Below are 93,410 nucleotides of genomic sequence, written 5' to 3'. Positions count from 1 at the left end.
AGTCACCGCCACGGAAGACGCGCGCCTGCAAGCGGGTCGCGACATCAACCTGGCGACACTGCAGGAAAGCCACGGTGAATCGCTGGTCCGAAACAAGAAGAACCGTCACGATCTGAGCACGAGCTCGGAAGTGGGTTCGTCCATCGCGGCGGATGGCAACCTCACGCTGATTGCCGGGCAGGACGTCAATGCGCGTGCAGCGGACGTGACGGCGGGCGAACAGCTGGCCGTGGGGGCGGGCCGCGACATCAACCTGATGGCTGGCGTGCAGACCGGCTCGGCGTACGACGAGACCCACTACAAGACCAAAGGGTTCATGTCGTCGAAGACGACGCACACCAAGACGGCCAGTGAATTTGAGCTCGCTCAGGGCTCTAACTTCATGGGTGACACCGTTGCGTTGATGGCCGGTCGGGACCTGAGCGTCCAAGGCTCCAACGTCGTCGGAGATAACGACGTGTTGCTCGCGGCAAATCGGGACATCACGATCGCCGCGGCCACGGAGTCTTACAAGGACTATCAATACGAAAAGGTCACGAAATCGGGCCTTGGCGGTGGCGGTGGCTTCAATATCGGCTACAGCAAGCAAGCCAGGACCGATTGGATGAAGGGAGAAAGCGGCGGTTTCTCCGCGAGTACGGTAGGAAGCGTCGGCGGCAACGTGACTATCGATGCGGGACGCGACGTCGGTGTGTTCGCCAGCAATGTGTTGGCGCAGGATGGCGATATCTCAATCGCCGGCCGGAACGTGGCCATCGTCGCAGGCGTAGGCGAAGCTCGCCAACACGAATATCACGAGTTCAAGCAATCGGGAATCACCATCGGCGTGGCGGGCGGCATGCTGGGTGCAGCCCAACAGATCCATGGCACGCTCCAACAGGCTGGAGAAGCCAAGAGCGGACGTCTTGCAGCGGTCAAGGTTGGGCAGGCAGCGTACCAGGCTGTGCAAGCCGACAGGATGATGGACGCGGCCGATGCACCCAACGCCAAAGCAGCGCAGAAGGAAGCCGCAAGCGCCCAGATCCAAATCAGCGTGGGCTCCAGCAAATCGGTCAGCGAGACAAAACGCAGCCAGGAAACCGCATTTGGGTCGTCCATCATGGCCGGAGGCAATGTCTCTATCGTCGCGTTGGGAGAGAAGGGTGTCGCCGGTTCCGGCAATCTGTCGATCATAGGAAGCGATGTCACCGGCAAGAACGTTCTGCTGGCGGCGACTAACGACCTGCACCTTCTTAGCCAAGCGCAAACTTCGACAGAAACCTCAACCAACAAGAATAGCGGCTGGAAGGTCGGCATTGGTATCGGCGTGTCGGACAGCGGAAGCGGCGGGGGTATCAACATCTTCGCCAGCGGCTACGCCGGAAAGGGTAACGCCAACGGAAACGGCACGACGTACCAAGAGTCGCAGATCAGCGCTCGCGACAATTTGACCCTGATCTCAGGTCGGGACACCGTCCTGATGGGCGCCCAAGCTCGCGCAGACAGCATCCGCGCGGACATCGGCCGCAACCTGACGATAGCAAGCCAGCAGGACACGGACCGCTACAACGCCAAGCAAAGCCAGGTCAATGCAGGGGGCAGCTTCAGCTTCGGCTCCATGACGGGTAGCGCATACATTGGCGCCAGTATCGGCAAGACCAAGTCCAACTACGACAGCGTTATCGAGCAGTCAGGCCTGTACGCGGGCAGCGGCGGCTTTGATATCTACGTCGGCAAGCACACGCAACTGGACGGGGCCGTAATCGCCAGCGATGCGGAAGCAGCCAAGAACAAGCTGTCCACCGAGACGTTCGGCTTTACCAATCTTGAGAACAAGGCGACATACAAGTCCACGACGGCTGGCGTGAACCTCGGCATGTCCGGCGCGTTCGATATCGCCAAAATGGGCGGTGCCAATGGCATTGGTCCGTCGGGATTGAGCTTTGGTCAAACGAGCGGCAGCGACTCGGGCACCACCTACGCAGCCGTCGCACCCGGCTCGATTGAGGTGCGTTCTGATAAGGAGACGGGTCGCAACAGTACGGCAGGGCTGAGCCGAGATACGGCCGGGGCTAACGGCAGCATCGGGCAGATCTTCGACAAGGACAAGGTCCGCGAGCAACTGGAGTTCCAGCAGGCGTTTGGTCAGTTGGGGATGCAGATTGCAGGGGATGTGCTGAAGGACTTGAGGGGCAAGGATGAGGAACTCTGGGGCGAAGGCAAGCCCGGTGCCATAGCGCTGCACGCGGCCATTGTGGGTATTGGAGCAGCGTTAGGCGGAGGAAACGTCGCTGGTGCGATTGCGGGGACTGTTGCGGGGGATTTGGCCACGAACTTGGTGCGTGAACAAGTCGAACTCGCTGTCGCCGGCTTGTCCGGCGAGGCGCGCGATCAAGTCACCAAAGTGGTCTTGAATGTCATTGCAAGTGCTGCCGGCGGAGCAGTAGGTGGACTTAGCGGCGCGGGCGGGGCTGCTGTTGCGGATATGTATAACCGTCAGCTGCATCCGGATGAGGGACATTGGATCAAGAACAACGCCCAGCGTTACGCCGATCAGAAAGGGATCTCAATTCAACAGGCACAAGCCGAACTCACTGCCCAAGCACAGCGGCAGGCCGATTCTGAGGGCGCGGCGCGGTATACGGAAAACTCGGATGCCCGCACATTTCTATCAGAGATGACGGGCACTCAGGGTGCCGGGTTTGTCTATTTTGACGGTGGTGCAGACAAATCATATTTTGACCAAATCTTGTTCGCCGGAGGAATCAAAGAGGACGCCGGACTAACGGAACTGTATGACTTGGCTTGGAAAAAAGTCCAAGAATCGATTCAGCTCACCTCGAAGTTGAGTGGTTCTAATCTTGCCCTTGCTGATGCAAGTAGAGACATTGCGAGCTATGTCCATCACCCCGAAGAGATAGTGAAGGTTGCGCAAGCGTTGCGGGATGAAAAGGCAAAAGCTGAAGCTGCCCATGATTACATTCTTGCCAACGTCATTAACGACAAGCTGACAAACATCACCCTTATGCAGAACGGTGGCATGTTTGATTTGCAGGACTTAACGTGGGAACAGCGAGAGGCCCTAGGAACTGCCCTGCAATTGGGACTTGAAGGAGGCAAGCTATCAATCGCTAAGGTCCGTGCGATGATCGCCAAGGTCCGGGTCGAGAACGCGGTCGGCGGAGTACCTCATTTCGATAGAAATGCTGCGGTGCTCGCAGCTGACGGGAGTGAAATATTAAGAATGGACCCCGCGACGGGTCAATATATTTATGTCGATCGGAACTCTGCAGTGGATGGAGCCGGCGGGGCGAAGAGCCCACCATCGGTCATTCCATACGAACCAACAGGTTCTGTCGTTATGCAAGGAAAACAGACCCAACGTGCGGCCCTGCTTGCGCAGCGATGATCATCACTGATAAAACGGGAAAGTCCATTAGCCTATTGGATGCGATCGATAACTTTGTCGACGGCGTTAGGCCATCTGGCGTCAATGCAATCGAGCTTTCAAAAGTCATATCTGACGCTGGTATTTCCAACTCGGTAAATTTGTCTTTGTTTCCTCAACAATTAAGTCTCGCCATTCAGCGAGGGGATAGCGTTATCGTGAATCTGCGTCTGCCAGCGGGAGGGCATTTCGTTATCGTTGACGATTTGCAGACTATTGACGGGGTGGAATACTACATGACGCGGGACCCATACACAGGCCCTCGCGGTGTGCTCAAAAGTAGTTTGGATCGAGCTGTTTCTGCGGGTGTAAATGCCATTGTGATAGGAAAGTGATTATGGATGTCAATGAGTTGTTTGATGTTGCATTGTTTCATCAAGGTGAGCGTTTGCGGAATGCAACGCTTGAAGGTTGGTTGGTAATCATTAACGAAGGGCTATATGTTTTGGAGAATGAATGCAAAGATCCATATTGGGACAGCAAAAAAATAAAAATTCGTAACTCTGAAATCATCTATCCGGTGCGGGACAAAATTCTGCCTCTTGGTGGGGGTAATAGTTTCGTTTTTCATAAATGCAGGATACAGGGGGGATTGGTTTGGGATGCAGCTCCGATGGTTGAGGTTGAGAGTATTCTTGTGTATGAGAAGCCTGCTGGGTTCATTGCGATTGATATCTCTCAAGCCGAAATCGCCCGATGCAAGAAAAAATATGGTGAACAATTTTTCTCCAACTCAACTAGCAGCTCTCGTGATTGGCTTGATCATATTTAGCTGAAGCTAGCATCTTGCAAGCCATTTTATGAATGAGAAACCCCGGTAAAAATTCATGGCCGACCCGGTTGAGTCGATGCATGCCAGTGCCTGACCGTCCAAGGTCGGCATGTTCGGTGCGAGAACAGCCCATCCTGCTGCTTATGCAGGCGAGGCAGTATGCACAGCGTTGAACAACGAGCTTCCAAGCGCAGTGGATGCCCCGGGACCAACGTTATTTGCAACCTTGGTTCTGTTTTTTTGGTTGATGTATATGCACCCGGAATTGGGTGTTGGGTATTGGGCGCTGCTTTCATTTTGTCGTAGAGCCTTCTTGAATCTATTTAAATCGTATGCGGGGTTAATGATGCCCTAGTGAGTAAATAAAATTCAGGTTCGAGTAGCAATTGCAAAGTTCGAGGGTGGGTAACTCCTGCGCCGATCAATGCGCTCTCAAATGCTCTGACAAAAATGGTGTTTCTAATTTTTCCAGAGGCTTATTCCGGAGAAAACCAAAAATAGTTGGATCCCCAATGCTCGTTCTGTCGTAGTGCTTGCCGGACATCCGAGTCGACTTCGGCCGCCCGTGACCTTAGCAAGCCAGCAAAACACGGGGCGCTACAGCGCCAAGCGAAGTCAGGCCAGTGCGGACGCAGCTTTAGCTTCGGCTCCATGACTGAATTATGAATTATTATGAAATTTCGTCGCTCTCCCATATTTATCTTGAAGATAGCTACGTGTTGGCTATTAATGAGGGGGTAAATTCACTCGTCATCGAGTTGGAGGCTGTTCTTACTGAAAAGCACTCGAAGTATGAGAAGCCCCGCGCTGGAGAGTATTATTGCTATCGAAGGGCTTCATTACGATTTTCAAACTTTGAATCTCTTGAGTGGGTTGAGAGGCGCTTTTTTGGTTTCTCAGACGCATCTGGTGAGGTTGATTATGGGAATATAGACAGCTTTAATTATGAGAATAGCTGGTTCTTACTATCAGGAGATTGGGGCAAGGTGAAAATAAAAGGAGGGGTAGAATTTATTTTCGCTGATTAGTTTGTCCAGATGATGCAAAGGAAGGTCGGTTTGGCATAAAGTGGGGTCATGAGAATTCTAAGAATGCAGATATGGATTGGCGTACGATTTATCAGTCCTGTTTATTTTCCCACCAAATGAATGGCAGCCTTGAGAACGTTCCGTGGCTAGTGTCTAACCCCAAAATCATGTTGTCGAGAAGGCAGGCTTTCGTATCTCGGGCTGATCAACACAGTCGCTGGCGATAGAGTGCATCGCACTGGATACGCTACCTTAATGATGTTAATTGCTGAAATATGAAAAATCACTCGTCCGAAACATGGCCCGAAACGTTGAAGTCTGTATTGATCAGAGACGGCAATTTCAAGCCTTTTTTTCGATTCTTCTTTGTGATTGTCGGTGTCGCTGTCATTTTTCTGGATTTGAATGTTTGGCGCACAGGCTGGTTGAACATCCTCGGGTTTGTGATGGGAGGGATAGGGGGGTATTCCGCGAGGGCGCATTCGCTGGGTATTAAGCCGTTCGAGCCGTCTCCCTATCCAGACGGATGGTTAAAGAAACGTAGGGCAGCTAAAGACGTAGGTGAGAGTGATCCCGAAAGGCCAGATCTGTAGTCGAACGTACTGTGGAGGATGTTCCACAGGTAAACCCGTTCCATGCGCTTTCGTCGTTTGAGCAATTCTTTTCGTACCTCTCGCGGAGTGTGAACCTTTCCAACTCTAATTGGGGGGGGCGTTCTCAGGACGGCAGGCGTGAAAGGTTTGTGCAACTTCCCCACAGTCATATCTGCGCCGACGGTGCTAATTGATCCCTCATCGGCCGACCCTTCATACCGTAGTCAGCAGCCAGCCTCGAACTCCCCAAACCATTTCATGCGTAGGCGCAATCCCCTCCAAAAACGCCTCATCATGCGACACCACTACCATCGCACCGGGATACCCTCGCAGCGCCTTCTCCATCGCCTCCGCCGACTCAATATCCACATGATTCGTCGGCTCATCCAGCAGTAGCAACTGCGCAGGCGCTTTCCGCCACAACGCACATGCCAGGGCAGCCTTGAGGCGTTCCCCGCCGCTCAAGGTCCCGGCGGGCGTATTGACCTGCTCAGATCCCAGGCCCAGCAACGCCAACCGACTGCGAAGTTCACCTTCCGATAACGTGGCGCCCAGCGCATGAAGCGTCTTCAGCAGGGACTTATCTTCCGGAATGACGGACGCCCGCTGGTCCAGCATGGCGGTCGGCACGCGTACGTCGCAGAGGCCTTCGTGCGGAATCAGCTCCCCCGCCAACATCGATAGCAACGCGCTTTTGCCGCAGCCATTCGGCCCGCGAATTGCCAACCGGAAAGAGCCTGTCAGGGTCATCGTCAGCGTGCAAGCGTCCGCTGGATAGGGTGGTCTCGCATGCTCCAGATGCAGTACGCGGCGGCCCGACGGCACCGCTGTTTCGGGCAAAGCCAGTGCGACGTTGGCCGATTGATCAATCTGTGCGGCTGCCTGCCTTACCGCGTCATCCAGCGCCGCAACCGCATCCTGCCGCCGCACGTTCTCTCTGCCCGCATGAGCTTGGGCATTCGCCTTCTTCATCCCCAGCAGGATCGGCGCCTGGTTCGCATCCCGGGCCTTGCGGGCGTCGCGGGCGGTGCGTTGTTGTTGGGCGTCGTGTTGCTGGCGTAGCGCGCGCAGGGTGGCGGCCCGTTCGTTGCGGGCGTGTGCTAGGGACGCTTCGTTCGCGGCGGTCAAGCGGTCGCGGTGGTCGCGATAGGCGGAATAGTTGCCGGAATGGGCGTTCAGGTGGCCGCGATCCAATTCGACGATGCAGGACATGGCATCGAGCAGCGTCCTGTCATGGCTGACGACAATCAAGCCGCCGCGCCAGGTGGTGATCTGATCCATGAGCCAGCGGCGGGCGCCTGCGTCCAGGTGGTTGCTGGGTTCGTCCAGCAGCAAGGCGTCCGGGGTTTGCATCAGGGCGCCTGCGAGCGCGACGCGGGTCAGTTCGCCTCCACTGGCGGCCGATGCGGGATGTTCGGGCTGCCACGCAGGCAAGCCCGCGTCGACAAGCATGCGGGTCCATTCATCTCGAATGCGCCAATGGCCCTCGGCGAGGTCGTAATCCGCTTGGCGGGTGCTGCCGGATTCGATGCTGGACAACGCGTCAAGAATCGGCGCGATGCCGGCGACCTGGGCCAAGGTGGTGCGGGCGGATCGTGGTTGTTCCTGCGGGACGTAGGCGATGCGGCCGTGACGCACGATGCGGCCGCTTTGTGTGCCGATGACGCCGTGCGCCAATTGCAGCAGTACGGACTTGCCCGCGCCGTTGCGGCCGATCAGGCCGTGGCGGATGGGGGCGAAGTCGTGGCTGACGTCACGGAGCAGGACGCGGCCGTCTGGCAGCGCATGGCTGATGTGACGCAGGCTGAGGAAAGGCGCCGACGCGGGCGGCTGAGGATGCGCCGCTGCGGGCGCGTGGGAAGACTGGGCCATGAAAAGCTCTCCGGAATCGACAAGGCGCGTTGCGCGTAGCGCAAGCGGTGATCTGGGGGAGGGCTTAGAGGGTCATGGCCGGACGAGTCTCCGCGATGAGGGAATAAGTGAGATTCGAGCAGGGTGCCGCGGGAAAGTTCCGGGCTGCACGCTGCGAAGCATTTTAACGGGCGGGCGGCACCGTAGGCGCATTGCCGTTTCTACACCGGCAGCTGGCAAGCGAAGCGCTGGGCCGTTTTGAAAGGGCGGCTGGCATTCAAACCTGTGCACGGTTGAGCATATGCAGCCGGTATTGAAACACATGACCGTTAAGGCTCAGGCAGCCTGTAAAAGAACCATGCGGTCATCAGCCACGCCGCCCGATCCTCCTCAATCCTCCAGCAGCCGCAAATCCGGCGGCCGGTTTTCGATAATGGCTTCCATGCTGAAGAACCCTGTCACGGTGGACAGCTCAAAATCCGTGATCAGCTTTTGGTAGAACCGGTCGTATCCTGCCATGCCTCGGCAGACGACTTTGATCAGGTAGTCCCAATCGCCGCCGATGCGATAGAACTCAGTGACTTCGGGTAGTCGTTCGACGTGCTGGCGGAATCCGTCGGCCCAGGCCTTGGCATGGTGGCTGGTGCGGATCATGACGAAGACGGTCAGATCCAGGCCCAGGGCGACCAGGCTGACCTCTGCGCGCGTGCCGCGGATGATGCCGCATGCGTTCAAGCGTTGAAGCCTGCGCCAGCACGCGTTCTGGGAGAGGCCGACCCGGTCGGCGAGCTCGCGCTGGGACAAGGAACCGTCTTTTTGCAGGCAGTTGATGATGCTTAGATCAAGCTTGTCTATTTTTTCCATGAATTCGATCATATGACCCGTTTATGCGATAAGTCAGCAAAAAAACGGTGATGTTTCATCTGGGCATCCATCGTATGATATTTCCGAACTTTTCGGATCTATCGCCTCATGAACACGACCCTCGCCGGTGCGCCCGCAGGCGCCCCGGCTTTGCCATTGCAGCAGTTCCAAGACAGCTTGAAGACTTCCGATATTGCGGCCGCGCTTGCCGACGGGCTTATCGGAAAGGACGCCAGCATTGATGGACCTTTTGGCTCCAAGCCGCTTGTCTACGCCGATTACGTGGCGTCAGGCCGTGCGCTGATGCAGGTCGAGCGCTTTGTGCTGGAACAGGTGCTTCCGTATTACGCCAATTCGCACACCGAAGCCTCGTTCTGCGGCGGCTTCATTACGCGTCTGCGGCGCGAGGCGCGTGCCGCGATTGGCCGAGGCTGCGGGGCGGGCGATGAACACGCGGTGATTTTCTCGGGCTCGGGCGCTACGGCGGGCATCAACCGGTTGGTGAATCTGTTTGGTGTGAAGGCGGCGGTGGCGGCTGGCCGGAAGGTCCGGGTCATTATCGGACCCTACGAGCATCATTCAAACATCCTGCCGTGGCGCGAATGCGGCGCTGATATCGTCGAACTGGAAGAAAGCGCCGAAGGCGGGCCGGATCTGGCGCAACTGGCGCAAGCGCTGGACGCACCGGCGGGCGCGCTGGTCGTGTGCGCGCTGTCGGCGGCGTCGAATGTGACGGGCATCGTGGCGGAGGTCGAAGGCATCACGCGGCGGGTGAAGGCAGCCGGCGCGAAGATGCTGTGGGACTATGCAGGCGGCGCGCCGTACCTGCCGATTCGGATGTCGCCGGCGCCTGATGCGCAGATCGACGCCATCGTGTTTTCGCCGCACAAGTTCATTGGTGGTCCGGGTGCCTCGGGCGTCCTGATCGTGCGCCGTGATGCGGTGCTGGATACGACGCCGACGTGGCCGGGTGGCGGCACGGTGAAGTTCGTGTCGCCCGTGGGCCATGACTACAGCGGCAGCCTGGAGTCGCGTGAGGAAGCAGGTACGCCGAACGTGGTGGGGGACATCCGCGCCGCGTTGGTGGTGCTGGTCAAGGAAGCATTGGGCGCGGATTTCATGCAGCGGCGCCACGCGCATTTCGTGCAGCGGGCACTGGCGGCGTGGAAGGGCGCCGAGCGCCTGGAACTGTTGGGGTCGCTGACGGCGCATCGCCTGCCGATCTTTTCTTTCCGGGTGCGCGACGGCAAGGGCGGGTTCGTGCATCAGCAGTTGGTGACGCGGATGCTGAGCGACCGTTTTGGCATTCAGGCTCGTGGCGGATGTGCATGCGCGGGTCCGTACGTGCATCGTCTGCTGGAAATCGATGACGCGCAGTCTTTGCAGATGCGGCAGGCCATTCTGGATGGTCGAGAAATCGAAAAGCCCGGCTTTGTGCGCTTGAACTTCAGTGCGTTGCTGTCGGACGCGAAGGCGGATTTCATTCTGGAATCGGTGTTGGCGCTGGCGGCCGACGCCACGGAATATGCGCACCTTTATGGCTTTGATCCCAGCCGCGCCATTTTCTTTCCGCATGACGCCCAAAAGAAGGCGGCTTGACGTGCGCTAGCGGATGACTGCGGTTGCGGCGCTTGAACGGCCGCAATCGCAGGCCCGCGTTCAATTCTTCATGTGCAGGCCGCAGGTCCGGATCCACGACGCCTTCATGTCCGTGAGATCGTCGGACGCGCCCGTCAGCGTGCGCGTGACCTGATCCGAAAACTGCACGCCGTCGCGGCGGCATGCTTCAAAGTCGTCGCTGAGCGCAAAGCGCGCGTCCAGTAGGTCCAGCCGGCCCTGGCAAAGCTCCCGATTCAATTCCAGATTATTGGCGGCCTCGCGCGTGCGTTGGACGTCTTGCGCCTGTTTGATGCGGGCCAGCTCCGCATCGACGCGCGCGATGCAGCCGTCGTCGGCAAAGGCGGGCGCGCTGGCGCACGCGGTGATGAGTAGAACGGTGGCGAGGAACGGGCGAGGCGGTACGGCCATGCTGGAAAACCTTGATGTAGCGCGATGATTGGCTTGCATCATAACTGCTGCCCGCAGCCCGGGGACGCTTAAGTTCCAGGCCCATCAACCGTTAAGGTCGATACAGCGCCCACCGGCCGTCAGGAAATCTTCTCCATGTTCAATATCATTTCGCTCGTCGTCACCATCATCGCGCTGATCGCCTGGGCCGTGCATCGCCAGCAGAATCGGCACAAGGCGTTGTTGGCGAAATTTCGCGAACACAATCAACGGCTGGGCACGGCATTTCCGGAAGACAGTGTCGACAGCGAGTTGATTCTGGGCGACAAGGGCAAGAAGGTCGTTATCGCATTCGACCCGCAAAGCCAGAAACTGTGCATGGTCGACGGCGCAAAGGATCCGGGCGAAGTCCTGGACTTTTCTTATATCCGGAAGTGGCAGCTCAAATGGACCGAGCAGTCCGGCAACGGAAATCTGTCGTTCCTGAACGTTCACTTCGACTTTTCCACCAACGATCTGAAACGGCCATTGATCCGTATCCCGGTCGCTGGCAAGGGCTATGGCGACATGTGGAATAGCCGGTTGGGAATTCTTCTGCAGGGCTGAAACGCCATTGCGTTAAAGCGGCAATGCCGGGGGCCGAAAATTGTCGGCCCGCTGCGCGGCATGTGCCGGTCAGCAGGCGCCGTCTTCGGTGCATCTTCGTCCAGACGTCCCCAGCAGGGGACCCAGCCTGGGGGCGAGGGCGACCCGATCAGTGCGAATGACGCATGACGCGTATTGCGGCAGCCCGTTCAGCCTTCGCCCGATAGTTGTCAGTCTCGGCTTGCCAGCCCAGTTCCCAGGCGTCGACTTTTTGTTTCCATGTTGAGATGGATTCGCCTGTGTAGTTAGGCAACGCTCTGTCGCGAAAGTATGGGCAGTCGAACAAGCTCAAACCATCCCGCGCCGCCTGTGCCCCAAGCTCTTGGATATCGTTGCGCCGCATTGGCTGTCCTTCGAAAGTACATACTGGTGGGTCATTCTTACGCGGCGTGCAACGGGTTGGGACAGCGTTGCCGCACTAGCGCTATTTAGAGATGCCATCGCTTTTCAGGGGAGCTGATTCAGCCTTTGAGCAGTGTTAGAAAGGCGACATCGTACTTTTGATTGAGCGCTGTCCCTCCACCTGGCGGAGAGCCGACAAGATCTCGTTTTTGCTCCCTAGGCGTTGTTGGTTCCCACGCTCAGGAGCTTTGCATAACGAGGTCTGTCGAAGAAGGTCCTGGCCTCTACTCGCGGCGCCCTAGCATTACGCCGAGGATGAGGCCTGTCACTGCAGATAATCCAGCTGCTACCCAGGGGCTCTCGGCCCCTAACCAACTCGTTGTCTGCGGGAAGTTTTTTTGCGGACTTTTAGCCGCGTGCATGTTATCCGCGCTTTGGCTTCCAACCAGGCTAGAGTGGCTAGCTCGTGTCTCTCCACTAGCTGGTCTGCCGTTTTGAGGCTGAGTATTTGACGGCATTGGCTGCCCATCAATGTCGAAGTCTGAACTACTTAGGTTCTTCATGGTGAGCTCCGGTAGTATTAGGCACTCCTCCAATGGATGGTGTCTTTGATTGCACTGCCCTATAGGAGCCGAGGGATTCTCCGAAGAACAAGTCTACGGTCGATCACGACTTCCGGGGGCCAGTATGCCCGCCGACCTCGGGTGCCTTTTTTTCGATCCGCTCTATCGGATCGGTCTTGTGCGCGGAGTCTTCCTTTTGTCGTTCCGCTTGCTTTTCTGGCTGATTGCCCGGCAAGTCTTTCTCGTTCAGGGTGCCTGATTGGTTAGGAGGGGAATTCATGCGTATGGTCGTAGACATGTGGATACCTTTTAGGTTGTTGTGGCTGTATGCCACAAGCCCACGGTACGCCTAATGATTGAACGGACCTACGACTATATTGAAACAAGCGTAAGGTCTGAGGCCGCGATCTCCATACGCTGACTTCACGCAACCGCCTATGCGCCTCGCTGCTTGATGTGGTGGACGCAGATGCACTCGGCGAAGGCGACAGAAGGGTAATTGCTCGCTTGAGGCGGCAACCTAGCGTTGTGACGGCGCCAGGCGTTGCGCAAGGTGAAGGCATGGGCGACGCGGTCGTCGCGAGCGTTGAAGGTGGATAGCTTCTGTGCGCCAGGCAGGGCGTCCGGTCGGGTGCCGGCGTCATGCTCTGGCGGCCAGCGAACAAAGAGGCCTTGATACCGCGGCCACATGTCGTACTTGCCGAGCATGCCCGGTCTGGTCACGCCGAACTTCTGGAGAAGCAGCTCAGCCTCTTTCATGTTTTGGTAATGACCGCACATCAGATAACAATCCTCTGATGCCAACGCCCATGATGAGTGGCCCTATCGCTACACACAGAACTTCATCCTCATATTTGTGAGAGTAAAGCTCCGTCACGCCTTGGCTCGCCAATCGAGCTTCTAAGGCCTTACCGAACTGTTCTCCTTCGCTCCCAAGACGTAATGCCATTTCGACGATGGAGGCGTTGTACTTGGCCATCAATCCGAATAGGCCACTGAAGATGGAGAACGGCGAGCCCATATTTCATCGCTGCCGACGACACTAATCCAAGCAGCACATTGGCCTGGGAGATAAGCAGGGCGACGGCTGCACCCGTCAACGTCAAAATACCATTCAAGAAGGACAAGGATGCCGGCGCCATGTGTCTAGCTGTCTGCGTCAACGTTGCGGCGGCTGCATACTGCTCGGGAGATGGCGGCGGGGACGTTGTTCAGTACATGAGTAGCCAGCGGAAAGAAATTCTTATCTAGGGCGCGCCCTCATTTTCTGCTTGCTGCAGCATGTGCCCGGCAGCCTGCCGGACTCTCGGATGGTGGGATGAAGAAGGATATGACGCACTGTGCAAAAAGCCAGTTTACCGCTCTCGTAATCTGTCCTACCGTCCTTAACAGATCAATGGCTTGCGAAGCCTGAGTTGCTGCTTCTTTTTAGACAGCCAGCGGTCGACCTTTCTGTTTTATCAACGCTTTACGACGGAGATGAAAGAGGATGACCAACACGCTTATCAGTGTCGATCTGGAACAATCCCCCTACGACAACAAGCAGATCCATAACCGCTGGCATCCGGATATTCCGATGGCGGTGTGGGTCAAGCCCGGGGACGATTTCGTTCTGGAAACCTACGACTGGACGGGCGGCGCGATCAAGAACGATGACAGCGCCGACGATGTGCGGGATGTGGATTTGTCCACCGTGCACTTTCTGTCCGGGCCCGTGGGCGTGGAGGGCGCGGAGCCGGGGGACCTGCTGGTGGTCGACCTGTTGGATATCGGCGCCAAGCCCGACAGCCTGTGGGGGTTCAATGGATTTTTCAGCCGCAACAATGGCGGCGGGTTTCTGACGGATCATTTTCCGCATGCGCAGAAATCCATTTGGGATTTTCACGGCATGTTCACGTCGTCGCGGCATATTCCGGGCGTGAGCTTCGCTGGCCTGATTCATCCGGGACTGATCGGGTGCCTGCCGGACCGCAAGCTGCTGGACGAATGGAACCGGCGTGAGCAGGCGCTGATCGATACCAATCCGAATCGCGTGCCGCCGCTGGCCAATCCGCCCGCGCCCAAGACTGCGCACATGGGCGCGTTGCAGGGCGCGGACCGCGATCGGGCGGCGGGCGAGGGGGCGCGCACGGTTCCACCGCGCGAGCATGGCGGCAATTGCGACATCAAGGACCTGTCGCGCGGGGCGCGGGTGTTTTTTCCGGTGTATGTGAAGGGCGGCGGGTTGTCAGTGGGCGATCTGCATTTTTCGCAGGGCGACGGCGAGATCACGTTCTGCGGCGCGATCGAAATGGCCGGCTGGGTGCACATGCGCGTGTCGCTGATCAAGGGCGGCATGGACAAGTATGCGATTCGCAATCCGATCTTCAAGCCCAGTCCGATCACGCCGGCCTACAAGGACTTCCTGATTTTTGAAGGCATTTCGGTCGATGAGGCCGGCAAGCAGCATTACCTGGACGTGAACGTGGCCTACCGGCAGGCGTGCCTGAACGCCATCGAATACCTGAAGAAGTTCGGCTATTCGGGGGCGCAGGCCTATTCGCTGCTGGGTTGCGCGCCGGTGCAGGGGCATATCAGCGGCGTGGTCGACATTCCCAATTCGTGCGCGACGCTCTGGTTGCCGACGGAGATTTTTGATTTCGACATTCAGCCGTCGGCCAGCGGGCCGGTCAAGCACATCAAGGGCGACGTCGACATGCCGCTGTCGCGCGATCTGTAGGAGAAGACCATGCCGATGTATGACTACGCTTGCGGGGATTGCGGCGAATTTGCCGTGTTGCGGCCTTTGGCGCAGTGGCGGGATCCGGCCTCATGCCCGCAGTGCGGGGCGCTGTCGGGCCGCATCGTGGCGGGGGCGCCGGCGGTGTCGGCGCTGTCCTCGGCGATAAACCGGGCGCACGCGGCCAATGAACGCAGCGCCAACGAGCCGCGCAGCACGCGGGCGGGGCACGGCATGAACTGCGGGTGCTGCGGCGGCGGGCGTTCGCGGGGCCGGACGCGCACGTCGGGCGATGGCGCAAAATCATTCGCGGGCGCAAGGCCCTGGATGATCAGTCATTAGCCCGATCGCTGCCGGCCGGGCCGCTGTTCGAAGACGCCCGGCCGTGCGGCGTTCCCGCGCCTAAGACTACGTCTACGACTGCGCGGCCGGTTCCAGCGGCGCCACGGCGGCGCCCTGGATCTTGTGGCGCGCCAGCGCCTCGGCGACGAAGCCGGATTTCTTCATGGCTTCGACGAAGGCCGAGAGGTAGGCGCTGGCCTTGTCGCCGCGCCGCTTGGGCACGCCCATGGCCTGACGGATCAGCATGAAATGGCCGTCCAGAAGGCGCAAGCCGCCCAGGCGTTGCGCGTCGGCTTCGAGCTGCTGCTTCACGCCCGCGGCAACTTCCATGTTTTCCTTCAAGAAGGTGTCGACGACGGCGGGCGAGGTGGGGGCGCGAAAGATCTCGGCCTGCTTCAGTTCACGCGTCAGGTACAGGTCATAGGCGCTGCCCTTGCCGACGACGACGCGCTGGCCCGGGCAGTCGACTTCGTCCATGGCGGCAATCGGCGATTCCTGGCGGACGAGGTACGCGCCTTCTATGACGACATACGGCGCCGTGAAGGCGATCTGCTCGCCGCGCAGCGGGTCGATCGCGAAAAAGCCGACGTCGGCCTGTTCGGCGGCCACCGCACTGACGGATTCGCCCGCCGATTTGAAGACGACGAGTTCCAGTGTCATACCCAGCCGGCGCGCCAGTTCGGTCGCCAGGTCCACCGATACGCCGCCGGGTTGGCCAGTGGCGGGGTCGGCATTGGCGAGGATGGGATTGCCCAGGTTGATGGACGCGCGCAGCACGCCCGTGGGGGCGAAGGCAGACAGCAGTTCGTGATCGGTCTTCATGGCTTCCTTGCGGGAGGGGACGCGCCGCCGGGCGCGATCAATGCCAGAGGATAGCCCCAAAGCCCGCAGCGGCGCGATGCCTTATTGCGCGCGGCGCAGCACGTAATGACCCGCGAGCGGGCCGGTGGGACGCGTGCCGTCGCGGTACAGCATCGTTACCTGGTTCTCGCCGACGAAGTAACGCTGGCTGTCGCCCGCGGCATCCAGACGGATCGTGCTGCCGTCGGACTCCCAGCTGAAGGTGCCCGACACGACTTCGGGCTGGGGCTGGCGGTCCAGATACTGCGTCAGCTTCTCGTAGCGGCCGTCCTTCATCAGCGTCAGGCGCGTGCGGATGCCGGGGCAATCGGCGCAGGGCAGCACGCCTTCATAGCTGCCAGCCCAATCCAGGGAATCGCGGGCGGTGTGGTTGTCCACCGGCACGGAGCGGGCGGTGATCGGCTTGGACGGGGCGCAGCCCGCAAGCAGCGCAAGACTCAGGGTGCAGGTCAGGGTGGTTTTCATCATGGCGAGCTCCTGTGTGACGGCCTGACTGAGGGCCAGACGCGTTTTCACGATACGGACAGTAACTGTCCGATGCTGAAACGGGATGTAAGACCGCAACGGCGCCAATTTGGCCAACCGGGAGAAGCAGGCGTGCGCTAAGCTCGGCGTTCCTTGCGCGGGAGGCGGCATCGGGCTGCCGGCGCGGCGATAGGGCGAGAGGCATGAAAGACGAACACCATTACAAAGTTTGCGTCGAATGGATCGGCAACACGGGCGCCGGCACGGCCGGCTACGCGGCCTATTCGCGTAACCATCAGATCCAGGCCGAGGGCAAGCCCGACGTGCCGGGATCATCGGACCCGGCCTTTCGCGGCGACCCCGCGCGCTGGAATCCCGAGGACATGCTGGTGGCCTCGCTTTCGGCCTGCCACAAACTCTGGTATCTGCACTTGTGCGCGGTCGAAGGCGTGACGGTGCAGGCCTATCGGGACGAGGCCGAAGGCGTCATGGTGGAAGACCCCGAGCGCGGCGGCGCGTTTGCCTCGGTCACGCTCAAACCTCAGGTCACGATCGCGGCGGGCGGCGACGCCGCGTTGGCGCAAACGCTGCACGAGCGCGCGCACCATTTCTGCTTCATTGCCAATTCCGTGAATTTTCCGGTACGGTGCGAGCCACGCATCGTGATCCAGTCTGCCTCCTGACGACATTCCATGAATACCGCTCTTATCGTGATCGACGTGCAGCGCGCGTTGTTCGAAACCTCGCCGCCGCCCTTCGAGGCCGCGCAGGTGCTGTCTCGCGTCAACGCGCTGGCCGAACGCGCCCGCGCGGCGGGCGTGCCGGTCATCTATGTTCAGCATGAAAGCCCCGGCTCGGACCTTGCGCATGGTGCGCCGGGATGGGATCTGGACACGCGCCTGGCGACTTCCGCGCAAGACATCCGCATCCGCAAGACGACGCCGGATTCGTTTCTGCGCACGGATCTGGCGCAGGTGCTGGCGGACCGGGGCGTGACGCAACTGGTCGTGTGCGGCTACGCCACGGAGTTCTGCGTGGACACCACCGTGCGGCGCGCGGCGGGGCTAGGATTGCCCGTGACGCTGGCGGCCGATGCGCACACCACGCACGACAAGCCGCACGCGGATGGCGCGCAGATCCGGGCGCACCACAACGCGACGCTGCCGGACATTTCGAGCTTTGGCGTGAAGATCGCCGCGGTGCCGTCCGCCGAGCTCTTTGCCGGCGGCGGGCCGCGATGAACGTGATGGACCCGGCACTGCTTTCGCTGCTGGTCACGCGCGACATGCCCTTCGGCAAGTACAAGGGGCGGTTGATTGCCGATCTGCCGGGGCCTTATCTGGCGTGGTTCGCGCGCAAGGGCTTTCCGCCTGGAGAGCTGGGGCGCCTGTTGGCGCTGATGCACGAACTGGACCATAACGGGCTGTCGTCGCTGCTGGACCCGTTGCGCCAATCGCGGCGCCCATCTTGAGGGCAATCCGGCAAGCGGGGCTGACCGGAAATGCGAGGAAACAACTGGCGGCTTCTGTGTAGCGTCTTGGCACGACGCGGGCGCCACGCCGCGTAATACGATAGGGTCGCAGCCGGCCATCGGACCGGGCGCTGACTTATCGAAGAGGTTTCCATGAACAAACACCACGTCTCTGCCTTCCTGCTTGCTGCCCTGTGCGCGGCGGGCGCCGCCCAAGCCCAGAACGCCGTGCCCGGCACGGCGCAGGAAATGCAGTTTCCGTCCAGCCCGGGCAGCCTGTCGCCGCCGTCGACTCTGCGCATGACGGTCACGCCCGAGACGCCGCCGGTGGTGATCCGCGATACGCCGCAAAGCCAGGCCGAATTCCAGCGCTGCCGCACGGTGTCTGACCGTGCCGCCACGTCGCGCACGCAGATGCAGGCCGGCCTGGAGCAGTGCCTGCGCGAACTGGAGCAGCGCCGCCAGCAGCAATAGAAGCGGGTGGGAATCCAGGGCCGGAGCCAGAGCGGGTACACTTGTGCGCCGTTTTGCTCTAAGCGCCTGAATTCCCATGATTTCCACCGCCTGCGGCGTCGACTTCGGCACCTCCAATTCCACCGTCGGCTGGAGCCGTCCCGACCAACATGCGCTCCTGACGCTGGAAGACGGCAAGACCACCTTGCCGTCGGCCATCTTCTTTCATGACGAGGACGCCGAGGTCAGCTATGGCCGGGCGGCCATCTCCGACTACCTGGCCGGCTATGACGGGCGCCTGATGCGCTCGATGAAGAGCCTGCTGGGCAGCTCGCTCATCGACGGCTCGACCGAAGTGCAGGGCCGCTCCATCCCGTTCCGCGTGCTGTTGACGCGCTTTATCGCCGAATTGAAGGCGCGCGCCGAGGCGGCCGCCGGGCGCGGCTTTACCCGCGCCGTGCTGGGCCGTCCCGTGTTCTTCGTGGATGACCATCCCGCCGCCGACCAGACGGCGCAGGACACGCTGGAAGAGATCGCGCGCAGCGTGGGCTTTACCGACATCGAGTTTCAGTTCGAGCCGCTGGCGGCCGCGTTCGACTACGAGTCGCAGATCAGCCGTGAAGAGCTGGTGCTGGTGATCGACATTGGCGGCGGTACGTCGGACTTTTCGCTGATCCGGCTGGGACCGGACCGCGCAGCCAAGCCCGACCGCCGCGACGATATCCTGGCCTATGGCGGTGTGCATATCGGCGGGGTCGATTTCGACAAGCAATTGAGCCTGGCGCATGTGATGCCGCTGCTGGGCCTGGGCAGCCAGCTGCGCAGCGGCAAGGACGTGCCGTCGACGCAGTACGGCAATCTGGCCTGCTGGCACACCATCAACCAGGCCTACACGCGCAAGGCGGCCGAGCACTTTGCCTACATCCGAGCCGAGGCCGGCGACCGCCAGAAGATCGACCTGCTGCTGAACCTGGTCAAGGAGCGTGCGGGCCACTGGGTGGCGGTGCAGGTCGAGGAAGCCAAGATCGCGCTGTCGGATGCGCCTGCCGCGCGCATTGACCTGTCGCGCGTCGCGCCGGACCTGGGCGTCGAGGTGACTCGCCCGTCGTTCGACGCGTGCGTGGGGCGATTGATCGACAAGGTCGAGACCACCGTGGGCCAGCTGCTGCGCGATGCGGGCGTGTCCACGGCGGACGTGGACACCGTGTTCTTCACGGGGGGCTCCAGCCGCGTGCCGCGACTGCGCGAAAGCGTGTCCCGGCTGGTGCCCGAGGCGCGCAGCGTGGAAGGCGATTTGTTTGGCAGCATCGGGGCGGGCCTCGCGCTGGATGCGGCGCGCAAGTTCGGCTGACCGGCTGCCGGCGGGGCGATGGTAAGCTGCCAGGCGTGCCTCGCACGGCCATCCGCCCTTTCCTGTCCATGATCCAGACGTTCTCATGACCCGACCCGCCGATACCCATCTCGTCGAAACGCTGCTCGCGAGCGAGGCGCCGTACGACGGCAGCTTCCTGAAGATCCGCCGCGACACCGTCAGCCTGCCCAACGGCCACACCGGCATCCGCGAATACGTGGTGCACCCGGGCGCGGTGGTGGTGATTCCGCTGCTGGACGACGGCCGGGTGCTGCTGGAGCGCCAGTTCCGATATCCCATCGGGCGCGTGATGACGGAGTTTCCGGCGGGCAAGCTGGATCCGGGCGAGGATCCGCTGGTGTGCGCCAAGCGCGAACTGCTCGAGGAAACCGGTTATACGGCCGCCCAATGGGCCCACGCGGGCGCCTTGCATCTGGCGATCGCCTATTCCACCGAGATCATTCACATCTTCTTTGCGCGCGGCCTGCAGGCGGGGGAACGCCAGCTTGACCAGGATGAATTCCTGGACGTGATCAGCACGCGTCCCGAAGACCTGATCGCGGCCTGCAGCCAGGGCGAGGTCACGGACGCCAAGACCCTGACCTGCGTGCTGTGGATGCAGAATGTGCTGTCCGGCGCCTGGAAGCTGGACTGGCAGGACAACGCCGCCTGAACCGCGGCTGCCGTCCCACCGCCCATGTCCTCGTACCCCGTTCTTGTCCAGCCGGCAGGCCTGCGCTTTGAGGCGCGCGCCGGCACGTCCGTGCTGCTGGCCGCGCAGGCGGCGGGCATCAAGCTGCCCAGTTCGTGCCGCAATGGCACGTGCCGTGCCTGCATGTGCCTGCTGGTCGAGGGATCCGTCGTGTATGGCGTTGAATGGCCTGGCCTGTCGCGGGACGAAAAGGAAGAGGGCTGGATCCTGCCGTGCGTGGCGCAGGCGACGTCCGCGCTGGAGATCCAGGCGCCGGGCGCGGCGCCAATCGAGGCGCGGCCGCCCGCCGTCCGCCCGCTTACCGGCGCCAGACGCTGAGCGCGGCCACCGGCAGCAGGGCGGCGGCCATGCCGGCGGTCATGCCCAACACCATTCCCCAAAAAGGTGCGGTTTCCAGCGCCTGGGCCGTTTGAACGCCCAGGCGCGCGCCCAGCACCATTCCGATCGCCATCAGGATCAGGCAGAGTACGCGGCTTGCCAGCGGCGTTTTTGCCCCCGGACGCCGGGACCAGGGAAGCCGGGACCAAGGCAGCAGCGCTGCCAGCGCCATCGCGGCGGAACTGGCGGGCATCAGCGCCGCGTGCCGCCAGGCCAGTTGCACCAGGGTGCCCGGCGCACCGCATTCGCTGGCCAGCAGCGCGGCGGGCGTGCGCCATGTGTCCACGACCAGTCCGGCGCCCATGGCCGCCAGGCAGGCCAGCCAGAGGCCCGCCATGCCGGCCGTGGTCGGCGGCTTAGCGCTGGCCGTGGCAGGCTGGGCGGGGGGCGTCGCCATATTGGTCATGGTGGCGCACCCAGTCGCGTACGTCGAAATACGGGCCGTTTTCATTGCGGCCCAGCGGCGCGATGTCCAGGTAGTTATACGCGCCCGCCAGCCGCTCCACGCCGCGTTCGAAGGCCGAGTAGGTGTGGAAGATCTCGCCGTCGGGATCACGGAAGAAGGCGCTGGCTCCAGGACGTTCCTCGACCGCGCCATCCGCCTGCGGCACGGACGCACCGAAATCGAAGTTGAAGTCGCTTTCCGCCGAGGAATACCAGTCAAACGCCCAGCCCATGCGGGCCTTGAACGCGGCCAGCCGGGCATACGGCGCGCGCGAGACGGCCACCACCGATACGTCGTGGTGCGGCAGATGCATGAGCGCGCTGTCCAGGTGGTCGGCCAGCAGTGAGCAACCCACGCAGCCTTCCTCCCAGTCCGGACCAAACATGAAGTGATAGACGATCAGCTGGCGCTTGCCGTGAAAGAGGTCCTGCAGGCGCTGCGGCCCGTGCGCGCCTTCGAACAGGTAGGGCTTGTCCACCTGCACCCACGGCAAGGCCATGCGGTCGCGCGTCAGGGCGTCGGTGGCGCGGGTCAGTTCCTTTTCGCGCCGCAGCAGCGCCTCGCGTGCAATGTGCCATTCGTTGCGGGATACGACGGGATGATCGGTTTGCATCGTACGTCTCCTGTGTATGCCGGGCGCGTCGGCCCGGGCTCGGGTTCAGCGTCAGGCCGCGCCGGCCAGGTGATTGGCCAGCCGGTCCAGGGCGCCCGACCAGCCGTCTTCGTGGCCGTCGCGCGTGGCTTCGTCGACGAAGGGCGTCTGCAGGAAGGCAAGGTCGGTGCCGGCGCCCGCCGCTGTGAAGTCCAGGGTGATCAACGAAACTTCCTGCGGCGTGTCGCGCCACGCCCAGGTGAACACCAGGCGGCGATGCGGCGCGACTTCCTGATAGCGGCCACTGGCGTAGTGCGCCGCGCCGTCGGCGGTGACGAAGCCCACTTGATAGGCGCCGCCCGCCCGCACGTCGGTCTCGGCCAGCAGCACACGCTGCGTGCCTGCCGGGCCGAACCAGCGCATCAGCGCTTGCGGGTCCGTCCAGGCTCGCCAGACGCGTTCGACGGGGGCGTCGAAGCGTCGCTGGAGCCGCAACTCGATGGGGGAGAGTCGGTTTTCCATGGATGGATTTCCTCTTCGTGATACAGGTATCGCGCCAGCGAATCCAGTTGGCCCGTCCAGAACTTCTCGTAGCGCGCCAGCCAGCTGGCGGCGGCGCCCAGGGGCTTGGCCGACAGCGTGCAGCTCACGACCCGGCCGTCCTTGGCACGCGCGATGAGCCCGGCGTCTTCCAGCACCCGCAGGTGTTTCATGAAAGCGGGCAGGGACATGGCATGCGGCTGGGCCAGCGTGCTGACCGAGGCCGTGCCGTTTTCCAGGTCGGCCAGCACCCGGCGCCGCGTGCCATCGGCCAGCGCGGAGAAGATGGCATCGAGCGCGTCATCATTTAACTTAACCATAAGGTTAAGTTTTAGGCCTGCCACGAATCCCTGTCAAGCCGGGAGGCTGCGGAATTTCCCTAGGGGGAGCGCTTATTTGGCGCGAGGCTTGATGATGTCGCAGGCCGCGGCGGTGCGGCTGGCCTGGGCGTCGCTGCCCAGCAGCGCCCGAACGCCACAGATCGACCCGAACATGCGCTTGCCGTCGTGGCCGACGCCGCCAACTTCAAAGGCGGTGTGGCGCAGGTTGACGGGCTTGCCGCCACGCGCGGCCAGCACGTGTTCGTACTGGACGTAGCCCGTGCCGCGCGCCAGCCGGGTGGCGCCCTGTGCTTCGGCGCCGCAGGCCTTGTCCAGCAGACGGTGTTCGGGGTTGTTGTCGGCGCCGCCCAGCAGGTAGACCACATCGCGCGCGGCGTAGCGCACAAAGAGCGTGGCGTCGTCGGTTTCGCGGGCGTAGGCGGGCAGCTTGTCGGTGCCGTACTTGTACTGGTTGTAGGTCGGGCAGATGCCGCGCTCGTACGGCGCATAGCCCTTGCCGTCGGCGCGGGGCCGCTCGTTGGTCAGGTACAGGTAGGACGACGGATTGGCAATAACGTAGCGCAGCGTGAGGCCGTCGCGGCGCAGTGCGCCATCCAGATTGTTCAGCACCGCGTACCGGTGCACCAGTTGCGCGCCGGCTGAATGGCCGGCCAGCACCAGCCCGGTCAGCGACGGCAGCCGTTTGCGGTCGTTCAGGCTGCGCAGCAAATCATCCAGGACCTGGAACGAGGCGACGGGGGCGGGGCGGCCTGCGGCCTGGACGCTTTCCTGGCCGTCTTCCCAGCTGGCCTTGCGCCAGGCGGCCATGCCGGCAAACCCGGAGTCGATGGAGCCGGAAAACCGGGGGGCGAGCACCAGCGTGTCGCCAGCGCGCGCCGGGTCGTCGGCGACCAGCGCCGCGGCAGTTTCGAAGTATTGATCGGCGTCGCGCTTGACGCCGTGGATGACGATGAGCACCTGCTTGATGCCGCGCAGGTCGTCCTTGGTCAGGTCGCGGTTTGCGTAGACCGGCATCTTGTACCGGTGGCCGGGCCGGCCCAGTTCAACGGTCTGCCAGCGCAGCGGCGCCGCGCGCTTGGGCGCGGGCGTGGCTTCGTCGTAGTCGTAAGGGTCCGGCAGCGGCGTCTGGGCGTGCGCGCTGGCAAATGCCAGCACGGCGGCCACCGCCAGTGCGGCAGGCAAGAGGGCAGGCAAGAGGGCAGGCGCGCGGCGCATGGCGCAGCGACTGCTCAGCAGCTCTCGTGTCCCAGCAGTTGCTTGAGCGCCGGCAGGTCCAGGATGCGGACTTCGCGCTGGTTGATCTTGATGAGACCGTCGCGCGCAAAACGCGAGAACAGCCGGCTCACCGTTTCCAACGTCAGGCCCAGGTAATTGCCGATTTCTTCGCGGCTCATGCGCAGCACGAACTCGGTCGAGGAATAGCCCAGCGAGGCATAACGCTGCGACAGGTTCAGGAGGAAAGCGGCCAGGCGCTGTTCCGAACGCATGGAGCCCAGCGACGCGAGCATCTGGTGCGAACGCGTGATTTCGCGGCTCATGAGGCGGCGGAATTGCTGCTGCAGCGAGGGCAGGTGCGAGGCCACGCGATCGACTTCATTCAGGCGGATGACGCAGACCTCGGAGTCTTCGAGCGCCACGGCGGCCGACACGTGCTTGCCGTCCAGCATGCCGTCCATGCCGACGATCTCGCCGGGCAGGTGAAAGCCCGTGATCTGGATCTGGCCGGTGGCGTCTTCAAGTTGCGTCTTGAGGCTGCCGAAGCGCACGCCGTACACGGCGTCCAGCGGATGATCCAGCGAGTAGAGCGTCTTGCCTTTTTCGACGCGGACGCGCTCTTTCACCAGCTCGTCCAGCTTTTCGACTTCAGCGGCTGCCATGCCCACGGGGACGCAGACATGGCCCAGCATGCACGTGGAACAGTGGGCGGCATCAGGGGCAATGGGGACCCGTTTTTGCATACGATGACCTTTAGAGTGCCCATTGCGCGGCGGGCGCCGGAACGGGTGTGGAGCACGAGACAGGCGTCTATTGTAGTCCGTTGTTACTACGGCCGTCTTACGAGGGGGCCTTCCGGTCGTCCGGCGTTGTCCGGGAAACACGGTGGACGATCCAGTCGTCCCCGGCGATATCGACCGCCGCGGCCCGCCACGCGGGGTCGATCGGGTAGTACTCGCAGTGCAGCAAAAGGGGGTCGCCGGAGCCTTCCAGGCGTGCGCAGACCGTCCTGCGCACGAAGCAGCATGGCTTGCCGGGCTCGTATTCCTCGATCTCGTCCATCAGGGCGAGCAGCGCCGGGCCCACCCGGAAGACGTCGCCGCGGACCCGCCGGCCGTCGTCCACGGGGATGAGTCCGGGCCAGTCGCCAAAATCGACCAGCATGCCGGGCACGCTGGCGGCGCCGACATGGCTGGCCGGGGGCAGGCCGCGCCGTGCAGCGGCCCGGGCGAGGTCGTTGATTTCGCCTGCCCGTAGGGTTCCGTACACAAAAACGTATATGCTCATCGCTAAGTTTGCTGCTGCACGTCGAAAAAGACCATGAGGGGCGCCGGGTGTTGAAATTGTCTCATCCGGCCACATATTCAGGTTATCGAGCCAGCCGGCACGTATCGGTCAGGCTCCCCACAAGCCAATAGACCATTATGCGATTCGACAAACTTACGACCAAGTTCCAACAAGCGCTGGCCGACGCGCAAAGTCTGGCCGCCCGCAACGATCATCCCTACATCGAACCCGTCCACGTGCTGTCCGCCCTGTTGTCGGATCCCGACAGCGGCGCGGGCAGCCTGCTGGCGCGGGCGGGCGTTGCGGTAAATCGCCTGGGTCCCGCCCTGGAGACGGCGCTCAAGTCCCTGCCGCAAGTGCAGGGCGATGACAACGTTCAGGTGGGCCGCGACCTGCAAGGCGTGCTGACGCGCACCGACAAGGAAGCCGCCCGCCGCGGCGACACCTACATCGCCAGCGAACTGTTCCTGCTTGCGCTGGCCGACGACAAGGGTGAGGCCGGCCGCATCCTGCGCGAAGCGGGCCTGCAGAAAAAGGCCCTGGAAGCCGCGATCGACGCCGTGCGCGGCGGCGAGAACGTCTCCGGCGCGGAAGGCGAGGCCAACCGCGAGGCCCTGTCCAAGTACACGCTTGATCTGACCGAGCGCGCCCGCCAGGGCAAGCTCGACCCGGTCATCGGCCGCGACGACGAAATCCGCCGCACCATCCAGATCCTGCAGCGCCGCACCAAGAACAATCCCGTGCTGATCGGCGAACCCGGCGTCGGCAAGACCGCCATCGTCGAAGGCCTGGCGCAGCGCATCGTCAACGACGAGGTGCCCGAGACCCTGCGCGGCAAGCGCGTGCTGTCGCTGGACCTGGCTGCGCTGCTGGCGGGCGCCAAGTTCCGCGGCGAGTTCGAAGAACGCCTGAAGGCCGTGCTGAAAGAGCTGGGCCAGGACGACGGCCGCAACATCGTCTTCATCGACGAACTGCACACCATGGTGGGCGCGGGCAAGGCCGAAGGCGCGATGGACGCGGGCAACATGCTCAAGCCGGCGCTGGCGCGCGGCGAGCTGCACTGCATTGGTGCGACCACGCTCGACGAATACCGCAAGTACATCGAAAAGGATGCGGCGCTGGAGCGGCGCTTCCAGAAGGTGCTGGTCGACGAGCCCGACGTGGAGTCCACCATCGCGATCCTGCGCGGTCTGCAGGAACGCTATGAAATCCACCACGGCGTCGAGATCACCGACCCCGCTATCGTGGCGGCCGCCGAGCTGTCGCATCGCTATATCACCGACCGCTTCCTGCCCGACAAGGCCATCGACCTCATCGACGAGGCCGGCGCGCGCATCCGCATGGAGATCGACTCCAAGCCGGAAGTGATGGACAAGCTGGACCGCCGCATCATCCAGCTCAAGATCGAGCGCGAGGCCGTCAAGAAGGAAACGGACGACGCGTCCAAGCGCCGCCTGGGCGTCATCGAGGACGAGCTGCAAAAGCTGCAGCGCGAATACAACGACTTCGAGGAAATCTGGAAGGCCGAGAAGGCCGCCGTGCAAGGCACGCAGGCCATCAAGGAAGAGATCGACAACGTCCGCGCCGAGATGGCGGAATTGCAGCGCAAGGGCCAGTTCGACAAGCTGGCTGAGCTGCAGTATGGCAAGTTGCCGGACCTTGAGGCGCGCCTGAAGGCCGCCGAGGTGGGCGCCGCCGAGGCCGCTGAAAACGCGGAAGGCGACGAAACCCGTCCGCGCCTCTTGCGCACCCGCGTCGGCGCCGAGGAAATCGCCGAAGTCGTCTCGCGCGCCACCGGCATTCCAGTGTCCAAGATGATGCAGGGCGAACGCGAAAAGCTGCTGCACATGGAAGAGTTCCTGCACAAGCGCGTGGTGGGCCAGGACGAGGCCGTGCGCCTGGTGTCCGATGCCATCCGCCGCTCCCGTGCCGGGCTGGCCGATCCGGCGCGTCCGTATGGGTCGTTCCTTTTCCTGGGGCCGACCGGCGTCGGCAAGACCGAACTGACACGTGCGCTGGCCGAGTTCCTGTTCGACTCCGAAGAGCACATGATCCGCATCGACATGAGCGAGTTCATGGAGAAGCATTCGGTGGCGCGGCTGATCGGCGCGCCGCCGGGATACGTGGGTTACGAAGAGGGCGGCTACCTGACCGAGGCCGTGCGGCGCAAGCCCTACAGCGTGGTGCTGCTGGACGAAGTCGAGAAGGCGCATCCGGATGTGTTCAACGTGTTGCTGCAAGTGCTGGACGACGGCCGCCTGACCGATGGCCAGGGGCGCACCGTGGACTTCCGCAACACGGTCATCGTGATGACGTCCAACCTGGGTTCGCAGCATATCCAGACGCTGGCCGGCCAACCGTATGACGTGGTCAAGGAAGTGGTGTGGGACGAGCTGAAGCAGACGCTGCGGCCGGAATTCCTGAACCGCATCGACGAAGTGGTGGTGTTCCATGGCCTGGAAGCGCAGCACATCGAGTCCATCGCCCGCATCCAGCTTCGCCGCCTGGGCGAACGCCTGGAAAAGCAGGAGATGCGGCTGGAAGTGACCGAACCGGCGCTGGCGGAACTGGCCCGCTCCGGCTTCGATCCGGTGTTTGGCGCGCGCCCCTTGAAGCGCGCGATCCAGCAGCAGATCGAGAACCCGGTGGCACGCCTGATCCTGGAAGGCAGGTTCGGCCCGCGCGACGTGGTGCCGGTCGACTGGCAGGACGGCAAGTTCGTCTTCACCCGCACCTTGCAGTAAGCCTGCTGCACCAAGAAAAATGCCCGGCGCGATGAGCCGGGCATTTTTTTGCCTGCGCCGCGCCGCCGGAAATGGCGGCGCAGGCGGGTCGATCAGATCAGTTTTCGACGGTTACGAACACCGGGTTTGAATAGAACCACAGGTCGTTGTAGTTGCGCGCGTTGATCGCGTTAAAGCGCGCCGCGTTGTCGGCCAGGTCGATCTTGGCGTCCGGCAGCGGTTCGCCCGCTGCGGTTTCGCCGGCCACGTCCACGCCAAGATTGGTGCCGCGCAGGCGCAGGTACTGGCTCTTGTCGGCGGTGATCGTGGTGGTGATGACGTTGTAGCCTTCGTCGTCCACCTTCCAGTCCGCCTTGGTGAAGCGGGCCAGCACGCGCGTCGTGGGATTGGTGTCGGCATCGTATTCCGGCGTGCCTGCCTGGGCGCGTTCGGTCACGTCCCCAACGATGAGGTCCACGTGATGCACGGTGGGCTTCACGTAGGTCGGATTGCCGCTTTCGATCGGGTACTCGTAGTTGTTGCTGTCGGGGCTGCGAAAGCGGATGGTGACTTCCACTTTTTCGCCCTTGGCCGCCTTCAGCTCGCCACCCATGTGCGCGGCGCCGGCCAAGCCCTTGGCCTGGAAGTCCAGCGCGTCGATCAGGTCGCCGAAGACGCCGAACATGCGGCCGCTCTTCAGGCCGGCCACCACCGCCGCCATGTCGTCACCGTCTTTCCAGACGTGCGTCTTGCTGTATTCGCCGGGCGCGTAGCCGCTGCTGTACAGGCCCGAGGCCGTGCGGAAGTGATAGTCCGAATCCGCCACGTTCCAGATGCGCCGGCCTTCGCCCAGCAGCGCGTCCCACGTGCCGCCAAGGTGCGCGACCAGGTAGTCTGTGCCGCCATAGGTGCGGTTGGGCAGGAAGGGCGTGGTGTACGCCGTGGCGTAACCGCCGCGGTCCGGTTCCATCTGGTTGCCGACCATGCCTTCGATGGCGAAGAAGACGGTGGGCGCCAGGTCGTTCATCTCGCGCAGTTGGGCGATGGTGTACTTGCCCGCGTAACGCGAGGGGTGGTTCAGCAGCATGTAGCTGTCGGGGTGCTTGTCGCGCAACCACTTCAGCGCGGCCAGCGCGTCGGCGTGCGTGGTGTAGGCGCGCGTCTGGCCGGACAGGCGCGAGACCAGCAGCGGGTCGAACTTGTTCGGATCGCGGTTGGTGAACAGGTATTCGAACTCGGCAACCGCCTCCAGCGACTTGGCGGACTGCGGATCGTTGTAGCCGATGCCGATGTTGACGTGGTCGTGCGTGGGCATGTCCCATTCGAACGACGAAAAGATGATCTTGCCGGCGTAGCGGCCCGCGGCCTGCGCCTGCTTGATGAAGGGCGCCTCGTACTGCGCCATGCCTTGCGAGAACGGGATCGAGCCGCCCGGCAGGTTCACGCCCGTATGGTCGCGCGCGGACAGGCGCAGGTGATTCGAGATCGCGGCCCAATCCAGCTTGTAGCGGTCGAACGCCTGGTCCAGCGCGCTTTCCAGGCTGACCTGGGCGTCGTCCGACTGGAACGTATGCACGTGCAGGTCGCCCGTGGACCACGCGCCCGTCTCGACCGGCTTGGGCTGCTCGGCGGGCGGCGTGGGATCGGTCACGACGGGGGGCGCCGGTTCGGGGGTGACTTCGTCATCGTCATCGCTGCCGCCGCAAGCGCTCAACAGGGTCACGCAAGCCAGCGACAAAGGCATGAGGGCTCGCCGCAGGCGGGATACTTCGAACTGCATCTACAACACTCCAACGTCAGGCGGCGTGCAACACGCACTGCCGCGAAGCGCGCCACTATGCGGGCGGGGAATGACGTGGGAATGACAGCGGCGGGCGCGGACGCGGATCTGGTGCGCTGTCCGGGCCGGCCTATTTCTTGCCGGCTTTGGCTTCGGCCAAGGCCTGGGTGATGATGGCGTTGGCGGTCCAGCGCACGACGTCGGTGACGCCGGGCAGGTCCAGTTTCCAGATGTCCTTGAGCACCAGGAACACCTCGGTGCCGTACACCAGCGACAGCGCCTGCGCGACGCGCTCCTGTTGTGCCGGCGTCAGGTCGGCGGCAAGCGGGGCGATGGCGCGTTTCAGGATGTCGACCCGGTGGCCGCGCACCAGCCGCGGCTCGGCGTCGGCCTTGCCGGCGCTGGCTTGCGCGTGCTGTTGCAGCGACACCAGGATGGCGGCGCGCAAGGGCGCTTCGTGGGCCTCCAGCCGCGGATAGGCGAAACGCAGCAGTTCGTCGACACGGGCCGCGGCGTCGGGCGCGTCGGAATTCCAGGCGAGGATGGGACCCAGGCTTTCGTCCACCACGGCCGCGATCAGCGCGCTCTGGCTGGGGAAATAGCGGTAGGCGGTGGCGCGCGATACGCGGGCGTGCTCGGCCAGTTCGGCGACGGACGGCGTGACGCCTTGCGCCATCAGCTGCTGGGCGGCCTCAAGCAGCGTCTTGCGCATCCGGGCGCGCGGCCCGTGGGGCGGTTCGCCGCTGGCCGCCGCCTGCGGGCTGGCGGGAGCGATCAGCTTGGCGCCGCCTGCGGACGCTTGCCCCTTGCGGGCAGGGGAGTCGGATTGACGTGAGACAGGTGTCTCAGTATGATTCTTTCGTCTCATTTCTGGATTCTACAGGCCTTTGGCCTCACATATCGAGGCGCGCACGGAGTGTAGCCGCCCGCGGAGGAGTCATGACGCATACCAAGCAGCGGGTGTTTGTGGCCGCGACCTACGACACCAAGGGCCACGAGGCCGAATACGTGGTGGATCTGCTCCGGCGCGAAGGCCTGGACGTGGTGTCGGTGGACGTTTCGACCTCGGGCGCGCCCAGCGCCGCCGAGGTCTCGGCGCAGGAGGTTGCGCGCAGCCATCCGGAGGGCGCCGGCGCGGTCTTCACCGGCGACCGGGGTTCGGCCATCGCGGCGATGGCGCTGGCGTTCGAGCGTTATGCCGCTGGCAATGCCGAGATCGGCGCGCTGCTGGGCCTGGGCGGATCCGGCGGCACCGCGCTCATCACGCCCGCGATGCGCGCGCTGCCCATTGGCACGCCCAAGGTGATGGTGTCCACGATGGCCTCCGGCAATGTCGCGCCCTATGTGGGACCGTCCGACATCGCGATGATGTATTCCGTGACCGACGTGGCGGGCCTGAACCGCATCTCGCGCCGCGTGCTGGCCAATGCGGCCGGGGCGATTGGCGGCGCGTTCCGCCAGGCGGTGAATGCGGCCGCCGACGACGGCCGGCCGGCCGTGGGCATCACCATGTTCGGCGTCACCACCGCCTGCGTGCAACAGGTCACGCCGCTGCTGGAATCGCAGTTCGACTGCCTGGTGTTTCATGCCACGGGCACGGGCGGCCAATCCATGGAAAAGCTGCTGGACAGCCGCCTGCTGGCGGGCGTGCTGGACCTGACCACCACCGAAGTCTGCGACCTGCTGTTCGGCGGCGTGCTGGCGTGCACGCAAGACCGCTTCGGCGCGGTGGCGCGCACGGGCGCGCCGTATGTCGGCTCTTGCGGCGCGCTGGACATGGTCAACTTTGGCGCGATGGACACCGTGCCCGAGCGCTACCGCGGCCGGCTGTTCTACCCGCATAACCCGCAGGTCACGCTGATGCGCACGACCGCCGAGGAAAACATCCGGCAGGGCGAATGGATTGCCGACCGGCTGAACCGCTGCGATGGGCCGGTGCGTTTCCTGATCCCCGAGGGCGGCGTGTCCGCGCTGGACGCGCCGGGCCAGGCGTTCTGGGACCCCGAGGCCGATGCCGCGCTGTTTGCCGCGCTCGAAGCCAACCTGCGGCAGACGGCGGACCGCCGGCTGATCCGCGTGCCTTGCCACATCAACGATCCGCTGTTCGCGAAAACGGCGGTCGACCATTTTCTTGAAATTGCCGCACATTGAGGATTGCCGCCATGCCGCGTTTTGACCGTCACGAACTGCTGGACAAGTTCCGCGCCATGGTGCGCGCCCGCACGCCCATTGTGGGCGGGGGCGCGGGCACCGGGCTGTCGGCCAAGTGCGAGGAAGCGGGCGGCATCGACCTTATCGTGATCTACAACTCGGGCCGCTACCGCATGGCAGGCCGCGGCTCGCTCGCGGGCTTGTTGGCCTACGGCAACGCCAACGAGATCGTCGTGGACATGGGCCGCGAAGTGCTACCGGTGGTCAAGAACACGCCGGTGCTGGCCGGCGTGAACGGCACCGACCCCTTCTGCGATTTCGATGTGTTTCTGGACGACCTGAAGCGCCAAGGCTTTGCCGGCGTGCAGAACTTTCCCACCGTCGGCCTCATCGACGGCAACTTCCGCGCCAATCTTGAAGAGACGGGCATGGGGTACGCGCTGGAGGTGGACATGATCCGCCTGGCGCACCAGAAGGGAATGCTGACAACGCCGTATGTCTTTAACGAGGACGACGCCGTGGCCATGGCCCGCGCGGGCGCGGATATCATCGTGGCGCACATGGGCCTGACCACCGGCGGGTCCATCGGCGCCGAAACTGCCCTGACCCTGGACGATTGCGTGGGCGCCATCGACCGTATCGCCGAGGCCGCGCTGGCCGTGCGCCCGGATATCATCGTGCTTTGCCATGGCGGTCCGATTGCAATGCCCGAGGATGCGGCGTACGTGCTGCGCGCCTGCAAGCATTGCCACGGCTTCTACGGCGCCAGCTCGATGGAGCGCCTGCCGACCGAACAGGCCCTGACGGCCGCCACGCGTGAATTTAAGAACCTGACCTTCTGATCCGCATTGCCGCAGTTTCCCCCTGATTCGACGCGCATCGCGTCCGCCGGAGCCCGTATGCCGCACACCGTACACATCACCGCCATCGTCAACGCGCCGCTGGACAAGGTCTGGCCGTTGTTCCGCGACTTCAATGGTCTTGGGGGCTGGCATCCCGGCGTGGCGCAAAGCCGCCTGGAAGAGGGCGGCCGCCACGACGCCGTGGGCTCGGTGCGGCACCTGACGCTCAAGCCGTCCGGCTTCGTGCGCGAACAGCTTCTGATGCTGGACGATCCCAACACCGCGCTGCGTTACGCCATCATCGAAACCGACCTGCCCATGCGCGACTACGTCGCGGGCGTATCGCTGCATCCCGTCACCGAGGGGGGCGGCACGCTGGTGCAGTGGTGGGCCGACTTCCGCGTGGAAGGCGCGCGGCTCAGCGATGTGGCCGAGGCCGTGGGACAGAACGTGTTCGCGGCGGGATTGGCTGCGCTGGATGAGAAGTTGCGTGGGGGGTAGGGAACCCGATTAGTGCTTCTGGCGCGCTGCAGATAGTCGGCGGCAGCCCGGGGGTAGCTGGGCCGTTCGCAGGTAGTCGTGGATGGCCGAAATCAATGCCTGTGCAGCGGGGCTCAACGGATATTCCTTGTTGCGGATGATGCACAGCGTGCGCACCACGGTCGGCCGCGCCAGCAGTGCGTAGGCCAGGCCCGGTTCCATGACGCGTTGCGCAGCCAATGCCGGCAGCAGCGCCACCCCCATTCCCGCCTTGACCAGCGCCGCCTGCGACGTCGTGCTGGACGCTTCATAGAACGGCGCCGCGGCCTCGATCGGCAGGTCCGCGCGGGCGCGCAGCAGCGCCATGATGCCTGTTTCATCCACCACGCCCACCAGCTTGCGGCCGGCCAGATCGGACCAGCGCATCGCGCCGTCGCGGCCCGGGCGCAGACTGGCGTCGTCCTGCCGGTAGAGCACGCCAAAGCGGTCCTCCAGCAAGGCGTCGAACTGCAGTCCGGGCGCGTCGGCCCAGCGGCTGGTCAGGCCAAAATCGACCTCGCGCGCGGCCACCTTGCGCTGGATGCGGCCGGAGTTGTCGTCGCTGAGATACACGCGCACCGCCGGATACTGCGCGGCGAACACGGCGGCCGCCGGCGCGATGAGCTGCGTGATGGCGGACGGCGCCGCCGCCACCCCCACCCGCCCGCGCTCCAGCGCGCCAAAACGCACCACGTCCTCGATCACGCCATCAAAATCGGCCAGAAGCCGCATGACGCGCGGCAGGAATTCCTCGCCGGCCGGGGTCAGCAGCACGCGCCGGCTGGTGCGCGCGAACAGCTGCGTGCCGAGCGCGTCCTCAAGCTGGCGCACCAGGCTGGTGACGGACGATTGCGTCTGGAACAGGCGCTTGGCGGCGTGCGTGAAACTGGATTCCTGCGCCACCGCGACGAACGCGGTCAGGTGCTTCAACGTGACGTGCTTGGGCAGACGATGCATTTCAAAACGCGATAGATGGATTAATAAAAACAATTTTTCCAGATTGATCGCGCCGACGATACTAGGGCCTTCATCAAGGCAGGAACACCATGCAGGGCACTCTGGATCTGATCATCGAAGGCGGCTGGCTCATCGACGGGCTGGGCGGTCCGCGCCAGCGCGCCGACGTGGGCGTGGCGGGTGAACGCATCGCGGCCATCGGCGACCTGTCGGCAGTAAAGGCCGCCCGGCGCGTGGACGCCACCGGCAAGATCGTGGCGCCCGGCTTCATCGACGTGCATGGTCATGACGATCTGATGTTCGTGGAAAAGCCGGACCTTGCCTGGAAAACCAGCCAGGGCGTCACGTCGGTGGTGGTGGGCAACTGCGGCGTAAGTGGCGCGCCTGCGCCGCTGCCCGGCAATACCGCGGCCGCGCTGGCGCTGCTGGGCGAGACGCCGCTGTTCGCCAGCATGCAGGCCTACTTCGATGAATTGCGCGAGCGCCAGCCGGTGATCAATGTGGCTGCGCTGGTGGGGCACGCGAATCTGCGCCTTGCCGCGATGCGCGACCCGGCGGCGCAGCCGACCGCCGCCGAACAGGAATCCATGCAGCGCATGCTGGCCGACGCGCTGGACGCCGGCGCGGTGGGCTTCAGCACCGGCCTGGCCTATCAGCCAGGGGGCGCGGCGCAACCGCCCGAACTGGAAGGTCTGGCCAGCGTGGCGGCGGCGCGGGGCGCGATGCATACCAGCCATATCCGCAACGAAGGCGATGCGGTCGAGGCCGCCGTGGACGAGGTGCTGAGCATCGGCCGCAACACCGGCTGCGCCACCGTGCTGTCGCATCACAAGTGCATGATGCCGCGCAATTGGGGCAAAAGCGCCGCCACGCTATCCAACATCGACCGCGCCCGCGCCGAGGGCGTGGACGTGGCGCTGGACATCTACCCTTATCCCGGCAGCTCGACCATCCTGATCCCCGAGCGCGCCGACACCATCGACGACATTCGCATCACGTGGTCGACCCCGCATCCCGAGTGCAACGGCGAATACCTGAGCGATATCGCGGCGCGCTGGGGATGCGACAAGACCGTGGCGGCCGAGCGCTTGTGCCCGGCGGGCGCGATCTACTTCGCGATGGACGAGAACGAAGTGCGCCGCATCTTCCAGCACGAGTGCTGCATGGTGGGCTCCGATGGCCTGCCGAACGACGCGCATCCGCATCCCCGGCTATGGGGCAGCTTCACGCGCGTCCTGGGCAGGTATGTGCGCGAGGCCCGTCTGGTGACGCTGGAGGCGGCGGTGGCCAAGATGACCGCATTGCCCGCCCGCGTTTTCGGCCTGACGGACCGCGGCCGGATCGCCGTGGGCGCATGGGCCGACATCGTGGTGTTCGATGCCGAGACGGTGATCGACCGCGCCACGTGGGAAGCGCCCACGCTTGCGTCCGATGGCGTGGCGCATGTGCTGGTCAATGGCACACCTGTATATCCGGCCGAGGCGAACATGCCGCGGCCCGGCCGCATCCTTCGCCGCGATCCGGCCGCGGCGCAACCCCTTTCATAACAACAGCCGTTCCAGGAGATCCACCATCATGTTCCGCAAGACTTGCGCCGCCCTGGCGCTGGCCGCCGCGCTGCCGGCCGCCCACGCTGCCTTTCCTGACCGCCCGATCACACTGATCGTGCCGTTCCCGGCCGGCGGCCCCACGGATATCGTCGGCCGCGTGGCCGCCGCCAAGGCGGGCGAGATCCTGGGCCAGCAGATCGTGGTCGAAAACCGCACCGGCGCGTCCGGCACCATCGGCATGACCGCCACGGCGCGCGCCAAGCCGGACGGCTACACCGTGGGGCTGGCCACCGTCAGCACGCATGGCACGGCGCCGCACCTGTTTCCCAACCTGGCTTATGACCCGGTCAAGGACTTCACGCCCATCAGCAACCTGGTGACCAGCCCCAACATCCTCAGCGTGAATCCGAATTTTCCGGCCAAGACGCTGGCCGAATTCGTGACTCACGTGCGCGCCAATCCCGGCAAGGACGGCTACGCCAATGCGGGCGCGGGCGGCGTGAACGACCTGGGCATGATCTGGTTCCTGCAGATCATCGGCGGCAAGATGAACAGCATTTCGTACCGCGGTTCGGCGCCTGCGCTGACCGACACGGTGGGCGGCGTGGTGCCGGTGATCTTCGACAACTTTCCGTCGTCGCTGCCCTACGTCAAGAGCAATCACCTGAAGGCGCTGGCGATCACCGGCACGGCGCGCAACCCGCGCCTGCCGGACGTGCCGACCTTTGCCGAGCAAGGCTACAAGGATTACGACGTGACGGCGTGGTACGGCGTGGTGGGTCCGGCCAACATGCCGGCCGACGTGCGCGACAAGCTGGCCGACGCCTTTGCCCGCGCGGTACGTGATCCGGCGACCGCAGCGAAGATGGAAGAGACGGGCGCGTTTCCGCTGGGCAACACGCCGGCGCAGTTTGGCGAGCAGATCAGCACCGAACGCGATCGCTGGAAGACGGTGATCGACCGCGCGCAGATCAAGCTGCAGTAACCGGTCCGGGCAACCCGGCGCGCGTTCAGTACACGTCGCGCCGGTAGCCCCCGGCATGCTGCAGCGCCTGCAGGCGGTCCTCGCCCAGGATCTCGCGCAGCGCGGCATCCACGCCGCCCGCCATGCCTTGCAGGCTGCCGCAGACGTACACCGCGGCCCCTGCGTCCACCCAGTCGCGCAGGGCGCCGGCCTGTTCGCGCAGGCAATGCTGCACGTAGCGGCGTTCGGCCTGGTCGCGTGAGAACACCCAATCCACGCGCGCCAACGTGCCGTCTTGCCGCCACGCGTCGATTTCATCGCCGCAGAACCGGTCATGGGCGGCATTGCGCTCGCCAAAAACCAGCCAATTGCGAAGGTGCCCGGCCGCGCGGCGCGCCTTAATGAGCGCGCGCAGGCCGGCTAGACCCGTGCCATTGCCGATCAGGATCAGCGGACGGCCGTCCTCGGGCGGATGGAAATTGCGGTTGGCGCGCACGCGCAGCGCGATGTCGTCGCCGGGCTGCGCAATGTGCGTGAGCCATCCGCTGCCCAGCCCCAGCACGCCGTCCGAGCCGCGCATCTGGCGCACCAGCAGTTCGATGGCGCCGTCAGCGGGCAATGAAGCGATGGAGTATTCGCGATGCGCCTGCACGTCGCCGCCGCGTTCCCGCCGGGGGCCGATCTCGGCGATGTCGCCCGCCTGCCATGACGCGGGGCGGCCGGCAGGCGGCGTCAGCGTCAGCAGGTAGCAGGGCCCGCCCTGGCTATCGGGATTGAGCAACGTCCGGCCGGCGAGGCGCCAGGTGTCGTAGACCGGCGCTTCCCAGTCGGGCAGGTCGCTGCGGCCCGCCAGCAAGCCCAGGTGATGCTGCCAATGACGCAGCGCGGCGGCGTCGTCGTTGTCCACCTCGACCAGGTCGAAGAGCGGCGCCGCGCCGTGCGCGTGCAGCCAGTCGTCCAGCCGGTGGCCGAAGCCGCAGAAATGCGCGTATTCACTGTCGCCCAGCGCCAGCACGGCGTAGTGCGCGCTCGCCAGCGCGGCGCCTTGCGGGGTTGCTTGCATCATGCCGGCAAAGGCCGCCGCCGCGTCGGGCGGATCGCCTTCGCCGTAGGTGCTGACGACGAATAGCATGCGCCGGTACGCCGCCAGCCGTGCAATGTCCAATTGGTCCAGCGAGGCGACGCGCACGGTCAGGCCGCCGGCGCGCAGCGATTCCGCGGTCTGCGTGGCCAGGGACTCGGCATAGCCGGTCTGGCTGGCATAGGCGACCAGCACGGCGTCTTCGGGCGCGGGGGCGCCAAGGGCCTGCAGCGCAAGCGCATGTTGGGCGTCCTGGCGGCGGGCGCGCCGCCAGGCCCACAGGCACAGCAGCAGCCAGGCCAGCACCACGCACGCCGCTGCAATCAACCGGGTATAAAACATGAGCATTCAGGGCGCAAGGGCCAGAGCCTCGAACTGCGGCGTGGCCACGACGCGCCAGGCGTCTTCCCCGCGCAGAATGAAAAGCGCCGCGAGACCATGGCGGCGCGCGTAGGCCAGCCCGTCGGTGTCGCCCAGCACCGTCAGCACGGTGGCCAGCGCGTCGGCCTGCATGCAGACAGGATGCAGCACCGTCACGGACGCCACCGCATTGCGCACCGGCCGGCCGGTGCGCGGGTCGATGGTATGGGCGTAGCGCGCATCGCCGTCGCCCGCGTGGCGCCGGTAGTCGCCGGACGTGGCGATGCTGCAGTTCTCCAGCGGCAAGGCCAGTGCATGGTCGTCGCTGGCGTCGGGCACCTCGATGGCCACGCGCCAAGGCTGTTCATCGGGACGTTTGCCGCGCGCACGCAATTCGCCGCCGACTTCGACCAGGTAATCGGTGATGCCCAAGGCATCAAGCGCCAACGCGGCGCGGTCCACGCCGAACCCCTTGGCGATGGACGACAGGTCCAGATACACGCCGCCGGGCTGCCAAGCCGCGCGGCGGTCTTCGTCCAGCGGTACACGTTGCCAGCCGCACCGGTCGCGCGCGGCCTGGACGGCGGCGGGCGAGGGCGGTTCGAAGGCGCGCTGGTGCGGACCGAAGCCCCACGCATTCACCAGCGGTCCCACGGTGGGATCGTAGGCGCCGCCGCTGTCTTGGGCCAGCATCAGCGCATGCCGCAGCACATGGAAGAATTCGGCCGGCAGCGTCTGCCAGCCCGATGCGGCGCGGTTGTAGCGGCTGATGTCGGAGTCCGCCTCCCATGTGCTCATCTGCGCGACCACGTCATCCAGCGCGGCCTGGATGGCGCCCCGCGCTGCCGCGTCGGCCACGCCCGCGGGCAACGCCATGCGTGCGGACCATGTGGTGCCCATGGTGGCGCCGGCCAATGCGGCCGGGCGCGCGGGCATCGCGCCATAGGCGATGCGAACGGCGGGCGCCGCCGCGCAGCGCGGCGCATAGGAAGGGGCATTGGCCACGCGCGCCGCTGCCTTACGGTTGCAGCACTTCGACGGTGCCCGCGTACGACAGGCGGCGCTTCTTGGCCTGCGGCACGGTGACCTTGGCGTCTTCCATGCCGGCTTCGATCCAGTACAGGCCGGGCTGCGGCCACTTGATCGAGAATTTGCCGTCCTTGTCAGTCTTCACCGCGATCTCGCCGACCTTGTCGCGATAGCGGCTGCCGCCCGGCACGACGGTCACGTCCAGCTCCGCGGCGGGCTGGCCGTCCAGCAGCATCTGGAACGTGGCGGCTTCGTCCGTGAAAAGGTCGTTCGGGTGCGTCACGGGCGCCAGCTCCAGGCCGCGGCCCACGGGCTTGACTGCCGACGGCTTGCCCGCGGTCACGAAGGTTTCGACGCGGCCCAGGCTTTGCGACACTTCAAGCTCATCGGCCTTGGCCGGGACGGCCTGCGCCAGTCCGTCGGCCTTGCCGAAATAGCGCTTGTTCTTGCCGTCTTCCTTCCAGCGTGCGAACACGCCGTCGTTGACCACGGCCACGCGGTAGGTGCCGGCCTGCTTGAGCTGCAGATCGAAGGTGCTGCGCAGCTTGCCGCGGTTGATGTTCTCGGCTTCGGCTGCATTGCCGTCCGGCGCGGTCACGGTCAGGCCGTCCAGGCGCAGCGGGGCGTGATTGAAGTAGAACTTGTCGTTGCCGACCGCGGCGTCCACGGTGATCCAGCTATCGGTGCCCGACAGCACGGTGGAGGACGGCACGATCCAGACGTCATGCGCGTGGGCGGCAAAGGGCAGGCACAGCGCCAGCGCGGCGGCCAGTTTGGCGGCGGTTTTCATCGTTGCGTTCCTTTAGGGCGGGGTCAGGGTTTGAGGTCGAGCGCGATGGCGCCCAGTTCGTGTTCGCCGCGCGCGGCCAGTTGCTCGGCCTTTTGCGGCGGCCACTGGAAGGGGATGCGCACCAGTTCGCGGCCGCCCACTTCGCGCGCGGCTTCGACCACCACGGCGTACTGTCCCGGCTTGAGTTGCGACAGGGGCTTGCTGGCCGCGTCAAAGGACAGCGCGTGCTTGCCCGCGGGCTTGGTCGCGCCGCTGACGCCGTCCACCGGGAACTGCTGGTTGCGGCCGCTGCGGCGCCACCACTGGCGCATGTCCTTGAGCCATTCGGTGCCTTCGTTGTTTTTCTTGGCCACGTCGTACCAGACCGCCAGGTCGGCCGCCACGCTCTGGTCGGGGTTCTCGATCCAGATCGCCACGTACGGGCGGTGGTATTCGGCCACGTCCAGACGCGGCACCTCGATGGACAGGCCGATGTCTGCCGCGTGGGCCGTTCGGGCGATCAGGCCGGCGAGCAGCGCCGGCAACAGCAACTTGCGCATGGAAATCTCCAGGGCGTATCGATGGAATCAATGGATGAAAAGCAGCGCCAGCACCAGCGGAATCACGAGACCCAGGCCCACCATCGGCCAGGTCGCGCTGCGGTTGCCGGCGTGCATCTTGAGCAGCACCAGCCCGGTGAGTGAAAACACCAGACAGGCGACGGCAAAGATGTCCAGGAACCAGCTCCAGGCAAGGCCCGTGTTGCGGCCCTTGTGCAGGTCGTTCAGGTACGAGATCCAGCCGCGGTCGGTGCGCTCGTATTCCACGTCGCCGCTGGCGCGGTCGATGGACAGCCAGGCATCGCCGCCCGCGCGGGGCAGCGACAGATAGACCTCGCCGGCGGACCATTCGGCGGGCCTGCCGGCCGTCGAGGCGTCCAGCGCGTCGTCCAGCCAGGCGGCGACGGCGGCGGGCAGGGGCGCCTTTTTTTGCGTGGGCGTGGCGGCAAGCTGCTGGAGCTCGGCGTCGGGAAGGCGGACCTCGCGGCTGGTCACCACGGCCTTCGATTCGATGTGCGACGCGTTGTTCAGGGTCAGCCCCGTCACGGCGAACAGCAGCATCGCCACCATGCAGAGCGCAGCGCTGATCCAGTGCCACTGATGCAGGGTCTTGAGCCAGTAGGCGCGGCGTCGGGGAGCGGGTTGGGTGTCCATGGAATGTCAGGCGGGAAGCGGGCGGATTCTAGCATTTAATGAGAATTACTCTTAAAAAAGACCGGCTCCCGCGCACGCGAAAATTTCAATCGATTTCGGCCGGAGATGGCTGCCGCGCCGAGTCTGAACAAAAGCTGAACGCGGGTTGCCGGGTGCGCGCGCTGCCCGGCGGGGCTAAGATAGGCCACCCTTTGCAAACACCGGAGGTCGTCATGCTGCAACAGCAAGTCGTGGATCAAATCGGTCGTCATTGGGGGTGGGTGGCGCTTCGCGGCGTCGTCGCCATCCTGTTCGGGTTCATGGCCATGTTCATGCCGGCCATCACCTTGTCGGCGCTGGTGCTGGTGTGGGGCGCGTTTGCGCTGGTGGACGGCGTGCTGGCGCTGATCGCCGGCTTGCGCATCCGGGACAACGGCAAGCCGTTGTGGGCGCTGATCGTCGTGGGCCTGCTGGGCGTGGGCGCCGGCATCGTCACCTTCCTATGGCCGGGCCTTACCGCGCTGATCCTGCTCTACATCATCGCCATCTGGGCGATCGTGGCGGGCGTGTTCCAGATCATCGCCGCCGTGCGCTTTCGCAAGGCCATCCGCAACGAATGGCTGCTGGGCCTGGCCGGGCTGGTGTCGGTGGTCTTCGGCGCCATGCTGATCGTTCAGCCGGGCGCCGGCGCGCTGGCGCTGGTGTGGGTCATCGGCATCTACGCCGTGTTCTTCGGCATACTGCTGCTGGTCTTTTCCCTGCGTCTCAAACAACACGGCAACGCCTGAACTCCATGTCCGCTTATCAAACGCTGGTTCCCCTGAATTTCCTGGCCGTGGGCCTGGGCGCCATGTTGGGCGCCTGGGCCCGCTGGCTGATGGGCCTGTGGCTCAATGCCGGCTCCTGGCCGTGGGGCACGATGGCGGTGAATCTTGCGGGCGGTTACCTGGTGGGCGTGGCGCTGGCGCTGGTGGCCGGGCATCCGGAATGGCCGGCGTGGGTGCGGCTGGGGGCCATCACGGGTTTCATGGGCGGACTGACCACGTTCTCGACCTTTTCGGCGGAAACCGTGGCGATGCTGGAACGCGGGGCGTACGTCAGCGCGCTGAGCTACGCCGGATTCAGCCTGGCCGGGTCGCTGGCGCTGACGGCGGCGGGCCTGGCCACGGTCAGCCTGCTGCGTTAGCCGCCACCATTTGCGGTGGTCAGGCGCCGTCCGAGGGCGTGGCGACGGGCGCGGGCAGCCACGTGGGCTGGCCGGGCATGTCGTGCGCCTGCATGTCCATGCGGTATTCGTAGCGGTCCGGCCGATAACGGGCATGCAGCCATTCCACCGGTCGTCCGGACGCATCGCGCACCAAGCGATGCAGGCTGAGCAGGGCCGATCCCACCGGCACGTCCAGAAGCTCGGCGATGCCGGGCTCGGCCAGCACCGCCGAAATCGATTGCTCTGCCCGCGCCACGTGCACGCCCAGGTCGCGGAAGATCGCGAGCAGGGGTTTGGCGCCCAGGTCCTTGCGGCGGATGCGCCGGCCGATGTCGTCCGGCACGAACGTGGTCAGGTACGAGAACGGCTGTCCTTCGTGACTGCGCACGCGCACGGCGCGCTGCACAAGGGCGCCCGGCGGCAGTTCCAGGCGCGCGGCCACCAGCGGCGTGGCCGGCGCGGTGTCCAGTTCCAAAAGGCGCACCTGGGTGTGCATGCCCATGCGGGCCAGGTGCGCCATCAGCGCGTCAATGCCCGCGCCATGCTGCGGCGCCCCGAATGTGGCGGGCGCGACGGCAAAGGTGCCGCGCCCCTGGCGCCGCTCGATGAGGCCATCGGATGCCAGCGCATCGAGCGAGCGCCGGACCGTCAGGCGCGACACGCCGTATTCTGCGGCCAGCGCGTTTTCGCCCGGCATGGCGCTGTCCGTGGCGAATCCGCCCGCTTCCAGCCGTTGCTTCAGCAGCAGATAGACCTTGTGATAAAGCGGTAGCGGGCTGGCGGGCACGATGGGAACTCCTGGTTGGGTTCAGTCGACGGTCGCGCCGGTGAACTTGACGATCTCGGCGTAGCGCGCGATGTCCTGGCGCACGAACTCGTCCAGTTCCTGCGGACTGCTGCTCACGGCGGTGGCGGCCTCGCCCTCAAGCAGTTTGCGGAACGACGGCGTATCGACGGCCTTGCGCGCGGCCGCGTTCAGCGCCGCCAGCTTGTCGGCCGGGAGCTTCGCGGGACCGAAGAGCGCGAACCACGCGTTCGATTCGAAACCCGTGATGGTATCGCCGATGGGCGGCACGCCGGGAAACTGCGGCAGCGGCTTCGGGCTCGACACCCCCAGCGCGCGCAATGCGCCGCTCTTCATGTGCGGCAGCGCATTGAGCGAACTGGCGAACATCATGTCCACCTGACCGCCCAAGAGGTCGGTGATGGCGGGCGCCGTGCCCTTGTACGGCACGTTCAGGATGTCCAGGCCCGCCATCATCTTCATGCGCTCGCCGGCCATGTGCAGAGAGGATCCGATCGCGCCCAGCGCCATCGTGTACTTGCCGGGGCTGGCCTTTACCAGCGTGACGAACTCCGGCATGGTGCGCGCCGGGAAGTCCTTGCGCACGACCAGCACGCTGGGCACGTTGGCCAGCATGCTGATGGGCGTGAAATCGGCCACGGGGTCGAAGGGCAGGTTCCGATAGAGCGTCGCGTTGATGGAGAAGCTGGTGAACGTGACCAGCAAGGTGTTGCCGTCGGGATTGCTCTTGGCCACGTAGTCCGCGGCGATGTTGCCGCCCGCGCCCGGTTTGTTCTCGACCACCACGGGGCGTTTCAGGTCCAGCGCCATGTGCTGCGCAATGCTGCGCGCCACGGTGTCGGTGGTGCCCCCCGGCGGCGCGCCCACCACCAGCCTGATGGCGTCGTTCTGGGCAAGGGCGGGGGCCAGCGGCATGGCGCATGCGGCCAATAGCGCGCAGCCCGCGGCGATTCGATGCAGTCCCGGCATGAGTTGTCTCCTGATATGTTGTATTGAGGACAATACAAGTATAGGAAGACTGGCCTGGGCGCGCCAGCGCGTTTGCCCTACCTGCGGTCATTGCACGGGCGCGTTGCCCGTTCCTGGCGCCTTGGCGTATTCCATGATGGCAATGTCCCGGAAAGCCTGGATCAGCGCCAGGCGCGGCGACACGCGCGACCAGATCAGGCCAAAGCGGCGCGGCTCGCAGTGCTCGGGCAGTGGCAAAGCCAAGAGGCCCAGCCGTTCGATCGTGCCGTTGGTGGACCGGGGCAGGATCGCCACGCCAAGGTCCCGGCTCACCATGACCGCGATCGATTCGATCGCGTTCAGCTCGAACCGGTCGCGCGGCGTGATGCCGACCCGGCGCAGGTAGTCGTCGACATGGCGTCCGCTCCAGTCGCTGCGCTGGTAGCGGATGAACGGCTCCGCGGTCAGCAGGCTGTGCGGGTGCCGGCCCGCATGGCGCGGGGCGGCCGCCAGGACATAGGGTTCTTCGCGCAGCAACTGCCAGCCCAGGCTCTTGGACAGGGGGTAGGGCGCCTCCAGCGCGATGGCGGCGTCCAGCTCGCCGCTTTCGATGGCCGGATAGAAGCGGGCGGAATGCCCGGGCTGGATCTCCACGCTGATGAGCGGATGGCGTCCGACCAGGTGTTCCAGAATGGCCGGCACCATCGAGTTCAACGCCGTGTTGCCGGCGCCCAGCCGAAGCTCGCCCATCATCTCGCCGGACCGCGCCAGGTACCGGATCTTTTCGATGCGTTCCAGGACCTCGCGTATCGGTCCGATCAGCTCGATCGCCTTGGCTGTCAGGTGCACGGTGCGCCCGGCGCGGGCGACCAGCGGCACCCCCAGTTCCTGTTCCAGTTTGCGTACCTGTTGCGCCACGGCGCCGTGCGTCAAGCCAAGGCGGCGCGCGGCCTCGGCCATGGAGCCGTGCTGGGCGACGGCGGATAGCGTGTGCAAGAAGTCGGTATTCATGATGATAGGAATTCTATCTTTTTATCGTATGCCCGCTTTCCCCTGGCAAGCGCCTGCGCGATCACAATGCGGCCAGGAGACCACAATGAGAAGCAAGCTTTTTGTGCCGGCGTCGCGCCCGGAACTATTCGACAAAGCCCTGGCCAGCGAAGCAGATGCGCTGTCTTTCGATCTGGAAGACGCCGTCGCGCCCTCGCGCAAGCCGGCGGCGCGCCAAGCGCTGGCCGACTGGCTGGCCTCGCCCGCATTCCTTGCGGCGCAGTCGGAACATCCCAAGAAAATTATCGTCCGCGTCAATGCGGCGGACACGTCGTATTTCCCCGAAGACGTGGATGCACTGGGCGGCTTGCCGATCGACATGGTGAATCTGCCCAAGGTCGAGTCCGCCGATGCGCTTCGCGAGGCCGCTGCGCGCGCCGCGCAGGCCGGCTTCGAGGGCGAATTGCTGGTCACCGTGGAAACGCCGCAGGCGCTGGCCCGCGCGGCGGAGCTGGCAGCGGCGCATCCGCGCGTTGCCGGCCTGCAACTGGGGCTGGCCGACCTGTTCGAACCGCTGGGCATCGACCGCTACCAGCCCGAAACCCTGCGCGCGGTGATGCTGGCGTTGCGCCTTGGCGCCGGCTGCGCGGGCAAGTACGCCATGGACGCCGCCTACGCCCGGGTGCGCGATGGCGAGGGCTTTCGCGCCGAGGCGCAACTGGCGCGATCCCTTGGTTTTCTGGGCAAATCCTGCGTGCATCCCAGCCAGGTCGCCATCGCCAACGAGGTATTCGGGTTCAGCGCCGAAGAGATTGGTGCGGCCGAACGGATCGTCGCCGCGAGCGAGGCCCAGGCGGGCGTGGGCGCTTTTCTGCTGGACGGCAAGATGATCGACGCGCCTTTCGTGCGCCGCGCCCGCGACGTGTTGCTGGCGGCCGGGCGGGCCGCCTGAAGCGGTCTGCGCAACGCGCGGCCGAGCCATTTATCGGATGAATTGCATGATGGAATTTGAAACCCCGGGTCAACTGCCGCTCGCCGGCGTCAAGGTCCTGGATCTGAGCGCCTACATCGCGGGCCCCTACGGTTGCGCGCTGCTGGGCGACATGGGCGCGGACGTCATCAAGGTCGAGCCGCCCGAAGGCGACAACCTGCGCAAGTACCCGTCGACGCTGCCGGCCGAGAGCCGGGCGTTTTTGGGGATCAACCGCAACAAGCGTGGCCTGTGCCTGAACCTGAAGGACCCGGCGGGCTACGAGGTGCTGGTCCGGCTGGTGCGCGAGGCCGATGTGCTGGTCCACAACTTCCGGCCAGGCGTTCCCGAACGCCTGCGCATCGACTTCGCGACGCTGGCCGCCATCAACCCGCGCCTGATCTACTGCGCGATGACGGGCTACGGCGCGGCCGGTCCGATGGCGCGCCACGCCGGCTACGACCAGGTGCTGCAGTCCATGACTGGGATGTGCGCGGCGCAAGCCAAGCCCGACGGCCCGCCCGAAGTGCTGTACGGATCGGTGGTCGACTACTACGGCGCCGCGCTGATCTCCAACAGTGTGTCCGCCGCGCTCTATCAGCGCGAGAAAACCGGGCGGGGGCAGGCCATCGAAGTGTCGCTGCTGGGCAGCGCGCTGGCGATGCAATCGGCCCGTCTGGTGTGGGCCGAGGGCGAACCGCGCCGCATCGAACGCGACATGCGCTCGGGCGGGATCACGGGCATCCATCCCACGCGCGAAGGCCATCTCTACATCTCGGCCAATACGCCGCACTTCTGGCGCGCGCTGTGCGGCCATCTGGACCTGCCCGATCTGGCCGAGCATCCCGATTACGACACGGTGAAAAAGCGCGCCGCGCAGGCGGCGGTGCTGGTGCCGCTGGTGCGCCAGGCCTTGGCGCGGGCCTCGGCCCGCGAATGGGCCGAGCGCTTTGGCCAGAGCGTGCCGTGCGCGGAGGTCCGGCCCGTTGAAGACATGTTCGACCACCCGCAGGTGCAGGCGATGGGATTCATGCGCCCCTATCGCAGCGAGCAGGCGGGCAACTATCTCGGGCTGGCGCAATGGGCGCACTTCGGCGGAGCCGTGCAGGATGGCGCGCAAGTGGGCGCCCATGAGGCCGAACAAGACGCCGCCGGACGCGCCGCGCCGGCGTTGGGCGAGCACAGCCGCACAATTCTGTCCGCCCTGGGATACACAGCGGACGAAATCGACCACTTGCTGCACGCCTCCGTGGTGCAATAAGCCGTAACAAACAAGACAGGCATCGTCCGGGGAAAAGGGCGAGGAGACACAAATCATGAATGCAGCGCAACGGTATCTGCGCCGTCCGGATGGATCGAACTGGGGCGATTTTGGCAGCGAAGACCAGCTGGGAACGCTGAACCATCTGGACAGCCAGGCGCGCCTGGCCGCCGTCGCCGAGATCCGCACGGGCATGTCGTTCTCGCTGAGCCTGCCGCTGACCGTGCCGCGCGCGCCGGTGCTCAATCCGCGCCGCAAGGGGCCGGTGATCCAGCCGGCCGAGAAGAACGGCGTGCCGGTCTATCGCTATCCGCTGGACCGCGACGTGCCGGGCGCCACGGACGTCATCAGCGACGACCGCGTCACGCTGTCGCCGCAATATTCCACGCAATGGGACGCGCTGGGCCACGTGGGTTCCATGTACGACGCCCACGGCACGGGCCAGCCGCAGCCCACCGGCTACAACGGCTTCACGGTCAGCGAGCCCGCCGCCGAAGGCTTTACCGGCACGCGCGACCTGTCGATTGCGCCGATGGCGCGCCACGGTATCCAGGGGCGCGGCGTCATGGTGGACCTGCGCGCGCATTTTGGCGATGCGCAGCGCAAGGTATCCCACCGCGAACTGATGGACGTGATGCGCGCCGATGGCGTCGAGGTCCGGCCCGGCGATGTGCTGTGCCTGCATACCGGTCTGGCCGACCTGGCATTGACGCTGGGCGATGACGAGCAGGAGCGGCTGAAGACGAGCTGCTGCGTGCTGGACGGCGCCGATGCGGACCTGCTGGCGTGGATCAAGGACAGCCGCATCGCGGCCATCGCCGCCGACAACCACGCGGTCGAACTGCGCAACCATCACCTGGACGCTGGCAAGGGCGCGCTGCTGCCCCTGCACGAGCAATGTCTTTTCAAGCTGGGCCTGCCCTTGGGCGAGCTCTGGCACCTGACCCCGCTGGCGCAATGGTTGCGCCAGCACGGCCGGCATGCCTTTTTCCTGACCGCGGCGCCCATGTACGTGCCCGGTCTGGTAGGCGCGCCGGTCAATCCCATCGCGACCGTCTGACGACGGATCGCGCTACGACCCTTGAACGATTGAACATCCCCGCAGGGGAGACCCGAGGAGCACACATGAAGAAAACCCGTCGCACGGCCCTGGCCGCCATTCGCCCGCTGGCAGCCGCCATCGGCCTGGCCACTGCATTTGGCACCGCGAACGCCGCCGGTTATCCGGAGCAGCCCATCACCGTGGTGGTGCCGTATTCCGCCGGTGGCGGTGCGGACAACGCCGCGCGAATCATCGCGCAAGGCATGGGCGAGGTCGCCGGCCAGAGCGTGGTGATCGAGAACAAGGGCGGCGCCAGCGGCTCCATCGGCGCGGCGTTCGTGGCGCGGGCCAAACCGGACGGCTACACGGTGCTGTTCGACGCGTCGTCCTTCGCGATCAATCCGGTGCTGCGCAAGCTGCCCTACGACGCCAAGAAGGACTTCATTCCGGTTTCGCAGGCCATCAGCGTGCCCAACATCCTGGTGGCCGCGCCGGGTTCCAGCTTCAACAACCTGCAGGACTTCATTGATGCCGCGCGCGCCAAGCCCGGCCGTCTGACGTTTGCGTCCTATGGACCGGGCAGCCTTGCGCAGATGGCCGCCGAGCTGCTTAAGAAGGATGCGGGCCTGGATATGGTGCACGTGCCCTACAAGGGCGGCGCACCGGCCATCGTGGACGTCATGGGCGGTCAGGTCGACGTCTACTTCGCCAACGCCGCCTCCAGCCTGAACTACGTCAGCGGCGGCAAGTTGAAGGCGCTTGCGGTCTCGTCGGACAAGCGCATGCCCGAACTGCCCAATGTGGCAACGGTGGGCGAAGCCGGCATCAAGAACTTCAACGTGGTCGAGTGGAATGGCTTCTTCCTGCCGGCCGGCACCAGCCCGGAAGTGGTGGCCAAGCTGCAGGAACTCGTGCAAAAGGCGCTGACGCGTCCCGATACCCGCGAGAAGCTCGCCAAGCTGGGCCTGACGCCGGTCGGCAGCAGCGCCGCCGACTTCGCCAAGTTTGTCGACGCGGAACAGACGCGCTGGGCCGAGGTCGTGAAAACCAATAACATCCAGGTGAATTGATCCTCCGGGGGCGGGCGCGGCATCGTTTGCACGCGCCAGCCCCCCGATCCGAATGGAGATTGACCCGATGAGCCGGCAAGACGATTTCGAACGCGGCCTGGCGAACCGCCGCGCCGTGCTGGGCGATGCATGGGTGCAGCGATCGCTGGATCGCGCCACCACGTTCACCGCCGACTACCAGAACATGATCACGCGCTACGCCTGGCACGACATCTGGAGCCGCCCCGGCCTGCCGCACAAGGCGCGGCGCATGATGGTGCTGGCGGTGACGTTGTCGCTGGGCCGATGGGAAGAATTCGAGCTGCACGTGCGCGCCGCGCTGACGGCGCAGGATGCCTCGCGCCTGACGCCCGACGAGCTCAAGGAAGTGCTGCTGCAGAACGCCATCTATGCCGGCGTGCCGGCGGCCAATACCGCCTTCAATCTTGCGCAGAACATCCTGCGCGAGGTCGCCGAGCAGATCGGCTATGAGCTGGCCCCGGCGGACCCGCGCCAAGCCGATCTGTTCGACCAGCAGGCCGGCTGACCGGCCCTTTCAAGACAAGGGCGATGCGCGATTCGCCCGGTCTTTTCAGTCCGCGCGGGGGTTGAGCACGCGAGCGGCCTGCAAGCCGCTGCGCACGGCGCCTTCCAGCACCCCGGGGTAGCCCGTGTCGGTCCAGTCGCCGGCCAGCGCCAGCGTGGGCCACGGCGTGGAGTTCAGCGGGCGGATAAGTCCTGGCACCGCCGCGAACGTCGCGCGCTTTTCAATGAAGAGTTCGGCGGCCGACACGTCCGGCATCGGCTGCAGCCTGAGCGGATGCGCGGCGGCCTGTTCGGCCACCTGGTCGATCAGGGCTTCAATCACTTGCCGCCGGTTGCGTTCGCCCATGCCGACCGCGGCGCTGGCCACCAGCGCCAGTTCGCCGGCCTTGGTGTCGCCGGCAAGCTGGGCGCGGTCGAACACCCACTGGCCGGCATGACCGCGGGCCGCGTCCTCACGCAGCATCATCATCGGCTCGGGCAAGCGCCACGGGCTAGCCAGGCGGATGTTCAGCGTCGCGATGGGCAGGTAGTCGAAGGCCTTGAGCGCATCGAGCAGCCCGGTGGCGCCGGCCTTGCGCAGCGGGCCGTCCAGCAGCCGCGCGGCGTAGGTGGGCGGCACGGCCAGCACGGCGGCGTCAAAGCGCTCCTGGTTGATGTCGATGCCATCGGCTGACGGATGCAGCTGGCGCACCGTGCTGCCATACCGCATGGTGACCTGGCGGGCGGCGGCGTCCGGCCACAGCGCCGACAGGTCGGTGCAGGGCAAAAGCAGATCGCTGTCTTCGCGCGCGCCAGCAAGACTGTCGCGCAGCACCCGGGCGAACAGCACGGCGCTGGCCGTGGCGATCGGCGTGTTCAGCGCGGCCAGGCATAGCGGTTCCCATACCTGCCGGATCAGCACGTCGGACTGCGCGTGATAGTGCAAGAGATGCAGCACCGTCCAGTCGCGCGGCGGCGTCCAGGACATGGTCTTCAAGCCGCGCATCAGGCGCAGCATCGCAAACCGGTCGCCCCACGAAAGGCCGCGCGCACGCAGCACGGCCAGGGCCATGTTCAGCGGCGCCGGAATGCGAGGTGCGGACAGGTGAAAGCGCCCGTCCAGGCTGGCAAGCCGCAAGGGGCGCCGCATCAGCAGGGCGTCCGGGTTGCGGCCCACGCGGCGCATCAGCGCCAGCGTTTCCTTGTAGGCGCCGCACAAGAGGTGCTGGCCGTTGTCCAGCGGCGCTTCGAATTCGTCGTGAAAGACGCGCCGCGCGCGTCCGCCCGGGGTGTGCCCGGCCTCGAACACCGTGACTTTCGCGCCGGCTTCACGCAGGGCGACGCTGGCCGCCAGCCCGGCCCAGCCTGCGCCAATGACTGCCGCCTTCACCGCGCCAACCGGCGGACCAGGCCGCGTCCGCCGCCCACCCAGGTTTTCCAGGCAAGCCAGAGTTTGCGCAGGGGCGTGAGCGAAATGCGCTGGTGCAGCACCTGCCAGTTGTCGCGCTCGATCTCGTCGAGCAGCGCGTGGTAGATGGCGGCCATCATGAGTCCGGGCCGCTGCGCGCGGCGGTCCGCCTCGGGCAGGTTGCTCATCGCCTCGCGGTACAGCTCGCGGGCGCGGTCGGCCTGGAACTTCATCAGCGCGCTGAAGCGGTCGGAATACTCGCCATTCAGGATGTCCGAGGCCTTGACCTCGAACTGCTGCATGTCGTTGACCGGGATATAGATGCGGCCGCGGCGCGCGTCGTCGCCCACGTCGCGGATGATGTTGGTCATCTGGAACGCCAGGCCCAGTTTTTCGGCGTACACCAGCGTCTTGGGGTCGGAATAGCCGAACACGCCGGCGGACAGCTCACCCACCACGCCGGCGGCATGCCAGCAATACTTGCGCAGGCCGGGCCAGTCCAGGTAGCGGGTCTGGTCCAGGTCCATTTCCATGCCGTCGATCACGGCCAGCAGGCGGGCGCGGGTGATCGAACAGGTCTCCAGATGCGGCTGCAGCGCGCGCGTCACGGGGTGATCGGGCTTGCCGTCGAACATCTGGTCGACCTGCGTGCGCCACCACGCGAGCTTAATGCGCGCCAGCGACGGATCGGTGCATTCGTCGACCACGTCGTCCACTTCGCGGCAGTACGCGTACAGGGCCGTGATGGCGCGCCGGCGCTCGGGAGGCAGGAACAGGAAGGAATAGTAGAAGCTGGAACCGCTTTTGGCGGCTTTTTCCTGGCAATACTCGTCAGGGGTCATTAGGCACGGCCTGTTACTTGATGGAGCGCCACAACATGATGGCCCAGTCTTTGGCGCCCAATTCGGGGCGATTCATGAAAACATCGTAGCCGCTCGCCTCGATCCGCTCCAGGACGCGCAGCCCGCCTTGCACCACCAGGCGCAGCTCCAGACCGATGCGGCCGGGCAGGCGGCGCGCCAGCGGAGCGCCGAAGTGTAGCAGCGCCCGCGTGCGTTCGACCTGGAAGGCCATCAGCTCGCGCCAGGCGGGCGTAAGGCGGCAGGCGGCCAGGTCTTCGTCCGAGACGCCGTGGCGGCGCAGGTCTTCCTGTGGCAGATAGACGCGGTGCTTGTGCCAGTCCACCCGCACGTCCTGCCAGAAGTTCACCTGCTGCAGGCCCGTGCAGATGGCGTCGGACTCGGTGATGTTCTGTGGCGTGCTGGCCTGGAAAAGGTGCAGCATCAGGCGCCCGACCGGATTGGCCGAGCGACTGCAGTAGTCCATGAGGGCAGGGTAGTCGTCGTAGCGCTTGACGGTCAGGTCCTGCTCGAAGGCGGACAGCAGGTCGTAGAAGGGCGTGATCGGCAATTGGTGCCGGGCGATCGTCTGCGCCAGCGGCGCGAAGATGTCGGACAGGGGCGGCAAGCCGGGCGCCGGGGGCGTGCCGGGTTCGGCGCCGATGCGGTGCAACTCGGTGCGGAACGCGGCCAGTTGGGCCAGGCGCTCCTCGTCGGTCGCGCTGCCTTCGTCGGCAATGTCGTCCGCGGCGCGGGCGAACCGGTAGATATCGGTCACGGCGCCGCGAAGCCTGCGCGGCAGCAGCAGCGAGGCAACGGGAAAATTCTCGTAGTGATCGATGGACATGGAAAGTAGCCTGTGAACAGACCAGGTCTGCAAAGACGGCGCAAAGCGGAAAACGGTCTCATTTTAGAGTAGTCGCCCGCGCTTGATCTGACCGCCTGCCGTCCGAGGCGCCGGATCAGTTAGACTTGGACGCCACAGGATCTCACACCATGCCGCGCCCAATCTCCGCTACCGTTTCCGTTTCTGCCCTTGCGCACAACCTTGACGCCGTGCGCCGCCACCTGGACCAGACCGCCGCCGCTGCCGGCGGGGTGCCGCCATCGATCTGGGCCGTCATCAAGGCCAACGCCTACGGACACGGCATCGAACAGGCAGTGGCCGGCTTTTCCAAGGCGCAGGGCCTGGCCATGCTCGACCTCGAAGAGGCCGTGCGCTGCCGCGAGGCCGGCTGGGGCGGGCCGATCCTGCTGCTCGAAGGGTTCTTCAACCCATCCGACCTGGACATCGTCGACCGCTACCACCTCAGCACCACCGTCCATCAACGCGATCAGCTCGACATGCTGGCCCGCGCCCGCCTGTCGCGCCGCGTGGACATCATGGTCAAGCTCAACAGCGGCATGAATCGGCTCGGTTTCAGCCCGGCGGCCTTTCCCGCCGCCTTCGAGCGCGCCATGCTGCTTCAACAGCAGGGCACGCTGGGCTCGGTCGGCAAAATGACCCATTTCGCCTGCGCGGACGGTCCGCAGGGCGTGAACGAACAACTCAGCGTCTTCAATTCGGTGACACATAAGCTGCCGGGCGCGATCAGCGTGTGCAATTCGGCCGCCGCCTTGCGCTTTGCCGACATCGCCGTCGGCTCCGAGAGCCAGTCGCACTGGGTGCGCCCGGGCATCTGCCTCTACGGCGCGTCGCCCTTTGCGGACGCCGAAGCCGCGTCGTTCGGGCTCAAGCCCGCCATGTCGCTCAATTCGGAAATCATCGCCGTCCAGGAAATCAAGGCCGGAGACTCGGTGGGCTATGGCGCCTTGTTCCGCGCGGAACGCGCCATGCGCATCGGCATCGTGGCCTGCGGATACGCTGACGGCTACCCCCGCCACGCCTCCACCGGCACGCCGGTCGTGGTCGCCGGCATCCGCACCCAATTGCTGGGCCGGGTGTCGATGGACATGCTGGTCGTGGATCTGGGGCCCGTGCCGTCCGCAGGCGTGGGCTCGCCGGTTTCCCTATGGGGGGAAGACGGCCCCTCGGTGGATGAGGTCGCCAGCGCGGCCGGCACCATCGGCTACGAATTGCTCTGCGCTCTGGCCCCGCGGGTGCCGGTCACCCGGGATGCCTGACGCGTCCGGTGGGCAAGAATTGCTACGCAAATTACAAGACACACGACGCCGGATAGTGTCTACTTCGAAAACCGGGCGCTCAGGCGCCCGTTTTTGACCAAGAAAACAGACTGCGAGGTTTCATCCCATGAAGGACAAATGTGTGCTCATCACGGGCGCCACCAAAGGCATAGGCTGGGCGCTTACTCAGCGGTTGTCCGACATGGGCTGTCATGTGGTGGGCATCGCGCGCAACACGGCCGACGTCGATTTCCCGGGGTACCTGTACGCCTGTGATCTGGCCGACGCCGGCCGTACCGAAGAAGTCCTGCGCGAAATCCGCGAAAAATTCCCGGTGGACGCCGTCGTCAACAATGTGGGCATTGTGTCGCCACAGCCCCTGGGCGAAATCGACCTGGCCACGCTGTACAACGTGCTGGACTTGAACGTGCGCGTGGCGGTGCAGGTGACGCAGGCGTTCATCGAATCCATGAAGGCCCGCCGCGCCGGGCGCATCGTCAACGTGGTCAGCCGTTCCATCCACGGCGCACTGGACCGCACCGCCTATTCGGCCGCCAAGAGCGCGCTGGTGGGCTGCACGCGCACCTGGGCGCTGGAACTGGCCGAATACGGCATCACCGCCAATGCCGTTGCGCCGGGCCCCATCGAAACCGAAATGTTCCGCGCCACCCGGCCCGCCGGCAGCGACAACGAAAAGCGGGCGCTGGCATCGGTGCCCATGAAGCGGCTGGGCACACCGGCCGAAGTGGCGGCTGCCATTGCCTTCCTGCTGTCGGACGACGCCGGCTTCATTACCGGCCAGGTGCTGGGCGTGGACGGTGGCGGCAGCCTGGCCGGCCGTTCATGATTCCCGGCACTACCCGCATGAACCACGCACCTTCGGGTGCGTTTTTTTTGCCTGGCGCAGAAGGAGAACCTGGCCAACCTGCCCAGCCATTGTTTGTATAATAATAACTATCATTTCCATTTTGGATGCTCGCCGTGTCGGACCGAGAGCACGCAGTTGCCGCATCGCTTTCTGCCCTGTACACCGCGCATTGCGGCTGGTTGCAGAAATGGCTGAATCGCCGTCTTCAGGACAATCATCAGGCCGCCGACCTGACGCAAGACACCTTTGTGACCTTGCTGGTGCGACGCCATGCGCTGGCCGACGTGCGCGAACCGCGCGCATTCCTGACCACCATCGCGCGCGGCCTGCTGGTCGATTTTTGGCGCCGCCGCGACATCGAACACGCATGGGCCGAAACCCTGGCGGCGCGTCCTGAAGTCACCCACCCATCCCCCGAAGTGCAGGTCCAGGCGCTGCAGGCGCTGGTCGAGATCGATCGCAAGCTTCATCGCCTGGGCGTGCGCGCGCGCGCAGCCTTCCTGATGCATCGCATCCACGGCATGACGCACGAGGCGATCGCGGCGCAATTGCGTGTGTCTGAACGGACCGTCCGCAACGACATCGCACAGGCCATGCTGTGCTTTCTGCTCGACACCGACCTGGAGCCGGACGGCTTGTGCCGCGGCACGGCGAGTAGCCGATGAGTGCCGCCGCCGTCGACTCACGCATCCTGGAAGCGGCCGCGCATTGGTATGCGCTGCTCACCTCGGGCGCGGCCAGCGCAGAAGAACGCGAGCGCTGGCAGGCTTGGCTGGACGCCGATACGGCGCATCGCCGGGCTTGGCAGCGCGTCGAGGACGTTGGCGCGCACTTCGATGCGTTGATCGCGCAGCCGATGGGGCGGGAAGCCAGCGTGGCAAGCCTGAACGCCGCGGCGCAGGGCCGGCGTGAGCGCCGCAGGTTGTTGACGGTTGCGCTGATCGGGGGCGCGGCAGGATTGTTGGGACTGGGCGCCGCGCAGTCGCCAGTGGGACGCCGCACGTGGGCGGCCCGGCAGGCAGACCTGGTCACGCCGGTGGGCGGCGCGCACGAGGCCCAGCTTGCCGACGGCACCCGGATCCGGCTCAATACCGATACCGCCTTGAAGGTGGACTACACCCGCGACCAGCGCCGCCTGGTGCTGCTGCGCGGCGAGATCATGATCTCCACCGCGGCCGACCCCGGGCGCACCTTCGTGGTGGACACGCCCGAAGGCCGGATGCAGGCGCTGGGCACGCGGTTCAACGTGCGCAGTATTGATGGAGAAACCACGCTTGCGGTGCTGGAGGGCGCGGTGCAGGCGCATTTCACGGGCGCGCCGCCGGCGGGCTATCGGGTCGGCGCGGGCATGCGAATGCGTGGCGGCGCGCAAGGCATCGAGGCGCCCGCGGCGCTGCGAGCCGCCGACCACAACTGGACGCGCGGCATCGTGCAATTCGAGGAGACGCCGCTGGCGCAGGTCGTGGCGGAACTGGCGCGATACCGCCGCGGGCATCTGGGCTGCGCCGACGACGTGGCCGCGCTGCGCGTGACGGGCACGTTCCCTCTGCAGGACAGCGATCGCGCGCTGCGCCTGCTGAGCGAGGCCTTGCCGCTGCGGATCAGTCAGCCGATGCCGTGGTGGACGACCCTGCAGCCACGCTGAGACCCCGCCGTTACAAATTAGTTTGCCGCTTTTGCCGCGCTCATCCGGCCTATGGGCAGTTCAACACCCATATCGCGGATTCGTGGCATGACCAACCCCCTGATTGTTTTTCCCCTCCGTCCGATCCGCCGTGCGCGCATCCTTCCGCTGGCGCTGGCGATCGGCGTGGCGCTGGGCGGCGCGGCGCCCGTCAGTGCCGTCCACGCGCAGGCGGCCGAAACCCAGGTCCGCCATTTCGACATTCCGCCCGGCCCATTGAGCCAGGTGCTCAATCTGTACTCCGCCGAAGCCGGTTTGTTCGTCAGCGGCCACGGCGATCTGAGCGCCGGCCGCCATAGCCCCGGCCTGCGCGGCCGCTATTCGCCCGAAGCCGGCATGGCGGCGCTGCTGAGCGGCACGGGTCTCGTGGCCGAACGCCTGCCGGATGGCGGTTTCGTGTTGCGTCAGGGGCGCCAGGACGTGACCTTGCTGGAACCCATCGCGGTCACCGCCCAGATCGAACGCCCGGACGGCCCGGTGCTGGGCATCGCGGCCACGCGCAGCGCGACGGCCACCAAGACCGACACGCCGATCATCGAAACGCCGCAATCGATTTCCGTGGTGAGCGCGGCGCAGATCAGCGATCAGAAGGCGCAGAGCCTGCAAGAGGCGCTGAGCTACACCCCCGGCATCATGCCCGGCCTCGTCGCCAAGAGCTCGGTCTTCGAAGACACGATGTTCATCCGCGGCTTCGAGGCCAACCCGCAGACCGGCAGCTATTACCGCGACGGCATGCGATACATGATCAGTCAGTACAACGGCAAGCAGGAACCCTACGGCCTGGAACGCGTGGAGGTACTGCGGGGGCCGTCATCGGTGCTGTACGGCGCCGCGGCGCCGGGCGGCATCGTCAATACCGTGACCAAGCGCCCGCCCGGCGAATCGATGGGCGAAATCAATGTGGACGGCGGCAGTTTCGACCGCCGGCAGATTTCGGCGGACATCGGCGGCCCCATCGATGAGGCCGGCGTGTGGTCCTATCGTTTGACCGGCCTGTTCCGCGAAAGCAAGCAGTTCGTCGATTACGGCTCCGACGATCGCACCTACTTCGCGCCCGCCCTGACGTGGCGTCCGACGACGGCCACCTCGGTCACGCTGCTGGCCAACTATCAGCGCAGCAAGACGTTCAATCCGCCGGAAGTGCCGGTCACCGGCTCGCTCTGGACCAACCCGAACGGCCAGATCCCGCGGTCGCGCTTTCTGGGCGAGCCCAACCACAATCGCTTCGATATCGAATCGACCTCGCTGGCCGTGCTGATCGAGCACGCGTTCGACGACACGCTGAAGTTCCGCCAGTCGATGCGCTATTACGACGCGGACCTGAACATGCGCTATGTACTGTTGCAGGGCGACGTGGACGCGGCGACGCAGCGCCGGGTGTCCCGCTCCGCACGCGGCTTTAACGACCGCACCACGGTGCAGACGATCGACACCAACATCGAGAAGCGGTTCGAGACCGGCCCAGTCACGCAGACGTTTCTTGCGGGCTTCGACTACACGCGTTCGACCTATAACAGCGACCGCCTGCGCGGCAATCTGCCGCCCATCGATGTCTTCGATCCGGTGTACCTGCCCGGCGACGTCGTGGCCTTGCCTTGGCAGCAGCGCCGCAACACCGAGCATCGCCTTGGCATCTACCTGCAAGACCAGATCAAGCTAGCGGACAAGGTAGTGGTGCTGCTGGGCGGGCGGCATGACAACGTGCGCGCGGAGAATCGCGCCTTGCATGCGCCGTCCACCAATTCGAACGACAAGGACTCGGCCTTCACGGGCCGCGCGGGCGTCGTGTACCTGGCCGACAACGGCCTGGCGCCCTATGCCAGTTTCAGCCAATCGTTCGAACCCACCAGCGGCCGCGATCGCAACGACGGCAGCTTCGAGCCCAGCCGCGGGACGCAGTACGAAGTCGGCATCCGATACCAGCCCGCGGGCGAAGACGTGATGCTGAGCGCCGCGCTTTTCAACCTGGAGCGCAAGAACGTGCTCACGCCGGATCCGGTCGATCCGACCTTTCTGGTGCAGACCGGCAAGGTGCGCTCGCGCGGCCTGGAACTCGAGGCGCGTGCGCGCGTCACGCCGCAGGTCGACGTGATCGCCGCCTACACCTACACCGACGCCCGCGTGGTCCAGAGCAATCTGCCGGGCGAGGAGGGCGAGCGCTTCAACACGCCGTTGCATGCCGCGTCCATATGGACCGACGTGAACCTGTCGGATTGGGTGTTGATGGGCCTGAAGGCGGGCGCCGGCCTGCGCTACGTGTCGGCGCGTCCCGACCGGCCGTCCAGCGGTTCGCTGGGGGGCGCGGGCTACACCTTGATCGATGCGCGGGTCAGTTATGAAAGCGGCCCGTGGCTGTATGCGCTCAACGTCACCAACCTGACGGACAAGACCTACATCCCGTCCATTTGCTACAACGGCGCGTGCAACTACGGCGAGCCGCGCCGCATCATCGGCACGGTGAGCTACCGCTGGTGAACGTGCGCGCGGCGCTGCTAAGCCTGCATCGCTGGACCGGCCTGGTGCTGGCCGGCTTTCTCTGCCTGGTCGCGCTGACTGGCATTCCGCTTGCGTGGTATGACGCGCTGGACGCCGCGGCAGCTCCCGCGTTGCACCGCGTGCCGCCGCCATCGGACGGCGCCGCGCGGCTTGACGCCTTGGCGCTGCGCGAGCGCGTGGCCCGCTTTGTGCCGGCGGCAGTAATGCCTGCCACGCCGCTTGGCGGGCAGGCCGGACGCAGCGTGGCGTTTCCGGTGTGGCTGCATGAGGACGGCGCCGCAGGACCCGTGCTGCACGAGATATTTGTCGACCCGTACGATGGCGCCATTCTGGGCCAGCGCCGCTGGGGCGATCTGCGCGAAGGGCTGCGCAACCTGATGCCGTTTCTGCATCGCATCCACACGGCGCTGCTGTTCGAGGGCATCGGCGAACTGTTGCTCGGCATCGTCGCATTGGCCTGGACGCTCGATGGCTTTGTCGGCGCCTGGCTCACGCTGCCGCCGCGAAACCGCTCGCGCAGGCTGGCCCGGTCCTCATCCGTGTGGCAGCGCTGGGCGCCCGCCTGGCGCATCCGTTGGCAGGGCGGTCCCCACAAACGCAATTTCGATCTGCACCGCGCGGGTGGGCTGTGGCTGTGGGCGGCCTTGACGCTGATGGCATGGAGCAGCGTCGCGCTCAATCTGCCGGCGGTCTACGACCCGGTGATGCGCGCTGGCTTGAGTTATCAACCCGATCCCCGGCGCGGCGCACCCGCCACGGCCGGCGACCCGATGCCCCCCGAGCGGGCGCGCGACGCGGGCCGGCAACTGATGGCGCAGCTGGCCGCCCGCGAGGGGTTTGCGGTGCTGGGCGAACACTGGTTGGCGCTGGATACGCGCCGCAACCTGTACCGCTACAGTGTGCGCAGCAGCCGCGATCTGCGCACGCGAAGCGGCGCCACGTCGGTGGTGTTCGATGCCGTGAATGGACAACGGGTGGGCAGCCATCTGCCGACGGGCCGGGCGGCGGGCGACACGGTCAAGCATTGGCTGACCAGCCTGCACATGGCGGCGCTATGGGGCTGGCCCTTGCAGGTGGCGGTGGCGCTCGTCGGCGTCGTGACGCTGGTGCTGAGTCTGACCGGCGTCTGGTTGTGGTGGACGCGCCGCCGCGCCCGTCAGTACGGACCCTTGCCCGCAGCCACTGCCGCCACTTCCTTGAACTCGCCCGCCAGCGCTTCGGCCGCGCGTGCCAGCAGCACCGCGTCCACGCCTACCGCCACGAAGGTGGCGCCCAAGGACAGATAATGCTTGGCCTGCGCCACGCCGCTGTGCAGGATGCCCGCGGCCTTGCCGGAACGCACGATGCGCGCGATCGCGTCATCGATGGTCCTCTCGACTTCCGGATGCTCGGGCTGGCCCAGATATCCCATGCCGGCCGACAGATCGGCTGGTCCGATGAAGACGCCATCCACACCGTCCACGGCAAGGATGGCGTCCAGCGCCTCGATGCCGGCGGGCGTCTCGATCTGCACCAGCACGCACATTTCGTCGTTGGCGCGTTCAAGGTAGTTCGGGATGCGGTTCCAGCGCGACGCGCGCGCCAGCGCGCTGCCCACGCCGCGGATGCCTTGCGGCGGATAGCGCACGGCGGCCACCGCGCCGGCGGCTTCCTCGGCGGACTGGATCATGGGCACCAGCACCGTCTGCGCGCCAGTGTCAAGGATTTGCTTGATCTGGACCGGGTCGTTCCAGGCCGGGCGCACCACGGGCGCCACCGGGTAGGCCGCCACGGATTGCAGTTGGGCCAAGGTGGAGTCCAGCGTGTTGGGCGCGTGTTCGCCGTCGATCAGCAGCCAGTCGAAGCCGGCGCCCGCAAGAATTTCCGAGGTGTACGCGCTGGCCAGGCCGGCCCACAGGCCGATCTGAGGTTTGCGGTCGCGCAGGGCTTGCTTGAACGAATTCGTCAGGAGGTCCATGGACGTTGGATTGCCTAAGAGGGAAGGGGGAACGGCGTCAGGGCGTGCCGGCATCGCGCGTGGGGCCGTCGCGCTTGATGAGATCGACCATCGCGTCCACGTCGCGGTACAGGCGATCGAGCAATTCCTTGCCGATCCTTTCTTCGATTTCCTGGTACTTGGCGTCAACCATCGGACGCATGCGGTCGATGAGCTTGTTGCTTTTGACGGTCAGGGAGATTTCCTGACGGCGCTGGTCGGCGCTGGAGCGCGTGCGCTTGATGAGTCCTTGCTCTTCCATGCCGGCCAGCATGCGCGTCAGGCTGGGGCTCAGGATCTGACAGGCGCGGGCGATCTGGTTGGGTTCCAGCGAGCCCACCTCGCTCAGCGTGCGCAACACCCGCCATTGCTGTTCGGTGACGCCCGCCGCGTGCAGCACGGGACGGAAATGCGCCATCAGCGTTTCGCGCGCATAGAGCAGCAAATGGGGAAGATTGCGGTGGTGGAAGCTCGGACTCATGGCGGCTATGTTAGCAAGAAGCCGCCCAAAAATTGCTCAATTCTTCGGGCCTGGGTGCGGCCCGCGCCGGCGCGGGGCGGGCCGGCGCAGGGGCCGGCCCGGTGGGTCACGCCGGGTTCTGGCGGGACAGCTCCTGCAGGTCGTCCGGCAGCGCGAAATCCGGCGCGCCGCGTTGCAACTCGCGCAATGCGTGAACGGCGTCTTCTTCGCGGTCGTCCACGATCAGGCCCCGAATCTGGGCCACCCGGGTTTCGATGTCCTGCTCGGTGAAGGCGGCGACCTGTTGCGATTCCGCGGGGGCTTCCTGGGCAGCGGCCGGCGCCGCTTCCTGGGCCGCAGTCTCGGCAGCGGCCGTTTCAGCCGCTGCCGGGGCGGGCGCGGCGGGAACCGCAGCAGTCACGGCCACGGCGGGCTGCGCCGCGGCAGGTTGGGCGGGAACCGCCGGTTCCTGCTGCAAGGCGACGACGCGGCGCAGGGGTGGCGCATCGCTGGGCGGCGCGGCCGACGCCGAGGCGGCCTCTTGCGTTGCCTCGTTGGCCTGCACGGCGACCAGCTGCATCTGGGGTTCGGTGTCGTCGATGGCCTCGCGCATGTCGGTCCAGGCGAACAGGCCTGCCACCATCACGGCGCAAGCGGCTGCGCCCCAACCGGGGTGCCAGCTATGGCCAGGGTGCCATCTGCGTCGTACCGCCGCATCCAGTTCCGGATTGGCGCCGGGACCCGGCTTGCGGTACAGGGCGCGCAGATCCCGTTCATCGTCTTCGTCAAATGGGGGGCGATAGGTAATGCTCATGCGCGTACTCCTCGCATATACGCCGGGTGGCACGACGTATCCGCGTTTGACCTTTGCGTGCGCCGCGCCGGTGGTCCGGCGTCTAGTCGTGCTGGGGTCATGTTCCGGTTTGAGCGGCCTCTGGGGAGGCTGCGGGTGATTGCGCCGCGATTGGCCACGAAGTGCGTCCAGAGGACGTCCATCGTGCCGGGTGCCGTCCGGTCTGGACGGTTCGACAAGATGCGCTGCACTTGGCGATTATGCGCGATTTGAAACGGATCGGGCAGTAAATTTCTTGTGTTTGCATCATGTAACTGCTGTGCGTCCCTTTTTGTGAAAGCTGCCTGAAAGAAATGAGCTTCGCGCGACGTCTCGGCGCGTGATATTCCGGTCATTGTTCCCGCGCGGCGCGGGCATGTTGCCGGGTACACTTTCGCGCATGGCAAAAACCCGTACCGTCTATGTGTGCGCCGACTGTGGCGGCACCACCCCGAAGTGGCAGGGCAAATGCCCGCATTGCAACGCCTGGAACACGCTTGAAGAAACGGTGGAGTCGTCCGCGCCTGCGGCCGCCGCGCACCGCTATGCGCCGCTGGCCTCGTCCAGCCCGGTGCGCAGCCTGTCCGAAATCGAGGCCCGCGAAACGCCGCGCCAGCCCACCGGCCTGGACGAATTCGATCGCGTGCTCGGCGGCGGCCTGGTGGCCGGCGCCGTGGTGCTGATCGGTGGCGATCCCGGCATCGGCAAGTCGACGCTGCTCTTGCAGGCGCTGGCCTCGCTGTCCGAAACCACCAACGTGCTGTACGTGACGGGCGAAGAGTCCGCCGAACAGGTCGCGTTGCGCGCGCGCCGGCTGGGACTGCAAACCGGCAACGTCAACCTGCTGGCCGAAATCCGCCTCGAAGCCATCCAGGCCGCGGTGTCGGAACAAAAGCCCACCGTCGCCGTCATCGATTCCATCCAGACGCTCTACAGCGGCGAACTCACAGCGGCGCCGGGATCGGTGTCGCAGGTGCGCGAATGCGCGGCGCAGCTCACGCGGCTGGCCAAGCAGACGGGCATCGCCATCGTCATGATCGGCCACGTCACCAAGGACGGCGCGCTGGCCGGACCGCGCGTGCTCGAACACATCGTGGATACCGTGCTTTATTTCGAGGGCGACACGCATTCGTCGTTCCGCCTGGTGCGCGCATTCAAGAACCGCTTCGGCGCCGTCAACGAGCTTGGCGTGTTCGCCATGACCGACCGCGGCCTGCGCGGCGTGGCCAATCCTTCCGCACTGTTCCTGTCGCAGCACGAACAGCAGGTCGCCGGTTCGTGCGTCATGGCCACGCAGGAAGGCACGCGTCCGCTCCTCGTCGAGATCCAGGCGCTGGTCGACAGTTCCCACGCGCCCAATCCGCGCCGGCTGACGGTCGGCCTGGAAGGCAACCGTCTGGCCATGCTGCTTGCGGTGCTGCACCGGCACGCGGGCGTGTCGACCTTCGACCAGGACGTCTTCGTCAATGCGGTTGGCGGCGTGCGCATCACCGAACCCGCGGCCGACCTGCCGGTGCTGCTGGCCATCATGTCGTCGCTGCGCGATCGGCCGCTGCCGCGCGGGTTGATCGCCTTCGGCGAAGTGGGCCTGGCCGGCGAGATCCGGCCCGCCCCGCGCGGCCAGGAACGTCTGCGCGAAGCCGCCAAGCTGGGTTTCTCGGTGGCGCTCATCCCCAAGGCCAACGCGCCGCGTCAGCCCATCGAGGGCCTGGAGATCTGGGCGGTCGATCGCCTGGACGCGGCATTGGAAAAGCTGCGTTGATGCGTCGCGACGTCTGTTGGAGCAACAAGTGAGTCTGTTCGTCATCGCCGCCTGCCTGGCAGCCGGCGGCCTGATCGGTTTCATGGGCGGCGTGCTGGGCATCGGGGGCGGACTGATCGCCATTCCAGCCCTCGTCCTCCTGATGGGAATGTCGCAACAGCTTGCGCAGGGCACGGCGCTCATCATGGTGTTGCCGACCATCATGATGGCGGTGCGCAAGTACAACCAGCAGACCCGCATCGACAAGCGCGTCGCGCTGGCGGGCGCGGCGGGCGCCGTGGTGTTCACGTGGGTGGGCGCGCGGATGGCGCTGGGCATCGACTCGACCTTGCTGCGCCGGAGCTTCGCGGTGTTCCTGTTCTTCATCGCGCTGTTCTACGTCTGGCAGACCTGGCGCGCCTCGCGTCCGGCGGTGCGCCGCGCGCCACCGCCCAAGCGCGCCGCGCCGGTCTTCACGCCGCGCCGCGCAAGCGTCCTGGGCATCCTGTGCGGAACGCTGGGCGGATTCTTTGGCGTCGGCGGCGCGGTGCTGGCCGTGCCCATCATCACAACGGTCTTTCGCCTGCCGCAGACCACCGCGCAGGCGCTCGCGCTCAGCATGGTGATCCCCGGTTCCACCATCGCGCTCATCACCTATACGTGGGCGGGACAGGCGAACTGGATGGTCGGCGCGCCGCTAGCCATCGGCAGCCTGATCTTCGTGCCCATCGGCGTGCGGCTGGCCTACCGGCTTCCTGAACGCAAGCTGAGAGCATGCTTCGCACTGATGCTGTTCGCCACCGTGGGGTTGCTGGCGTTCGAGGGATAGCAACAATTCTTGAGTGACGGAAAAATTGTGGTTCGGAAGTGAACCTTCTGAAGGGGCGGGCTTCAAACCGCATACGGGACTTGCGGCATCGTGCCGCCCCCTAACGGCAAAAGGCCTCTGGCCTTCACCAACCAGGAGTACCACAAATGACGACTCACTCCCGCATTGCTGCGTTTCTTTCCACCTCGGCCCTGTGCCTGGGCCTCGCCGCCGCACCGTCGGCGTTTGCGGCCGGCGCCAGCAAGACCGGCGACACCAAGACCCAGGCGCATCACAAGCATCACAAGGCTGACAAGTCGTCCGCCAAGCATTCGGCAGGCGCAGCAAACACGCACAAGTCTGGCGCCACGACGCCGACGAAGTAACCGCGCCGGGCGGCAACGCCCACGTTCCTTTGCGCGACAAAGACTGACCGGACACGCGGGGGCCGGAAAGTCGAAAGCCTCTCGGTATGGGCGCCGAGAGGCTTTTTTGTGTCTGATGCCAGGCCGGGCGCCGCGCAGGCGCCCCGGGCGAACAAGGCCGGTTATTCCACCGGCGTGATCACGCGGCCGGTCTCAAAGAACGACTGCAGGTTCTCCAGCATCATGTTTTCCATGGCCAGGCGCGTTTCCTCGGTGGCGCTGCCGATGTGCGGCAGCAGCACGGCCTTGTCGCTCTTCATCAGCGCTTCGGGCACCTTGGGTTCGTGCTCGAAGACGTCCAGCGCCGCGCATCCGAGCTTGCCATCTTCCAGGGCCGCGACCAGCGCGGTTTCGTCGATGACCGGGCCGCGCGCGATGTTGACGATGATGCCCTTCGGGCCCAGGGCTTCCAGCACGTCGCGATTCACAAGGTGGCGCGTGCTGGGACCGCCCACGGTGGCCACGATCAGGAAATCGGCCCACTTGGCCAGGTCCGTCAGCGACGCTTCGTAGCCGTAGGCCACGTCGTCGCGCTTTCTGCGGTTGTGATACCGAACGTCCATGTCAAAGCCCGTGCCGCGCTTGGCGATCGCTTCGCCGATGCGGCCCAGCCCGACGATGCCCAGTTTTTTGCCGCTGACGCGCAGGCCCAGCGGGATGCTGCCATGCACCTGGCCCCATTGGCCGGCTCGCACGAAGCGTTCTCCCTGACCCATGCGACGCGCGCCAGCGATGAGCAGGCCCCAGGCCAGGTCCGCCACGCAATCGGTCAGAACGTCGGGCGTATTGCTGACCAGCACGCCACGCTTGCGCGCGGCCTCGACGTCGATCGTTTCGTAGCCCACGCCCCAGCTGCAGATGGCCTTCAGGTCCGGCAGCGCGTCGATGAGCTCGGCGTTGGCGCCGAAATTGGCGGACGTGACGACGGCGGTGACGCCCTTGCCGTGCTCGGCCAGCGCAGCCTTGCGGTCCGGGTACTTCCACAATTCGATGACGTCATAGCCATCGGCCAGGCGCTGGTTGGCGGAAGGGGAGCCGGCCAGCGAGCCGACCTGGATGATGCGTTGCTTGGTGGTCATGTTGTCGTACGGTTGGGTGGCGAAGGTTTCATGCTACTTGATTCAAGCGGGGACCTTGCGGGCCGGGTGCGCAGCCAAGGCGCGGCTGCGTACCCGCTGCGGGATGCCCGCATGCAGGCATCCCGCGAAGCGTTACTCCAGCTGGATGTTGGCCTTCTGGATCACGTCCTTCCAGCGCTTGACTTCAGCCTGCTGGAAATCGGCAAACTGCTGCGGCGTGTTGGCGACGACTTCGAAGCCCATGCCTTGCAGCGTTTTCTGGGTCTGGGGCTCGCGCAGCGCGGTGCGCAGCGCCTCGGCCAGCTTGTCGACGACGGGCTGCGGCGTGCCCTTGGGCACGGCAAAGCCCTGCCAGGAATACACCACCATGTCCTTGATGCCGGCCTCCGTCAGCGTCGGCACATCGGGCAGGTCCGGCGTGCGGGCGTCACCCGTGATGGCCAGCGCCTTGAGTTTGCCGGCCTTGATGTGGTTCTGCACCGCGCCCAGGTTCTGGAATGACACGTTGACCTGTCCGCCGATGAGGTCCGCGATGGCGGCGCCGCCGCCCTTGTAAGGCACGTCCACGCCGGTGCTTTGGGTGCGCTGGCGGAACAGCACGGCAGAAAGGTGATCCGACGAGCCCGTGCCCGACGAGGCGTACGACACGCGATTCGGATTCTTCTTCGCGTAGTCGACCAGCTCGGCGACCGTGCTGGCCGGGAACGAAGGCGCCGCGACCAGCACGTTGGGATTGCGCACTGCCTGCGTCAGGTAGGTGAAATCCTTGCTGGGGTTGTACGACAGGTTCTTGTACAGGGCTTCGTTGATGGCGAAGGTGCCGATGGAGCCGACCATCATGGTGTAGCCGTCCGGCGTGGAGCGGGCCAACGCCTGAGCGCCGATGGCGCTGTTCGCGCCGGGCTTGTTCTCGACGACGAAGGTCTGTCCCAGGGTCTTGGACAGCGCCGGCGTGACCGAACGCGCGGTAATGTCGGAGGACCCGCCTGGCACGAAGGGCACGATCATGGTGACGGGCTTTTCGGGGTAACCGGCGGCATGGGCCGCCGGCGCCCCAAGCACAACGGCGCCCGCCGCGAATACGGCGCTGATCAGTTTGTTCATGGTGTCTCCTGGTTCGCGTGATGATGAAGAGCCCGCCGCTCACGCGTTGCGGGCAGGCCCCGGATCGGTGCAGGGTCAGTCGACCTTGGCGCCGGATTTCTTCACAACGTCGGCCCACTTGACGGTTTCCTGGGCCATGAACTGCTTGAACTGGGCGGGCGTGTTGCCGGACGGCGTCGCGCCTTGCGCCTGAAGCTGCGCGCGCACGGGCTCCTGCTGCAAGGCAGCGGCCACGTCGCGCTGGACCTTTTCGACGATCTCGGGCGGTGTGCCGGCCGGCGCTAGCAGCCCGAACCAGCTCGATGCCTCGTACCCCTTCACGCCGGCTTCGGCCATCGTGGGCACGTCGGGCAGGGCAGGCGAGCGGTTGGCCGTCGTAACGGCCAGGGGGCGAAGCTTGCCGGCCTTCAGAAATCCCATGGACGAGGGCAGGTTGTCGAAGATCAGGTCCGCCGATCCGGCCATCACGTCCGTCAGCGCGGGGCTGCTGCCCTTGTAGGGCACGTGCGTCATGCGCGTGCCGGTCATGCTCTGGAAGAGTTCGCCTGACAGGTGCGTGGAGGTGCCGTTGCCCGTGGACGCCATGTTGACGCTGTCGGGATTGGCCTCCAGGTACTTGATCAGGTCGGCCACGGTACGGATGCCGTGCTTGTCGGCGAACTTGGGGTTGAGCTCTAGGATATTGGGCACCGGAATCACCAGCGTGACGGGCACGAAGTCCTTGACCGGGTCATACGGCAGCTTGGCGTACACGGACTGGTTGATGGCGTGCGTGCTGACGGTGCCCATCAAAAAGGTGTAGCCGTCGGGCGTGGCGCGCGCGGCTTCGGCCGAGCCGACGTTGCCGCCGGCGCCCGCCTTGTTGTCCACCACCACGGGCTTGTTCCAGCTTTTGCCCAACTCGGCCGCCACCACGCGCGCGGCGATGTCGGCGGTGCCGCCGGCGGGGAAGGGGACGATGATCTTGACTTCCCGCTCGGGGTAGTCGGCGAAGGCCGCCGAGGCCGGCAGGGCAAAGGCGGTGGCCGTCAGGAGGGCGGCGGCAAGAAGCCGGCCTCGCGCAGGGGCTGCATACATGGAATTCGTCTCCTCGGTGTGCGCGTGGCCGCGCATCGTTTGTGGGGGTATTCCGCTCCCGGCGAGCCGGGAACTCGAAGACGCATGCGGCCCGCGCCTCATGCGTCTTGCGTGCTGCCGTTCAACTTGTCAAACAAATATAGGTATTGAGCTATAGCTTGTCAACCAAGTATACTTTTTCGACCCTACTTCTCTGACAACCGCACCCGCCAGGAGCCCTTCCATGAAAACCACCCCGGTCACCGCCCAGGATCTGCAGCGCTCGGTCATCGCCGTGCCGCCGCTGGCCCGCAATGCCGACCTGTCGCTCAACGAATCGGCCAACAAGGCGTTGCTCGGCCACCTGGAAGCGGGCGGCGTGCGCAACGTCATGTATGGCGGCAACGCCAACTTCTACAACGTGGGTGTGAGCGAATATGCCCGCATCGTGGACATGCTGGCGAGCCTGGCGGGCCCTGACACCTGGATCCTGCCGTCGGTGGGCCCCGACTACGGCAAGATGATGGACCAGGCCGCCATCCTGCGTTCGCGCGCCTTCCCGACGGCGATGCTGCTGCCCATGTCCTTTCCGTACACCGACGCGGGGCTTGCCGACGGCGTGCGCCGTTTCACGGATGCGCTGGGCAAGCCGGCGGTGGTCTACATCAAGTCGGCGGACTACCTGGCGCCGGAAACCGCGGCGCGCCTGATCGAGGAAGGCCGCCTGGTCGCCTTCAAGTACGCCGTCGTGCGCGACGATCCGTCCGAAGACGCCTACCTGTCGGCGCTGCTGCAGGCCGTGGATTCGCGCTGGGTCGTCAGCGGCATCGGCGAGCGCCCGGCCATCGTCCACTACCGCGAATTCGGGCTCAAGAGCTTTACGTCCGGATCGGTCTGCGTGGCGCCGCGCGGGTCGATGCGCCTGCTGCATCTGCTGCAGGAAGGCCGCTACGACGAGGCCGAAGCCGTGCGCGAACAGTACCTCGGGCTGGAAGATTGCCGTGACAGCATCAGCCCCATCCGCGTGCTGCACGATGCCGTGACGCTGTCGGGCGTGGCGGACATGGGTCCCATGCTGCCGCTCTTGACCGGCATCTCCAGCGCCGAGCGCGAACGCGTGGCACCGGTGGCCCGCGCGCTGGCCGCCTGGGACCGCGAGACCGCCACGGCGTGACGGCCGCGGCGCGCCGGACCCGCATTGCGGGTACGATGAGCGCCGTCCGCGTGTCGCAGCAGTCTGTCAGGGCCTGTTCCCCGCGCGTGGACAGGCCCTACTACCAGGAGGTTACGTGGCTCGACCCAAAGCATCCCCCCAACCCGCGCCGACTGCGTCCGGCGAACCGGAGGCGTCCGCCGCGCCGGTGCTGGAACGCGGGCACCGGGTACGGCTGGCGGACCAGCTTTACGGCCAGATCTTCGAACAGATCGTCTCCGGCGGACTGAACGTCGGCGACAAGCTGCCCTCCGAAAACGAAATTTCCGAACGCTACGGCGTGTCGCGGCCGGTCGTGCGCGAAGCCTTGCTGCGGCTGCGCGCCGACGGCCTCATCACCGCCCACCAGGGTCTGGGCACCTTCGTGAGCCACCAGCCCGCGCCGCGCCTGAAGGCGTTCAACGACGTGCAGAATGTCGGCGCCTATCTGCGCGCGCAAGAGGTGCGCGTGGCGCTTGAAGGCGACGCCGCGCGCCTGGCGGCCTTGCGGCGCACCGACGAACAGCTGGGCAAGATCGCCGAGGCGCATGCCGCTTTCGCGGATACGCTTGCCAAGGGCCAGGTGTCGGCGGAAGCGGACCTGGCGTTTCATGCCAGCATCGCCGAGGCCAGCGGCAACGACTTCTATCTGGGCGTGCTGGAAAGCATCCATGAATCCATCAGCGGTTTCATGCGCCTGACGCTCAATCTGACGCGCACGGGTTCGCGCCAGCGCGCGCAGCGCGTCGTGGACGAGCACGCGACCATCCTGGATGCGATCCGCGAACAGGACGGGGAACGCGCGCGCGTCGCGATGCAGTTCCATCTGGGCCAGGCCCGTCACAGGTTGGTCGACCGGGACCGGGACTGACGCCCCCAACGCCGCCCGCCACACAACAAGACAACAGGAGACAGACAGTGTCAGGGAACGGAGCAAACGCCACGGCCGTGCCGGTGGAAGAGGTGCGTGAGCAGATCTTGCAGGTGCTGATGGCGTGGGGCATGGCCGAGGATCTGGCCCACACCACGGCGGGCTTGATGGCGCGCACGGACCTCTTCGGCATCGATTCGCACGGCATCTCCATGCTGCCCGCCTACGAGGAAAAATGGCGCGCCGGCACGCTGCGGCTGGACGCTCGCGCGCGCGTCGTGCGCGACAGCGGCGCCAGCGCGCTGATCGATGGCATGGGCGGGCTGGGCTATCCGGTGGCGGCGCAGGCCATGAACCTGGCCGTTGACAAGGCCCTGGAACATGGCGTGGGTGCCGTCTCGGTCTGCAACTCGCATCACTTCGGCGCGGCGGGCGTCTACGCGCGCATCGCGGTCGAACGCGGCGTGGTCGGGCTGGTCACCAGCAGCGTCAACGGCGTCATCATGGTCCCCACGCGCGGCGCGATGCCGATGCTGGGCACCAATCCCATCGCGTTCGGCGCGCCCGCGGCCTACAACGAGCCCTTCGTGCTCGACATGGCCACGACCACCGTGGCGGCCAACAAGGTCAAGGTCTACGACTTCCTGGACAAGCCCTTGCCGCCGGGCTGGGCGGTAGACGGGCAGGGCGCGCCGGTCACGGACGCGGACGCCGCGATGCAATTCATCTTCAAGCGCCCGGAAGGCGGCCTCACGCCGTTGGGTGGCACAACCGCCATGAGCAGCCACAAAGGCTATGGTCTGGCGATGATGGCGCAGATCCTGGGCGGCACGCTCAGCGGCAGCGCGTTCGCGGCCCGTCGCGCCGCCACGCGCCGTCCTGGTGAGCCCGACGACGTCGGGCACTTCTTTCTCGCGCTCAATCCTGACGCCTTCCGCGCGGCAGGGTCGTTCGAGTCGGACATGGACGACATGATCGACGCCATGCACGACACGCCGCCGGCCGATCCTTCAGAACCGGTGCTGGTGGCCGGCGAGCCCGAAGCGGCCGAGCGCGTGCGCCGGTTGCGCGAAGGCATTCCGATTCCCGCTGCACTGGCCGAACGCCTGCGCGGCATCTGCGAGCGCGCCGGCACGCCGTACCTGCTTGATCCCGCCTGAGTCCGTCTTGGCGGTCGCGCCCCGACGGGGCGTCTTATGGTATGAACACGCATTGACCCCGCCACAGAGCAGAGGAAGCGAGACATGAGCCATTCCAACAATCGCAAGAAACCCGAAGACCTGCGCAGCCACCGCTGGTACGGCGTGAAGGACCTGCGGTCCTTCGGCCACCGGTCGCGGACCGCGCAGATGGGCTATCACCGCTCCGATTACGCCGGCAAGCCGGTGATTGCCATCATCAACACCTGGAGCGACATCAACCCCTGTCACAGCCACTTCAAGCAGCGTGTCGAAGAGGTCAAGCGCGGCATCTGGCAGGCGGGCGGATTTCCGGTGGAGATGCCGGCGATGAGCCTGTCCGAGCCTTTCCAGAAGCCCACGACGATGCTCTACCGCAACCTGCTTGCGATGGAGACCGAGGAGCTGCTGCGCTCGTATCCCGCCGATGGCTGCGTGCTGATGGGCGGCTGCGACAAGACCACGCCGGCGCTCATCATGGGCGCGGTGTCGATGGACCTGCCCACCATCTTCGTGCCGGCCGGGCCGATGCTGCGCGGCAACTGGAATGGCAACACGCTGGGCTCGGGGTCCGACACCTGGAAGTATTGGGCGGAACTGCGCGCGGGCAACATCACCGAGGAAGACTGGCAGGGTGTGGAAGACGGCATCGCGCGCTCGCCCGGCCACTGCATGACGATGGGCACGGCGTCCACCATGACGGGCGCGGTCGAGGCCCTGGGCTTGTGCCTGTCGGGCGCATCGTCGATCCCCGCGCCGGATTCACGCCATGCGCAGATGGCCAGCCTGACGGGCAAGCGCATCGTCGAGATGGTCTGGGAAGACCTGAAGCCCTCGGACCTGCTGACCGCGGCCTCTTATGACAACGCCGTGCGCACCGTGCTGGCGTTGTCGGGCTCGACCAATGCCGTGGTGCACCTGATCGCCATGGCGCGCCGCAGCGGCTTCGGGCTGGACCTGGACCGCTTCGATCACCTGGCGCGCACCACGCCCGTCCTGGCCAATCTGCGGCCGGCGGGCAAGTACCTGATGGAAGACTTCTACTACGCCGGGGGCCTGCGCGCGATGCTGGTGCAGCTGGGCGACCTGCTGGACACCGCCCAGCGCACGGTGGATGGCCGCACGCTGGGCGAGAACATCGCGGGGGCGCGCATCTTCAACGAGGATGTGATCCGTCCGCGGGCGCAGGCGCTCATCGAACGCGATGGCCTGGCGGTGCTGCGCGGCAATCTTGCGCCCGATGGCGCGGTGATCAAGCCGCCCGCGATGGAGGCGCGCCTGCAGGTGCACACCGGCCGCGCCGTCGTCTTCAAGGATTACAACGACATGGCCGAGCGCATCGACGATCCGGATCTGGACGTGGACGCCGATAGCGTCATCGTGCTGCAGAACGCCGGACCGCAAGGCGCGCCGGGCATGCCGGAATGGGGGCAGCTTCCCATCCCGCAAAAGCTGCTCAAGCAAGGCGTGCGCGACATGGTGCGCATTTCCGATGCGCGCATGAGCGGCACCAGCTATGGCGCCTGTGTGTTGCACGTTGCTCCCGAATCGTATGTGGGCGGACCGCTGGCGCTGGTCAAGGACGGCGACCGCATCACGCTTGACGTGCCGAACCGCCGGCTGGACCTGCTGATTCCGGACGCGGAACTGGCCGAGCGGCGTGCGGCCTGGCAAGCGCCGCCGCCCCGCTTCGAGCGCGGCTACGGCGTGCTGTATCTCAAGCACATCGGCCAGGCCGACACCGGGTGCGACTTCGATTTTCTGCAGTCCGAGGAGCGCGCCGCGCCCGCGGGCGAACCCGAGATCCATTGATGCCGATCGTCCGGGAGACACGGCATTTTTTTCTGACATGAAGGCGGCAATGAACTCACCTCTTCCCAATCGTTTCCGGCAGCGCATCCTGGCCCGCGAACGGCTTATCGGATTCTGGATGTGCATGTCCAGCCACATTACCGCCGAGCTCGTCGGCCTGGCCGATTTCGACTGGCTGCTTCTGGATGGCGAGCATTCGCCCAACGAGGTGCCGATGTTCCTGCAGCAGTTGCAGGCCCTGCAGGGCAGCGCCAGCGCGGCCGTCGGCCGTCCGTCCTGGAACGATCCGGTCGAGATCAAGCGCCTGCTGGATATCGGCTTCTACAACCTGCTGATTCCCTTCATCGAATCCGAAGAGGACGCGCGCCGCGCGGTGGCCGCCACGCGTTATCCGCCGCAAGGCATGCGCGGCGTGGCGGGCGCGCAGCGCAGCAACCGTTACGGTACGGTGCCCAACTACCTGCACACGATCAACGACAACATCTGCGTGCTGTTGCAGATCGAAAGCCGTCCTGGCATCGAGGCCGTCGATGAGATCGCCGCCGTCGAGGGCGTGGACGGCGTGTTCATCGGCCCGTCGGATCTGGCGGCGGCGCTTGGCCATCTGGGCAATCCCGGCCACCCCGAGGTGCAGGAAGCGATCCGCCATCTGTACCAGCGGGTGACCGCGCAGGGCAAGGCCGTGGGCATTCTGGCGCCCGTGCATGCCGACGCGCGGCGCTACCTGGACATGGGCATGCACTTCGTGGCCGTGGGCACCGACCTGGGCGTGTTCAAGCAGGCAACCTTCGCGTTGCGCGAGGCGTTCCCCACCTGAAGCCCAGGTTCGCTCAAGCCTCCAGCGCCAGCAGCTCCGCGACGGTCTGGCGCCGGCGGATCAGGCGCGCCTCGCCCTTGTCCAGCAGGACTTCGGGCGCCAGCGGGCGGCTGTTGTAGTTCGAGGACATCGATGAGCCGTACGCGCCGGCGTTGTGAAAGACCATGAAGTCGCCGATGCGCGGACGCGGCAGCAACTGGTCGGACATGACGCCGCCTTCGTTCTGCGTGAACACGTCGCCCGATTCGCATAGCGGACCGGCCACCGCGATGCGCGTTTCAGGCGCGTCCTGCGGATGCGAGCCGTCCGGCGCATGCACGGAGATCCGGTGATAGCTGCCGTACATGGCCGGGCGCATCAGGTCATTGAAGCCCGCGTCGACCAGCGCGAAATCACGCTCGGGACGGCGGTTGATGGCATGCACCTCTGCGACCAGCACGCCGGATTCGGCGATCAGGAACCGCCCAGGTTCGATCTCCAGGCGGATCTCATGCCCCAGGTACGCTGCGATGCGCTGGCGCGCCGCATCCCATTGCGAGAAGTAGTGGTCGCAGTCGATGCGCGGCTCGCCATCGCGGTAGGGGATCGACAGCCCGCCGCCCGCCGAGATGGCCTCGATGTCGTGATCCAGCGACTTCACCACGTCCACCATGGCATCGCACACGCTGGACAGATGGCCGTAGTCGACGCCCGAGCCAATGTGCATGTGCACGCCCACCAGCTTCAAGCCGTGCCGGCGCACGATGGAAATAGCCTCGGCCACGTCGCCGATCCAGATGCCGTGCTTGCTTTGCGGGCCGCCGGTATTGGTCTTGTTGCTATGGCCGTGGCCAAAGCCGGGGTTGATGCGCAGCCAGACGCGATGGCCCGGTGATGCCTTGCCCACGCGGTCCAGCATGTCCAGCGACCCGGCGTTGACCGTGATGCCGTGCTTGAGCGCGGTGGCCAGCGTGGCGTGGTCGAGGAGGTCCGCCGTGAAGACGATGCCTTCGGGTTCGCTGCGCGGGTCAAAGCCGGCCGCCAGGCTGCGCTCGATTTCGCCAAGCGACACGGCGTCCACGACCACGCCTTGCTCGCGCATCAGGCGCAGGATGTGCAGGTTGGAGCACGCCTTCTGGGCGTAGCGGATCGTATCGAAGCGGCGCAATTGCGCAATGCGTTCGCGGATGACGGCGGCGTCGTACACCCAGAGCGGCGTGCCGTGTTCGGCGGCAAGTTGGGTGAGCTGGCGCGGATCGAAGGTCATGATGGAAGCGGAACCGTGAGGAAAGTGAATCGAAGGCGGCATGATGCCTGCCCTACGTCATCCAGTAAAATGCTTTGATTTTCGGGATCGATTCATTCCTGATATGGAGTTGGGATGCTGACGCATCGCCACATCGAAGTCTTTCGTGCCGTGATGATCGCCGGCAGCGTGACCCGCGCGGCGGAATTTCTGAACACGTCGCAGCCAACCGTCAGCCGCGAGCTGGCGCGGATGGAACAGACCATCGGCTTCGCGCTGTTTGAACGCGTCGCGGGGCGTCTGCGGGCTACCAGGCCCGCGCTGGCCCTCTTTGAAGAGGTGAGGCAGTCCTACGCCGGCCTGGAGCGCGTGGCGTCCGCCGCGGCGCGTCTGCGCGCGTTCCGCGAAGGGCAGCTCTCGGTGATCTCCCTGCCGGCGTTCTCGCATTCGATCCTGCCCGATGCGTTTCTGCGCTTTCACGGCCGCCACCCCGGGGTGAGCCTGTCGGTCGAAACGCAGGAGTCGCCGCTGCTGGAAGAATGGCTGACCGCGCAGCGCTACGATCTGGGCCTGACCGAGCAGGATTCGGCTCCCGCCGGCACGCGGCTGGAATTGCTGACTCAGGTTGATGAGGTCTGCGTGCTGCCTGACGGCCATCCGCTGCTGGCCCGCTCGGCCCTCGGCTTGGCCGATTTCGAAGGGCAGGCCTTCGTCAGCCTGTCCGCCAACGATCCCTACCGCGTCCAGATCGACGAAGCATTCGCCCAGGCGGGCGTGCTGCCCCGGTCCATCGTGGAAACGCCCACGGCGGTATCGGTTTGCACGTTCGTGCGTCAGGGGCTGGGCGTGGCCATCGTCAATCCGCTGACGGCGCTGGACTTCGTGGGGCGGGGGTTGCACATCCGGCCGCTGACGCGGTCGTTTCCGTTCCGCGTCAATGTGGTGTTTCCGGAACATCGACCCGGCAACCCGCTGGTCGAGGCCTTCATGGAGTCGCTGCGCGATGCTGCTGCCGACATCGAGGGCAAGCTGGCATCCGCGCAGGGCGCGTAGAGGGCAGTGGCTGCAGCCAACAAAAAAAAGGATGCCCGCGGGCATCCTTCTTCATTTGCCGTATTCGTGACGCCCCGAAAACCGGGGCGGCAGAATGGCTTAGGCCAGCGCCTTGATGGCGGCAGCCAGGCGGCTCTTGTGGCGAGCAGCCTTGTTCTTGTGGATGATGTTCTTGTCAGCCACGCGATCGATCACGCTGGTGGCCTTCTGGAACACTTCGCCAGCCGCAGCCTTGTCGCCAGCGGCGATGGATTGGCGAACGCGCTTGATGGCGGTGCGCAGCATCGAGCGCAGGCTGGAATTGTGCTTGTTGCGCTCAACGGATTGGCGAGCGCGCTTGCGGGCTTGGGCGGTATTGGCCATGTTGCTTTGTAAGTTGAATTCGGCAAAGTCGAACATTGTAGCAAGCCCCGTGGGGAATGCAAGCTTTTAATGTCGCTTCAACCGATGGAGCGCCCGTCAACCGGGCGGGAGGGCGCTGCTGGGAAGAATTCCCGGGTTGGAGAACCCTTGCGATTGATCCTCTTGAAAACGCGAGGAAAATTCGCGGCGCCTACTGGATAAAAACACGGTGCGTAGTATACAACGGAAAGCGCCGCGCCCGGCAGACCTTCGTGGCCGTCGTTGTCAGGCCGCGACGCTGATGGACACGAACCACGGCGTGAACCGGCGCACCTGGATCGGCATCAGATTCTGCAGGCTGTCCAGCGCGGCGTCGGTGTCGTCCAGCGGAAAATGCCCCGACACGGGCAGGCCGCCGGCGGCCATCGACACGCGCAGGGTGCCGCTGCGATAGGGGCGCAGCGCGGCGATGACTTCCGTCAGCGGGCGGCCGCGGGCCTCCACCCAACCAGACTCCCAGGCGGCTTCGGCCATCAGTTCAGCGCGGGGGGTGTCCATGCGGGCATTGTCGAAGCGGGCGCCGGTGCCGGCGCGGATGGTGCCGTGAGCGCCCGACATGGTCTCGACTTCGACTTCGTGCTCGTGCACGACCACGACCGTGCGCTGCGCCTGCTGGCGCACCATGTAGCGGGTGCCCAGTGCGCGGACCGTGCCCTGCGCCGTCTGGACCAGGAACGGACGGCGGGCGTCCGGCGCGACGGACACGGTGACCGCGCCATCGAGCAACCGGACCTGGCGGTACGCGGCTGTGAAATCCAGGTCGACGCGGCTGCGGGCGTCGAGCAGGAGCTGGCTGCCGTCGGACAGCAGGTAGCGGCGGCGTTCGCCCGTTGCCGTGGCTGCGTCAGCGGCGACGTTGTTCAGCGGGTAGAAGGCGTTGCCGACGTAAGCGGCGGCCGCGCCCGTACCGGCGAGCGCAAGCGCACCAGTCAGGAATCGGCGGCGGGGCGGCATGATGGCCGCGGGCGGGGGAGGGATCAGCGAGGGGGCCGCGCCCGAGGCGCCGCCGCTGCCGGTGGCGTAAACATCGCCAAGCCGGCCGAACGACGATCCCGCCAGGGTGCCCGTCAATTGCTGCCAGGCGTTCTCATGGACAGGGTCGGCCGCTCGCCACGCCAGGAAGTCGTTGTAGTCCTGGGCCGTTGCTTTGCCAGAGCGCAGCAATAGCAGCCAATTGATCACCTGGTCCGCCATGGGTTGTCCTTGGGCGTACTTCACTTCATATTCCCGCCAGCCGGGGCCAGCAGGGGGTCCTCTCAGTCGCAATTTTTAAATCATAAAGGTTTTTTACCAAAGATTACGGCCTGCTTGTCAATTCTTGACGAATTTAGTGCGAAAAGCCGGCGTTTGGCCGGCTTTTGGATGGCAATGTAGCCCAAAAAGGGGGAATTACGGCTTCGGGCGTCGTCCGAAGTCCCTGGGACGAAATCCAAACAGTAACAACATGCCGAAATACACCACGCCGCTGGCGGCCAGCACCCCGGCCAAAAGGAGCGCGCGCTGGCCGGCATGCGCCTGCAGGGCGATCCAATCGATGCGGGTGTCCGCATACCAGAGCAACGCGGCCAGTCCCGCCAGGGCGGGCACCAGGCGCAGGGCAAATGCCGTCCAGCCGGCGCCCGGCTGGTAGACGCCGCGGCGTCGAAGGCCGATCAACAGCGCCAGGGCATTCAGGCACGCGCCCAGGCCGATGGCCAGGGCAAGTCCGGCATGCGCCAGCGTGGGGACCAGCGCCACGTTCAGCAGCTGCGTCACCACCAGCACGGCGATGGCGATCTTCACGGGCGTGCGGATGTCCTGTTTGGCGTAAAACCCGGGGGCCAGGATCTTGACCGCAAGCAGGCCGATCAATCCCGCCGAGTAGGAGATCACCGCCAAGCGGGTCTGCAATACGTCCTGGGCGTCGAAGGCGCCGTAATGGAACAGCGTGGCGACCAGCCCATCGGACAGCAGCGCCATGCCGACGGCGGCGGGCAGGCCCAACAGCAGGACCAGGCGCAGTCCCCAGTCAAGCAGTGCGCTGTAGCCGCCGTGATCGTCGCGGGCGTGCGCGGCGGACAGGCTTGGCAGCAGGACGGTGCCCAACGCCACGCCCAGGAGGGCCGTGGGAAATTCCATCAGGCGGTCGGCGAACGACAGCCACGTCACGCTGCCAGGCGTCAGCCACGTGGCGATATTGGTGTTGATGAGCAGCGAGATCTGCGCGACGGATACGCCCAGCGTGGCGGGCGCCATCTGCTTGAGGATGCGCTGCACGGTGGGATCGGCCCAGGCCTGGCCAAAGCGCAGCGAAAAGCGCGGCGTGAGGCCCAGGCGCGCCAGCGCGACCCACTGAACGGCCAGTTGCGCCACGCCGCCGATCATGACGCCGACCGCCAGCGCATACACCGGCACGTCCATGCGCGGCGCAAGCCAGATGCAGGCGCCGATCATGGACAGATTCAGCAGCACGGGCGTGAAGGCCGGGACCGCGAAGCGGCGCCACGTGTTGAGCACGCCGGACGCGAAGGCGATCAGGGACATGCAGAGGATGTAGGGGAACATCATCCGCGTCATCCAGACCGCCGCGCCGAATTCGGTGTCGCGCGCCGCGCCGCGCAGGCCGCTGGCCATCGCCGACACCACCCAGGGCGCCGCGATGATGCCGATCAGCGTGACCAGCATCAATGCGGCGGTCAGCAGCAGGGCGACGCGGTCCAGCAGCGTGCGGACTTCGTCTTCGGAGCGGTTGTTGCGCGCGGCGCCCAGGATGGGCACGAAAGCCTGGGCGAAGGCGCCCTCGGCGAACAGGCGGCGCAGCAGGTTGGGAATGCGGAAGGCAACCCAGAACGCGTCGGTAATGGGGCCGGCGCCAAAGGCGCGGGCCACCAGGATGTCGCGGACCAGGCCGGAAATGCGGGACAGCAACGTGAAACTGCTGACCGTGGCGGCCGAACGGAACAGGCTCATGGATGACTACTGAAGAGAATGCGGGCCGGATCGCCGCGGAGGGTGGGGACGGAATGCCGGCCGCCAGCACGGCCGGCCCAGGCGGGCCGGCCATTGCGCTGGATTTACTTCGGCGGCATGCGGATGGCGCCGTCCAGACGGATCGTTTCGCCGTTGAGCATGTCGTTGGTGATGATGCTGTGGACCAGCTTGGCGTAGTCTTCCGGCCGGCCCAGGCGTGCGGGGAAGGGGATGCTGGCGGCCAGCGAATCCTGTACTTCCTGCGGCATGCCGAAGATCATCGGGGTGCCGAAAATGCCCGGGGCGATGGTCATGCAGCGGATGCCGGTCTTGGCCAGGTCGCGTGCAATGGGTAGCGTCATGCCGGCCACGCCCGCCTTGGAGGCGGCGTAGGCCGCCTGGCCGATCTGGCCGTCAAACGCGGCAACCGACGCCGTGTTGATCATCACGCCGCGCTCGCCGGTGGGCTCGGGCGTATTGGCGCTCATGGCTTCGGCGGCCAGGCGCATCATGTTGAAGCTGCCGATCAGGTTGATCGACACGACCTTCTGGAACAGGTCCAGCGGATGCGCGCCGTTCTTGCCGACGATCTTGGCGGCGGGGGCAACGCCCGCGCAGTTCACCAGACCAAACAGCGAGCCCAGTTCCAGCGCGGCGGCCACGACCTTCTTGCCGTCGGCTTCCTGCGTTACGTCGCAGTGCACGTAGCGCTGGCCGAGTTCCTTGGCGAGGGCTTCGCCGGGCTCGTCCTGCAGGTCGGCAATGACGACCTTCGCGCCGTTTTCAACCAGCATGCGGGCGGTGCCGGCGCCCAGGCCGGATGCGCCGCCGGTAACGATGAATACCTTGTTCGCGATTTCCATGTGTGTACCACCAGATCAGTTCAAGGGAAGGGAGGCGGCGCGCCGGGCGCCGGATGCGACAAGGCCTTCGGGCCAGGGCCGGAACGCGGTGCGTCCGGCCGGCGCCGAAGGCCTTTGGGCCGTCGAGGCGCCGATCAGCTTTGAACGGCTTCGAACAGGCGCGACTTGATTTCGTCGACCGCGCCCACGCCGGAGATCTTGCGGTACTTGGGGGCGGCGGCGGGATCCTGCTGCGCCCAGGCCGAGTAGTAGTCGACCAGGGGACGGGTCTGTTCGCGGTAAACCGACAGGCGGTGGCGCACGGTTTCCTCGCGGTCGTCGTCGCGCTGGACCAGGTCTTCACCGGTGACGTCGTCCTTGCCTTCGGTCTTGGGCGGGTTGAAGCGCACGTGGTAGCTGCGGCCGCTGGGCTGGTGCACGCGGCGGCCGCTCATGCGTTCGATGATGTCTTCTTCGGGAACGGCGATTTCCACGACGTAGTCCAGCTTGACGCCGGCGCTCTTGAGCGCGTCGGCCTGCGGGATCGTGCGGGGGAAACCGTCGAACAGGTAACCGTTGGCGCAGTCGGGCTGCGTCAGGCGGTCTTGCACCAGGCCGATGATGATCTCGTCGGAAACCAGGCCGCCGGCGTCCATGACCTTCTTGGCTTCAATACCCAGCGGGGTGCCCGCTTTCACGGCGGCGCGCAGCATGTCGCCGGTGGAGATTTGGGGAATGCCGAAGTGCTGCGTTAGAAACGCAGCCTGGGTGCCTTTGCCGGCGCCGGGGGGTCCGAGCAAGATAAGACGCATGAGTGCTCCTGAAGGGGTTTATTTTTTGTGATCCGGGGGATTATGCCGCAACGCAGCAGCCAATGCGGGGCTGCGCCATGCGAAATAACCCTTATATCGGTTTGCTGTAGATCAAGCGGACGCGCTCCAGGTCGGCCGGGGTATCTACCCCGCCTGCAGGAGGCGTCGACGCCCGATGGACGACGATCGTGTGGCCATGCTCCATGGCGCGCAGTTGCTCCAGCGATTCGAAGCGTTCCAGCGTGCCTTGCGGCAGCGTGGGGAACCGGCGCAGGAACGAGGCTCGGTAGGCGTACAGGCCGATGTGATGCCACGCGGGCAGGCCGTCGGCCAGCACGCGTGCGCCGCCCGCCAGCGCGTCGCGCGCCCACGGAATGGGGGCGCGCGAAAAGTACAGCGCGCGGTCGTCCGCGGCGCAGACGAGCTTGACGACGTTGGGATTGAACAGCGCCTCGGCGTCGGCCAGCGGGCACGCGCAGGTGGCGATGTCTGCCTGCGGATAGGCCTGCAGCTTGGCGGCGACTGCGTCGATGAGTTCGGGTTCGATGAGGGGCTCGTCGCCCTGCACGTTCACGACGATCGCGTCGTCGGGCAGGCCCAGTTGCTCGACCGCCTCGGCCAGTCGGTCCGTGCCGGTGGGGTGGTCGCCGCGGGTCATCAGGGCGCGCAGCCCGTGCGCCTGCACCGCCTGCTGCACGCGCAGGTCATCGGTCGCGATGAAGATCTGCGAGGCGCCCGACAGCGCGGCGCGATCCGCGGTGCGCACGACCATGGGTTTGCCGGCGATGTCGGCAAGCGGCTTGTCGGGCAGGCGGGTCGAGGCGGTGCGCGCCGGAATGATGGCGATGAAGCTCACGATGCGGCGGTCAGCGGGGGGCTGCGGCGTCGTCCAGCGCGCGCGCTTCGGACTCCAGCATGACCGGAATGCCGTCGCGTATCGGGAAGGCCAGGCGATCCGCGCGGCAGATCAGCTCGGCCTGCTGGCGGTCGTGTTCGAGGCGGCCCTTGCACAAGGGGCAAACGAGGATGTCGAGAAGGCGGGATTCCATGACCGGGATTCTAAAACAGTTTTGCCCCCGGACAGCGCGCGGCTCGTCGGGGTTGGGCCAAGCTGCCGGTTACGCTGTTGGGTTGTGGCCCTGATTTTTGGCGCTGCCGTTCTGGCCGCTGCCCGGGCGCGCTTTTCGGGCGCGCAACGCGTCGGCCAGCCAGTCAAAGAGCGCCGGGTCGGAGAACGCGGCTTGCACGGGCACTTCCCACAGCCGGGGATCGTTCAGGGCGCCGCATTTGATGGCGTCCTTGGCGGTCACCAGGATGACGTCGGCGTCCAGCGCCTGGAACGGCGACGTGGCGTAGTCGTGGTGGTCGGGCAGCGGGAGCGTCGCGGACAGCGTGATGCCGGCTGCCCGCAGCGTGGTGAAAAAGCGCTCCGGATTGCCGATGCCGGCCGCGGCCGCGATGCGCGGCTGCCCGGCAAAGGCGGACAGCGGCTGCGTGTCACGTCCCCCGATATGGCGCGCCAGACCGGGTTCGAGCCACATCTGGACCTGGCGCGGAGGGGGGCTTGCGGTGTCTGACACCCTGGGGAGACCGCCTTCATGCCGCGAGTGTGCCGCAAGGGTGTCAGACACCGTAAGGGACTGCTCCGGCGTGCCGATGTTGGTCACCACGGCGTCCACGTCGGCCAGCCGGCTGGCGGGTTCGCGCAAGGGGCCGGCAGGCAACAGGCGCCGGTTGCCCACGCCGCGTTGGTCCTGCACCACGATTTCGATATCCCGTGCAAGCGCCAGGTGTTGCAGGCCGTCGTCCGAGACGATGACGTCAACGCGCGGGTGCGCCCGCAGCAGCGCCTGGGCCGCAAGTGCGCGCCTGGGGTGGATGGACACCGGCGCACCCGTGGCGCGGGCGATCAACGCCGGTTCGTCGCCGAAACGGGCGGCTTCCAGGTCGCCCAGTCCCACGCGGGGGTGGGGGCCGACCTTGACCCCATAGCCCCGGCTGACCACGCCCGGCGTGTAGCCGCGCGCCCGCAGGTTCTCGACCGTGGCAATCACCATGGGCGTCTTGCCCGTGCCGCCCACGAAGATGTTGCCGATCACGACCACCGGCACGGGGGCGCGGTACGCCACCTTGGCGCCGCTGGTGTAGCGTTCGCGCTTGCGCGCCACCGCCCAGGCGGTCAGCGCGGACAGGGGGCGCAGGGCGGTGGACAGCCAGCCGCCGCGCTGCCATTGGCGGGCCAGCAGTGATGCGCGTCTGTTTTTCAACGGTTGGTCTGGGCAGCGAAATTGACGCGGCCGATGCCGGCGAGGCGGGCTGCTTCCATGATGTTGATCACGGACTGGTGGGTGGCCTGGGCGTCGGCGTTGATGATGATGAGCGGCTCGGTCTTGCCGGCCGCGGCCTGGCGCAGCGCCTCGGCGATTTCGGGTGGGGTCGAGACGTCGATCAGGGTGCCATTCAGGGCGTAGCGGCCATCCTGGCTGACCGCGACTTCCAGCGCGGGGGGCGTGTCCTGTTCGGAGGACGCCTGCGGCAGCGTTACCTTCAACTGCGTGAAGCGGGTGAACGAGGTGGTGGCCGCCAGGAATATCAGGATGACCAGCAGGACGTCGATCAGCGGGATCAAGTTGATGTCCAGCTCATCGCGTTCGCCCCGGGATCCGCGGAAATTCATGGACGGGCCTCGCGGGGGGCGCGCGCCGGCGCGAGGGCGCGGATCAGGCGCGAGGCGGCCTGTTCCATCGCATTGAGGTAGTTGTCGACGCGGCCGCGCAGGTAGCGGTGCGCGATCATGGCGGGAATGGCGATGAGAATGCCGAAACCGGTGTTGTACAGGGCGATCGAGATGCCGCGCGCCAATTGGGCCGGATCGCCGCCGCCGGGGGTGTAGGAGCCGAAGATTTCGATCATGCCGACGACGGTGCCGAACAGGCCCATCAGCGGCGCGACCACGGCGATGGTGCCGATGGCGGAAATGTAGCGGGAGAGATCATGCGCGACGGCGCGGCCCGTGTCTTCGACCACGTTGCGCAGCTCTTCACGGGGCAGGTGGCGGTGACGCATCACTTCGGCCAGCACGCGGCCCAGCGGCGAATTGCGTTCCAGCCGGTGGATCGATTCCGGTGTGTCCTGGTGATTGCGCAGCATATCGGCGACCTGATCGTTCAGGCCGCGCGGCATCACCAGGCTTCGGCGCAGGGACAGGAAGCGCTCGAAGATCAGCGCCAAGCCCAGCACGGATGTCGCCAGCAGGGGCCAGATGGGCCAGCCGGCCTCGCGCAGAATGGAAAGCAAAGCGTCAACTCCTGAGAAGCCGAAGGCGCCGGATGGGGCGCGTCGTGGCGTCTGAACAAGCCGAAACTGTAACGGCGCGGCGCGCATGTGGCAAGGCGGGGCGATCCCAAGCTATCCACAGAATCTGTGGATAATTCTGTGTAGAACTCAGCCAGAAGGCTTATGGGCACAGGGCTTGCGCTTGTTTGCTTCAATTGAGCGCAGCGCCTTATCGCATAAAAGAATATATAAATCATGTACTTATGTCGAATTTGCTGCGTTTCTGGGCCGTTGCTGCAAATTCCTGGGGACGCGGTATCATTGCGGCCCGCTCCGCCTGCCCTGTGGACAGGTTCGCATCGGAAAGCCCCATGACAATTGAACTCCCAGTCACAAACAACGCATTTGCGCGGGAAATCCTTACAGTTGCCCAGTTGAACCAAGCAGTGGGGCAGTTGTTGGAGCGCAGCATCCCGGCGCTGTGGGTGCGTGGAGAGATTTCCAACTTCACGCAGGCGGCATCCGGGCATTGGTACTTCACGCTCAAGGACAGCCGGGCCGCCGTGCGGGCCGTCATGTTCCGAAGCCGTGCCAGCGCCGTGGGTTTCGTGCCCCGGGCCGGCGATCAGGTCGAGATACGCGCCCGGGTTTCGCTGTACGAGCCGCGGGGCGACTATCAGCTACAGGCTGACGCCATGCGACGGGCAGGATTAGGCAATCTGTACGAGGCCTTTCTGCGACTGAAAGAGCAACTGGCCTCCGAGGGGCTGTTCGATCCGGCCCGCAAGCGCGAGCCGGTCCGGCTTCCCCGCGCGATCGGCGTGATCACCTCGCTGCATGCGGCGGCGCTGCGCGACGTGCTGTCGGCGCTGGCGCGGCGGGCGCCACAGGTTCCGGTCATCATCTATCCGGCCCCGGTTCAGGGTGCGGACGCCGCGAGCAAGCTGGCCGCCCAATTGCGTCTGGCCAATGAACGGGCCGAAGTGGATACGCTGCTGCTCGTGCGCGGCGGCGGCAGCATCGAAGACCTCTGGAGCTTCAACGACGAGGACCTGGCGCGCCAGGTGGCGGTCAGCGAGATCCCCGTCATCAGCGGCGTGGGCCACGAGACCGATTTCACCATCGTGGACTTCGTATCCGATCTGCGGGCGCCCACGCCCACTGCCGCGGCCGAACTGGCATGCGCGCCGCGCGCCGAATTGCTCGGCCACGTCATGCAGACCCTGCAAACGATGGTGCGGGGCCAGCAACGGCGGCTTGAGCGGGCGGCGCAGCGTCTGGATCGCGCCACCGCGCAGCTCGTTTCCCCGGCGCAGCGCTTGCAGCACCAGCGCGAACGCTTGAACAGCCTGCAGTACCGCCTGGCCTCGGCCTGGTCGGCGCCGCAAGGACGGCGCACCGCGCGGGTCAATCTGCTGGCGCAGCGCCTGACCCATCGCGTGCCCGACACGGGCCGGGCGGCGGAACGCCTGGCCGGCGCCGTGCGCCATCTGGGCCAGGCCCAGGCGCGATTGCTCGTGGAGCGTCGCAACCGGCTTGCCGCCGCTTCCGCGCAGTTGCGCGCGTTGGATCCGGGCAACACGCTCGCACGCGGTTACGCGATCGCGCGCGACGAGCAGGGCCGCATTGTTCGCGACGCGGCTGCGCTATCGGCGGGCCAGCCGCTGGACCTGAGCTTCGCGCAGGGCGGCGCGCAGGTCCAGGTGCAATCGACGCGTTCCACGCGCGACCCGGGCTGATCTTTCCGCGCCGCAAATCCTTTCCACCCAAACCATGGCGGCAGGATGTTCCAAGACAGAAATCTGAAATGGGCGGCTACCGGTCTGGCCGCGGCGATATGGGCAACGGGGGTTGGCTCCGTGGCCCACGCGGACATCGCTACCAATTCTCTGGCGGCGGCAGCGCCCGCAGCTAGCGCGCCCTCAGTCACGCCGCCCACAGCAGCAGCCGCCGATTGCAACTGCGCGTCGCCGTACCGCGAGTACAAAAACGCCGATACCCCGCAGACCGAGGCGCTGTTCGCGGCAGTCAGCCGCAACGACGAGGCGGCGTTCCTGGCCGCGCTGGCACAGGTGGAACGCCCTGGCGACTATGCCCTGAAGGGCGTGCCGTTGCTGCACGCTTTGCTGATGCCGCCCCGCGGCCTGCGATCGCAGTACGTGTATTGGGACCTCACGCCGGAAGATTCCGCGCGGCTGCGTCAGGCCCACGAGGCCGGCCTGCCGGCCCGCGCGCGCATGCTGGCGGCATTGCTGGCCACCAAGCCAGCGCTGGATGACATCACGTACGAGTCGCGGCGCCCGCCGCTGCACCTGGCGCTGCTGTACGGCACGCCAGAGACGATGGAGGCGCTGCTGGCCGCAGGCGCCAACCCGGACCAGCGCGGCGACGGCAACGACACGCCCCTGGAATTCCTGCTGAATCGCGATTTCGAATATGCGGTGCGCATGACCTACCTGCCGCGCCTTGTCGACCGCAAGCCCATGACGCGGATGGTGGTTGCCTTGTTCGGCGCCGGCGCCAGCCGCCCCTATGCGGCGCTGGACGCCGCAGACAAGGCCGCCGCGTCGAGCGCGATGACGGACGGACAAGGCCGGGTGCGGCCGGCGGCCGACTTCCTGTGCTGGCTCCCGTTGGTGGAATTGACCGAAGGTGCAGAAGCCCTGCGCGCGTTGGCTGCCTCGGGCAGCCGTCCCGCTTATGAAGAGGAGCTGACCGCGCTGGCGTTCGCCGCCTACCAGGGTGATGCGCAGGCGGTGTCGTTCTTGATGGAGCAGGGACCGCGCACGATCCCCGCCACGGGGTGGGGCGAGAGCGGGGAACGCGATGTGTGGCTGGACGCGGCGCAGGCGGCGGTCGAAGGCGGGCACCCCGAGGCCGCCGGGTTGCTGCTGCGCGCGGACATGCCCTTTGCGCAACGCGGCCCGCAGGTGGGCTCAGGCGGTCTGCTCTTCGCCAAACCCGAGATGGGCAACCGGCCCATCATGAACCTGGCCGCGCAGCGCGGCGACGCGCAGACGGTGCGGCGCCTGCTGGCCCTGGGTGCGCCGGTCGATGGCGACCCCGCGGAGCCGCATGGCAACACGCCGCTGGCCGATGCCGTGCAAGCCGGCAAGCCTGACGTCGTCAAGACGCTGCTCGCCGGGGGCGCCGATCCCGGCTTGCGGCGCGACGGCTACGACCGCCAGTCGGCGCTGGATGCCGCGGTGCGGGCCGGGGACACGACGCTGCTGCGCACCCTCTTGTCCGCGATGACGCCCGACGCCTTGCGCGCGGCGCTGCAGGATCCCGGCAACTCGCCGGTGGCTCAGCTGTTGCGGCAACCGGGCGGGCAGGGCGCGGTGGTCCTGCGCATGTTCGCGGACGCGGGGTTCGACATGAAAACCCTGGACGCGGGCGCCATCCGCCAGGCGCTGGAAAACAGCGATACGGCGCTGGCCCTGATGCTGATCGACGCTGGCGTGCCGGTGAACCCGCCGGCGCCGGCAGCCGGGCGGAATGCCGCGCCAGCGGGGCCGGAGGATGCGCGCGGCACGCCGCCCCTGTTGCTGGCGGCCACGTCCGGCCACGTCGCCGTCGTCGACGCGCTGCTCGCCAAGGGCGCGGACCCGGCCGCCATCGCACCGGACGGCGAGAGCGCCTTGTATTGGCTGATCGGCCGTCAGGACGCCGCCATGCTGGATCGGCTGCTGCGCGCCGGCGCCCGGTTCGACGACCCGCGGCTACCGGCAGCGCCCAACCCCTACGCGCTGCTCAACGCCGCCGTGGTGTCGGGCGACATCGACACGGTGCGCCGCGTAAGCGCCGCGAATGGCCAGGCGATCGCGCAGGCCTGCCTGCCGGACAACGCCGAGTTCGTGCTGGTCGACAAGCCCGGCTACTTTGCGCAACTGCATGCGGCCGGGTTCACCGGCCACGAATCGGCATGCGCGCGTGATGGATGCCGCTTGTCCGAGCGCGTCGTGTCGATGCTGTTGCAAAGCCGGCAACTGATCACCGCTCGGCACGACACCGTGGTCCAGGTGCTGCGCCAGTTCAAGGACGCGGGAACCGACCTGGATGCGCCGGTGGCCGGCGAGGACACGCCGCTGACGGCTGCGATACGGCTGGGCCGCCAGGACCTGGCGAATGCGCTGCTGGAGGCGGGCGCGAGCCCTGACGCCGGCGCTGCCTCTCGTGGCGGGCCTGCGTGGGTTGCGCTCGAAACCGGCCAGCCCGGGATGCTGGCCTTGCTGGCGCGGCATCACGCGCGGTTCGATGCGGCTGTCGCGCCCGCCGGGCAGTCGTTTCGCATGGCGCTCGTCTGCCAGTCCGATCCGGTCTTCGCGCAGACCCTGCAGGACGCGGGCGTTACGCTGCAGACGGACTGCGCGCCACCGGCCGCGCAAGGCCGGCGCCTGGGCACGAAGGCCGCGAACAAATCCACCGAAGCCATCCGCGTTCCAGGACACTATTTCCTCGGCGGTGTCCGGGAGGTCGGCAGCGAATTGCTGCTGCGCGACGACGGCAGCTTTGAATACTTCCTGAGCTATGGCGCCGTCGACATCAACGCGCGCGGAGCCTGGCGCGCCGACGGCAAGCAGATTTTCCTGGACACGCCGCCGCTGCGGCCGTTTTCCGCCATCGCCGATGTGCGCGCCGACAGTCTGCCCGCAGAGCCCGGCATGCTGACGGTGCGGGTGTATCACCGCGGCAGGCCGGTCAGCATCGATGTGGCGGCGTCGTCGGCAGACGCCGATTACGGCGGCGGGCCGCGCCGATCGGAAGGCGCGGACGGCGTCAGCGTGCCCATCGCCGAGGGCGCGCTGAAGTCCCTGGCCGTATTCGTGCCGTTGCCGGCTGGCGAACGCTGGCATGAGGTGGACGTGAGTCGCATCGATCCGGCCACCCGGTCCATTCGCATCGATATCGACGTGCCGGACGCCGCGGCCAGCGCGCCGCTGCACAAAGTCCTGGCCGTGGCCGACGACGGCGCCTTGGTCGAGACGGCCGGCGGCAGGGAACTGCGCTACACGAAGTGACGCGATGCCCGCGGTCTCGCGCGGGCGCCTGGACGGCCCGGTAATAAGCATGTGCCCGTTAACCCCGCGCCAGCGCGGGGTTAACACGGTATCCTCAGGAGTTGCCGATACAATTGACCGGCTTGATCGTGCTCTCAACAGAAGGAACCATCACATGGCACATACTCTTCCCCCCCTGCCTTACGAACTCGACGCCCTGGCGCCGCACATCTCCAAGGAAACGCTGGAGTTCCACTACGGCAAGCATCACCAGACGTACGTCACGAATCTGAACAACCTGATCCCGGGCACGGAATTCGAAACGCTGTCGCTGGAAGACATCGTGAAGAAGTCCTCGGGTGGCATTTTCAACAACGCCGCTCAGGTCTGGAACCACACCTTCTACTGGAACAGCCTGGCTCCCAAGGCCGGCGGTGCTCCTACCGGCGCGCTGGCTGACGCCATCAACGCCAAGTGGGGCAGCTTCGACGCCTTCAAGGAAGCCTTCAACAAGTCGGCTGCCGGCAACTTCGGTTCGGGCTGGACCTGGCTGGTCAAGAAGGCCGACGGCTCGGTCGACATCGTCAACACCAGCAATGCCGCCACCCCGCTCACGACGGCCGACAAGCCGCTGCTCACCTGTGATGTCTGGGAACACGCGTACTACATCGACTACCGCAACGCGCGTCCCAAGTACCTGGAGAATTTCTGGGCACTGGCTAACTGGGATTTCGCGGCGAAGAACTTCGCCTGATTTCCGGTCCCGGGCGCCGTGCGGCCCTAGCGCCGCACCCCGCGGAAACGACCCCTCGCCCCGGCGAGGGGTTTTCTTTTGTTCAGGAAAAATTCAGTTTCAAAAACCCCTGTCGATTGTCGAGTTCATTACACGAAACTGACAGGGGAACTGGCTTCTCTTCAGGGCAAGTCCTAAGCCAAACGTCGCTATCGTTCCCTCCGGCCTGCGCCTGCACCCCGGAGCGCAGGGCTGCGGCAACGCCGCCACAAGCCGGGGCACTCACAGGGAAGGGAAGCATGTTGCGGTTATTTTCGGGAATGCGCATCGGGGCACGCCTGACGGGCGCGTTTTTGCTGGTGGCGGTGATAGGCGGTGCGATCGGGGCCTTCGGCGTATGGGGGCTGTCGCGAATCAATGAAATGAATGACAGGCTTTACGACACCGAACTGCGCGGCATTTCGGATCTGAAGGAAGCCAACCTCAACCTCATCTACGCGGGGCGTGCGCGTAACGCATACCTGGCCGCCTCCTCCGAGGAAGCGCGGCTGGCGCTGCGCAAGCAGTTCGACGATGCGGTCAGGACCATGGATGGCCTGCGGGACAAGGCGGCCGAGAATTTCTACGGCGAACCGGCCAAGCGCCTGCTGGCGCAGTTCAATGAAACCGAGCAGGCATGGAAGCGCGAGGCCATGGCGTTCTTCGAGGCGGCCAAGTCGCAGCCGCTGACGCAGACCGACGCGCGCGTGGCCGAAATCGACAAGCGCGTCATCGCGACGTCGCAAAAACTCGATGACCTGATGACCGACCTGGCAGTCAACAAGGAAAAGTCCGCCGAGCTTTCCGTGCAGGACGGAACGGATCTCTACAACACGGTTCGCGCTGTCATGATCGCGCTTGCGATCGCCGGCGTGGCCATCGGCATGCTGCTGGGATGGCTGGTGACGCGAGGCATCGTGCGTCCGCTGAGCGAGGCCGTGTCGGCGGCGCGCCAGGTGGCCGCGGGCGACCTGACTGCCGATATCCGCGTCGCCACGCGCGACGAAACCGGCGACCTGATGGCGGCGCTCAAGGCCATGAACGAAAGCCTGGCTCGCATCGTCAAGGACGTGCGCGACGGCTGTGAGAACATCGCTTCGGCGTCGTCCCAGATTGCGCAGGGCAACTCCGACCTGTCGCAGCGCACGGAAGAGCAGGCGTCCTCGCTGGAAGAGACCGCGGCGTCGATGGAGCAACTGACGAGCACGGTGCAGCAAAACGCCACCAACGCCGGGGAAGCCGACCGTCTGGTCAGCCAGGCGTCCAGCGTTGCCGTGCGCGGCGGCGAAGTGGTCGAAGGCGTGGTGCAGACCATGAGCGCAATTTCCGACAGCTCGCGCCGGATCGCCGACATCACGGGCGTGATCGACGGCATTGCATTCCAGACCAACATCCTGGCGCTCAATGCCGCGGTGGAAGCCGCGCGTGCGGGCGAGCAGGGCCGCGGCTTTGCCGTCGTGGCGGGCGAGGTGCGCACGCTGGCCCAGCGTTCGGCCGTGGCCGCCAAGGAGATCAAGGCCTTGATCGACGAATCGGTGACCCGCGTCGAAGGCGGCACGCGTCAGGTCGACGAAGCCGGACGCACGATGCGCGAAGTGGTCGACAGCGTGCGCCAGGTCGCAACCCTGGTGCGCGAGATCTCCGGCGCCTCGGAAGAGCAATCGGCCGGCATCGGCCAGGTGAATCAGGCCGTGTCGCAGATGGACGCCGTGACCCAGCAGAACGCCGCCTTGGTCGAGGAAGCGGCAGCGGCCGCAGCCAGCATGCAGGAACAGGCCACCCGCCTGGCGCAGGAAGTGCGCCGCTTCAAGGTCGATGCGGGCGGCGCGACGGCGGTTCAGGCGCAAGCCCGGTTGCTGCCGTCGGAACGCACCGCCGCGCGCAAGCCCGCCGCTGCCGCGCAGGCCGCACGCCCGGTGCAGGCCCGGCCCGCCCTGGCCAACGCCTCGCAGGACGACGACTGGTCGTCCTTCTAAGGCGGCTGGCCCCGCGATGGGCGGCGGCCATTCGGTTACGGGTCAGGAGGGGATGGTATGGTTGGCAACCCGCCACGCCACCCATTTCTCGTCCATGTCCCTGCCCGACCCCGTCCGCCGCGTCATTGCCCGAACACGCCGGCTCACGCGCCGCAAGGTGCGTCAGGTCAACCGGCTGTCACGCAAAAGCGTGCAACTGGGGCTGCTGCTGGGCGGCGCCGCGCTGGTGGCGCTCATGTCGCTGGGTTTTGCCTACTTGGCCGATAAGGCGCTGGCCTGGAATCGCCAGTGGGTGGCCTACAACGGATGGCTCGCGCTGCTGGTGATGCCGTTCGGCCTTGCCGCCTTGCGCTGG

94 protein-coding genes and 1 pseudogene (1 of these 95 only partly in view) are annotated in these 93,410 nt (G+C 65.8%); 48 read left to right on the top strand and 47 right to left on the bottom strand.

Features of this window, described 5'->3' with window-relative positions; translation table 11 throughout:
* From HV786_RS07095 to HV786_RS07080, 4 genes are all read left to right on the top strand, one after another.
* Positions 1-3,388: hemagglutinin repeat-containing protein (locus HV786_RS07095; protein WP_175210402.1), on the top strand; the 3,388-nt coding region annotated here is incomplete at its 5' end.
* Positions 3,385-3,762, top strand: coding sequence for a hypothetical protein (locus tag HV786_RS07090; RefSeq protein WP_128830167.1), 378 nt, complete (start codon positions 3,385-3,387; stop codon positions 3,760-3,762). The genes HV786_RS07095 and HV786_RS07090, both read left to right, overlap by 4 nt.
* Positions 3,763-3,764: 2 nt before the next feature.
* Positions 3,765-4,199 (top strand): hypothetical protein, encoded by a 435-nt coding sequence (locus tag HV786_RS07085; protein WP_128830168.1) that lies wholly within the window; start codon positions 3,765-3,767, stop codon positions 4,197-4,199.
* A gap of 662 nt (positions 4,200-4,861) precedes the next feature.
* A complete protein-coding gene (locus tag HV786_RS07080; protein ID WP_128830169.1) occupies positions 4,862-5,227 on the top strand; it encodes a hypothetical protein in 366 nt (121 codons plus the stop codon).
* A gap of 806 nt (positions 5,228-6,033) precedes the next feature.
* Here the strand turns inward: HV786_RS07080 and HV786_RS07075 are convergent.
* Together HV786_RS07075 and HV786_RS07070 are read right to left on the bottom strand one after the other, a co-directional pair.
* Entirely contained in the window at positions 6,034-7,692 is a 1,659-nt protein-coding gene (locus HV786_RS07075) for an ABC-F family ATP-binding cassette domain-containing protein (protein ID WP_128830170.1), read from the bottom strand.
* 369 nt (positions 7,693-8,061) lie between these two features.
* On the bottom strand, positions 8,062-8,535 hold the full coding sequence (locus HV786_RS07070) for an Lrp/AsnC family transcriptional regulator (RefSeq protein WP_056324093.1): 474 nt from the start codon (positions 8,533-8,535) through the stop codon (positions 8,062-8,064).
* A gap of 108 nt (positions 8,536-8,643) precedes the next feature.
* On the opposite strand from HV786_RS07070, the gene HV786_RS07065 reads away from it, so the two are divergent.
* Positions 8,644-10,134 (top strand): aminotransferase class V-fold PLP-dependent enzyme, encoded by a 1,491-nt coding sequence (locus tag HV786_RS07065; protein WP_128828583.1) that lies wholly within the window; start codon positions 8,644-8,646, stop codon positions 10,132-10,134.
* Between the two features lie 60 nt (positions 10,135-10,194).
* On the opposite strand, the gene HV786_RS07060 is transcribed toward HV786_RS07065, so the two are convergent.
* Complete coding sequence (locus HV786_RS07060) at positions 10,195-10,563, bottom strand: hypothetical protein (RefSeq protein ID WP_128828582.1); 369 nt, start codon at positions 10,561-10,563, stop codon at positions 10,195-10,197.
* Between the two features lie 135 nt (positions 10,564-10,698).
* Here HV786_RS07060 and HV786_RS07055 point away from each other — a divergent pair, with 135 nt between their 5' ends.
* A complete protein-coding gene (locus tag HV786_RS07055) occupies positions 10,699-11,148 on the top strand; it encodes a hypothetical protein (protein WP_128828581.1) in 450 nt (149 codons plus the stop codon).
* Between the two features lie 148 nt (positions 11,149-11,296).
* Here the strand turns inward: HV786_RS07055 and HV786_RS07050 are convergent, their stop codons facing one another.
* The 4 genes from HV786_RS07050 to HV786_RS07035 form a co-directional block, all read right to left on the bottom strand.
* Positions 11,297-11,530 carry a CrpP-related protein gene (locus HV786_RS07050; RefSeq protein ID WP_128828580.1) on the bottom strand — a complete coding sequence of 78 codons (234 nt, stop codon included), beginning with the start codon at positions 11,528-11,530 and terminating at the stop codon, positions 11,297-11,299.
* Between the two features lie 665 nt (positions 11,531-12,195).
* Positions 12,196-12,372, bottom strand: a complete 177-nt coding sequence (locus tag HV786_RS07045) for a hypothetical protein (protein ID WP_158216697.1) — start codon at positions 12,370-12,372, stop codon at positions 12,196-12,198.
* 155 nt (positions 12,373-12,527) lie between these two features.
* Positions 12,528-12,851, bottom strand: a complete 324-nt coding sequence (locus HV786_RS07040) for a hypothetical protein (protein WP_252870182.1) — start codon at positions 12,849-12,851, stop codon at positions 12,528-12,530.
* Entirely contained in the window at positions 12,838-13,071 is a 234-nt protein-coding gene (locus HV786_RS07035) for a hypothetical protein (RefSeq protein ID WP_175210257.1), read from the bottom strand. Before HV786_RS07035 ends, HV786_RS07040 begins: the two co-directional genes overlap by 14 nt.
* Before the next feature lie 510 nt (positions 13,072-13,581).
* Here HV786_RS07035 and fmdA point away from each other — a divergent pair.
* Together fmdA and HV786_RS07025 are read left to right on the top strand one after the other, a co-directional pair.
* On the top strand, positions 13,582-14,811 hold the full coding sequence (gene fmdA, locus HV786_RS07030) for a formamidase (RefSeq protein WP_128828579.1): 1,230 nt from the start codon (positions 13,582-13,584) through the stop codon (positions 14,809-14,811).
* A 9-nt stretch (positions 14,812-14,820) separates the two neighbouring features.
* Positions 14,821-15,153, top strand: coding sequence for an FmdB family zinc ribbon protein (locus tag HV786_RS07025; protein ID WP_175210400.1), 333 nt, complete (start codon positions 14,821-14,823; stop codon positions 15,151-15,153).
* A 72-nt stretch (positions 15,154-15,225) separates the two neighbouring features.
* On the opposite strand, the gene HV786_RS07020 is transcribed toward HV786_RS07025, so the two are convergent.
* Together HV786_RS07020 and HV786_RS07015 are read right to left on the bottom strand one after the other, a co-directional pair.
* On the bottom strand, positions 15,226-15,975 hold the full coding sequence (locus HV786_RS07020) for an ABC transporter substrate-binding protein (RefSeq protein ID WP_128828574.1): 750 nt from the start codon (positions 15,973-15,975) through the stop codon (positions 15,226-15,228).
* Positions 15,976-16,056: 81 nt separating this feature from the next.
* Positions 16,057-16,482 (bottom strand): copper resistance protein NlpE, encoded by a 426-nt coding sequence (locus HV786_RS07015; RefSeq protein ID WP_128828573.1) that lies wholly within the window; start codon positions 16,480-16,482, stop codon positions 16,057-16,059.
* A gap of 200 nt (positions 16,483-16,682) precedes the next feature.
* On the opposite strand from HV786_RS07015, the gene HV786_RS07010 reads away from it, so the two are divergent.
* The 7 genes from HV786_RS07010 to HV786_RS06980 all read left to right on the top strand — a co-directional run bounded on the left by HV786_RS07010 (position 16,683) and on the right by HV786_RS06980 (position 20,784).
* Positions 16,683-17,162 carry an OsmC family protein gene (locus HV786_RS07010; protein WP_128828572.1) on the top strand — a complete coding sequence of 160 codons (480 nt, stop codon included), beginning with the start codon at positions 16,683-16,685 and terminating at the stop codon, positions 17,160-17,162.
* 9 nt (positions 17,163-17,171) lie between these two features.
* Positions 17,172-17,720, top strand: coding sequence for a cysteine hydrolase family protein (locus HV786_RS07005; RefSeq protein ID WP_128828571.1), 549 nt, complete (start codon positions 17,172-17,174; stop codon positions 17,718-17,720).
* A gap of 5 nt (positions 17,721-17,725) precedes the next feature.
* Complete coding sequence (locus HV786_RS07000; RefSeq protein ID WP_056324642.1) at positions 17,726-17,950, top strand: DUF3820 family protein; 225 nt, start codon at positions 17,726-17,728, stop codon at positions 17,948-17,950.
* Positions 17,951-18,103: 153 nt separating this feature from the next.
* Positions 18,104-18,424, top strand: coding sequence for a hypothetical protein (locus HV786_RS06995; protein WP_128828570.1), 321 nt, complete (start codon positions 18,104-18,106; stop codon positions 18,422-18,424).
* Between the two features lie 76 nt (positions 18,425-18,500).
* Positions 18,501-19,754 carry an Hsp70 family protein gene (locus tag HV786_RS06990; RefSeq protein ID WP_063953795.1) on the top strand — a complete coding sequence of 418 codons (1,254 nt, stop codon included), beginning with the start codon at positions 18,501-18,503 and terminating at the stop codon, positions 19,752-19,754.
* 85 nt (positions 19,755-19,839) lie between these two features.
* The gene (locus HV786_RS06985; protein ID WP_062840630.1) at positions 19,840-20,427 is read left to right on the top strand and encodes an NUDIX domain-containing protein; all 588 of its coding nucleotides are present in this window, start codon (positions 19,840-19,842) and stop codon (positions 20,425-20,427) included.
* Between the two features lie 24 nt (positions 20,428-20,451).
* The gene (locus tag HV786_RS06980; protein WP_175210398.1) at positions 20,452-20,784 is read left to right on the top strand and encodes a 2Fe-2S iron-sulfur cluster-binding protein; all 333 of its coding nucleotides are present in this window, start codon (positions 20,452-20,454) and stop codon (positions 20,782-20,784) included.
* On the opposite strand, the gene HV786_RS06975 is transcribed toward HV786_RS06980, so the two are convergent.
* From HV786_RS06975 to HV786_RS06945, 7 genes are all read right to left on the bottom strand, one after another.
* Positions 20,765-21,250 carry a hypothetical protein gene (locus HV786_RS06975; protein ID WP_254599454.1) on the bottom strand — a complete coding sequence of 162 codons (486 nt, stop codon included), beginning with the start codon at positions 21,248-21,250 and terminating at the stop codon, positions 20,765-20,767. The genes HV786_RS06980 and HV786_RS06975 overlap by 20 nt on opposite strands.
* Positions 21,201-21,902: a DUF899 domain-containing protein gene (locus HV786_RS06970; RefSeq protein WP_128828568.1), complete on the bottom strand. Its 702-nt coding sequence runs from the start codon at positions 21,900-21,902 to the stop codon at positions 21,201-21,203. Before HV786_RS06970 ends, HV786_RS06975 begins: the two co-directional genes overlap by 50 nt.
* A 51-nt stretch (positions 21,903-21,953) precedes the next feature.
* Complete coding sequence (locus tag HV786_RS06965) at positions 21,954-22,403, bottom strand: SRPBCC family protein (RefSeq protein ID WP_128828567.1); 450 nt, start codon at positions 22,401-22,403, stop codon at positions 21,954-21,956.
* Positions 22,304-22,741: an ArsR/SmtB family transcription factor gene (locus HV786_RS06960; protein WP_128828566.1), complete on the bottom strand. Its 438-nt coding sequence runs from the start codon at positions 22,739-22,741 to the stop codon at positions 22,304-22,306. The genes HV786_RS06965 and HV786_RS06960 overlap by 100 nt, the downstream gene beginning before the upstream one ends.
* Before the next feature lie 72 nt (positions 22,742-22,813).
* Positions 22,814-23,977: a hypothetical protein gene (locus HV786_RS06955; RefSeq protein WP_128828565.1), complete on the bottom strand. Its 1,164-nt coding sequence runs from the start codon at positions 23,975-23,977 to the stop codon at positions 22,814-22,816.
* Between the two features lie 14 nt (positions 23,978-23,991).
* Positions 23,992-24,720 (bottom strand): fumarate/nitrate reduction transcriptional regulator Fnr, encoded by a 729-nt coding sequence (fnr, locus tag HV786_RS06950; protein ID WP_056324138.1) that lies wholly within the window; start codon positions 24,718-24,720, stop codon positions 23,992-23,994.
* A gap of 97 nt (positions 24,721-24,817) precedes the next feature.
* A complete protein-coding gene (locus HV786_RS06945; protein WP_128828564.1) occupies positions 24,818-25,264 on the bottom strand; it encodes a gamma-glutamylcyclotransferase family protein in 447 nt (148 codons plus the stop codon).
* A gap of 137 nt (positions 25,265-25,401) precedes the next feature.
* Between HV786_RS06945 and clpB the strand changes: the two genes are divergently transcribed.
* Positions 25,402-28,008, top strand: coding sequence for an ATP-dependent chaperone ClpB (clpB, locus tag HV786_RS06940; protein WP_128828563.1), 2,607 nt, complete (start codon positions 25,402-25,404; stop codon positions 28,006-28,008).
* A 97-nt stretch (positions 28,009-28,105) separates the two neighbouring features.
* Here the strand turns inward: clpB and HV786_RS06935 are convergent, their stop codons facing one another.
* A complete protein-coding gene (locus tag HV786_RS06935; RefSeq protein WP_128828562.1) occupies positions 28,106-29,767 on the bottom strand; it encodes an S-layer protein in 1,662 nt (553 codons plus the stop codon).
* Positions 29,768-29,897: 130 nt separating this feature from the next.
* Positions 29,898-30,545, bottom strand: coding sequence for a TetR/AcrR family transcriptional regulator (locus HV786_RS06930; RefSeq protein WP_062840786.1), 648 nt, complete (start codon positions 30,543-30,545; stop codon positions 29,898-29,900).
* Positions 30,546-30,706: 161 nt separating this feature from the next.
* Here HV786_RS06930 and HV786_RS06925 point away from each other — a divergent pair, with 161 nt between their 5' ends.
* Genes HV786_RS06925 through HV786_RS06915 form a run of 3 tightly spaced genes read left to right on the top strand, consistent with a single transcriptional unit; the run spans position 30,707 to position 33,261 of the window.
* The gene (locus tag HV786_RS06925; RefSeq protein WP_175210392.1) at positions 30,707-31,918 is read left to right on the top strand and encodes a Tm-1-like ATP-binding domain-containing protein; all 1,212 of its coding nucleotides are present in this window, start codon (positions 30,707-30,709) and stop codon (positions 31,916-31,918) included.
* Between the two features lie 11 nt (positions 31,919-31,929).
* The gene (locus tag HV786_RS06920; protein WP_128828561.1) at positions 31,930-32,760 is read left to right on the top strand and encodes a phosphoenolpyruvate hydrolase family protein; all 831 of its coding nucleotides are present in this window, start codon (positions 31,930-31,932) and stop codon (positions 32,758-32,760) included.
* 57 nt (positions 32,761-32,817) lie between these two features.
* Complete coding sequence (locus HV786_RS06915) at positions 32,818-33,261, top strand: SRPBCC family protein (RefSeq protein ID WP_128828560.1); 444 nt, start codon at positions 32,818-32,820, stop codon at positions 33,259-33,261.
* Positions 33,262-33,270: 9 nt separating this feature from the next.
* On the opposite strand, the gene HV786_RS06910 is transcribed toward HV786_RS06915, so the two are convergent.
* Positions 33,271-34,236: a LysR family transcriptional regulator gene (locus HV786_RS06910; RefSeq protein ID WP_063953846.1), complete on the bottom strand. Its 966-nt coding sequence runs from the start codon at positions 34,234-34,236 to the stop codon at positions 33,271-33,273.
* Positions 34,237-34,325: 89 nt separating this feature from the next.
* Between HV786_RS06910 and HV786_RS06905 the strand changes: the two genes are divergently transcribed.
* Together HV786_RS06905 and HV786_RS06900 are read left to right on the top strand one after the other, a co-directional pair.
* The gene (locus HV786_RS06905) at positions 34,326-35,783 is read left to right on the top strand and encodes an N-acyl-D-amino-acid deacylase family protein (protein ID WP_175210390.1); all 1,458 of its coding nucleotides are present in this window, start codon (positions 34,326-34,328) and stop codon (positions 35,781-35,783) included.
* A 28-nt stretch (positions 35,784-35,811) separates the two neighbouring features.
* The gene (locus tag HV786_RS06900) at positions 35,812-36,771 is read left to right on the top strand and encodes a tripartite tricarboxylate transporter substrate binding protein BugE (protein WP_056324159.1); all 960 of its coding nucleotides are present in this window, start codon (positions 35,812-35,814) and stop codon (positions 36,769-36,771) included.
* Between the two features lie 25 nt (positions 36,772-36,796).
* Here HV786_RS06900 and HV786_RS06895 read toward each other — a convergent pair whose 3' ends face one another.
* The 5 genes from HV786_RS06895 to HV786_RS06875 are packed head-to-tail and all read right to left on the bottom strand — an operon-like array spanning position 36,797 to position 41,203.
* Complete coding sequence (locus tag HV786_RS06895) at positions 36,797-38,173, bottom strand: sulfite reductase subunit alpha (protein ID WP_175210387.1); 1,377 nt, start codon at positions 38,171-38,173, stop codon at positions 36,797-36,799.
* Between the two features lie 6 nt (positions 38,174-38,179).
* Positions 38,180-39,196 (bottom strand): FAD:protein FMN transferase, encoded by a 1,017-nt coding sequence (locus HV786_RS06890; protein WP_420809628.1) that lies wholly within the window; start codon positions 39,194-39,196, stop codon positions 38,180-38,182.
* Between the two features lie 13 nt (positions 39,197-39,209).
* Entirely contained in the window at positions 39,210-40,010 is an 801-nt protein-coding gene (locus tag HV786_RS06885; protein WP_128828559.1) for a DUF4198 domain-containing protein, read from the bottom strand.
* 23 nt (positions 40,011-40,033) lie between these two features.
* Positions 40,034-40,549 carry a DUF2271 domain-containing protein gene (locus tag HV786_RS06880; RefSeq protein ID WP_128828558.1) on the bottom strand — a complete coding sequence of 172 codons (516 nt, stop codon included), beginning with the start codon at positions 40,547-40,549 and terminating at the stop codon, positions 40,034-40,036.
* A 27-nt stretch (positions 40,550-40,576) separates the two neighbouring features.
* Positions 40,577-41,203, bottom strand: a complete 627-nt coding sequence (locus HV786_RS06875; protein WP_175210385.1) for a PepSY-associated TM helix domain-containing protein — start codon at positions 41,201-41,203, stop codon at positions 40,577-40,579.
* Between the two features lie 212 nt (positions 41,204-41,415).
* On the opposite strand from HV786_RS06875, the gene HV786_RS06870 reads away from it, so the two are divergent.
* Both HV786_RS06870 and crcB read left to right on the top strand, forming a co-directional pair.
* Complete coding sequence (locus HV786_RS06870; RefSeq protein WP_128828557.1) at positions 41,416-41,970, top strand: HdeD family acid-resistance protein; 555 nt, start codon at positions 41,416-41,418, stop codon at positions 41,968-41,970.
* A gap of 5 nt (positions 41,971-41,975) precedes the next feature.
* Positions 41,976-42,368, top strand: coding sequence for a fluoride efflux transporter CrcB (crcB, locus tag HV786_RS06865; protein WP_056324169.1), 393 nt, complete (start codon positions 41,976-41,978; stop codon positions 42,366-42,368).
* Positions 42,369-42,387: 19 nt separating this feature from the next.
* Here the strand turns inward: crcB and HV786_RS06860 are convergent, their stop codons facing one another.
* The 3 genes from HV786_RS06860 to HV786_RS06850 all read right to left on the bottom strand — a co-directional run bounded on the left by HV786_RS06860 (position 42,388) and on the right by HV786_RS06850 (position 45,153).
* Positions 42,388-43,176 carry a GntR family transcriptional regulator gene (locus tag HV786_RS06860; RefSeq protein ID WP_175210383.1) on the bottom strand — a complete coding sequence of 263 codons (789 nt, stop codon included), beginning with the start codon at positions 43,174-43,176 and terminating at the stop codon, positions 42,388-42,390.
* 21 nt (positions 43,177-43,197) lie between these two features.
* Complete coding sequence (locus tag HV786_RS06855; protein WP_128827656.1) at positions 43,198-44,163, bottom strand: tripartite tricarboxylate transporter substrate binding protein; 966 nt, start codon at positions 44,161-44,163, stop codon at positions 43,198-43,200.
* An 87-nt stretch (positions 44,164-44,250) separates the two neighbouring features.
* The gene (locus tag HV786_RS06850) at positions 44,251-45,153 is read right to left on the bottom strand and encodes a LysR family transcriptional regulator (RefSeq protein ID WP_128827655.1); all 903 of its coding nucleotides are present in this window, start codon (positions 45,151-45,153) and stop codon (positions 44,251-44,253) included.
* Positions 45,154-45,238: 85 nt separating this feature from the next.
* On the opposite strand from HV786_RS06850, the gene HV786_RS06845 reads away from it, so the two are divergent.
* The 5 genes from HV786_RS06845 (at position 45,239) to HV786_RS06825 (ending at position 50,001) form a co-directional block, all read left to right on the top strand.
* A complete protein-coding gene (locus tag HV786_RS06845) occupies positions 45,239-46,084 on the top strand; it encodes an HpcH/HpaI aldolase/citrate lyase family protein (protein WP_175210381.1) in 846 nt (281 codons plus the stop codon).
* Between the two features lie 49 nt (positions 46,085-46,133).
* Positions 46,134-47,363, top strand: coding sequence for a CaiB/BaiF CoA transferase family protein (locus tag HV786_RS06840; RefSeq protein WP_128827565.1), 1,230 nt, complete (start codon positions 46,134-46,136; stop codon positions 47,361-47,363).
* Between the two features lie 55 nt (positions 47,364-47,418).
* Positions 47,419-48,423 carry a cyclase family protein gene (locus HV786_RS06835; RefSeq protein WP_128827559.1) on the top strand — a complete coding sequence of 335 codons (1,005 nt, stop codon included), beginning with the start codon at positions 47,419-47,421 and terminating at the stop codon, positions 48,421-48,423.
* A 65-nt stretch (positions 48,424-48,488) separates the two neighbouring features.
* Positions 48,489-49,475 (top strand): Bug family tripartite tricarboxylate transporter substrate binding protein, encoded by a 987-nt coding sequence (locus HV786_RS06830; protein ID WP_128827560.1) that lies wholly within the window; start codon positions 48,489-48,491, stop codon positions 49,473-49,475.
* A gap of 67 nt (positions 49,476-49,542) precedes the next feature.
* Positions 49,543-50,001 (top strand): carboxymuconolactone decarboxylase family protein, encoded by a 459-nt coding sequence (locus tag HV786_RS06825; RefSeq protein ID WP_128827561.1) that lies wholly within the window; start codon positions 49,543-49,545, stop codon positions 49,999-50,001.
* Positions 50,002-50,046: 45 nt separating this feature from the next.
* On the opposite strand, the gene hpnE is transcribed toward HV786_RS06825, so the two are convergent.
* From hpnE to hpnC, 3 genes are read right to left on the bottom strand one after another with little or no spacing between them, the layout of a single operon-like run.
* Positions 50,047-51,369, bottom strand: a complete 1,323-nt coding sequence (gene hpnE / locus HV786_RS06820) for a hydroxysqualene dehydroxylase HpnE (RefSeq protein WP_175210379.1) — start codon at positions 51,367-51,369, stop codon at positions 50,047-50,049.
* Complete coding sequence (hpnD, locus tag HV786_RS06815) at positions 51,366-52,229, bottom strand: presqualene diphosphate synthase HpnD (RefSeq protein WP_056324191.1); 864 nt, start codon at positions 52,227-52,229, stop codon at positions 51,366-51,368. The genes hpnE and hpnD overlap by 4 nt, the downstream gene beginning before the upstream one ends.
* A 13-nt stretch (positions 52,230-52,242) precedes the next feature.
* Positions 52,243-53,073, bottom strand: a complete 831-nt coding sequence (gene hpnC, locus HV786_RS06810; protein ID WP_128828556.1) for a squalene synthase HpnC — start codon at positions 53,071-53,073, stop codon at positions 52,243-52,245.
* 149 nt (positions 53,074-53,222) lie between these two features.
* On the opposite strand from hpnC, the gene alr reads away from it, so the two are divergent.
* The 6 genes and pseudogenes from alr to HV786_RS27275 all read left to right on the top strand — a co-directional run.
* A complete protein-coding gene (alr, locus tag HV786_RS06805) occupies positions 53,223-54,350 on the top strand; it encodes an alanine racemase (RefSeq protein WP_128828555.1) in 1,128 nt (375 codons plus the stop codon).
* A 127-nt stretch (positions 54,351-54,477) separates the two neighbouring features.
* Positions 54,478-55,197 carry an SDR family oxidoreductase gene (locus HV786_RS06800; protein WP_056324199.1) on the top strand — a complete coding sequence of 240 codons (720 nt, stop codon included), beginning with the start codon at positions 54,478-54,480 and terminating at the stop codon, positions 55,195-55,197.
* A gap of 134 nt (positions 55,198-55,331) precedes the next feature.
* Positions 55,332-55,883 (top strand): sigma-70 family RNA polymerase sigma factor, encoded by a 552-nt coding sequence (locus tag HV786_RS06795; protein WP_252870179.1) that lies wholly within the window; start codon positions 55,332-55,334, stop codon positions 55,881-55,883.
* A complete protein-coding gene (locus HV786_RS06790; protein ID WP_175210377.1) occupies positions 55,880-56,863 on the top strand; it encodes a FecR domain-containing protein in 984 nt (327 codons plus the stop codon). Before HV786_RS06795 ends, HV786_RS06790 begins: the two co-directional genes overlap by 4 nt.
* Positions 56,864-56,950: 87 nt before the next feature.
* Positions 56,951-59,377 (top strand): TonB-dependent siderophore receptor, encoded by a 2,427-nt coding sequence (locus HV786_RS06785; RefSeq protein ID WP_128828553.1) that lies wholly within the window; start codon positions 56,951-56,953, stop codon positions 59,375-59,377.
* Positions 59,323-60,531 (top strand): annotated as a pseudogene (locus HV786_RS27275) (PepSY-associated TM helix domain-containing protein); the annotation flags it as partial. The gene HV786_RS06785 and the pseudogene HV786_RS27275, both read left to right, overlap by 55 nt.
* A gap of 23 nt (positions 60,532-60,554) precedes the next feature.
* Here the strand turns inward: HV786_RS27275 and hpaI are convergent.
* The 3 genes from hpaI to HV786_RS06770 all read right to left on the bottom strand — a co-directional run bounded on the left by hpaI (position 60,555) and on the right by HV786_RS06770 (position 62,647).
* Positions 60,555-61,355: a 4-hydroxy-2-oxoheptanedioate aldolase gene (gene hpaI, locus HV786_RS06780; RefSeq protein ID WP_128828551.1), complete on the bottom strand. Its 801-nt coding sequence runs from the start codon at positions 61,353-61,355 to the stop codon at positions 60,555-60,557.
* A gap of 37 nt (positions 61,356-61,392) precedes the next feature.
* Positions 61,393-61,854, bottom strand: a complete 462-nt coding sequence (gene hpaR, locus HV786_RS06775) for a homoprotocatechuate degradation operon regulator HpaR (RefSeq protein WP_056324211.1) — start codon at positions 61,852-61,854, stop codon at positions 61,393-61,395.
* A gap of 106 nt (positions 61,855-61,960) precedes the next feature.
* Positions 61,961-62,647, bottom strand: coding sequence for a hypothetical protein (locus HV786_RS06770; RefSeq protein ID WP_175210374.1), 687 nt, complete (start codon positions 62,645-62,647; stop codon positions 61,961-61,963).
* Between the two features lie 418 nt (positions 62,648-63,065).
* On the opposite strand from HV786_RS06770, the gene radA reads away from it, so the two are divergent.
* The 3 genes from radA to HV786_RS06755 all read left to right on the top strand — a co-directional run bounded on the left by radA (position 63,066) and on the right by HV786_RS06755 (position 65,600).
* Positions 63,066-64,427, top strand: coding sequence for a DNA repair protein RadA (gene radA / locus HV786_RS06765; protein WP_056324216.1), 1,362 nt, complete (start codon positions 63,066-63,068; stop codon positions 64,425-64,427).
* 28 nt (positions 64,428-64,455) lie between these two features.
* The gene (locus tag HV786_RS06760) at positions 64,456-65,235 is read left to right on the top strand and encodes a sulfite exporter TauE/SafE family protein (RefSeq protein WP_175210372.1); all 780 of its coding nucleotides are present in this window, start codon (positions 64,456-64,458) and stop codon (positions 65,233-65,235) included.
* A 146-nt stretch (positions 65,236-65,381) separates the two neighbouring features.
* Positions 65,382-65,600, top strand: coding sequence for a hypothetical protein (locus HV786_RS06755; protein WP_056324221.1), 219 nt, complete (start codon positions 65,382-65,384; stop codon positions 65,598-65,600).
* Positions 65,601-65,761: 161 nt separating this feature from the next.
* Here HV786_RS06755 and HV786_RS06750 read toward each other — a convergent pair whose 3' ends face one another.
* From HV786_RS06750 to HV786_RS06740, 3 genes are all read right to left on the bottom strand, one after another.
* Positions 65,762-66,718, bottom strand: a complete 957-nt coding sequence (locus HV786_RS06750; protein WP_056324223.1) for a 2-hydroxyacid dehydrogenase — start codon at positions 66,716-66,718, stop codon at positions 65,762-65,764.
* Positions 66,719-66,850: 132 nt separating this feature from the next.
* Positions 66,851-67,822: a Bug family tripartite tricarboxylate transporter substrate binding protein gene (locus HV786_RS06745; protein WP_128828550.1), complete on the bottom strand. Its 972-nt coding sequence runs from the start codon at positions 67,820-67,822 to the stop codon at positions 66,851-66,853.
* Positions 67,823-67,897: 75 nt separating this feature from the next.
* Positions 67,898-68,899, bottom strand: a complete 1,002-nt coding sequence (locus tag HV786_RS06740; RefSeq protein WP_128828549.1) for a Bug family tripartite tricarboxylate transporter substrate binding protein — start codon at positions 68,897-68,899, stop codon at positions 67,898-67,900.
* Positions 68,900-69,122: 223 nt separating this feature from the next.
* Here HV786_RS06740 and HV786_RS06735 point away from each other — a divergent pair, with 223 nt between their 5' ends.
* The 5 genes from HV786_RS06735 (at position 69,123) to garL (ending at position 74,748) form a co-directional block, all read left to right on the top strand.
* Positions 69,123-70,052: a dihydrodipicolinate synthase family protein gene (locus tag HV786_RS06735; protein ID WP_056324227.1), complete on the top strand. Its 930-nt coding sequence runs from the start codon at positions 69,123-69,125 to the stop codon at positions 70,050-70,052.
* A gap of 187 nt (positions 70,053-70,239) precedes the next feature.
* The gene (locus HV786_RS06730) at positions 70,240-70,941 is read left to right on the top strand and encodes a FadR/GntR family transcriptional regulator (protein ID WP_175210411.1); all 702 of its coding nucleotides are present in this window, start codon (positions 70,240-70,242) and stop codon (positions 70,939-70,941) included.
* 47 nt (positions 70,942-70,988) lie between these two features.
* Positions 70,989-72,101 (top strand): Ldh family oxidoreductase, encoded by a 1,113-nt coding sequence (locus HV786_RS06725; protein ID WP_175210370.1) that lies wholly within the window; start codon positions 70,989-70,991, stop codon positions 72,099-72,101.
* An 84-nt stretch (positions 72,102-72,185) separates the two neighbouring features.
* Positions 72,186-73,931, top strand: a complete 1,746-nt coding sequence (araD, locus tag HV786_RS06720; RefSeq protein ID WP_128828547.1) for an L-arabinonate dehydratase — start codon at positions 72,186-72,188, stop codon at positions 73,929-73,931.
* Positions 73,932-73,980: 49 nt separating this feature from the next.
* Complete coding sequence (gene garL, locus HV786_RS06715) at positions 73,981-74,748, top strand: 2-dehydro-3-deoxyglucarate aldolase (protein ID WP_128828546.1); 768 nt, start codon at positions 73,981-73,983, stop codon at positions 74,746-74,748.
* Positions 74,749-74,761: 13 nt separating this feature from the next.
* Here garL and lysA read toward each other — a convergent pair whose 3' ends face one another.
* Positions 74,762-75,994 carry a diaminopimelate decarboxylase gene (gene lysA / locus HV786_RS06710; protein ID WP_128828545.1) on the bottom strand — a complete coding sequence of 411 codons (1,233 nt, stop codon included), beginning with the start codon at positions 75,992-75,994 and terminating at the stop codon, positions 74,762-74,764.
* 114 nt (positions 75,995-76,108) lie between these two features.
* On the opposite strand from lysA, the gene HV786_RS06705 reads away from it, so the two are divergent.
* On the top strand, positions 76,109-77,026 hold the full coding sequence (locus HV786_RS06705; protein WP_128828544.1) for a LysR family transcriptional regulator: 918 nt from the start codon (positions 76,109-76,111) through the stop codon (positions 77,024-77,026).
* Positions 77,027-77,125: 99 nt separating this feature from the next.
* Here HV786_RS06705 and rpsT read toward each other — a convergent pair whose 3' ends face one another.
* The 10 genes from rpsT to HV786_RS06655 form a co-directional block, all read right to left on the bottom strand.
* Positions 77,126-77,389, bottom strand: coding sequence for a 30S ribosomal protein S20 (gene rpsT / locus HV786_RS06700; protein ID WP_043542310.1), 264 nt, complete (start codon positions 77,387-77,389; stop codon positions 77,126-77,128).
* Positions 77,390-77,653: 264 nt separating this feature from the next.
* Entirely contained in the window at positions 77,654-78,622 is a 969-nt protein-coding gene (locus HV786_RS06695; RefSeq protein ID WP_128828543.1) for a FecR family protein, read from the bottom strand.
* 195 nt (positions 78,623-78,817) lie between these two features.
* Complete coding sequence (gene murJ, locus HV786_RS06690) at positions 78,818-80,377, bottom strand: murein biosynthesis integral membrane protein MurJ (RefSeq protein WP_056324247.1); 1,560 nt, start codon at positions 80,375-80,377, stop codon at positions 78,818-78,820.
* Positions 80,378-80,481: 104 nt separating this feature from the next.
* Complete coding sequence (locus tag HV786_RS06685) at positions 80,482-81,240, bottom strand: 3-hydroxyacyl-CoA dehydrogenase (protein WP_056324250.1); 759 nt, start codon at positions 81,238-81,240, stop codon at positions 80,482-80,484.
* 134 nt (positions 81,241-81,374) lie between these two features.
* Complete coding sequence (adk, locus tag HV786_RS06680) at positions 81,375-82,031, bottom strand: adenylate kinase (RefSeq protein ID WP_056324253.1); 657 nt, start codon at positions 82,029-82,031, stop codon at positions 81,375-81,377.
* Positions 82,032-82,122: 91 nt separating this feature from the next.
* On the bottom strand, positions 82,123-82,887 hold the full coding sequence (gene kdsB / locus HV786_RS06675) for a 3-deoxy-manno-octulosonate cytidylyltransferase (protein ID WP_142054661.1): 765 nt from the start codon (positions 82,885-82,887) through the stop codon (positions 82,123-82,125).
* Positions 82,888-82,897: 10 nt separating this feature from the next.
* The gene (locus HV786_RS06670) at positions 82,898-83,080 is read right to left on the bottom strand and encodes a Trm112 family protein (RefSeq protein ID WP_056324258.1); all 183 of its coding nucleotides are present in this window, start codon (positions 83,078-83,080) and stop codon (positions 82,898-82,900) included.
* Between the two features lie 69 nt (positions 83,081-83,149).
* The gene (lpxK, locus tag HV786_RS06665; RefSeq protein ID WP_175210368.1) at positions 83,150-84,298 is read right to left on the bottom strand and encodes a tetraacyldisaccharide 4'-kinase; all 1,149 of its coding nucleotides are present in this window, start codon (positions 84,296-84,298) and stop codon (positions 83,150-83,152) included.
* Complete coding sequence (locus HV786_RS06660) at positions 84,295-84,708, bottom strand: ExbD/TolR family protein (protein WP_062840673.1); 414 nt, start codon at positions 84,706-84,708, stop codon at positions 84,295-84,297. Before HV786_RS06660 ends, lpxK begins: the two co-directional genes overlap by 4 nt.
* Positions 84,705-85,328, bottom strand: a complete 624-nt coding sequence (locus tag HV786_RS06655) for a MotA/TolQ/ExbB proton channel family protein (protein WP_056324265.1) — start codon at positions 85,326-85,328, stop codon at positions 84,705-84,707. The genes HV786_RS06660 and HV786_RS06655 overlap by 4 nt, the downstream gene beginning before the upstream one ends.
* Positions 85,329-85,678: 350 nt before the next feature.
* Here HV786_RS06655 and xseA point away from each other — a divergent pair, with 350 nt between their 5' ends.
* From xseA to HV786_RS06630, 5 genes are all read left to right on the top strand, one after another.
* On the top strand, positions 85,679-87,046 hold the full coding sequence (gene xseA / locus HV786_RS06650) for an exodeoxyribonuclease VII large subunit (RefSeq protein ID WP_175210366.1): 1,368 nt from the start codon (positions 85,679-85,681) through the stop codon (positions 87,044-87,046).
* Between the two features lie 120 nt (positions 87,047-87,166).
* A complete protein-coding gene (locus tag HV786_RS06645; RefSeq protein WP_254599453.1) occupies positions 87,167-90,328 on the top strand; it encodes an ankyrin repeat domain-containing protein in 3,162 nt (1,053 codons plus the stop codon).
* Between the two features lie 154 nt (positions 90,329-90,482).
* Positions 90,483-91,061, top strand: a complete 579-nt coding sequence (gene sodB / locus HV786_RS06640; RefSeq protein WP_056324270.1) for a superoxide dismutase [Fe] — start codon at positions 90,483-90,485, stop codon at positions 91,059-91,061.
* A 278-nt stretch (positions 91,062-91,339) separates the two neighbouring features.
* Positions 91,340-93,055: a methyl-accepting chemotaxis protein gene (locus HV786_RS06635; RefSeq protein ID WP_175210362.1), complete on the top strand. Its 1,716-nt coding sequence runs from the start codon at positions 91,340-91,342 to the stop codon at positions 93,053-93,055.
* A gap of 94 nt (positions 93,056-93,149) precedes the next feature.
* Positions 93,150-93,410: the beginning of a chloride channel protein gene (locus HV786_RS06630; protein ID WP_175210408.1), read on the top strand. The gene runs 1,134 nt beyond the window's last position; the window shows 261 of its 1,395 coding nt (coding positions 1-261); the start codon lies at positions 93,150-93,152; its stop codon lies beyond the right edge, outside the window.

It is taken from the genome of Achromobacter mucicolens (genome assembly GCF_902859725.1).
Taxonomy (GTDB): Bacteria; Pseudomonadota; Gammaproteobacteria; order Burkholderiales; family Burkholderiaceae_B; genus Achromobacter; species Achromobacter mucicolens.
The sequence above is the reverse complement of the archived record's forward strand: the minus strand, read 5'-3'. Positions and strand labels throughout refer to the sequence as shown.

Coding starts and splice junctions, on each gene's coding strand:
- rpsT (WP_043542310.1), bottom strand. CDS start 77,389: ATGGCCAATACCGCCCAAGCCCGCAAGCGCGCTCGCCAATCCGTTGAG.
- HV786_RS06855 (WP_128827656.1), bottom strand. CDS start 44,163: ATGCCGGGACTGCATCGAATCGCCGCGGGCTGCGCGCTATTGGCCGCA.
- HV786_RS06660 (WP_062840673.1), bottom strand. CDS start 84,708: ATGAATTTCCGCGGATCCCGGGGCGAACGCGATGAGCTGGACATCAAC.
- murJ (WP_056324247.1), bottom strand. CDS start 80,377: ATGAGCCTGTTCCGTTCGGCCGCCACGGTCAGCAGTTTCACGTTGCTG.
- HV786_RS06920 (WP_128828561.1), top strand. CDS start 31,930: ATGCCGCGTTTTGACCGTCACGAACTGCTGGACAAGTTCCGCGCCATG.
- HV786_RS06990 (WP_063953795.1), top strand. CDS start 18,501: ATGATTTCCACCGCCTGCGGCGTCGACTTCGGCACCTCCAATTCCACC.
- HV786_RS06965 (WP_128828567.1), bottom strand. CDS start 22,403: ATGGAAAACCGACTCTCCCCCATCGAGTTGCGGCTCCAGCGACGCTTC.
- HV786_RS06895 (WP_175210387.1), bottom strand. CDS start 38,173: ATGTTTTATACCCGGTTGATTGCAGCGGCGTGCGTGGTGCTGGCCTGG.
- HV786_RS07005 (WP_128828571.1), top strand. CDS start 17,172: ATGAATACCGCTCTTATCGTGATCGACGTGCAGCGCGCGTTGTTCGAA.
- HV786_RS06905 (WP_175210390.1), top strand. CDS start 34,326: ATGCAGGGCACTCTGGATCTGATCATCGAAGGCGGCTGGCTCATCGAC.
- HV786_RS06825 (WP_128827561.1), top strand. CDS start 49,543: ATGAGCCGGCAAGACGATTTCGAACGCGGCCTGGCGAACCGCCGCGCC.
- HV786_RS07070 (WP_056324093.1), bottom strand. CDS start 8,535: ATGGAAAAAATAGACAAGCTTGATCTAAGCATCATCAACTGCCTGCAA.
- HV786_RS06945 (WP_128828564.1), bottom strand. CDS start 25,264: ATGAGCATATACGTTTTTGTGTACGGAACCCTACGGGCAGGCGAAATC.
- HV786_RS07085 (WP_128830168.1), top strand. CDS start 3,765: ATGGATGTCAATGAGTTGTTTGATGTTGCATTGTTTCATCAAGGTGAG.
- sodB (WP_056324270.1), top strand. CDS start 90,483: ATGGCACATACTCTTCCCCCCCTGCCTTACGAACTCGACGCCCTGGCG.
- HV786_RS06955 (WP_128828565.1), bottom strand. CDS start 23,977: ATGCGCCGCGCGCCTGCCCTCTTGCCTGCCCTCTTGCCTGCCGCACTG.
- HV786_RS06995 (WP_128828570.1), top strand. CDS start 18,104: ATGAACAAACACCACGTCTCTGCCTTCCTGCTTGCTGCCCTGTGCGCG.
- HV786_RS07040 (WP_252870182.1), bottom strand. CDS start 12,851: ATGAAAGAGGCTGAGCTGCTTCTCCAGAAGTTCGGCGTGACCAGACCG.
- adk (WP_056324253.1), bottom strand. CDS start 82,031: ATGCGTCTTATCTTGCTCGGACCCCCCGGCGCCGGCAAAGGCACCCAG.
- fnr (WP_056324138.1), bottom strand. CDS start 24,720: ATGCAAAAACGGGTCCCCATTGCCCCTGATGCCGCCCACTGTTCCACG.
- HV786_RS06850 (WP_128827655.1), bottom strand. CDS start 45,153: ATGAATACCGACTTCTTGCACACGCTATCCGCCGTCGCCCAGCACGGC.
- HV786_RS06915 (WP_128828560.1), top strand. CDS start 32,818: ATGCCGCACACCGTACACATCACCGCCATCGTCAACGCGCCGCTGGAC.
- HV786_RS06635 (WP_175210362.1), top strand. CDS start 91,340: ATGTTGCGGTTATTTTCGGGAATGCGCATCGGGGCACGCCTGACGGGC.
- hpaI (WP_128828551.1), bottom strand. CDS start 61,355: ATGGACCTCCTGACGAATTCGTTCAAGCAAGCCCTGCGCGACCGCAAA.
- HV786_RS06960 (WP_128828566.1), bottom strand. CDS start 22,741: ATGGTTAAGTTAAATGATGACGCGCTCGATGCCATCTTCTCCGCGCTG.
- clpB (WP_128828563.1), top strand. CDS start 25,402: ATGCGATTCGACAAACTTACGACCAAGTTCCAACAAGCGCTGGCCGAC.
- araD (WP_128828547.1), top strand. CDS start 72,186: ATGAGCCATTCCAACAATCGCAAGAAACCCGAAGACCTGCGCAGCCAC.
- HV786_RS06685 (WP_056324250.1), bottom strand. CDS start 81,240: ATGGAAATCGCGAACAAGGTATTCATCGTTACCGGCGGCGCATCCGGC.
- garL (WP_128828546.1), top strand. CDS start 73,981: ATGAACTCACCTCTTCCCAATCGTTTCCGGCAGCGCATCCTGGCCCGC.
- HV786_RS06900 (WP_056324159.1), top strand. CDS start 35,812: ATGTTCCGCAAGACTTGCGCCGCCCTGGCGCTGGCCGCCGCGCTGCCG.
- hpnC (WP_128828556.1), bottom strand. CDS start 53,073: ATGTCCATCGATCACTACGAGAATTTTCCCGTTGCCTCGCTGCTGCTG.
- HV786_RS06800 (WP_056324199.1), top strand. CDS start 54,478: ATGAAGGACAAATGTGTGCTCATCACGGGCGCCACCAAAGGCATAGGC.
- radA (WP_056324216.1), top strand. CDS start 63,066: ATGGCAAAAACCCGTACCGTCTATGTGTGCGCCGACTGTGGCGGCACC.
- HV786_RS06835 (WP_128827559.1), top strand. CDS start 47,419: ATGAATGCAGCGCAACGGTATCTGCGCCGTCCGGATGGATCGAACTGG.
- HV786_RS06840 (WP_128827565.1), top strand. CDS start 46,134: ATGGAATTTGAAACCCCGGGTCAACTGCCGCTCGCCGGCGTCAAGGTC.
- HV786_RS06925 (WP_175210392.1), top strand. CDS start 30,707: ATGACGCATACCAAGCAGCGGGTGTTTGTGGCCGCGACCTACGACACC.
- HV786_RS07050 (WP_128828580.1), bottom strand. CDS start 11,530: ATGCGGCGCAACGATATCCAAGAGCTTGGGGCACAGGCGGCGCGGGAT.
- HV786_RS06880 (WP_128828558.1), bottom strand. CDS start 40,549: ATGCGCAAGTTGCTGTTGCCGGCGCTGCTCGCCGGCCTGATCGCCCGA.
- HV786_RS06670 (WP_056324258.1), bottom strand. CDS start 83,080: ATGGAATCCCGCCTTCTCGACATCCTCGTTTGCCCCTTGTGCAAGGGC.
- HV786_RS07090 (WP_128830167.1), top strand. CDS start 3,385: ATGATCATCACTGATAAAACGGGAAAGTCCATTAGCCTATTGGATGCG.
- HV786_RS06970 (WP_128828568.1), bottom strand. CDS start 21,902: ATGCAAACCGATCATCCCGTCGTATCCCGCAACGAATGGCACATTGCA.
- HV786_RS07015 (WP_128828573.1), bottom strand. CDS start 16,482: ATGATGAAAACCACCCTGACCTGCACCCTGAGTCTTGCGCTGCTTGCG.
- HV786_RS06845 (WP_175210381.1), top strand. CDS start 45,239: ATGAGAAGCAAGCTTTTTGTGCCGGCGTCGCGCCCGGAACTATTCGAC.
- fmdA (WP_128828579.1), top strand. CDS start 13,582: ATGACCAACACGCTTATCAGTGTCGATCTGGAACAATCCCCCTACGAC.
- HV786_RS06870 (WP_128828557.1), top strand. CDS start 41,416: ATGCTGCAACAGCAAGTCGTGGATCAAATCGGTCGTCATTGGGGGTGG.
- HV786_RS06935 (WP_128828562.1), bottom strand. CDS start 29,767: ATGCAGTTCGAAGTATCCCGCCTGCGGCGAGCCCTCATGCCTTTGTCG.
- HV786_RS06745 (WP_128828550.1), bottom strand. CDS start 67,822: ATGAACAAACTGATCAGCGCCGTATTCGCGGCGGGCGCCGTTGTGCTT.
- xseA (WP_175210366.1), top strand. CDS start 85,679: ATGACAATTGAACTCCCAGTCACAAACAACGCATTTGCGCGGGAAATC.
- HV786_RS07060 (WP_128828582.1), bottom strand. CDS start 10,563: ATGGCCGTACCGCCTCGCCCGTTCCTCGCCACCGTTCTACTCATCACC.
- HV786_RS07075 (WP_128830170.1), bottom strand. CDS start 7,692: ATGGCCCAGTCTTCCCACGCGCCCGCAGCGGCGCATCCTCAGCCGCCC.
- HV786_RS06735 (WP_056324227.1), top strand. CDS start 69,123: ATGAAAACCACCCCGGTCACCGCCCAGGATCTGCAGCGCTCGGTCATC.
- HV786_RS06740 (WP_128828549.1), bottom strand. CDS start 68,899: ATGTATGCAGCCCCTGCGCGAGGCCGGCTTCTTGCCGCCGCCCTCCTG.
- HV786_RS07055 (WP_128828581.1), top strand. CDS start 10,699: ATGTTCAATATCATTTCGCTCGTCGTCACCATCATCGCGCTGATCGCC.
- crcB (WP_056324169.1), top strand. CDS start 41,976: ATGTCCGCTTATCAAACGCTGGTTCCCCTGAATTTCCTGGCCGTGGGC.
- HV786_RS06705 (WP_128828544.1), top strand. CDS start 76,109: ATGCTGACGCATCGCCACATCGAAGTCTTTCGTGCCGTGATGATCGCC.
- hpaR (WP_056324211.1), bottom strand. CDS start 61,854: ATGAGTCCGAGCTTCCACCACCGCAATCTTCCCCATTTGCTGCTCTAT.
- HV786_RS07045 (WP_158216697.1), bottom strand. CDS start 12,372: ATGAATTCCCCTCCTAACCAATCAGGCACCCTGAACGAGAAAGACTTG.
- HV786_RS06910 (WP_063953846.1), bottom strand. CDS start 34,236: ATGCATCGTCTGCCCAAGCACGTCACGTTGAAGCACCTGACCGCGTTC.
- HV786_RS06785 (WP_128828553.1), top strand. CDS start 56,951: ATGACCAACCCCCTGATTGTTTTTCCCCTCCGTCCGATCCGCCGTGCG.
- HV786_RS06885 (WP_128828559.1), bottom strand. CDS start 40,010: ATGAAAACCGCCGCCAAACTGGCCGCCGCGCTGGCGCTGTGCCTGCCC.
- HV786_RS06790 (WP_175210377.1), top strand. CDS start 55,880: ATGAGTGCCGCCGCCGTCGACTCACGCATCCTGGAAGCGGCCGCGCAT.
- HV786_RS06755 (WP_056324221.1), top strand. CDS start 65,382: ATGACGACTCACTCCCGCATTGCTGCGTTTCTTTCCACCTCGGCCCTG.
- HV786_RS07025 (WP_175210400.1), top strand. CDS start 14,821: ATGCCGATGTATGACTACGCTTGCGGGGATTGCGGCGAATTTGCCGTG.
- HV786_RS07035 (WP_175210257.1), bottom strand. CDS start 13,071: ATGGCCAAGTACAACGCCTCCATCGTCGAAATGGCATTACGTCTTGGG.
- HV786_RS06985 (WP_062840630.1), top strand. CDS start 19,840: ATGACCCGACCCGCCGATACCCATCTCGTCGAAACGCTGCTCGCGAGC.
- HV786_RS07080 (WP_128830169.1), top strand. CDS start 4,862: ATGAATTATTATGAAATTTCGTCGCTCTCCCATATTTATCTTGAAGAT.
- alr (WP_128828555.1), top strand. CDS start 53,223: ATGCCGCGCCCAATCTCCGCTACCGTTTCCGTTTCTGCCCTTGCGCAC.
- hpnD (WP_056324191.1), bottom strand. CDS start 52,229: ATGACCCCTGACGAGTATTGCCAGGAAAAAGCCGCCAAAAGCGGTTCC.
- HV786_RS07065 (WP_128828583.1), top strand. CDS start 8,644: ATGAACACGACCCTCGCCGGTGCGCCCGCAGGCGCCCCGGCTTTGCCA.
- HV786_RS07000 (WP_056324642.1), top strand. CDS start 17,726: ATGGACCCGGCACTGCTTTCGCTGCTGGTCACGCGCGACATGCCCTTC.
- lysA (WP_128828545.1), bottom strand. CDS start 75,994: ATGACCTTCGATCCGCGCCAGCTCACCCAACTTGCCGCCGAACACGGC.
- HV786_RS07020 (WP_128828574.1), bottom strand. CDS start 15,975: ATGAAGACCGATCACGAACTGCTGTCTGCCTTCGCCCCCACGGGCGTG.
- HV786_RS07010 (WP_128828572.1), top strand. CDS start 16,683: ATGAAAGACGAACACCATTACAAAGTTTGCGTCGAATGGATCGGCAAC.
- HV786_RS06830 (WP_128827560.1), top strand. CDS start 48,489: ATGAAGAAAACCCGTCGCACGGCCCTGGCCGCCATTCGCCCGCTGGCA.
- HV786_RS06750 (WP_056324223.1), bottom strand. CDS start 66,718: ATGACCACCAAGCAACGCATCATCCAGGTCGGCTCGCTGGCCGGCTCC.
- HV786_RS06875 (WP_175210385.1), bottom strand. CDS start 41,203: ATGGACACCCAACCCGCTCCCCGACGCCGCGCCTACTGGCTCAAGACC.
- HV786_RS06975 (WP_254599454.1), bottom strand. CDS start 21,250: ATGACCAATATGGCGACGCCCCCCGCCCAGCCTGCCACGGCCAGCGCT.
- HV786_RS06770 (WP_175210374.1), bottom strand. CDS start 62,647: ATGAGCATTACCTATCGCCCCCCATTTGACGAAGACGATGAACGGGAT.
- HV786_RS06980 (WP_175210398.1), top strand. CDS start 20,452: ATGTCCTCGTACCCCGTTCTTGTCCAGCCGGCAGGCCTGCGCTTTGAG.
- HV786_RS06695 (WP_128828543.1), bottom strand. CDS start 78,622: ATGGCGGACCAGGTGATCAATTGGCTGCTATTGCTGCGCTCTGGCAAA.